The organism is Phycicoccus mangrovi (assembly GCF_018729305.1).
Lineage (GTDB): Bacteria > Actinomycetota > Actinomycetes > Actinomycetales > Dermatophilaceae > Phycicoccus > Phycicoccus jejuensis.
Map to the genome: position 1 here is coordinate 54535 of NZ_JAHHWP010000014.1, position 114383 is coordinate 168917.

Annotated in this window: 98 protein-coding genes and 4 tRNA genes (2 of these 102 only partly in view); 26 read left to right on the forward strand and 76 right to left on the reverse strand. The window is 74.3% G+C overall.

Annotated elements, in window-relative coordinates:
* From rplJ to KMZ30_RS12400, 8 genes are all read right to left on the reverse strand, one after another.
* Window positions 1-253: the start of a 50S ribosomal protein L10 gene (gene rplJ, locus KMZ30_RS12365; protein WP_215514089.1), read on the reverse strand. 365 nt of this gene lie to the left of the window's left edge; 253 of the gene's 618 nt are visible here — the first part of the coding sequence; the start codon lies at window positions 251-253; its stop codon lies off the left edge, out of view.
* Between the two features lie 326 nt (window positions 254-579).
* Window positions 580-1410 carry an SCO4651 family lipoprotein gene (locus KMZ30_RS12370; protein ID WP_215514090.1) on the reverse strand — a complete coding sequence of 277 codons (831 nt, stop codon included), beginning with the start codon at window positions 1408-1410 and terminating at the stop codon, window positions 580-582.
* Between the two features lie 177 nt (window positions 1411-1587).
* Window positions 1588-2304: a 50S ribosomal protein L1 gene (rplA, locus tag KMZ30_RS12375; RefSeq protein WP_215514091.1), complete on the reverse strand. Its 717-nt coding sequence runs from the start codon at window positions 2302-2304 to the stop codon at window positions 1588-1590.
* Window positions 2305-2381: 77 nt separating this feature from the next.
* Window positions 2382-2813, reverse strand: a complete 432-nt coding sequence (gene rplK / locus KMZ30_RS12380; RefSeq protein ID WP_030526801.1) for a 50S ribosomal protein L11 — start codon at window positions 2811-2813, stop codon at window positions 2382-2384.
* A gap of 88 nt (window positions 2814-2901) precedes the next feature.
* On the reverse strand, window positions 2902-3792 hold the full coding sequence (gene nusG, locus KMZ30_RS12385) for a transcription termination/antitermination protein NusG (protein WP_308284327.1): 891 nt from the start codon (window positions 3790-3792) through the stop codon (window positions 2902-2904).
* A gap of 59 nt (window positions 3793-3851) precedes the next feature.
* Window positions 3852-4118 carry a preprotein translocase subunit SecE gene (secE, locus tag KMZ30_RS12390; protein WP_030526799.1) on the reverse strand — a complete coding sequence of 89 codons (267 nt, stop codon included), beginning with the start codon at window positions 4116-4118 and terminating at the stop codon, window positions 3852-3854.
* A 116-nt stretch (window positions 4119-4234) separates the two neighbouring features.
* Window positions 4235-4307 (reverse strand) — tRNA-Trp (locus KMZ30_RS12395).
* A gap of 155 nt (window positions 4308-4462) precedes the next feature.
* Window positions 4463-5482: an endonuclease/exonuclease/phosphatase family protein gene (locus KMZ30_RS12400; protein ID WP_308279865.1), complete on the reverse strand. Its 1020-nt coding sequence runs from the start codon at window positions 5480-5482 to the stop codon at window positions 4463-4465.
* On the opposite strand from KMZ30_RS12400, the gene KMZ30_RS12405 reads away from it, so the two are divergent.
* The 4 genes from KMZ30_RS12405 (at window position 5457) to KMZ30_RS12420 (ending at window position 9007) form a co-directional block, all read left to right on the forward strand.
* Complete coding sequence (locus KMZ30_RS12405) at window positions 5457-6758, forward strand: aspartate aminotransferase type Ic (RefSeq protein ID WP_215514093.1); 1302 nt, start codon at window positions 5457-5459, stop codon at window positions 6756-6758. The genes KMZ30_RS12400 and KMZ30_RS12405 overlap by 26 nt on opposite strands.
* Window positions 6759-6762: 4 nt before the next feature.
* The gene (locus KMZ30_RS12410; RefSeq protein ID WP_030526795.1) at window positions 6763-7266 is read left to right on the forward strand and encodes a DUF5709 domain-containing protein; all 504 of its coding nucleotides are present in this window, start codon (window positions 6763-6765) and stop codon (window positions 7264-7266) included.
* 119 nt (window positions 7267-7385) lie between these two features.
* Window positions 7386-8351 (forward strand): adenosine deaminase, encoded by a 966-nt coding sequence (locus KMZ30_RS12415; protein ID WP_264318957.1) that lies wholly within the window; start codon window positions 7386-7388, stop codon window positions 8349-8351.
* 248 nt (window positions 8352-8599) lie between these two features.
* Entirely contained in the window at window positions 8600-9007 is a 408-nt protein-coding gene (locus tag KMZ30_RS12420; RefSeq protein ID WP_215514094.1) for a helix-turn-helix domain-containing protein, read from the forward strand.
* Window position 9008: 1 nt separating this feature from the next.
* Here the strand turns inward: KMZ30_RS12420 and KMZ30_RS12425 are convergent, their stop codons facing one another.
* The 8 genes from KMZ30_RS12425 to KMZ30_RS12460 all read right to left on the reverse strand — a co-directional run bounded on the left by KMZ30_RS12425 (window position 9009) and on the right by KMZ30_RS12460 (window position 13158).
* Window positions 9009-10079, reverse strand: a complete 1071-nt coding sequence (locus KMZ30_RS12425; RefSeq protein WP_215514095.1) for a UDP-N-acetylmuramate dehydrogenase — start codon at window positions 10077-10079, stop codon at window positions 9009-9011.
* Window positions 10079-10501: a MaoC family dehydratase gene (locus KMZ30_RS12430; protein ID WP_215514096.1), complete on the reverse strand. Its 423-nt coding sequence runs from the start codon at window positions 10499-10501 to the stop codon at window positions 10079-10081. Before KMZ30_RS12430 ends, KMZ30_RS12425 begins: the two co-directional genes overlap by 1 nt.
* On the reverse strand, window positions 10501-10950 hold the full coding sequence (locus KMZ30_RS12435; RefSeq protein ID WP_030526790.1) for an FAS1-like dehydratase domain-containing protein: 450 nt from the start codon (window positions 10948-10950) through the stop codon (window positions 10501-10503). Before KMZ30_RS12435 ends, KMZ30_RS12430 begins: the two co-directional genes overlap by 1 nt.
* 125 nt (window positions 10951-11075) lie before the next feature.
* Entirely contained in the window at window positions 11076-11243 is a 168-nt protein-coding gene (gene rpmG / locus KMZ30_RS12440) for a 50S ribosomal protein L33 (protein WP_030526789.1), read from the reverse strand.
* A gap of 130 nt (window positions 11244-11373) precedes the next feature.
* Window positions 11374-11447, reverse strand: a tRNA-Met gene (locus tag KMZ30_RS12445).
* A gap of 53 nt (window positions 11448-11500) precedes the next feature.
* A tRNA-Thr gene (locus KMZ30_RS12450) sits at window positions 11501-11573 on the reverse strand.
* Between the two features lie 50 nt (window positions 11574-11623).
* Window positions 11624-12394, reverse strand: a complete 771-nt coding sequence (locus KMZ30_RS12455; RefSeq protein WP_308279866.1) for a helical backbone metal receptor — start codon at window positions 12392-12394, stop codon at window positions 11624-11626.
* Between the two features lie 2 nt (window positions 12395-12396).
* Entirely contained in the window at window positions 12397-13158 is a 762-nt protein-coding gene (locus tag KMZ30_RS12460) for an SDR family NAD(P)-dependent oxidoreductase (RefSeq protein WP_215514097.1), read from the reverse strand.
* Window positions 13159-13236: 78 nt separating this feature from the next.
* Between KMZ30_RS12460 and KMZ30_RS12465 the strand changes: the two genes are divergently transcribed.
* Complete coding sequence (locus KMZ30_RS12465) at window positions 13237-14034, forward strand: deoxyribonuclease IV (protein ID WP_215514098.1); 798 nt, start codon at window positions 13237-13239, stop codon at window positions 14032-14034.
* A gap of 97 nt (window positions 14035-14131) precedes the next feature.
* Window positions 14132-15382 carry a glycoside hydrolase family 76 protein gene (locus KMZ30_RS12470; protein ID WP_215514099.1) on the forward strand — a complete coding sequence of 417 codons (1251 nt, stop codon included), beginning with the start codon at window positions 14132-14134 and terminating at the stop codon, window positions 15380-15382.
* Between the two features lie 41 nt (window positions 15383-15423).
* Here the strand turns inward: KMZ30_RS12470 and KMZ30_RS12475 are convergent, their stop codons facing one another.
* From KMZ30_RS12475 to aroQ, 4 genes are all read right to left on the reverse strand, one after another.
* Window positions 15424-18963, reverse strand: a complete 3540-nt coding sequence (locus tag KMZ30_RS12475; protein ID WP_215514100.1) for an ATP-binding cassette domain-containing protein — start codon at window positions 18961-18963, stop codon at window positions 15424-15426.
* A 55-nt stretch (window positions 18964-19018) separates the two neighbouring features.
* The gene (gene icmF / locus KMZ30_RS12480) at window positions 19019-22261 is read right to left on the reverse strand and encodes a fused isobutyryl-CoA mutase/GTPase IcmF (protein ID WP_215514101.1); all 3243 of its coding nucleotides are present in this window, start codon (window positions 22259-22261) and stop codon (window positions 19019-19021) included.
* A 59-nt stretch (window positions 22262-22320) separates the two neighbouring features.
* Complete coding sequence (locus KMZ30_RS12485; protein WP_215514102.1) at window positions 22321-23370, reverse strand: GGDEF domain-containing protein; 1050 nt, start codon at window positions 23368-23370, stop codon at window positions 22321-22323.
* 93 nt (window positions 23371-23463) lie between these two features.
* Window positions 23464-23910 (reverse strand): type II 3-dehydroquinate dehydratase, encoded by a 447-nt coding sequence (aroQ, locus tag KMZ30_RS12490; protein WP_215514103.1) that lies wholly within the window; start codon window positions 23908-23910, stop codon window positions 23464-23466.
* Between the two features lie 59 nt (window positions 23911-23969).
* Here aroQ and KMZ30_RS12495 point away from each other — a divergent pair, with 59 nt between their 5' ends.
* A complete protein-coding gene (locus KMZ30_RS12495; RefSeq protein ID WP_215514104.1) occupies window positions 23970-25424 on the forward strand; it encodes a M20/M25/M40 family metallo-hydrolase in 1455 nt (484 codons plus the stop codon).
* Between the two features lie 78 nt (window positions 25425-25502).
* On the opposite strand, the gene KMZ30_RS12500 is transcribed toward KMZ30_RS12495, so the two are convergent.
* The 4 genes from KMZ30_RS12500 to KMZ30_RS12515 form a co-directional block, all read right to left on the reverse strand.
* Window positions 25503-28136 (reverse strand): DUF4153 domain-containing protein, encoded by a 2634-nt coding sequence (locus KMZ30_RS12500; protein WP_215514105.1) that lies wholly within the window; start codon window positions 28134-28136, stop codon window positions 25503-25505.
* On the reverse strand, window positions 28133-28831 hold the full coding sequence (locus KMZ30_RS12505; RefSeq protein ID WP_215514106.1) for a response regulator transcription factor: 699 nt from the start codon (window positions 28829-28831) through the stop codon (window positions 28133-28135). The genes KMZ30_RS12500 and KMZ30_RS12505 overlap by 4 nt, the downstream gene beginning before the upstream one ends.
* Before the next feature lie 89 nt (window positions 28832-28920).
* The gene (locus tag KMZ30_RS12510) at window positions 28921-29604 is read right to left on the reverse strand and encodes an NADPH-dependent F420 reductase (protein ID WP_215514107.1); all 684 of its coding nucleotides are present in this window, start codon (window positions 29602-29604) and stop codon (window positions 28921-28923) included.
* Between the two features lie 40 nt (window positions 29605-29644).
* On the reverse strand, window positions 29645-30604 hold the full coding sequence (locus KMZ30_RS12515) for a GlxA family transcriptional regulator (protein WP_215514108.1): 960 nt from the start codon (window positions 30602-30604) through the stop codon (window positions 29645-29647).
* Window positions 30605-30686: 82 nt separating this feature from the next.
* On the opposite strand from KMZ30_RS12515, the gene KMZ30_RS12520 reads away from it, so the two are divergent.
* The gene (locus tag KMZ30_RS12520) at window positions 30687-30971 is read left to right on the forward strand and encodes a hypothetical protein (RefSeq protein WP_215514109.1); all 285 of its coding nucleotides are present in this window, start codon (window positions 30687-30689) and stop codon (window positions 30969-30971) included.
* Here KMZ30_RS12520 and KMZ30_RS12525 read toward each other — a convergent pair.
* From KMZ30_RS12525 to KMZ30_RS12580, 12 genes are all read right to left on the reverse strand, one after another.
* Window positions 30905-32578, reverse strand: a complete 1674-nt coding sequence (locus KMZ30_RS12525) for an FAD-dependent oxidoreductase (protein WP_215514110.1) — start codon at window positions 32576-32578, stop codon at window positions 30905-30907. The genes KMZ30_RS12520 and KMZ30_RS12525 overlap by 67 nt on opposite strands.
* A 50-nt stretch (window positions 32579-32628) precedes the next feature.
* Complete coding sequence (locus KMZ30_RS12530) at window positions 32629-33366, reverse strand: SRPBCC family protein (RefSeq protein WP_215514111.1); 738 nt, start codon at window positions 33364-33366, stop codon at window positions 32629-32631.
* A 7-nt stretch (window positions 33367-33373) separates the two neighbouring features.
* On the reverse strand, window positions 33374-34222 hold the full coding sequence (locus tag KMZ30_RS12535) for an FAD binding domain-containing protein (protein ID WP_215514112.1): 849 nt from the start codon (window positions 34220-34222) through the stop codon (window positions 33374-33376).
* Window positions 34219-36699, reverse strand: coding sequence for a xanthine dehydrogenase family protein molybdopterin-binding subunit (locus KMZ30_RS12540; protein WP_215514113.1), 2481 nt, complete (start codon window positions 36697-36699; stop codon window positions 34219-34221). Before KMZ30_RS12540 ends, KMZ30_RS12535 begins: the two co-directional genes overlap by 4 nt.
* Window positions 36699-37181 carry a (2Fe-2S)-binding protein gene (locus KMZ30_RS12545; RefSeq protein WP_215514114.1) on the reverse strand — a complete coding sequence of 161 codons (483 nt, stop codon included), beginning with the start codon at window positions 37179-37181 and terminating at the stop codon, window positions 36699-36701. The genes KMZ30_RS12540 and KMZ30_RS12545 overlap by 1 nt, the downstream gene beginning before the upstream one ends.
* A gap of 212 nt (window positions 37182-37393) precedes the next feature.
* Complete coding sequence (locus tag KMZ30_RS12550; protein WP_215514115.1) at window positions 37394-38560, reverse strand: XdhC family protein; 1167 nt, start codon at window positions 38558-38560, stop codon at window positions 37394-37396.
* Window positions 38553-39689, reverse strand: a complete 1137-nt coding sequence (locus KMZ30_RS12555; protein ID WP_207025112.1) for a vWA domain-containing protein — start codon at window positions 39687-39689, stop codon at window positions 38553-38555. Before KMZ30_RS12555 ends, KMZ30_RS12550 begins: the two co-directional genes overlap by 8 nt.
* Before the next feature lie 14 nt (window positions 39690-39703).
* Window positions 39704-40594 carry an AAA family ATPase gene (locus KMZ30_RS12560; RefSeq protein ID WP_030526769.1) on the reverse strand — a complete coding sequence of 297 codons (891 nt, stop codon included), beginning with the start codon at window positions 40592-40594 and terminating at the stop codon, window positions 39704-39706.
* A gap of 44 nt (window positions 40595-40638) precedes the next feature.
* Window positions 40639-40986, reverse strand: coding sequence for a DUF202 domain-containing protein (locus KMZ30_RS12565; RefSeq protein WP_215514116.1), 348 nt, complete (start codon window positions 40984-40986; stop codon window positions 40639-40641).
* A gap of 7 nt (window positions 40987-40993) precedes the next feature.
* A complete protein-coding gene (locus KMZ30_RS12570) occupies window positions 40994-41368 on the reverse strand; it encodes a DUF202 domain-containing protein (RefSeq protein ID WP_215514117.1) in 375 nt (124 codons plus the stop codon).
* Window positions 41369-41375: 7 nt separating this feature from the next.
* On the reverse strand, window positions 41376-41981 hold the full coding sequence (locus KMZ30_RS12575) for a nucleotidyltransferase family protein (protein WP_308279867.1): 606 nt from the start codon (window positions 41979-41981) through the stop codon (window positions 41376-41378).
* 20 nt (window positions 41982-42001) lie between these two features.
* Window positions 42002-43627, reverse strand: coding sequence for a choice-of-anchor I family protein (locus KMZ30_RS12580; RefSeq protein ID WP_215514118.1), 1626 nt, complete (start codon window positions 43625-43627; stop codon window positions 42002-42004).
* Window positions 43628-43757: 130 nt separating this feature from the next.
* Between KMZ30_RS12580 and KMZ30_RS12585 the strand changes: the two genes are divergently transcribed.
* Window positions 43758-44879: a DNA glycosylase AlkZ-like family protein gene (locus KMZ30_RS12585; protein WP_215514119.1), complete on the forward strand. Its 1122-nt coding sequence runs from the start codon at window positions 43758-43760 to the stop codon at window positions 44877-44879.
* Window positions 44872-45498 carry a class I SAM-dependent methyltransferase gene (locus KMZ30_RS12590; protein WP_215514120.1) on the forward strand — a complete coding sequence of 209 codons (627 nt, stop codon included), beginning with the start codon at window positions 44872-44874 and terminating at the stop codon, window positions 45496-45498. The genes KMZ30_RS12585 and KMZ30_RS12590 overlap by 8 nt, the downstream gene beginning before the upstream one ends.
* Here the strand turns inward: KMZ30_RS12590 and KMZ30_RS12595 are convergent.
* The 5 genes from KMZ30_RS12595 to KMZ30_RS12615 all read right to left on the reverse strand — a co-directional run bounded on the left by KMZ30_RS12595 (window position 45407) and on the right by KMZ30_RS12615 (window position 55069).
* Window positions 45407-46270, reverse strand: a complete 864-nt coding sequence (locus KMZ30_RS12595) for an alpha/beta fold hydrolase (RefSeq protein ID WP_215514121.1) — start codon at window positions 46268-46270, stop codon at window positions 45407-45409. The genes KMZ30_RS12590 and KMZ30_RS12595 overlap by 92 nt on opposite strands.
* 60 nt (window positions 46271-46330) lie before the next feature.
* Entirely contained in the window at window positions 46331-47773 is a 1443-nt protein-coding gene (locus KMZ30_RS12600) for an HNH endonuclease (RefSeq protein WP_215520041.1), read from the reverse strand.
* Between the two features lie 150 nt (window positions 47774-47923).
* Window positions 47924-53449: an ATP-binding protein gene (locus KMZ30_RS12605; protein WP_215513329.1), complete on the reverse strand. Its 5526-nt coding sequence runs from the start codon at window positions 53447-53449 to the stop codon at window positions 47924-47926.
* A gap of 211 nt (window positions 53450-53660) precedes the next feature.
* Window positions 53661-54887: an AI-2E family transporter gene (locus KMZ30_RS12610; RefSeq protein ID WP_215513330.1), complete on the reverse strand. Its 1227-nt coding sequence runs from the start codon at window positions 54885-54887 to the stop codon at window positions 53661-53663.
* A gap of 98 nt (window positions 54888-54985) precedes the next feature.
* Window positions 54986-55069 (reverse strand) — tRNA-Tyr (locus KMZ30_RS12615).
* A gap of 65 nt (window positions 55070-55134) precedes the next feature.
* On the opposite strand from KMZ30_RS12615, the gene KMZ30_RS12620 reads away from it, so the two are divergent.
* The 3 genes from KMZ30_RS12620 (at window position 55135) to KMZ30_RS12630 (ending at window position 59113) form a co-directional block, all read left to right on the forward strand.
* Window positions 55135-55629: a YajQ family cyclic di-GMP-binding protein gene (locus KMZ30_RS12620; protein WP_030526761.1), complete on the forward strand. Its 495-nt coding sequence runs from the start codon at window positions 55135-55137 to the stop codon at window positions 55627-55629.
* Window positions 55630-55707: 78 nt separating this feature from the next.
* Complete coding sequence (locus tag KMZ30_RS12625) at window positions 55708-57096, forward strand: magnesium chelatase ATPase subunit I (RefSeq protein ID WP_215513331.1); 1389 nt, start codon at window positions 55708-55710, stop codon at window positions 57094-57096.
* Window positions 57089-59113 carry a vWA domain-containing protein gene (locus tag KMZ30_RS12630; protein ID WP_215513332.1) on the forward strand — a complete coding sequence of 675 codons (2025 nt, stop codon included), beginning with the start codon at window positions 57089-57091 and terminating at the stop codon, window positions 59111-59113. Before KMZ30_RS12625 ends, KMZ30_RS12630 begins: the two co-directional genes overlap by 8 nt.
* A 104-nt stretch (window positions 59114-59217) precedes the next feature.
* Here KMZ30_RS12630 and KMZ30_RS12635 read toward each other — a convergent pair whose 3' ends face one another.
* Both KMZ30_RS12635 and pepN read right to left on the reverse strand, forming a co-directional pair.
* Window positions 59218-60744 carry a S8 family peptidase gene (locus KMZ30_RS12635; protein WP_215513333.1) on the reverse strand — a complete coding sequence of 509 codons (1527 nt, stop codon included), beginning with the start codon at window positions 60742-60744 and terminating at the stop codon, window positions 59218-59220.
* Between the two features lie 201 nt (window positions 60745-60945).
* Complete coding sequence (gene pepN, locus KMZ30_RS12640; protein ID WP_215513334.1) at window positions 60946-63429, reverse strand: aminopeptidase N; 2484 nt, start codon at window positions 63427-63429, stop codon at window positions 60946-60948.
* A gap of 57 nt (window positions 63430-63486) precedes the next feature.
* Between pepN and KMZ30_RS12645 the strand changes: the two genes are divergently transcribed.
* From KMZ30_RS12645 to KMZ30_RS12655, 3 genes are read left to right on the forward strand one after another with little or no spacing between them, the layout of a single operon-like run.
* Window positions 63487-64908: a glycoside hydrolase family 3 protein gene (locus KMZ30_RS12645; protein ID WP_215513335.1), complete on the forward strand. Its 1422-nt coding sequence runs from the start codon at window positions 63487-63489 to the stop codon at window positions 64906-64908.
* A gap of 10 nt (window positions 64909-64918) precedes the next feature.
* Complete coding sequence (locus KMZ30_RS12650; protein WP_215513336.1) at window positions 64919-65707, forward strand: glucosamine-6-phosphate deaminase; 789 nt, start codon at window positions 64919-64921, stop codon at window positions 65705-65707.
* 58 nt (window positions 65708-65765) lie between these two features.
* Complete coding sequence (locus tag KMZ30_RS12655) at window positions 65766-66362, forward strand: GNAT family N-acetyltransferase (protein ID WP_215513337.1); 597 nt, start codon at window positions 65766-65768, stop codon at window positions 66360-66362.
* A gap of 12 nt (window positions 66363-66374) precedes the next feature.
* Here the strand turns inward: KMZ30_RS12655 and htpX are convergent, their stop codons facing one another.
* From htpX to KMZ30_RS12700, 9 genes are read right to left on the reverse strand one after another with little or no spacing between them, the layout of a single operon-like run.
* On the reverse strand, window positions 66375-67262 hold the full coding sequence (htpX, locus tag KMZ30_RS12660) for a zinc metalloprotease HtpX (protein WP_215513338.1): 888 nt from the start codon (window positions 67260-67262) through the stop codon (window positions 66375-66377).
* A 47-nt stretch (window positions 67263-67309) separates the two neighbouring features.
* Window positions 67310-68767, reverse strand: coding sequence for a proton-conducting transporter transmembrane domain-containing protein (locus tag KMZ30_RS12665; protein WP_215513339.1), 1458 nt, complete (start codon window positions 68765-68767; stop codon window positions 67310-67312).
* Window positions 68764-70245, reverse strand: a complete 1482-nt coding sequence (locus KMZ30_RS12670) for a complex I subunit 4 family protein (protein WP_215513340.1) — start codon at window positions 70243-70245, stop codon at window positions 68764-68766. Before KMZ30_RS12670 ends, KMZ30_RS12665 begins: the two co-directional genes overlap by 4 nt.
* Window positions 70236-72113, reverse strand: a complete 1878-nt coding sequence (locus tag KMZ30_RS12675; protein ID WP_215513341.1) for an NADH-quinone oxidoreductase subunit 5 family protein — start codon at window positions 72111-72113, stop codon at window positions 70236-70238. The genes KMZ30_RS12670 and KMZ30_RS12675 overlap by 10 nt, the downstream gene beginning before the upstream one ends.
* A complete protein-coding gene (nuoK, locus tag KMZ30_RS12680) occupies window positions 72110-72424 on the reverse strand; it encodes an NADH-quinone oxidoreductase subunit NuoK (RefSeq protein ID WP_215513342.1) in 315 nt (104 codons plus the stop codon). Before nuoK ends, KMZ30_RS12675 begins: the two co-directional genes overlap by 4 nt.
* Window positions 72421-72939, reverse strand: coding sequence for an NADH-quinone oxidoreductase subunit J family protein (locus tag KMZ30_RS12685; protein WP_215513343.1), 519 nt, complete (start codon window positions 72937-72939; stop codon window positions 72421-72423). Before KMZ30_RS12685 ends, nuoK begins: the two co-directional genes overlap by 4 nt.
* Entirely contained in the window at window positions 72936-73565 is a 630-nt protein-coding gene (locus tag KMZ30_RS12690; protein ID WP_215513344.1) for a NuoI/complex I 23 kDa subunit family protein, read from the reverse strand. Before KMZ30_RS12690 ends, KMZ30_RS12685 begins: the two co-directional genes overlap by 4 nt.
* Window positions 73559-74515: a complex I subunit 1/NuoH family protein gene (locus KMZ30_RS12695; RefSeq protein ID WP_215513345.1), complete on the reverse strand. Its 957-nt coding sequence runs from the start codon at window positions 74513-74515 to the stop codon at window positions 73559-73561. The genes KMZ30_RS12690 and KMZ30_RS12695 overlap by 7 nt, the downstream gene beginning before the upstream one ends.
* Window positions 74512-75033 carry an NADH-quinone oxidoreductase subunit C gene (locus KMZ30_RS12700; RefSeq protein WP_030526742.1) on the reverse strand — a complete coding sequence of 174 codons (522 nt, stop codon included), beginning with the start codon at window positions 75031-75033 and terminating at the stop codon, window positions 74512-74514. Before KMZ30_RS12700 ends, KMZ30_RS12695 begins: the two co-directional genes overlap by 4 nt.
* A gap of 103 nt (window positions 75034-75136) precedes the next feature.
* On the opposite strand from KMZ30_RS12700, the gene KMZ30_RS21685 reads away from it, so the two are divergent.
* On the forward strand, window positions 75137-75610 hold the full coding sequence (locus KMZ30_RS21685; protein ID WP_226902731.1) for a hypothetical protein: 474 nt from the start codon (window positions 75137-75139) through the stop codon (window positions 75608-75610).
* 226 nt (window positions 75611-75836) lie between these two features.
* On the opposite strand, the gene KMZ30_RS12710 is transcribed toward KMZ30_RS21685, so the two are convergent.
* The 11 genes from KMZ30_RS12710 to KMZ30_RS12760 all read right to left on the reverse strand — a co-directional run bounded on the left by KMZ30_RS12710 (window position 75837) and on the right by KMZ30_RS12760 (window position 93084).
* On the reverse strand, window positions 75837-78284 hold the full coding sequence (locus KMZ30_RS12710) for a transglutaminaseTgpA domain-containing protein (RefSeq protein ID WP_215513348.1): 2448 nt from the start codon (window positions 78282-78284) through the stop codon (window positions 75837-75839).
* Window positions 78281-79435: a DUF58 domain-containing protein gene (locus tag KMZ30_RS12715; protein WP_215513349.1), complete on the reverse strand. Its 1155-nt coding sequence runs from the start codon at window positions 79433-79435 to the stop codon at window positions 78281-78283. The genes KMZ30_RS12710 and KMZ30_RS12715 overlap by 4 nt, the downstream gene beginning before the upstream one ends.
* A 53-nt stretch (window positions 79436-79488) precedes the next feature.
* On the reverse strand, window positions 79489-80469 hold the full coding sequence (locus KMZ30_RS12720; protein ID WP_215513469.1) for an AAA family ATPase: 981 nt from the start codon (window positions 80467-80469) through the stop codon (window positions 79489-79491).
* A 41-nt stretch (window positions 80470-80510) separates the two neighbouring features.
* The gene (locus KMZ30_RS22055) at window positions 80511-86699 is read right to left on the reverse strand and encodes an Ig-like domain-containing protein (protein WP_215513350.1); all 6189 of its coding nucleotides are present in this window, start codon (window positions 86697-86699) and stop codon (window positions 80511-80513) included.
* A gap of 205 nt (window positions 86700-86904) precedes the next feature.
* On the reverse strand, window positions 86905-88959 hold the full coding sequence (locus KMZ30_RS12730) for a PhoX family protein (protein ID WP_215513351.1): 2055 nt from the start codon (window positions 88957-88959) through the stop codon (window positions 86905-86907).
* A gap of 133 nt (window positions 88960-89092) precedes the next feature.
* On the reverse strand, window positions 89093-89461 hold the full coding sequence (locus KMZ30_RS12735; RefSeq protein WP_215513352.1) for a DUF2568 domain-containing protein: 369 nt from the start codon (window positions 89459-89461) through the stop codon (window positions 89093-89095).
* The gene (locus KMZ30_RS12740) at window positions 89458-90039 is read right to left on the reverse strand and encodes an NADH-quinone oxidoreductase subunit B (RefSeq protein ID WP_215513353.1); all 582 of its coding nucleotides are present in this window, start codon (window positions 90037-90039) and stop codon (window positions 89458-89460) included. The genes KMZ30_RS12735 and KMZ30_RS12740 overlap by 4 nt, the downstream gene beginning before the upstream one ends.
* A 13-nt stretch (window positions 90040-90052) precedes the next feature.
* The gene (locus KMZ30_RS12745; RefSeq protein ID WP_215513354.1) at window positions 90053-90418 is read right to left on the reverse strand and encodes an NADH-quinone oxidoreductase subunit A; all 366 of its coding nucleotides are present in this window, start codon (window positions 90416-90418) and stop codon (window positions 90053-90055) included.
* 49 nt (window positions 90419-90467) lie between these two features.
* A complete protein-coding gene (locus KMZ30_RS12750) occupies window positions 90468-91025 on the reverse strand; it encodes an LppA family lipoprotein (protein WP_215513355.1) in 558 nt (185 codons plus the stop codon).
* Window positions 91026-91051: 26 nt separating this feature from the next.
* The gene (locus KMZ30_RS12755; protein WP_215513356.1) at window positions 91052-92782 is read right to left on the reverse strand and encodes an alpha/beta hydrolase; all 1731 of its coding nucleotides are present in this window, start codon (window positions 92780-92782) and stop codon (window positions 91052-91054) included.
* Window positions 92779-93084, reverse strand: coding sequence for a hypothetical protein (locus tag KMZ30_RS12760; protein ID WP_215513357.1), 306 nt, complete (start codon window positions 93082-93084; stop codon window positions 92779-92781). Before KMZ30_RS12760 ends, KMZ30_RS12755 begins: the two co-directional genes overlap by 4 nt.
* Before the next feature lie 240 nt (window positions 93085-93324).
* On the opposite strand from KMZ30_RS12760, the gene KMZ30_RS12765 reads away from it, so the two are divergent.
* The 5 genes from KMZ30_RS12765 (at window position 93325) to KMZ30_RS12785 (ending at window position 98198) form a co-directional block, all read left to right on the forward strand.
* Window positions 93325-95190: a 2-oxoacid:acceptor oxidoreductase subunit alpha gene (locus KMZ30_RS12765; RefSeq protein WP_215513358.1), complete on the forward strand. Its 1866-nt coding sequence runs from the start codon at window positions 93325-93327 to the stop codon at window positions 95188-95190.
* 17 nt (window positions 95191-95207) lie between these two features.
* Window positions 95208-96275, forward strand: coding sequence for a 2-oxoacid:ferredoxin oxidoreductase subunit beta (locus tag KMZ30_RS12770; protein ID WP_215513470.1), 1068 nt, complete (start codon window positions 95208-95210; stop codon window positions 96273-96275).
* 38 nt (window positions 96276-96313) lie between these two features.
* The gene (gene rarD, locus KMZ30_RS12775) at window positions 96314-97261 is read left to right on the forward strand and encodes an EamA family transporter RarD (RefSeq protein WP_215513359.1); all 948 of its coding nucleotides are present in this window, start codon (window positions 96314-96316) and stop codon (window positions 97259-97261) included.
* 100 nt (window positions 97262-97361) lie between these two features.
* Window positions 97362-97913: an excalibur calcium-binding domain-containing protein gene (locus KMZ30_RS21695; RefSeq protein ID WP_308279789.1), complete on the forward strand. Its 552-nt coding sequence runs from the start codon at window positions 97362-97364 to the stop codon at window positions 97911-97913.
* A 27-nt stretch (window positions 97914-97940) separates the two neighbouring features.
* Window positions 97941-98198: an Ada metal-binding domain-containing protein gene (locus KMZ30_RS12785; protein WP_215513360.1), complete on the forward strand. Its 258-nt coding sequence runs from the start codon at window positions 97941-97943 to the stop codon at window positions 98196-98198.
* A gap of 142 nt (window positions 98199-98340) precedes the next feature.
* On the opposite strand, the gene KMZ30_RS12790 is transcribed toward KMZ30_RS12785, so the two are convergent.
* Both KMZ30_RS12790 and KMZ30_RS12795 read right to left on the reverse strand, forming a co-directional pair.
* On the reverse strand, window positions 98341-99087 hold the full coding sequence (locus tag KMZ30_RS12790) for a PIG-L deacetylase family protein (RefSeq protein WP_226902755.1): 747 nt from the start codon (window positions 99085-99087) through the stop codon (window positions 98341-98343).
* Between the two features lie 5 nt (window positions 99088-99092).
* Window positions 99093-100505 (reverse strand): FAD-binding oxidoreductase, encoded by a 1413-nt coding sequence (locus tag KMZ30_RS12795; protein WP_215513362.1) that lies wholly within the window; start codon window positions 100503-100505, stop codon window positions 99093-99095.
* Window positions 100506-100592: 87 nt separating this feature from the next.
* Between KMZ30_RS12795 and KMZ30_RS12800 the strand changes: the two genes are divergently transcribed.
* The gene (locus KMZ30_RS12800) at window positions 100593-101219 is read left to right on the forward strand and encodes a PadR family transcriptional regulator (RefSeq protein WP_215520042.1); all 627 of its coding nucleotides are present in this window, start codon (window positions 100593-100595) and stop codon (window positions 101217-101219) included.
* Between the two features lie 9 nt (window positions 101220-101228).
* Here the strand turns inward: KMZ30_RS12800 and KMZ30_RS12805 are convergent, their stop codons facing one another.
* Window positions 101229-101420 (reverse strand): alpha/beta fold hydrolase, encoded by a 192-nt coding sequence (locus tag KMZ30_RS12805; RefSeq protein ID WP_215513364.1) that lies wholly within the window; start codon window positions 101418-101420, stop codon window positions 101229-101231.
* Between the two features lie 365 nt (window positions 101421-101785).
* On the opposite strand from KMZ30_RS12805, the gene KMZ30_RS12810 reads away from it, so the two are divergent.
* Window positions 101786-102073 carry a hypothetical protein gene (locus KMZ30_RS12810; protein WP_308279790.1) on the forward strand — a complete coding sequence of 96 codons (288 nt, stop codon included), beginning with the start codon at window positions 101786-101788 and terminating at the stop codon, window positions 102071-102073.
* Window positions 102074-102137: 64 nt separating this feature from the next.
* Here the strand turns inward: KMZ30_RS12810 and KMZ30_RS12815 are convergent, their stop codons facing one another.
* Window positions 102138-102596 carry a cupin domain-containing protein gene (locus tag KMZ30_RS12815; RefSeq protein WP_215513365.1) on the reverse strand — a complete coding sequence of 153 codons (459 nt, stop codon included), beginning with the start codon at window positions 102594-102596 and terminating at the stop codon, window positions 102138-102140.
* Window positions 102597-102750: 154 nt separating this feature from the next.
* Between KMZ30_RS12815 and KMZ30_RS12820 the strand changes: the two genes are divergently transcribed.
* Window positions 102751-103758: an ATP-binding protein gene (locus KMZ30_RS12820; RefSeq protein WP_215513366.1), complete on the forward strand. Its 1008-nt coding sequence runs from the start codon at window positions 102751-102753 to the stop codon at window positions 103756-103758.
* An 18-nt stretch (window positions 103759-103776) separates the two neighbouring features.
* On the opposite strand, the gene KMZ30_RS12825 is transcribed toward KMZ30_RS12820, so the two are convergent.
* From KMZ30_RS12825 to KMZ30_RS12855, 7 genes are all read right to left on the reverse strand, one after another.
* Window positions 103777-104667 carry an SDR family NAD(P)-dependent oxidoreductase gene (locus tag KMZ30_RS12825; protein ID WP_030526723.1) on the reverse strand — a complete coding sequence of 297 codons (891 nt, stop codon included), beginning with the start codon at window positions 104665-104667 and terminating at the stop codon, window positions 103777-103779.
* Window positions 104664-105848 (reverse strand): zinc-dependent alcohol dehydrogenase, encoded by a 1185-nt coding sequence (locus tag KMZ30_RS12830; protein ID WP_215513367.1) that lies wholly within the window; start codon window positions 105846-105848, stop codon window positions 104664-104666. Before KMZ30_RS12830 ends, KMZ30_RS12825 begins: the two co-directional genes overlap by 4 nt.
* A 149-nt stretch (window positions 105849-105997) precedes the next feature.
* Window positions 105998-106777 carry a nucleotidyl transferase AbiEii/AbiGii toxin family protein gene (locus KMZ30_RS12835; protein ID WP_215513368.1) on the reverse strand — a complete coding sequence of 260 codons (780 nt, stop codon included), beginning with the start codon at window positions 106775-106777 and terminating at the stop codon, window positions 105998-106000.
* A complete protein-coding gene (locus tag KMZ30_RS12840; RefSeq protein WP_215513369.1) occupies window positions 106774-107406 on the reverse strand; it encodes a type IV toxin-antitoxin system AbiEi family antitoxin in 633 nt (210 codons plus the stop codon). The genes KMZ30_RS12835 and KMZ30_RS12840 overlap by 4 nt, the downstream gene beginning before the upstream one ends.
* Window positions 107407-107682: 276 nt before the next feature.
* Window positions 107683-108606 carry a DUF2510 domain-containing protein gene (locus KMZ30_RS12845; protein WP_215513472.1) on the reverse strand — a complete coding sequence of 308 codons (924 nt, stop codon included), beginning with the start codon at window positions 108604-108606 and terminating at the stop codon, window positions 107683-107685.
* A gap of 102 nt (window positions 108607-108708) precedes the next feature.
* Window positions 108709-110013 carry a D-arabinono-1,4-lactone oxidase gene (locus tag KMZ30_RS12850; protein ID WP_215513370.1) on the reverse strand — a complete coding sequence of 435 codons (1305 nt, stop codon included), beginning with the start codon at window positions 110011-110013 and terminating at the stop codon, window positions 108709-108711.
* Window positions 110010-111176: an alanine racemase gene (locus KMZ30_RS12855; protein ID WP_308279791.1), complete on the reverse strand. Its 1167-nt coding sequence runs from the start codon at window positions 111174-111176 to the stop codon at window positions 110010-110012. The genes KMZ30_RS12850 and KMZ30_RS12855 overlap by 4 nt, the downstream gene beginning before the upstream one ends.
* A 29-nt stretch (window positions 111177-111205) precedes the next feature.
* Between KMZ30_RS12855 and KMZ30_RS12860 the strand changes: the two genes are divergently transcribed.
* Entirely contained in the window at window positions 111206-112525 is a 1320-nt protein-coding gene (locus KMZ30_RS12860; RefSeq protein WP_215513371.1) for an MFS transporter, read from the forward strand.
* Here KMZ30_RS12860 and KMZ30_RS12865 read toward each other — a convergent pair.
* Window positions 112509-113519: a polyprenyl synthetase family protein gene (locus KMZ30_RS12865; protein WP_215513474.1), complete on the reverse strand. Its 1011-nt coding sequence runs from the start codon at window positions 113517-113519 to the stop codon at window positions 112509-112511. The two genes, KMZ30_RS12860 and KMZ30_RS12865, sit on opposite strands and share 17 nt — an antisense overlap.
* A gap of 11 nt (window positions 113520-113530) precedes the next feature.
* On the reverse strand, window positions 113531-114383 hold the 3' portion of the coding sequence (gene nuoN, locus KMZ30_RS12870; RefSeq protein ID WP_215513475.1) for an NADH-quinone oxidoreductase subunit NuoN. The gene runs 707 nt beyond the window's last position; only the last 853 of its 1560 coding nucleotides appear in the window; its start codon lies beyond the right edge, outside the window; its stop codon occupies window positions 113531-113533.

The window sequence follows — 114383 nt, forward strand, 5'->3', positions numbered from 1 at the left end:
CGCCCTCGACGAAGGCGATGGCGGACGGGCCGACGAGCTGACCGTCGAACGCGGTCACCCCGGCGTCCTTGGCGGCGAGCTGGGTCAGCGTGTTCTTGACCACGGCGTAGGTCGCGTTGCCACGCAGGGTGTTGCGCAGATCGGTGATCTGCTTCACCGAGAGTCCCCGGTACTCCGTGAGGACGGCGGCGTTGCTGCTCTGGAACTTCTCCGAGAGCTCGGCGATCGCCGCGGCCTTGTCGGGACGTGACATACGGGCCTCCTTCCGTCGGGTCGGACCGCGCGGGAAGGGCCGGGAACGAGAACGAGCCCCGGCGCAGGGCACGGGGCTCGGGGGGGCACGACGGGTCGTGGCGTTCCGGTACTTCGTGGCCTGCGCTGGTCGCCCACTCGAGGTGGATCCTTCGGTCACGTGCGGGTGCACGCGACGACCGGCGGTCTGTGGTCGTGGACCAGCGTACGGGACGGCGCGCCCCGCCCCAAATCGCGGCCGGGGCGGCCCCGGCCCCCGCACGCCGACGGCGCCCCGGGTGGTCCCGGGGCGCCGCGGCGGTGGTGCGTGGTGCGGTGCGTCGAGCGTCAGCTCGTCGGCATCTCGAAGGTGCCGACCTCGCTCGCCGGCGGGGCCTCGACGGTGACCGGCTCGCCCCACTTGGAGTAGGTGATCGACATCTTCTCGCCACCCATGTCCATGTCGACGGTGACGGGCAGGCCCTCGGCGTCGAGCGTCATGTCGTACGTGACGCCGTCCGGCACCTGCTTGAGTGCCTCCTCGGTCAGACCCGGCAGGCCGGACTGCTTCTTGACCATGGCGGACAGCTGCTCCTTGGTCAGCGTGACCTGGTAGGTCGTCAGGCCGTTCTCGACCTTGCTGACCTTGGCCTCGGCCCCCTCGACGTCCTTGAGCTGCTCGGTCGGGTTGGCGACCGTCGACTCCATCTGGTCGAGCATGGGGCCCATCATCTGGGACATCGGGTCGTCACCGGACGGGTCGATCTTCAGCCACTTCTTGCCGCCGGTCATCTCCTTGAAGGAGTCGGCGCCCATGTACATGACCTTGTCGAGGTAGACCATCTGGAAGGACTCGCCGGCCTCGTCGACGGTCATGACCATCTTCGGGGAGTCGCCGCTGTAGTCGGCGTCGGCCTCGATGGTGCCGGCGCCCTGGCCGGTGGTCTTCATGGTCATGTGGGCCGTGCCCTTGGCCTTGACCGCGGCGCTGCTCTGCTCGGCGATGGTCTTGAGGTCGACCGTGTCACCGACCCTCGCGGTCGGGGCCTTCGTCTCCTGCGCGGCGGCGCTGGAGGAGGAGGAGCCGGAACCGGTGGAGGTCTCGTTCGTGCTCGAGCCGCAGGCGCCGAGGACGAGGGCCCCGGACAGGGCGAGGACGGACAGGACGGTGCGCTTCATACGGTGCTTCCCCCGATGGGTCGTCGTGTGGGCGGAGGCACGTCGAGGCCTCCGGGTGCTTGTCAGCGTACTTCTGCGACGGGGCGAGCGCCCCACCGGTTCCGCGTTCGTGACCACTTCGCGACGGAGCCCGCCGCCCCGGGTGGGGCGACGGGCTCCGTCGTGGTGGGGCGCCGCTCAGGCGTCGACCTGCTCCTCGAGGAGGTTGCGGGTCTTGCTGGAGTCGAGCGGGATGCCCGGGCCCATCGTCGTCGACAGGGTCGCCTTGGTGATGTACCGGCCCTTGGAGGCGGCCGGCTTGAGCCGGAGCACCTCCTCGAGGGCGGTGGCGTAGTTCTCGACGAGCGACTTCTCGTCGAAGGAGGCCTTGCCGATGATGAAGTGGAGGTTCGCGTGCTTGTCGACGCGGAACTCGATCTTGCCGCCCTTGATGTCGGACACGGCCTTGGCGGTGTCCATCGTCACGGTGCCGGTCTTCGGGTTCGGCATGAGGCCGCGCGGGCCGAGCACCTTGCCGAGACGACCGACCTTGCCCATGAGGTCCGGGGTGGCGACGACGGCGTCGAAGTCGAGCCAGCCGCCGGCGACCTTCTCGAGGAGGTCGTCGGAGCCGACGTAGTCGGCGCCGGCGGCGGTCGCGGCCTCGGCCTTGTCGCCGTTGGCGAAGACGAGGACGCGGGCGGTCTTGCCCGTGCCGTGCGGGAGGTTGACCGTGCCGCGGACCATCTGGTCGGCCTTGCGCGGGTCGACCCCGAGGCGGAAGGCCACCTCGACGGTCTCGTCGTACTTGGCGGACGCGACGTCCTTGGCGAGGCGGACGGCCTCGAGCGGGCTGTAGAGCTTGTCCGCGTCGATCTTCTCGGTCGCGGCGTTGTACGCCTTGCTGCGCTTCATGTGCTGCTCCTGGGAGTGGTGGTGGAGTCGTGGTCGTCGGGCCAGCGCAGGCCCTGCCACAGGGGGTGGGACCGGGCTCAGAGCTCGGTCTCGATGCCCATCTGACGGGCGGTGCCGGCGATGATCTTCATCGCGGCGTCGACGTCGTTGGCGTTGAGGTCGGGCATCTTGGTCTCGGCGATCTCGCGGAGCTGGTCCTTCGTGAGCTTGCCGGCCTTGGTCTTGTGCGGCTCGCCCGAGCCCTTCTGCACGCCCGCGGCCTTCTTGATGAGCTCCGAGGCCGGCGGGGTCTTCGTGATGAAGGTGAAGGAGCGGTCTTCGTAGACCGTGATGACGACGGGGATGATGCTGCCGCGCTGGTGCTCGGTCGCCGCGTTGTACGCCTTGACGAACTCCATGATGTTGACGCCGTGCTGACCCAGGGCCGGGCCGACGGGCGGGGCCGGGGTCGCGGCACCGGCCTGGATCTGCAGGTTGATGTACCCGGAGACCTTCTTCTTGGGGGGCATGTCTGTCCTTCTTCGGTGGTGTGGGCCGACGCCGTGGGCGATGACCCCTTTGCAGTGTCCGCGGGTCCCCCGCGAAAGGGGCCTCCGGTCAGATCTTGGCGACCTGGCCGAAGGAGAGCTCGACCGGGGTCTCCCGGCCGAAGATCGAGACGAGCACCTTGAGCTTCTGGGTGTCGGCGTTGATCTCGGAGATCGTCGCCGGCAGCGTCTCGAAGGGGCCGTCCATGACGGTGACCGACTCGCCGACCTCGAAGTCGACGACGGCGGCGTCGCCCGCGGAGGAGCCGGAGGAGGACGCGGCGCCACCGGAGGCGGCCGCGGCGACGGGCGTCTCGAGGTCGGCCGGCTTGAGCATCGTGAAGACCTCGTCGAGGGTCAGCGGCACCGGCTGGTGCGCGTTGCCGACGAAGCCGGTGACGCCCGGGGTGTGCCGGACGGCGCCCCACGACTCGTCGGTGAGGTCCATGCGGACGAGGACGTAGCCGGGCATCCGGACGCGGCGGACCAGCTTGCGCTGGCCGCTCTTGATCTCGGTGACCTCCTCCATGGGGACCTGCACCTCGAAGATGTAGTCCTCCATGTTGAGGGACTGGGTGCGGTTCTCGAGGTTGGCCTTGACCCGGTTCTCGTAGCCCGCGTAGGAGTGCACGACGTACCAGTCGCCGAACTTCGAGGCGAGGTCGTCCTTGAACGCCTTGACCGGGTCGACGGCGTCGAGGACGTCGTTGTCCTCGTCGACCGGGAGGGCCGGCTCGTCGACCGCGTCGTCGTCGGACGCCTCGTCCGCGGTGTCGTCCGCGACGGTGGTGTCGTCCGCGACCTCGTCGGTCGCGTCGTCACCGTCGGTGTCGGCCTCGTGGGCGGCGTCGAAGGACTCGGCCGCGGCGGCGTCGACCTCCTGCACGGGGGTGTCGTCGACGGGAACCTGGGCGGTGTCGTCGGACCCCTGCTCGGGGGTGTCGGTCCACTGGTCGGACACGGGTGACCTCTTCCTTCGTCTGGCGGGTGCCGGGGGCGGGTGGCGCGGGTGGGCGCGCGTCAGGAGCCGAGGACCAGGCCGACGAGCTTGCTGAAGCCGAGGTCGAGACCGGACACGATCGCCATCATCACCGTGACGAACACGATGACGACGAGCGTGTAGTTCCAGAGCTCGTTCCGGGTGGGCCGGACGACCTTGCGGAGCTCGTCGAGGATCTGGCCGACGAACAGCCCGATGGCGCGGAAGAGTCGCGAGACGGGGTTGCCGCCGCGCTCACGGCCCTTGGCGGGGCGGGAGCCGGCCTCGGTCTGGCCCAGGTCGGTCACGACTTGCCTCTTCACGTCGAGCTGGTCGGGTTCGGATGCCTACGGCGCGGCACGACCGTGAAAGGGGGCCCGGACGAGACCGGGCCGCAGATCGTGGACGTACCACACGTGCGACGCAGGGCAGGAGGGACTCGAACCCCCAACCGCCGGTTTTGGAGACCGGTGCTCTACCAATTGAGCCACTGCCCTGTGGGACCACCGTTGGGTGGTGGACCCTGGGTGGTGCGACCTTCTGCCGGGCACGCCGACATGGTGGTCACACCGAACGGACAGCATACGTGAGCCCCGGCCCCGGCGCGAACCCGCCCCGGGGCCGAGGCCCCCGTCACCGTCCGGAGAAGACGTCAGCGCAGGGGCATGCGCCCGTACAGCATGCGGTGGTCGGACGGCGTCGCCTGCACGTTCTGCGAGCCTCCGGTGGCGGCCGCGGCGTTCATCGAGACGAACACGTAGTCGATCTTGCGGCGGGTGTCGTTGGTGTCGGTCTTGCGACCGGACGTCCACAGACCATCCCGCGCCGTCGATCCCGACTTGCCCGCGGACTGCGCCATCTCGCGAAACTTTCCGTTCGCGTTCTTCCCCACCCCGTAGATGGCGTCCATCTCGCGGAAGGTCGGCCTCGTGTTGAAGTCACCACCCAGCACCACGGTGCGCTTGTCCGCGATCCACCGGTTCGTGACGACGCGGATCTTCGCCGTGAGCTGCGACCGGAACACGGTCTCGTCCCGGCGGCTTGCGACGAGGTGTGTCGAGCAGGCTCGGACGTTGCGGTTCGAGTACTTCACGTCGAGGCAGGCCATGCCGTACTTCTGGTCGTCCTTGGCGAGGAGCTCCACGGCCTTGAAGGGCTGGCCCCCTGCGCCGGTCCAGACGACCGCCTCACCGAGCGCGGTGTCCGTACCTACGCACTTGTTGGCGCGGCGCTGGTGGAACTGCACCGTCCACCCGGGCGCCCTGAGGGTCTGGAGCATGTCTCCACACACCTCCTGCAACAGGATGATCTCCGGCCCCGTGGTCGCGTTCGCTTGCTCGATCGCCTTGGCGAGCCCTAGGGCTTCTTCTCGAGGTTGTGCGTGATGACGCGGATCGAGCCCGTCGCCGCCTCGGCCGGAGCGGCCGTCGTCACCGTCGTCGCGAGGCCTCAGCCGGCCACGACCGCCGCCGCGACCGCCGTGACGGTCAGGCGGGTCCTCATCCCCCGTGTGGAACGCATGTGCTGTCCTCTCCGTGTGCGGGGCACCGCTGCTCGGTCCCCCTGCCTCGACCCTCGCAGTCCCCTCCGTCCCACGCCATGGGGAGCGCTCCCCGCCCGTGCGGCCGTTCTGGGACGATGACCGGGTGAGCACCTCAGCCGCCTCCCGCACCCCCCTCGCCGAGCGCTCCCCCGAGGAGCTGCGGGCGTTCGCCGACGAGCAGCGCGCCGCCTACGCCACCCTGCGCGAGCGCGGGCTCTCCCTCGACCTCACGCGGGGCAAGCCCAGCCCCGAGCAGCTCGACCTCGCCGAGCGGATGCTCACCCTCCCCGAGGGCCACCGCGACGGCCAGGGCACCGACGTCCGCAACTACGGCGGCCTCGAGGGGCTGCCCGAGCTGCGCGCGATGTTCGCCGAGCTCCTCGGCGTCGACGCGGACCAGGTCGTCGCCGGCGGCAACGCGAGCCTGACGATGATGCACGAGGTGCTCGTCGACCACCTGCTGCACGGCGGGCTCGGGTCGCCGCGGCCGTGGAAGGACGAGGAGAAGGTCACCTTCGTCTGCCCGGTGCCCGGCTACGACCGGCACTACACGATGCTCGAGCACTACGGCATCGAGATGGTCACCGTCCCGATGCTCGACGACGGCCCGGACGTCGCCGCGGTCGAGGCCCTCGTCAAGGACGACCCGAGCGTCAAGGGCATGTGGATCGTCCCGACGTACGCGAACCCGGCCGGCTCCGTCGTCACGCAGGAGGTCGCGGCCCGGCTCGCGTCGATGCCGACCGCCGCTCCGGACTTCCGCCTGTTCTGGGACAACGCGTACGCGCTGCACCACCTGACGAGCGACGAGGCGAAGTCGGCGGACATCCTCTCGCTCGCCTCGGCGGCGGGGAACCCGCACCGGCCGATCGTCTTCGCGTCGACGAGCAAGATCACCTTCGCGGGCGCCGGCGTCGCCTTCCTCGCCGGGTCGCGCGAGACGGTGGCCTGGTACCTGTCGCACCTGAAGTTCGCGTCCATCGGGCCGGACAAGGTCAACCACCTGCGCCACGTCCAGTTCTTCGGGTCGGCCGACGGCGTGCGCGAGCACATGGGCCGTCACCGCGAGATCCTCGCGCCGAAGTTCGCGGCGGTCGGCGAGGCGCTGGCGGCGGAGCTCGAGGGTCTCGGGGTCGCCGAGTGGAGCACCCCGCGCGGCGGGTACTTCGTCAACCTCGACGTCCCGGACGGCTGCGCGTCGCGCGTCGTGCAGCTGGCCAAGGAGGCGGGCATCGCGCTGACGCCGGCGGGGGCGTCCTTCCCGTACGGCAAGGACCCGCGCGACCGGAACATCCGTCTCGCACCGTCGTTCCCGTCGCTCGACGAGGTCCGGACCGCGATGGCCGGAGTGGCGACCTGCGTCGCTCTCGCCGCCTCCGAGCAGCTCCTCGCCGACGTAGGGTGAGGCGATGAGCGACCAGCCGGAGAACGTGACCGACGACCTCGGGAGCTACTCCCTCGACGACGAGGACCAGCTCCAGCCCGAGGACACCCTGGAGGACGGGGTGGACGACCCGCTGGACCGCGGCTACTCCCCGCCCGAGAAGCTGCACGGCTCCCTCGCGCACGGCGTCACCGCCGAGGAGCAGAGCCGTGACGAGACGATCGAGGAGCGCATCCACCAGGAGGTGCCGGACCCCTCGACCGCGTACGGCGCGCCCGACAACGAGTCGGGCCTCGACGTCGACCGCGTCGGCGGCGACGACCCCGACGCCATCGACGCCGAGGACGACTGGCTCGGCGACGGCGAGGTCGGCGACGAGCGCGCCGGGCGCCTCGTCGCCCCGGACGAGGGCCTCGGCGAGGACGACGAGAAGGACCTCGTCGGCGACGACGTGGGTGTCGACGGCGCGGCGGCCTCCGCGGAGGAGTCGGCGATGCACGTCGTCGACGAGGAGACCTCGGAGGAGTGAGCGAGGCACCGACCGGGGGCACCCCGGCGGTGCGTCGCGACGACGGCCGCGTCCCCTCGGGGGCGCGGCCTCTCGCGACCCTGCCGAAGGCGCACCTGCACCTGCACTTCACCGGCTCGATGCGGGTGGCGACCGTGCGCGAGATGGCGGCCGCCCACGGGATGCGCCTGCCCGCGACGCTCACGCGCGAGTACCCGCCGCGCTTCGACGCCGCCGACGAGCGTGGGTGGTTCCGGTTCCAGCGCCTCTACGACGTCGCGCGGGCGTGCGTCCGCGGCGAGGCCGACATGCGACGCATCGTCCGCGAGGCGGCCCTCGACGACGGCGCGGAGGGCTCGCGGTGGCTGGAGATCCAGGTGGACCCGACGTCGTACGCGCCCTTCGTCGGGGGCATCACACCGGCGCTCGAGATCGTCCTCGACGAGGCCGCGGCGGTGTCGCGCGAGCCCGGTGCGGCGCAGGTCGGCGTCGTCGTGGCGGCCTCGCGGATGCGCCACCCGCTGGAGGCCCGGACGCTGGCCCGGCTCGCGGCGCGGTACGCGGGGAGCGGGCCGGGCTCGGTCGTCGGGTTCGGCCTGTCGAACGACGAGCGCCGCGGCGACACGGCGGAGTTCGCGGCCGCCTTCCGCATCGCGCGGGCGGCGGGGCTGGCGTCGGTGCCGCACGCCGGTGAGCTGCTGGGCGCCGACGCGGTGGCGGCGACGCTCGACGCGGCGGCGCCGGACCGGATCGGGCACGGCGTGCGCTCCGTCGAGGACCCGCGGGTGCTGGAGCGGGTGGTCGCGGCGGGCGTGGCGCTGGAGGTGTGCCCGGGCTCGAACGTGGCGCTCGGCGTGTACGACGAGGCGCCGGACGTGCCGCTGCGGCAGCTGCTGTCGGCGGGGGCGGTCGTGGCTCTGGGGGCGGACGACCCGCTGATCTTCGGGAGCCGCCTCGTGGAGCAGTACGAGACGGCGCGGTCGGTGCACGGCCTGTCGGACGAGGAGCTGGCCGGGCTGGCGCGCTCCTCGCTCGCGGCGAGCCGGGCGCCCGCCGACGTGCGGGCCGCGGCCGAGGCCGACATCGACGCCTGGCTGGCGGGCTGAGCGCCGCGCCGGCTCCCGGCACCTGACCGGCGTGGGTCGAGGTGAAAAGCGACCGTGAAAGGGTCCTCTTTCACCTCGACAGGCGGTCTCCGCAGCGGGTCGAGGTGAAACCCGACCGTGAGAGGGTCCTCTTTCACCTCGACCGGGCGGGGACGCCGTCGTCCACAGGTGAGCCGTGCCGCCATCGTCGTCCACAGTCCTCGACGAGGGTCTGGCGGCCACCGCCGACCGAGGGTGAGGCTCCGTTCATGAGACTCCTCCCCCTCACCCACCCCACCGTCGCCCGCGAGCTGCTCGCGGCGCAGGCGGGGCTGACGGTGCCGCACGAAGTCGGCCTGGCCCTGCGAGCCCACCGCCGACGCCTGGGCCTCGGGCAGCGTGCCTACGCCCGGCACCGGGGCTGGTCGGTGAGCCACGTCGCGCGGCTCGAGACCCGTGCGGGCGACCTGCGGCTCGCCGACGTGCTCGCCGCCCTCGGCCCCACCGGGTACTGCCTCGCGCTGTGCCACAAGGGCACCGACCCCGACCCGGAACCCGACCCCGACACCCCGGCGCCGCCGGCGGCCCTCCCCGTACCGGTGCCGCCTCATCACCGGCCGCGGGCGGGGCTCCTCGCGCTTGAGCGCTCCGACGAGCCCCCGGCGCTGAGCGCGTGACTCAGAGGGTCTGACCGAGGATGACCGGCTCGTTGACGAGGGTCACCCCGAAGGCGTCCTGCACCCCGTCGCGCACCTCGCGGGCGAGGGCGACGACGTCCGCCGCGCGCGCCTCCCCGCGGTTGGTCACCGCGAGCGTGTGCTTGGTCGAGAGGGCCGCCGGCCCGGGCATCGCGTGGCCCTTGCCGAACCCGGCGCGCTCGATGAGCCACGCGGCCGAGGTCTTGACCCGACCGCCGGCCTCCGGGAAGCGCGGCGGAACCGCGTCGGCCCCGAGCCGCTCGGCGACGCGCGCCTCGAGGGACTCGAACTCCTCGGCGGTGAGCACCGGGTTGGTGAAGAACGAGCCGCACGACCAGGTGTCGTGGTCCTCGGCGTCGAGCACCATCCCGCGACGACGACGCTGGGCCAGGACCGCCTCGCGCGCGTCGGCCAGGGGCACGCGGGCGCCGACATCGACCCCCAGCTGGGTGGCGAGGTCGGCGTAGCGCACCGGCCCCGAGAGGTCGGCGAGCACGAGCTGGAACATCACGTCGAGCACGACGTAGCGGTCGGTGCCCTTGAAGAGGGAGTGCCGGTAGGTGAACCGGCAGTCCAGCGACGTCATCGTGCGCACGCGCTCCTCGAGCCGGTCCCACACCCGCACCCGGGCGATGGTCTGGGCGACCTCCTGCCCGTACGCACCGACGTTCTGGACCGGTGTGGCCCCCGTCGACCCCGGGATGCCGGACAGCGCCTCGATGCCGGACCAGCCCTCGGCGACCGCGCGCTCGACGAACGGGTCCCACGGCTCACCGGCCGCGACGACGACGTTCGCGCCCCCGCACGAGTCGGCCGAGTCGACCTCGACCCCCTGCGTGGCGACGAGCACGACCGTGCCCGCGAACCCCTCGTCGGGGAGCACGAGGTTCGAGCCGCCCCCGAGGACGAGCAGCGGCTCCTCGGCGTCGTCGACCTCGCGCACGGCGTCGACGAGCTCGTCGGTCGTCTCCGCGACGACCATCCGCGCCGCCGGGCCGCCGACGCGCATCGTCGTGTACCCCGCGAGGGGCTCGTCGTGCAGCTCGCGCATCAGTCGAGGCGGACCACGGCGACGCACCGGCCGAGGACCTTCTGGCCCTCGCTCGTGGCGGTCAGCTCGACGGTCGCCCGGCGCGTCTCGGGGTCGAGCGCCTTGACGGTGCCCTCGACGACGAGCTCGGCGCCGGCGGCCGGCACGACGACCGGCTTCGTGAAGCGCGTGCCGTACTCGAGGACCCGGCCCGCGTCGCCGACCCACTCGGCGACGACCGTGCCGGCCGCGCCCATCGTCCACATCCCGTGGGCGATGACGTCGGGCAGGCCGACCGAGCGGGCGAAGTCCTCGTCCTGGTGGATCGGGTTCTGGTCGCCCGAGGCGTTGGCGTAGGCGACGAGCGTGTCGCGGGTGACGGGCACGGTGACCGGCCCGACGGTGTCGCCGACGGCGACGGACTCCAGCGTGCGGACGGTCATCAGTCCTCCCCTCCCCGGACGACGATGGTCGAGGTGCACGTCGCGAGCGCCTCGCCGCCGGTCGTCGCGAGCTCGGTGCGGGTCGTGACCATCGAGTGGCCCCCGGCCTGCCGGACGGCGTCGACGGTCAGCGTGCCGACGACCTCGTCGCCGGCGGTGATCGGGCGGTGGTGGACGAAGCGCTGCTCGCCGTGGACGACGCGGCTGTAGTCGATGCCCGCCTCCGGGTCGGCGACGTACGCCCGGTCCGAGGCCTGCGCGAAGCGCACGGCCATCGTCGGCGGCGCGACGACGTCGGCGTAGCCGGCGGCGCGGGCGGCCTCGGGGTCGGTGTGGACCGGGTCGCTCGAGCCCACGGCCGCGGCGAAGGCGGCGATGAGCGCGGCGTCGACGGGGTAGGGCCCGCTCGGCGGGTAGGTGCGTCCGACGAAGTCGGGGTTCACGGCCATGCCGCCCACTCTAGGGGCCGGGACCGACCGACCGGCGGGAGGACCCGGGCACGACGCGAGGCCGCCCGCACCCCGGGGGTGCGGGCGGCCTCGTCGGCAGCGGGCGCGTCCGTGACGCGCCGGCGTCAGCGGGTCTCGCGGTGCGCGGTGTGCTTCTTGCAGCGCGGGCAGAACTTCGCCAGCTCGAGCCGGTCGGGGTCGTTGCGCCGGTTCTTCTTGGTGATGTAGTTGCGCTCCTTGCACTCCGTGCACGCCAGCGTGATCTTGGGGCGGACGTCGGTGGCCTTGGCCATGGAAGCAACCTGCTCTCGGGAAACGAAGTGTGGATCTCGGGTGGCGCGTCGGCGCGGTCCTGGACTGCGCGCGGCACCAAGCACAACAGGGTACGCGCTCCGTGCGGTGACACGGAAATCGCGACCTCGGTAGCGGGAGCGGGGCTCGATCCCGCGACCTCACGATTATGAGTCGTGCGCTCTAACCAGCTGAGCTACCCCGCCTTGGGGGAACGACCGGGAGCCCTTCTCTGGGAGTCGGACCGCGGCCGGACCAGAGCCCCCTGTCGGAATCGAACCGACGACCTTTTCCTTACCATGGAAACGCTCTGCCGACTGAGCTAAGGGGGCGTGCGCACCAGTGGAAAACCGCTCTGGAGCGCGACGGAGACACTACACGGTCACTCTCGGTCGAGCGAAATCCGGGCCTCCACGAGGGCCGGTCCGTACCAGGTGAGGAGCCGTCCGGAGACGAGCCGGGTGGGCACCCGCGCGAACGCCTCGGGCCCGTCGGCCGCGGTGAACGCGTAGGGCTCGTCGGGCAGGAGGACGAGGTCGGCCAGCGCCGGGTCGTCCAGCGCCGCCACGTCGGCGCTCGGGTAGCGGCCCGTCCCCGCCTCTCCCCCGACGACGTCGTACCCGCAGCGCGCGAGCAGGTCGGCGGTGAACGTCGGCCGGCCGACGACCATCCACGGGTCGCGCCACACGGGGACGACGACCCGCGCCGTCGGTGCCGGCACCGGTCCCGACCACGCGTCGCGCGCCTCCCCCAGCCACCCGGGCTCGGCGACCTCCAGCGCCTCGCCGAGCAACCTCGCCATCGACGCGAGGGACTGCGGGACGGTCTCGATGTCGGTCACCCAGACCGCCAGCCCGCGCTCGCGCATCCGGCGCACGTCGAGCTCGCGGTTCTCCTCCTTGTTCGCGACGACGAGGTCGGGCCCGAGGGCCGCGACGGCGGCGAGGTCGGGGTTCTTCGTCCCGCGCACCCGGGCGACGTCGAGGTCGGCCGGGTGGGTGCACCAGTCGGTGGCCCCGACCAGCCGGTCGGGGCACGTCGCCGCGAGCGCCTCGGTCAGGGAGGGCACGAGCGAGACGACGCGGCGCGCCGGGCCCGCGAGGGGCACCGGCGCGCCGAGGTCGTCGCGCAGGGGGGCGCGGGTGGCCGCCACGGTCAGCGCGGCGCCATCCGCAGCGCACCGTCCATCCGGACCACCTCGCCGTTGAGGTAGTCGTGCTCGACGATCGCGAGCGCGAGCTGCGCGTACTCCTCCGGGCGCGCGAGGCGCTGCGGAAAGGGCACGCCCGCGGCGAGGCCGGCGCGGAACTCGTCGGACACCGTCGCGAGCATCGGCGTCTCGACGATGCCCGGGGCGATCGTCATGACCCGGATGCCGTGCTGCGCGAGGTCACGGGCCGCCGGCAGCGTGAGGCCGACGATGCCGCCCTTGCTCGAGCTGTACGCGGCCTGGCCGACCTGGCCGTCGTACGCGGCGATGCTCGCCGTGTTGACGACGACGCCGCGCTGGCCGTCGGCGTCGGGCTCCGTGGCCGCCATCGCCTCGGCGGCGACGGTGAGGACGACGAAGGTGCCGAGGAGGTTGACCTCGACGACCTTGCGGTAGAGCTCGATCGAGTGCGTGCCCTTGCGGCCGAGGATGCGTGCCGAGGGGCCGATGCCGGCGCAGTTGACGACGATCCGCAGAGGGCGGGCGTCGTCACCGGCCGCGACCTCGACGGCGGCGCGGACGTCGGCCTCGGAGGTGACGTCGGTCGGGACGTACTCGACGCCGTCGACGGCGGGGGCGTTCTCGCAGGCGTCGGGGAGGTCGAGGGCGACCACGCGGGCGCCGCGGCCGGCGAGGGCGGCGGCGGTGGCCGCGCCGAGGCCGGAGGCGCCGCCGGTGACCAGGGCGGTGGTGTCAGCGATCTGCATGGCGCCATCCTGCCCTGCCCCGGGCGCCGTGCCGGGATCGGGCGACCGACGGTCGGCGGCCGGTCGTACGGTGGGCGCATGGAGCTGCGCATCGGAGGACACGTCGACCAGGCCGACCCGGTGGCGGAGGCCGTCGCCCGGGGCGCCACCCTCAGCCAGCTCTTCCTCGGCGACCCGCAGAGCTACAAGGGCCCGGTCGTCGAGTACGCCGGGGGCGCGGAGGCGCTGCGGGCGGCCGCCGAGGCCGCGGGCGTCGACCTCTACGTCCACGCGCCCTACCCGATCAACGTCGCCTCGACGAACAACCGCATCCGCATCCCCGGCCGCAAGCTGCTCCAGCAGCACCTGCACGCCGCCGCCGAGATCGGGGCGAAGGGCGTCGTCGTGCACGGCGGGCACCTCGGCAAGGACGAGGACGCCGAGAAGGGCTTCGACAACTGGCGCAAGTGCGTCGACGGCCTCGAGATGCCCGTGCCGCTCCTCATCGAGAACACCGCCGGCGGCGACAACGCGATGGCCCGCCGGCTCGAGGCGGTCGAGCGCCTCTGGGAGGCCATCGGCCGGGCCGAGGGCGGCGACACCGTCGGCTTCTGCCTCGACACCTGCCACGCGCACGCCGGCGGCAACGACCTCGCCGACGTCGCCGCCAAGGTGCGGGCGATCACCGGGCGAATCGACCTGGTGCACTGCAACGACAGCCGCGACGAGTTCGACTCCGGCGCCGACCGCCACACCAACCTCGGGTCGGGGCACATCGACGCCGCCGACATCGCGCACGTCGTCCGCGAGGCCGGCGCCCCGGTCGTCGTCGAGACCCCCGGCGGGGTCGAGGGCCAGCGCGCCGACATCGCGTGGCTGCGTGACCGGTTGGCCTGACGCGATCGGACAGGGCGGCCGCCCGCGTCGACGGCCGGCACCGGTCTCCGTAGCGTCCTGACGGGTCCACGCCACCGGCCGAGGAGACCCGACGACGATGTCGACCCACCGCGCGACCAGCCCCACGACCCGCCTCTCCCGCCGCACCGTCAGCGGAGCGGCCCTCGCCCTCGGCGCCCTCGGCGCGACGGGCCCGACCGCCTCCGCGGCCACCTCCCGACCCGGACCGGCGACGGGCCGCGGCCAATGGGCCGAGCGCGCGGAGGACGCCTACGCGGCGCTGCAGCGGCACTTCGCCGTGCGCGACGGCAGCCGCCTCTACCTCGAGCACTGGCCCGCGGCCCCGGAGGACCCGACCTACTCCTACGAGTGGCCGTTCTCGCAGGCGCACGGGGCGACCCTCGACCTCACCGGCCTGCCCGGTGCCACCGGCCGGCGCTACCTCGACGACCTCGCCGAGCGCCGGACCGGGCAGCGCCGCTACTACAGCGCGGCGGGCTCGACGGGTCTGCCCGGCTACGCGTCCGCCCCGACCGCGCCGTGGGGCAGCGGCGGCGACTTCTTCTACGACGACAACGAGTGGGTCGGCCTCATCGACGTCCAGCGCCACCTCATGCACCGTGACCCCGCTGCCGTGCGCGACGCCCGGATGATCTTCGAGCTCGTCGTCTCCGGCTGGGACGACGACCCCTCGCACCCGGCTCCGGGCGGGGTGTTCTGGACGCAGGCGGACTGGAGCCGGGACCGGAACACGGTCTCGAACATGCCGGGCGCCCAGCTCGGGCTCCGGCTGTTCCAGCTGACCCGCGAGCGCCACTACCTCGACTGGTCCCGCCGGATGTACGCGTGGACCAACCGGCACCTGCAGATCCGCGACGGTGCGCAGGCCGGGCTCTACCACGACCACCTCGACCTCGCGGGCACGGTCGAGAAGACCGTGTGGAGCTACAACCAGGGTGTCCCGGTCGGCGTCACCACGCTGCTGCACCGGGTGACCGGCGAGCGGCGGTACCTGCGGGAGGCGTGCCGGGTCGCCGACGCCGCGCGCCGGTTCTACGCGCAGCCCGACCCCGAGCAGCCCGGCCTGACGCGGCTCGACACCCAGCCGGTGTTCTTCAACTCCATCTACTTCAAGAACCTCCTGCTGCTGGCCTCGGTGACCGGCGACCGTCGGGCCGCCGACGACATGGCGGCCTACGCGGACCGGCTGTGGCGCACCCGCCGCGACCGGGAGACCGGCGTCTTCCGCTTCGGCGGCGACTCGACGCAGATGATCGAGCAGGCCGCGGTCGTGCAGCTGTTCGCCGTCCTCGCCTGGTCGCGGAAGGACTGGTCGCTCCTGTACTGAGGTCCCGGGCCGCCCGGGGCTCCCGGGCGGCCCGCGCCGGCTCAGCCGGCGAGGTGCCCCCAGGCGCCGGACAGCTCGCGCCACGGACCGGTGGCGGCCACCCGCCCGTCGACGAGCACGACGACGCGGTCGGCCTCGGCGAGCGCCGCCCGCTTCGAGGTGGCGCCGACGACCGTCGTGCGGCGGGCGCGCAGGGCCTGCCACAGCTCGACCTCGGTCGCGGCGTCGAGCGCGCTCGAGACGTCGTCGGCGAGCAGCAGCTCGGTCTCGGCGGCCAGCGCCCGGGCCAGGGCGAGGCGCTGGACCTGCCCGCCGGAGAGCCGGACCCCGCGGTGGCCGACGAGCGCGTCGTGCCCGCCGGCCTCGCGGACGTCGTCACCGAGCCGGGCGTCGGCGATGGCGCCCTCGAGCGAGCGGCCGTGCCCGAGCGCGACGTTGTCGGCGAACGAGCCGGAGAGGACCCGGGGCACCTGCGCCACGTGGGCGACCTGGCCGGGCCGGAGGAACACCTGGGCGTCGTCGACCTCGACGCCGTTCCAGGTGATCGAGCCGGTGTGCTCGAGCAGGCCCGAGAGGGCGGACAGCAGGCTCGACTTGCCGGAGCCGACCTGCCCGAGGAGCAGGACGAGCTCCCCGGCGTGCACGGTGAGGTCGACGCCCTCGACCCCGCGCGTCCCGTCGTCGTGGACGGCCCCGACGCCGCGCAGGCGCAGCTCGCGCAGTGGCACCCGGCCGGGGACCGGGGCGGGCGGCGCGGTGCCGGCGACGAGGTCGACCCCCGCCGGCAGCCGCACGAGGTCGACGCCGCCGGCGAGCCGGCTCGTCGCCCGCTGCCACGAGCGCGTGCCCGGGGCCTCGGTGACGACGGCGCCGGCGACCCGGCCGAACCAGTCGAAGCCGTTGACGGCGCCGGCGACGAGGATCGCGGTGGCGAGGGACCATCCGCCGAGGACGTAGGTGCCCCAGGCCGCGACGACGCCGGCCTGCACCATGACGATCGGCACGCCGTCGAGCACGGCCTGGACGCGGTGCTCGAAGACGGCCGCGCGCACCCGCCCGGCGTCCACCCGGCGCAGGTGGCGGTGGGCGGACGGGGTGGCCGCGGCGAGCTTGACCGTGCGGGCCGACTCGAGCACCGACACGACGGCCCGGCCGAACCGCGCGCGGGCCCGCGAGGACTCGGTGGCCGAGCGGCCGGCGATCGGCCGGCCGACCGCCGAGGCGAGCGCCGCCCCGACGAGGACGCAGAGCAGCACGCCACCGGCGAGCAGGCTGCCGCCGAGGAGCGCGGTGACGACGACGATCCCGAGACCGTTGAGGAAGTCGACCCACCGGTCGGCGTAGAGGGCGTAACGGTCGGCGTCCATCGACCGGGCGACGACCTCGCCGGCGGGGGTGCGTTCGAGCCGGTGCTGGCGGGTCTGGCCGAGCAACACCGACATCCGGACCCGGAGCATGACCTCGATCCACCAGCGGGGGTAGCGGCGCATCGCCGCGACGAGGACGAACGGCGCCACGACGACCGACGCCGCGGTCAGGCCCGTGAGCACGACGGTCGTCGGGTCCCACGCGGCGTCGGTCTGCAGGCGCTCGACGAGGCGGCCCCAGACGTACCCGGTGCCCGCCCCGAAGGCGCCACCGAGCGCGGAGACGAGGAAGAGGACGGCCGGCCACACGCCCCAGCGCGGACGGACGAGCAGCGCCGAGAGGATGCCGCGGCTCAGCGACGGCCCGTGCCCGGGGTCGGGCAGCTCCGGGGGCGGCCCGGCCCGGCGCGCCCCGGCGACGGCGGTGGCGGTGGGCTCGGCCGGGGCCGGCTGCTCCGGGCGGCCGGGCTCGAGGTCGTCGCCGCTCGCCGCGAGGAGGGCTCGGAAGGGACCCTCGGAGCGCGCGAGGTCGGCGCGCGGCCCCTGCTGGACGACGCGCCCGTGGTCGAGGACGGCGACGCGCTCGGCCCGCCGGGTCGTCGAGAGCCGGTGCGCGACGAGGATGCCGGTGCGGCCGGTCAGCAGGCGGTCGGCCGCGCGCACGACGAGGGCCTCGGTCAACGGGTCCATCCGGGCGGTGGCCTCGTCGAGGACGACCACGGAGACGTCGCGGACGAGCAGGCGCGCGAAGGCGACGAGCTGCTCCTCGCCGGCCGACAGCGAGGTGCCGCCCGGGCCGAGGAGGGTGTCGAGGCCGTCGGGCAGGCCGGCGACCCAGCGCTCGAGCCCGAGCTGCGCGACGGCGCCCTCGATGCGCGCCCGGGGCAGGTCGGCGAAGAGGGTGATGTTCTCGGCGAGGGTGCCGGCGAGCACCTCGGTGCGCTGCGTGACGACACCGACGGCGGCACGCAGCTGCTGCAGGTCGAGGTCGAGGACGTCGACGCCCCCGAGGAACACCGTGCCCGGCTCGGGCTCGACGGCGCGCGAGACGAGCGAGGCAAGGGTCGACTTGCCCGACCCGGTGCGCCCGACGAGGGCGCAGGTGCGGCCGCCGGGCACCGTGAGGTCGACGTCGCGCAGCGCGAAGTCGCCCTGGGCGTAGCCGAAGTGCAGGTCGCGGAACTCGAGCTCGAGGGGGCCGGCGGGCACGGGGAGGCCGCCGGTGGGCTCGGGTGCGGCGCCGAGGAGCTGTCGCAGGCGCGTCACGGCGCCGAGACCGGCCTGGAGCTCGGGCAGGTGGCGGGCCATCTGGTCGACCTGGCCGACGAACGTGCTGGTGACGAGGAAGAGCGTGACGAGCCGGGCGACCGACAGGCCTCCCCCGGCGACGAGGGCCACCCCGGCGACGCTCGTGCCGGCGAGCATCCCGTAGAGCAGGACGCCGGTGCGGCGGGTGACCCGCGCCTGGAGGTCGACGACCTGCGCGAACCGCTGGTGGACGACCGACGACAGGGTGGCGAGGCGGGCGACGACGTGGGCCTGGCCGAGGCTCGTGCGCAGGTCGTCGCGGGCGGTCACGCCCTCCTCGAGGGCCGCGGCGTGGTCGGTCCAGGCGACCTCCTCGGCGACCTTGCGCTCGGCGATCGTCGGCAGCAGCCGCCGCACGAGGAGCACGGCGGCGGTCGCGGTGAGCGGGAACAGGACCCACGCCGGCCACCACGTGAGGCCGGCGACGACCCACATCGGCACGGCGGCGAAGACGGTCTTCAGCGCGTCCCAGACCTGGCGGCGCAGCATCGCGCCGACGTCGTGGGTGTCGGCGTCGACGCGGTCGAGGATCTCGCCGACCGCCTGCTCGCCGAGGTCGGGCAGCGGCTGGGCGAGTGCGGCGGCGACGAGGTCGTCGCGCAGCCGCCCCTCGGCGCGGTCGACGACGCCGGCCCAGACGGTGCGTCCGGCGGTGTCGAGGACGGCGGCGCCGACGACGCACAGGGCGAGCAGGCCGACGAGGCGGGTCGAGGGGTTCGCGGCGAGGAGGCCGGCGACGACGGTGCCGAGCGTGCGGCCGAGCGCGCCGGTGGCCGACGCGACGAGGGCGAGGCCGGTCGGCCAGCCGCGCAGCCGCCCGAGCCGCAGGCTGCGCTCGGCGGGGACGACGACATCACCCGCCGGCGCGAGCGTCGGCGTGACGGGTGCTGCGGTCGTCGTCCCCACGTGAGAAAACTACGACGTGGCACCGACGCCCGGCACCCGGGTTTCCGGGCGAGGGTCAGACGTTGCGGCGGTACTGCCCGCCCACCTCGAAGAACGCCTCGGTGACCTGCTGGAGCGAGCACACGCGCGCGGCGTCGACGAGCACCGCGAAGACGTTCTCGCCGCTCGTCGCGGCGGCCTTGAGCCGCGCGAGCGCGACCTCGGCCTCCTCGCGGTGGTCGGCCCGGAAGGACTCGACGCGGGCGAGCTGCCCCTCCTTCTCCTCCTCGGTGGCGCGCGCGAGCACGACCTCCTTGGGCGAGACGTCGGCCTCGGGCCGCACGAAGGTGTTGACGCCGACGATCGGCAGCGAGCCGTCGTGCTTGCGGTGCTCGTAGAGCATCGACTCGTCCTGGATGCGCCCGCGCTGGTAGCCGGTCTCCATCGCGCCGAGTACGCCGCCCCGCTCCGAGATGCGGTCGAACTCGGCGAGGACGGCCGCCTCGACGAGGTCGGTCAGCTCGTCGACGACGAACGAGCCCTGGAGCGGGTTCTCGTTCATCGCCAGCCCCCACTCGCGGTTGATGACGAGCTGGATGGCGAGGGCCCGGCGCACCGACTCCTCGGACGGGGTGGTGACGGCCTCGTCGTAGGCGTTGGTGTGCAGGCTGTTCGCGTTGTCGTAGATCGCAGTGAGCGCCTGCAGCGTCGTGCGGATGTCGTTGAAGTCCATCTCCTGGGCGTGGAGGGACCGGCCGCTCGTCTGCACGTGGTACTTGAGCTTCTGGCTGCGCTCGTTGGCGCCGTACTTCTCGCGCATCGCCACCGCCCAGATGCGTCGGGCGACACGGCCGATGACCGTGTACTCCGGGTCCATCCCGTTGCTGAAGAAGAACGAGAGGTTCGGCGCGAAGTCGTCGATGTCCATGCCGCGCGCGAGGTAGGCCTCGACGTAGGTGAAGCCGTTGGCGAGGGTGAACGCGAGCTGGCTGATGGGGTTCGCCCCGGCCTCGGCGATGTGGTAGCCGCTGATCGAGACCGAGTAGAAGTTGCGGACCTGGTTCTCGATGAACCACTCCTGGACGTCGGCCATCATCCGCAGCGAGAACTCGGTGGAGAACAGGCAGGTGTTCTGACCCTGGTCCTCCTTGAGGATGTCGGCCTGCACGGTGCCGCGGACGGTCGCGAGGGCCCGGGCCCGGACGGCGTGGCGCTCCTCGTCGCTCGGCTGACGCCCGTTCTCCTGCACCCACTTCTCGACCTCGCGGTCCATCGCGGTGTTGAGGAAGAACGCGAGGATGGTCGGCGCCGGCCCGTTGATCGTCATCGAGACGCTCGTCGTCGGCGAGGTGAGGTCGAAGCCGTCGTAGAGCGCCTTCATGTCGTCGAGCGTCGCGACGGAGACGCCGGAGGTGCCGACCTTGCCGTAGATGTCGGGGCGGCGGTCGGGGTCGCGGCCGTAGAGGGTGACGGAGTCGAACGCCGTCGACAGGCGCGTCGCCGGCTGCCCCTCGGAGAGCAGCTTGAAGCGGCGGTTGGTGCGGAACGGGTCGCCCTCGCCGGCGAACATGCGGGCGGGGTCCTCGTTGTCGCGCTTGAACGGGAACACGCCTGCGGTGAAGGGGAACCGGCCGGGGAGGTTCTCGCGGCGGAGGAACGTGAGCAGGTCGCCGTCGTCGGCGTGCCGTGGCAGGCTGACGCGACGGACGACGTTGCCGGACAACGTCTCCCGCGTCAGCTTGGTGTGGATCTCCTTGTCGCGCACCGTGACGACCTGCTCGTCACCCGAGTACGCCTCGACGACGGAGGGCCACTGCTCGAGGGCCTTGCGGGCCTCGACGGGCAGGGCGTCGCGCGCGTCGGCGAGCAGGGTGTCGAGGTCGGCGGTGTCCTTGCCGGCGGCCGCGAGCGCCTCGCGGGCGTCGCCGAGGCGCTGCACCCGACGGGCGGCGTCGGCCCAGCGCTCGGTCTCGGCGTGGAAGCCGCGGACGGTCTCGGCGATCTCGGCGAGGTAGCGCACCCGCTGCGGCGGCACGACCTGGCGCAGCATCGTCGAGTGGCGGACGTCGACCGGGGCCAGCGCGCCGTCGTCGACGGTGAGGCCCTTCGCGGCGAGCTGCGCGCGCAGCTCCTGGTAGAGCGCGGTGACGCCGTCGTCGTTGAAGGTGGCGGCGCTGGTGCCGAAGACGGGCATGTCCTCCGGCTTCTTCCCGAAGGCCTCGCGGTTGCGGACCATCTGGCGGCCGACGTCGCGCAGGGCGTCGAGGGCACCGCGCCGCTCGAACTTGTTGACGGCGACGACGTCGGCGAGGTCGAGCATGTCGATCTTCTCGAGCTGGCTCGCGGCCCCGAACTCCGGAGTCATCACGTAGAGGTTGACGTCGGCGTACGAGGTGATGGCGGCGTCCCCCTGGCCGATGCCGGGGGTCTCGACGACGACGAGGTCGTAGCCGGCGGCCTTGAGGACCGTGAGGACGTCCTCGAGCGCCTCGGGGACCTCGCGGTGCCCGCGCGTCGCGAGGGAGCGGAAGTAGACCCGGTCCCCGTCGAGGCTGTTCATCCGGATGCGGTCGCCGAGCAGTGCCCCGCCCCCACGGCGACGCGTCGGGTCGACGGCGACGCAGGCGATGCGCAGCTTGTCCTGCTGGTCGGTGCGCAGGCGGCGGACGAGCTCGTCGGTGAGGCTGGACTTGCCGGAGCCGCCGGTGCCGGTGATGCCGAGGACCGGCACGGTGCGGGCCGCGGCGGCGCGCTGCAGCTCACCGCGGAAGGCGTCGTCGAGGTGGCCGGTCTCGGCGCCGCTGATGGCGCGCGCGACGGCCGAGCGCTCCCCGGAGAGCACGGCCTCGACGCTCGTCGGCGCGAGGTCCCAGAGGTCGCGGTCGCAGGCGGCGACGACCTGGTTGACCATCCCCGGCAGGCCCAGCCGCTGCCCGTCCTCGGGGCTGAAGATCGTCACCCCGGCGGCGCGCAGGCGCTCGATCTCGCGGGGGACGATGACGCCGCCCCCGCCGCCGACGACCTGCACGTGGCCGGCACCGGCTTCGCGGAGCAGCTCGACGAGGTACTCGAAGTACTCGACGTGCCCGCCCTGGTAGGAGCTGACGGCGATGCCCTGCGCGTCCTCGTCGAGCGCGGCGTCGACGACCTCGCGGACCGAGCGGTTGTGCCCGAGGTGGACGACCTCGGCGCCCTGGCTCTGCATGATCCGCCGCATGATGTTGATCGACGCGTCGTGCCCGTCGAACAGGCTCGAGGCGGTGACGATGCGGACGGGGTGGGTCGGGACGTGGAGTCCCTCGCTCGGCTGCGCTGCCATGGGGTGGTCCTTCCGGGGTCGCCGGGTGGCGGTCCGGAAATAGTAGGACGTCCAACTACCTACCCGGAAGTCACGACCTCGGCGGGAACGCTGCCGACCTGGTCGCGCCCGGCCCGCTTCGCGACGTACAGCGCCCGGTCCGCGGCCGCGTAGAGCCGGCGCAGGTCCACCGCGTGCGTCGGGGCGTGGGCCACGCCGACGCTGATCGTCAGGGCGATCGGCTCGTCGTGCGCTCGCTCGAGCGGGCTCGCACGGACGGCCTCGACGAGCTCGGACGCACGGCGACGTGCCGCCTCGTGCGTGCTCCCGGGGAGGAGGAGGGCGAGCTCGTCACCGCCGAGCCGGCTGACGACGTCCCCCGGTCCACCGTGCCGGCGGACGGTGTCGGCCAGGTGGACGAGGACGGCGTCCCCCGTCGGGTGCCCCCAGGTGTCGTTGATGGTCTTGAACTCGTCGACGTCGAGGAGGACGAGCGCCGTCCCGCCGTCACCGTCGGCGACGGAGAGGGCGGACCGGGCGGCGTCGTCGAGCACCCGACGCGTGACGAGTCCCGTGAGCGGGTCGACGGCCGCCAGCTCCCGCAACCGGTCCGTGAGCCGGGCGTTGCGCTCGCCGGCCCGGACCAGGAGCCAGGTGCTCAGCACGAGCGCCACGCTGACGTACAGGAGGTCGACGGCGGCGTCACCGGACGGCGTGACCGACAGCACGAGGACCCCGTCGGCGACCACGGCACAGGTGGTCACGAGCCAGGCCGATGCGGCCGGCAGCTGCGAGGCGGCGAACAGGACCGGCGCGCAGAGGAAGACCTGCCCCGACGCCGACGCGTCGCGCGAGGCGAGGCCGGAGAGCACGATGGTGAGGACCCCCAGGATCGGGACGGGGAGCCAGAGCCAGGTCTGCAGCCTCTCGCCGGCGACGACGAGGAGGATCCCGACGACCATCATCGCGAGCGACGCGCCGATGACGGCGGCCTTCATCCCGGTGGACATGCCCTGGGGGACGAGGCTCGTCATCGTCACGCTGAGCCCTCCGGCCACGAGGCACAGCACCGCGCCGAACCGGGCGGCCGTCTCGCGGTCCCGGGGCCTCGGGAGGGACGGCGGTCGCATGGGGCAAGGCTAGGGAAAGCCCCTCGCCCCGTGGTCGGCTTCGGACGACATCGGCCGTAGGGGCCACCCGGGTCGGACCGATCGGCCGCCGGGTCAGGACCCCCCGGGACGGGACGCCACCCAGTCGACCGCCTCGGCGTAGCCGGCGACCCCGTGCCCGACGACGTGGTGGTCGCAGACGTCGGCGAGGTAGGAGAAGTGGCGGAACTCCTCGCGCGCGTGGATGTCGCTGATGTGCACCTCGACGCGCGGCACCCGGCAGGCCGCGATCGCGTCGCGCAGGGCCACCGACGTGTGCGTGTACCCGGCCGCGTTGACGACCATCCCGGCGATGCCGGAGCGCCCCTCCTGCACCCAGTCGACGAGCGTGCCCTCGTGGTTGGACTGCCGGAAGTCGACGGTCAGGCCGTGCCGCGCGGCGGCCTCGTGGCAGAGGCGCTCGACGTCGGCGAGGGTCTCGTGGCCGTAGACCGTCGGCTCCCGCTCGCCGAGGAGGTTGAGGTTCGGTCCGTTGAGCACGAGCACGGTGCGGGCGTCCATGCGCCGCAGCATCCCACGCCCCGGTTGCGGGCCCGGGGCGACGGACGTCTGATGGGGCGATGACCTCCACCCACCGGTCCCCCTCCCCCTCGCGACGCACCCTCATCGCCGGCACCGTCGGCGCCGGCGGCGCGCTCGGCGCCTCCGCGGTCGCCGGCCCGGCGGCCGCCGCGGCCTCGTCCGGCGGGCACGGCCGGCGCGACGGCGACTGGCCCGACGGCCCGGGACGGTCGGTCCGCCCGCAGCGGCCCACCGACGAGCTGCGCAGGATGGTGCGCGAGCTGGACCCGGCGCGCATCGACGCGACGATCCGCCGCCTCGTCGCGTTCGGCACGCGGCACACCCTCTCGTCGCAGGACGACCCGCGCCGCGGGATCGGGGCCGCCCGCGACTGGCTCTTCGAGGAGCTCTCCCGCTCCGCGCGGGCCTCCGGCGGCCGGATGACGGTCGCCAAGCAGTCCTACGTCCAGCAGCCGGCGAGCCGCATCCCCGTGCCGACGCGCATCACCAACGTCGTCGCCACGCTGCGCGGCTCGAGCGAGCCCGAGCGCGTCTACGTCGTCTCGGGGCACTACGACTCGCGCGTCACCGACGTCATGGACGCCACGAGTGACGCGCCCGGTGCCGACGACGACGCCTCGGGCGTCGCGGTCGTGCTCGAGATGGCGCGGGTCATGGCGCGGCACCGCCCGGCCGCGACGATCGTGTTCGCGGCGGTCGCCGGCGAGGAGCAGGGCCTCTACGGCTCGACGTACCTCGCCGAGTCGTTCCGCACCGCCGGCACCAACGTGCAGGCGATGTTCACCAACGACATCGTCGGCAGCCCGACCGCCGACGACGGCACCCGTGACCCGCGCAGCCTGCGGCTCTTCGCCGAGGGTGTCCCGAGCGACGAGACGCCGGAGGAGGCCGCGGTCCGCCGGTCGGTCGGCGGCGAGAACGACTCCCCCGCAAGGCAGCTCGCCCGGTTCGTCACGGATGTCGCGCACCGCGACGTCACCGGGATGGACGTGCGGGTCGTCTACCGCCGCGACCGCTACCTGCGCGGTGGCGACCACATCCCCTTCCTCGAGCGCGGCTTCCCCGCCGGCCGGTTCACCGAGCCGAACGAGGACTACGACCACCAGCACCAGGACGTGCGCGTCGAGGACGGCCGGCAGATCGGCGACCTGCCGGAGTTCTGCGACCCGCGCTACGTCGCCGGGGTCGCCCGGGTCAACACGGCGACCCTGTGGTCGCTGGCGACGGCACCGGGCACCCCGACGGACGTCACGGTCGAGACCACCGAGCTGACGAACGACACGGTCCTGCACTGGGCGCCGACGCCCGGCGCCGCCCGGCACGAGGTCGTGTGGCGGCCCACGACCGAGCCGGACTGGACCCACGTCATCGACGCCGGCTCGGCGAGCACCCTGCGCGTCGACCTCTCGAAGGACAACGTCGTGTTCGGCGTCCGGTCGGTCGGTCGTGACGGGCGGCGCAGCCCGGCGGCCTTCCCGCAGCCGCAGCGCTGAGAGCCCGTCGAGGGAACAGGACACGCCGCCGGCACCCTGCTGCTGACGGCGCGTCCTGTTCACTCGACGGGTGGGGGCTCAGCGGCGGAGCTCGTCCGTCATCACCGCGGCGCACGAGTCCGGCGCTGATCCGGGCTGGGGCCCGACCCCGTCGAAGGCCGTGACCGCGCGGGAGCGGCCCAGGTTCCACGACAGCCAGTCGTCCGGACCCGGACCGGCGTCCCCCCAGAGGCTCGACACCGGTGCGTACGCGGCGACGCAACGGACCACGTCGCGGGGCAGGCGGTCGGCGATGGCCGGTGCCGCGTCGGCGGAGAGGCTCGACAGGTAGAGCAGGTCGAGGGTGCGGCCGGCCTCGTAGCGGTCGATGTTGCGGTTCGCCACCCACGCGTCGGGGTTCATCGCGGCGAAGCCGAGGGTGAAGACCGCCCCCGCCACGAGGACGGCCCGCGGCACCCAGCGCCACGAGAGCCGCAGCACGCCGATGAGGAGCAGCACGACGACCGCGCCGAGCCACAGCTCGAACCCGTCGACGAACACGCGCAGCACCGTGTACCCGAACGCGTCCTGGTAGAGCGACATCCGCGAGAGCGCGGAGACGACGACGGCGAGCGTCGCCAGGCCCAGGCCGCCGAGCAGCGCCCGCAGGACGAGCCGGTCGCGCGCCGACTCCCGCGAGGCCACCCGCAGGGTCGTCGTGATGACGAGGACGGTCAGCGCGGTCGCGACGGTCAGCTGGCCGAACCCCTGGTGGACGTACTCGGCGTGCGTGAGGCCGGTCGTGCGGCGCAGGTAGGCGTCCCCGCCGAAGAGCGCCGCGGCCTGGGCCACGAGGAAGCCGACGAAGAGCGCGAGCACGAGGCCGACCGGGACCGCCCACTCCCAGACCGGGCGCGCGCGCCGCCGCTCGGGCAGCACGACGGCGTCGACCTGCGGCGGGTTGAGCGCGAGGTAGGCACCGGTCAGGGCCACCCCGGACAGCAGGACGAAGGTGAACCCGCGGACGACGATCGAGTCCCACCCGAGGTCGGGCACGAGCGCCGACGCCCACGAGCCGAACACGGCGTCTCCGGTGGCGAACAGGCCGCCGAAGACCACGAGGACGAGCGCGGAGACCGCGACGGTCCGGACGACCGGCCACAGCGCCCCGACCCGGCTCGTCGCCGTGAGGGTCCGCCCGAGCAGCGGCAGGCCGCGCAGCGCCGAGAGCGGCCACGCCGCCCAGCTCGTGACGATGGCGAGGAACCCGTGCGCCCGGGTGAGGGCGGCGGCTGCGACGGCCACCCCGGCGAGCACCGAGAGGACCACCACCCCCTCGGCGTCGCGCAGCGTGGGGACGAGCGCGAGCAGGGCGGCGACGACCCCGCCGGCGACGGTCCACGGGTCCCGCCGGTGCCGCGCGACGACCCACATGAGTGCCCCCGTCGCGAGCATGACGAGGCTCGTCACCAGCCCGATGTTCCGGTCGACCCAGGTCAGCGCGCCGAGGAGCCCGATGCCGAGCCCCGCGGCCACGACCCCGATGCGGGGGCGGCCGTCGGGCTCGGGCCAGAGTCGCGCGACGGCGCCGTCGACGGGCCCGGCTCCCCCGCCGTAGGGGACGGCTGGGGCCGAGGGGGTCGCGGTCATGACGGGCTCCGGTGTGGTCGGTGGGACGGTGACGTTCGAGGCGGCGAGCTCCTCGCGGACGTGCGAGGGGCGCCGGTCGCTGGGGGCGGTCGGCAGGGTGACCCGCAGCGTCGCGCCGGTCGTACCCGCGGGCGTCGGGACGACCTCGACCCGGCCGCCGTGCAGCTCACAGACCCAGCGGACGATGGCGAGCCCGAGGCCGGTCCCGCCGGCGGCGTCGGCACCGGTGCCGAACCGCTCGAAGACGCGCTCGGCGTCCGCCGCGGGGATGCCGGGACCGTCGTCGCGGACCTCGAGCACCCAGCGGCCGCCCTCGTCGGCGCGTGCGTCGAGCCGGACGTCGCCGTGCGCGGGGCTGTGCCGCACCGCGTTGTCGACGAGGTTGGCCACGAGCTGCGCGAGGCGGGCCGCGTCACCGGTGACCGTGAGGTCGGGCGGCGACACCCGGTGGCGCAGACGGACGGGACGGGCGGCGACGCTCGCCTCGTCGACCGCCCGGGCGAGCAGCGACTCGACCCGCACCGGCGCGAGGGTGAGCGGTGCCACCCCGGCGTCGACACGGGAGAGGTCGAGGAGGTCCTCGACGAGCGCCGAGAGGCGTTCGGCCTGCGCGAGAGCGGATTCCAGCGTGGCGCGGTCCGGGGTGGTCACGCCGTCGACGAGGTTCTCCAACAGGGCCCGCTGAGCGGTCAGCGGGGTGCGCAGCTCGTGGGAGACGGTGGCCACGAGCCGCCGCCGCTCGAGGTCGGCGCCCGCGAGGTCCGCGGCCATCGCGTTGAACGCGCGGGCCAGCTCGCCCACCTCGTCCGACGAGCTCGTCGCGACGCGCTGGCCGTAGTCGCCCGCGGCCATCCGCCGGGCGGCGGCGGTCATCTCGCGCAGCGGCGAGGTCATCCCCCGCGCCAGCCACTGCGTCACCGCGACGGCCGCGCCGGCGGTCACCGGCAGGCTCGTCCACCAGGGCACCCCGGCGCCGTCGCCGATGGCGGCGACGAGCACGCCGGCCAGCACGCTGGCCCCGACGAGGACGCCGAGCTTGAGCTTGATCGAGGTGACCCCGTCGAGCGGGCGGTCGGTGTTCACCGCGGCACCTCGAGGGCGTAGCCGACGCCGTGCACCGTACGCACGCGGTCGGCGCCGACCTTCGCGCGCAGGGCCTTGACGTGGCTGTCGAGCGTCCGGGTGCCGGAGGCGTCGCCCCAGCCCCAGACCTCGCGCATCAGCTCCTCCCGCGGGCGCACGACACCCGGGGCGGCGGCGAGCGCGCAGAGCAGGTCGAACTCCAGCGGCGTGAGGTGGACCTCGGTGCCGTCGACCGCGACCCGCCGGGTGGCCGGGTCGACGACGAGGCCCGCGAGATCCATCCGGCCGGTCGAGCGAGCGAGCTGCTCGGCCCGCTCGACCCGGCGCAGCAGCGCCCGCAGCCGGGCGACGACCTCGCGCATCGAGAACGGCTTGGTGACGTAGTCGTCCGCGCCGACCCCGAGGCCGACGAGCAGGTCGGTCTCGTCGTCACGCGCGGTGAGCATGAGGACGGGCGCCGGCCGCAGCGCCTGGATGCGCCGACACACCTCGAGGCCGTCGAAGCCGGGCAGCATCACGTCGAGGAGCACCGCGTCCGGCCCGTGCTCCTCGAAGGCCGCCACGGCGGCCGGACCGTCCCCCGCCGTGACGACGCCGAACCCCTCGGCGCGCAGCCGGTCGGCCACCGCCTGCCGGATGGTCGGCTCGTCCTCGACGACGAGGACGACCTGCGCCCCGCTGCTCCCCTCGCTCATGCGACGAGACTAGGGACACCGGCGTGGGGGCCGCCCGCGCGACGTGTGGAGATCGTGTGAAGGAGCGGCCCGGGGCGCGGGCCGCCGCCTCACATGTCGCGGTAGCGCCGGGCGGCGGCGACGCGCTCGCCCAGCCGGGCCGCATCGGCCGGCACGGGGTGGGACCAGTCGTCGCCGTCGGCGTACGGCAGCCCGTAGGCGGCGGTGTCGCGCTGGGTGCGCCAGCCCTCGGCGAGCGGCCCGAGGTCGAGGGCGTCGTAGCCGATGGAGTCGAGGAAGGCGGTGACTGCGGCCTTGGCGTCCGCGTCGTCCCCCGCGATGGCGAGCGCCGAGCGGTCGGGTGCTCCCGCCGGACGGGCCAGCGCGCCGAGGGCGCCGGAGGTGATGTTGTTGAAGACCTTGACGACCCGGCTGTCCGCGAGGTGCTCCTGGACGAGCTCGCTCGTCGTCGTGCTCTCGTCGTCGAGCGCGGCGACGTGGCCGTCCCGCTCCGGGTAGTAGTTGATCGTGTCCATGACGACCTTGCCGGCGAGCTCCTCCGCCGGGAGGTCGCGCAGGGCCATCAGGGGCACGGTGACGACGGCGAGGTCGGCGGCCTTCGCGGCCTCCGGCGGGGTCGCGGCGCAGGCCTGCGGGCCGAGCTCCTCGACGAGGTCGCGCAGCGTCTCGGGGCCGCGCGAGTTGCTGAGCACGACGTCGTGGCCGGCGGCGACCGCCAGCCGGGCGAGGGTGCTCCCGATGTGTCCTGCTCCGAGGAGTCCGATGGTGCTCATGCGGAGGAGAACGACGCCGGGCGCGGGCCCATTCCGACCCTCAGGCGCCCTCGGGGCAGCGGTACTGGCTGCGGAAGGCGGTGGGCGAGACGCCGGTGCACTTCGTGAAGTGGTGCCGCAGCAACGCGGCGGTGCCGAACCCGGCGTCCCGGGCGACGTCCTCGACCGACAGGTCGGTCTCCTCGAGCAGCTCGCGCGCCCGCAGCACCCGCTGCTCGGTGATCCACTGGTGCGGCGTCGTGCCCGTCTCGGCGACGAACCGGCGGGCGAAGGTCCGCTCCGACATCGCCGCGAGGCGCGCGAGGTCGGCGACGGCGTGCTGCTCGCCGAGCCGGTCGAGGACGTGCGTGAGCACCGGCCCGAGGGACTCGGCCTCGGTCGTGGGGACGGGCCGCTCGACGAACTGGCGCTGGCCCCCGTCCCGGTGCGGCGGGACGACCATCCGCCGGGCGATCCGGCCCGCGACGGCGGCCCCGAGCTCGAGCCGCACGAGGTAGAGGGCGGCGTCGATGCCCGCGGCCGTCCCGGCGCTCGTCACGACGTTGCCGTCGTGCACGTAGAGGACGTCGGGGTCGACCGTCGCCCGGGGGAAGCGGGCGGCGAGGTCGGCGGCGTGGCGCCAGTGGGTGGCGCAGCGACGGCCGTCGAGGAGCCCGGCCGCCCCGAGGGTGAACGCCCCGGAGCACACGGAGAGCACCCACGCCCCCCGCTCGGCCGCCGCGCGCACGACGCGGACCACCTCGGGGGAGGGCTGGTCGGCGCTCGAGGACGCGGGGACCGCCACGAGGTCGGCGTCGAGGGCCGCCTCGAGGCCGTGGGCCGCCGTGACGCTCGTGCCGTTGCCTGCGTCGAGGGCCCCGGGTCGCTCGGCGCACACCCGGTAGTCGACGGGCGGGCACCCGTCGTCGGTCCGGTCGATGCCGAACACCTCGGCGAGCACGGCGTACTCGAAGAGCTGGACGGGCTCCTGGAGGATCACGGCGACGGAACGGAGGGGCATCCCGCGAGTATGGCAGGAAGTTGACGAGCAGCGACAGGTCTGCCACTGGTGGCACCATCTACACCGGGCACAAGATCGTGCCATGACCTTCACCGAGATCCTCGACACCGCCACCACCCTCGCCGTCACCGGCGTTCTCGTCGCCCCGGTCGTCTACCTCCTGGAGCGGACCCACCGCCGCGCGTCGCTCGACGCGGGCGGCCGCGCCGACCGGTGGCTGCGGGCGCACGACGTCGACGACGCGGACGCCCGTCGCCTCGCCGCCGACCTGCGCGCCGCGCAGCCGACCCCGGCCGAGCCTCAGGCGGGTGCGCCGACGCGCTCGGCGGTCCGCTGCCCCGCGGTGCCGGCCGCCCAGGTGCGGTAGCCCCCGTCGAGGTTGCGCACGGAGCGCCCGTGCTGCGCGAGCAGCCGCGCCGCCACGTACCCGCGCAGCCCCACCTCGCAGTGGACGACGAGCGGGCCGTCGGGCAGCTCCTCCAGTCGCGCGCGCAGGTCGTCGACCGGGATGTTCACCGCCCCCGGCACGGGGCGCACCGCGTGCTCGCGGGGGCTGCGGACGTCGACGAGCGTCGCGCCGGCCGCGAGCGCGCCGTCGAGCTCGTGCCACTGGAGCGTCTCGACGTCGCCGTCGGCCACGGCGCGGTCGACCCAGCCGAGCATGTTGACCGGGTCCTTGGCCGAGCCGAACTGCGGGGCGTAGGCGAGCTCGAGGTCGGCGAGGTCACCGGCGGTCAGGCGGCCGGCCATCGCGGTGGCGACGACGTCGATGCGCTTGTCGACCCCGTCGCGCCCGACCGCCTGGGCACCGAGGATCTCGTCGGTCCCCGGGTCGACCAGGAGCTTGAGGGCCATCGCCTCGGCGCCCGGGTAGTACCCGGCGTGCGACCCGGGGTGGGTGTGGATGACGCGGTGCGGACGACCGGCCTCGCGCAGCCGCTTCTCGTTCCACCCCACGGCGGCGGCCGCGACGCCGAACACCTCGACGATCGCCGTCCCGAGCACCGGCCGGTCGACGCCCGGCCGTCCGGCGATGACGTCGGCGACGACCCGGCCCTGGCGGTTGGCGGTGTTGGCGAGCGGGACGAGCACGGACGACGCGTCCAGACCGTCGCGCTTCTCGACGGCGTCGCCGACGGCGAAGACCGCCGGGTCGGAGGTGCGCAGCGAGTCGTCGACGAGGATGCCGCCGCGCTCGCCGAGGGCCAAGCCGGCCGCAGCCGCGAGCGAGGTCTCGGGGCGTACGCCGATGGCCGCGACGACGAGACCGGCCGGCACCGCACGGCCGTCCGAGAGGTGCGCGAGGTGGGGCTCGCCCGGCTCGCCGGGGTCGATGCGGACGACCGAGACCCCGAGCGCGAGCCGCACCCCGGCGGCCCGCATCGCGTCGTGCACCGGCTCGACCATCTCGGGGTCGAGCGGGGCCATGACCTGGTCGGTCGCCTCGACGAGGGTCACCGCCACGCCGCGGTGGACGAGGTTCTCGGCGACCTCGACCCCGATGAAGCCACCCCCGACGACGACCGCCTCGCGGGCGTCGCGGGCCGAGGCGACGAGATGGTCGAGGTCCTCGATGTCGCGCAGCGTGTGGGCGACCGAGATCCCCGGGATGCGCGGCACGACGGGCCGCGCGCCGGGCGAGAGGACGAGCGCGTCGTACTCGAGCTCGACGTCCTCGTCCGTCGCGAGGTCGCGCACCGTGACCCGCCGGTTCGCGCGGTCGATCGCGCGCGCCTCGTGCCGCACCCGGACGTCGATGGCGAAGCGCGCCGCCAGCGACTCGGGCGTCTGGAGCAGGAGGGAGGAGCGCTTCTCGATGACACCGCCGAGGTGGTAGGGCAGGCCGCAGTTCGCGAACGAGACGTGACCGCTGCGCTCGACGACGGTGATGGACGCCTCCTCGTCGAGACGCCGCAGCCGCGTGGCAGCGGACATGCCACCGGCCACTCCCCCGATGATCACGATCTTCTGCATGGGTCGATCGTATACCCCCGGGGGTAGTGGCCGGTGACGGTCGCGGTGGCTCAGCGGTTGCCGATGAGCCACCCGATGACGAGACCGATGACGCCGACGACGACGTAGGGCGCGTAGGACTTGACGAGCACCGGCAGCACGGTGGCCCCGAGGTCGAGCGCGTCGTCGTCCTTCGCCGCCGGCCGGGGCGCCGGCCGCGGCGCCGGGGTCGGGGTGGGCGCGACCGTGGCCACCGTCGGCTCGCTCGTCGTGGGCGGCGCCTCGGCGGACTCGGCGGCACCGGCCGTCGACGCGTCGGTGGCCTCGGCGGTCGCGTCCGGCGACGGCGCGTCGTCGGCGGCCGGCGCCTCGCCGAGCACGCCCTCGATGCAGCCGACGAACTGGCCGAGCAGCTTGTCCGAGACGTCCTGCATGACACCGCGCCCGAACTGCGCCGGCTTGCCCGTGACGGCGAGGTCGGTGACGACCTCGACCCGGGTGCCGGTGCCGTCCGGGGCCAGTTGGATGCGGACCGTGGCGCCGGCCGTGCCGTTGCCGCGCTTGTCCTTGCCCTTGGCCTCGATGACCGCGTGCTTGGCCGCGTCGTCCTTCTCGACGAAGTGGCCGGTGCCCGCGTACTGGAGGGCGATCGGGCCCAGCTTGACCTTCACCGTCCCCGCGAACCCCTCCTCCGAGACCTCGGTGACGGTGGCACCCGGGAAGCAGCTGCCGACCCGCTCGAGGTCCATGAACGTGGCCCACGTCGTGTCGACGTCGGCGGGGACGGTGAAGTCGTGCGTGAGCTCCATGCGGTGATCAGCCCTCCATGGCCTTCTGGACGGCCCGTCGGGTGAGGACCGTCGCGAGGTGGCGCCGGTAGTCGGCATCGCCGTTGAGGTCGCTCGGCGGGTTGGTGCCCTCCGCGGCGGCTGCGCAGGCGTCGGCCAGGCCGTCGGCGGAGGACCCGACGAGCGCCTGCTCGACCGCACCGGCGCGCAGCGGCGTGTTGCCCATGTTCGTCAGGCCGACCTTCGCCTCGGCGATGCTGCCGCCCTCCACGCGCACCGTCGCGGCGACCGCGACGATCGACCACTGGTGGGCGACGCGCACGAACTTCTCGTACGCCGCGCCCCAGCCGGTGTGCTTCGGGATGCGGATCTCGGTGAGCAGCTCGCCGTCCTCGACCGCCGTCTCGAAGAGGTCGCGGAAGAACTCCGTCGCCGGCACGGTGCGCTCGCCGCCGGAGCCGGCGATGACCATCGTCGCGTCGAGCGCGAGGATCGGCGCCCCGACGTCGCCGGCGGGGTCGGCGTGGACGATCGCGCCGCCGACGGTCCCGCGGTGGCGGATCTGCGGGTCGGCGACGGTCTCGACGGCCTTGACGAGCAGGGCCGCGTGCTCGCGCACGAGGTCGCTCGCCACGATGTCGCTGTACGCCGTCATCGAGCCGATGGCGATGTGGTCGCCGCCGTCCCGGATGCCGCGCAGCGCCTCGATCCGACCGAGGTCGACGACCGTCTCGGGGGCGTTGAGCCGCATCCGCAGGATGGGCAGCAGCGACTGGCCGCCGGCGAGGACCTTGGCGTCGTCGCCGTGCTCGGCGAGCGCCGCGAGGGCCTCGTCGACGCTCGTCGGGGCGAGGTAGTCGAAGGATGCGGGGATCACTGCGCTGCTCCGTCCGTCGTGCCGGCTGCCGGGTCCTGGTTGGGTGCGCCCTCACCGAAGTGGGCCTGGGCGTCGGCCGTCGGGGCCTTGTCCTGCTGGGCGCCGGCCGTCCGGATCGCCTTCCACACCCGCTCGGGCGTGCACGGCATCTGGATGTCGTCGATGCCCATCGGCCGCAGCGCGTCGACGATGGCGTTGACGACCGCCGGGGTCGAGGCGATGGTGCCCGCCTCGCCGACGCCCTTCGTGCCGAGGGTGTTCGTCGTCGACGGCGAGACCGTGTGCTCGCTGACGTAGTTGATCGTGTCGGCCGCGGTGGGGAGCGTGTAGTCGACGAACGACCCGGACACGAGGGTGCCCTGCTCGTCGTACTCCGCGCCCTCCCACAGGGCCTGCGCGATGCCCTGGACGAGGCCACCGTGGATCTGCCCCTCGACGATGAGCGGGTTGATGATCGTCCCGATGTCGTCGACGCAGACGTACTTGCGCATCGTGCTCTGCCCGGTCTCGGTGTCGACCTCCATCGCGCACAGGTGGGTGCCGTGCGGGAAGGAGAAGTTGACCGGGTCGAACGTGGCGTCGGCGTCGATGCTCGGCTCCACGCCGTCGGGCAGGTTGTGCGCGGCGAAGGTCGCGAGCGCGATGTCGGTGATGCCGATGCCCTTGTCGGTGCCCTTGACCGTGAACTGCCCGGCCTCGAACTCGAGGTCGTCGACGCTCGCCTCGAGGAGGTGGGCCGCGATGGGCTTGGCCTTCTCGATGACCTTGTCGGCGGCCCGCACGAGCGCCTCGCCGCCGACGACGAGCGAGCGGGACCCGTAGGTGTCCAGGCCCTTCGGCGCGATCTGGGTGTCGCCGTGGAGGACCTCGACGTTCTCGAACGGGATGCCGAGGCGGTCGGCGACGATCTGGCTCCACGCCGTCTCGTGGCCCTGGCCGTGCGGCGTGGCGCCCGAGACGACCTCGACGGTGCCGGTGGCGAGCATCCGGATGCTCGCGCTCTCCCAGCCGCCGGCGCCGTAGCTCAGCGAGCCGAGGACGCGGGAGGGTGCCAGGCCGCACATCTCGGTGAAGGTCGAGACGCCGAGGCCGAGCTGGACGGTGTCGCCGGACTCGCGCCGGCGCTTCTGCTCCGCGCGCAGCTCGTCGTAGCCGAAGAGCTCGAGCGCCTTGGCCGTCGCGGCCTCGTAGTTGCCCGAGTCGTAGGTCATGCCCGCGACGGTCGTGAACGGGAACTCGTCGTGCGTGATCCAGTTCTTCTCGCGGATGGCGATCGGGTCGACCCCGACCTCCGCGGCGAGCTCGTCCATGATCCGCTCGATGGCGTAGGTGGCCTCGGGCCGCCCGGCGCCGCGGTAGGCGTCGACCCACGTCTTGTTGGTCAGCACCGTCTGGCAGTTGAACTGGTAGGCCGGGAACTTGTAGATGCTGTTGAACATCCACGCCCCGAGGACCGGCACGCCGCCGCCGACGATGGCGACGTAGGCGCCGAGGTCGGCGAGGAGGTCGACCTTGAGCGCGGTGACCGTGCCGTCCTTCTCGGCGGCGAGGGTCATCTTCTGCCACTGGTCACGGCCGTGGTGGGCCGAGACCATCGTCTCGCTGCGGGTCTCGGTGTACTTGCACGGCTTGCCGAGCTTGCGCGCGATGGCGATCGTCGCGAACTCCTCCGGCGTCGTCTGCAGCTTGCCGCCGAAGCCGCCGCCCACGTCGGGGGCGATGACGCGGACCTTGGACTCCGGGATGCCCATCGTCGCGGCGATCGCGAAGCGCAGGATGTGCGGCACCTGCGTCGCGGACCAGATGACGACCTGCTCGCCGGTGGGGTCGACGACCGTGGAGCGCGGCTCCATGAAGGCCGGCACGAGCCGCTGCTGGCGGTACTCGCGCTCGATGACGATGCCGTCCTGGCGCGCCTTGGCGATGGCCTCCTCGACGTCGCCGCCGGTGCCGGCGGCCTTGGAGTCCAGCTGCCAGAAGGCCGACTTGTTCGTCCCGGCGTCGGGGTGCGCGAGGACCTCGTCCTTCATCGCCTCCTTGAGGTCGAGGACGGCGGGCAGCTCCTCGTAGTCGACGTCGACGAGCTCGGCGGCGTCGCGGGCCAGGGCGGCGCTGCGGGCGACGACGACGGCGACGATCTCGCCGGTGTGCGCGACGCGCTCGCTCGGGACGGGGAGGTGGGTCGGGGTGACCTGGTCCGGGGTGATCGGCCAGGCGTTGATGTTGACGCCCTGGCTGTCGGCGAGGTCGGCGCCGGTGAAGACGGCGTGGACGCCGGGGGCGGCCTTGGCCTCGTCGGTGCCGATGGAGAGGATCTTCGCGTGGGCGAAGGGGCTGCGGACCATCGCGAGGTGCAGCATCCCGGGCAGCTGGATGTTGTCGGTCCAGCGGGTGCGGCCGGTGATGAGGCGCTGGTCCTCCTTGCGGCGGCGGTCCTTGCCGACCTCGGTCGTGGGGCGGTCGTCGACGGCGGTCATCAGGCGTTGCTCCTCTCGCTGCTCATCGAGCCGGCGGCGGCGGCCACGGCCTTGACGATGTTGTGGTAGCCGGTGCAGCGGCAGAGGTTGCCCTCGAGGCCGACCCGGATCTCCTCCTCGGAGGGGTCCGGGTTCTCGCGGAGCAGGTCGACGGCCTGCATGATCATGCCCGGCGTGCAGTAGCCGCACTGGAGGGCGTGGTTCTCGTGGAACGCGGTCTGCATCGGGTGCAGCTCGCCGTTGGTGGCGAGCCCCTCGATGGTCGTCACCTCGTGGCCGTCGGCCTGGACGGCGAGGACGTTGCAGGACTTGACGCTGCGCCCGTCCAGGTGGACGGTGCACGCACCGCAGTTGCTGGTGTCACACCCGACGACGGTGCCGACCTTGCCCACGACCTCACGGAGGTAGTGGACGAGCAGCATCCGGGGTTCGACGTCGTCGGTGTTGGAGACGCCGTCGACGGTGACGGTGATCCGAGTCATCATTGACTCCTTCGCGAGTGGATCCGTGGTCGTGTCCGTGATCTTGCTTCACCCATCCTCGGTGGGCAAGGGGTATGGACGAACCCGCCGACCGGACAGGTCGCTGCGGCTTTCCGCACAGGAAACGGCCGCCGGGGCACGCCGAATCGCGTTGCGCCACAACCGGGTCGCGACGGTCGCAGCCCTGCGCCGCGGATGCGGTCGGATCCGGCTCAGACGGGCGCAGGTGCGGCGGTCTCGGCGTCCTCGCCGTGGTGGTGGATGGGACCGCCGACGTCCTGGAGCCGCTTGCCGCCCCCGCCCCACTGGAGGGCGACGATCTCGGCGGCGATGGACACCGCCGTCTCCTCCGGTGTGCGAGCGCCGAGGTCGAGCCCGATGGGGCTGGAGAGCCGGGCGAGCTCGTCGTCGGTGACGCCCGCCTCGCGCAGCCGCTCGAGCCGGTCCTCGTGGGTGCGCCGGCTGCCCATCGCGCCGACGTAGGCGACCTCGGGCAGGCGCAGCGCGCGCTCGAGGACGGGCACGTCGAACTTGGGGTCGTGGGTCAGCACGCAGACGACCGTGCGCCCGTCGACCGCCCCTGCCTCCTGCTCGGCCGCGAGGTACTTGTGCGGCCACTCGACGACGACCTCGTCGGCGGCCGGGAAGCGGGAGCTGGTCGCGAACACCGGCCGCGCGTCGCACACCGTCACGCGGTAGCCGAGGAAGCTGCCGACGTGCGCGACGGCCGCCGCGAAGTCGATGGCGCCGAAGACGAGCATCCGTGGGCGCGGGGCGAAGGCGTTGACGAAGACGCGCATCCCCTCGCCGCGACGCTCGCCGTCCGGGCCGTAGGTGAGGGTCTCGGTGCGCCCGGAGGCGAGCAGGCCGCGGGCGTCGTCGGCGACGGCGGAGTCGGCTCGGGGGGAGCCGATCTCGCCGACGACGGGCACGTCGGCGTCCTCGGGGCGCACGACGAGGCGGCGGCCCAGCCACGCGGGGTCCGGGTGGTCGATGACGGTGGCGACCGCGACCGGGCGCCCGGCGGCGACGTCGTCGGCGACGTCGCCGAGCTCGGGGAAGGTCGCCTGGGAGACGGGCTCGACGAAGACGTCGAGGATCCCGCCGCAGGTCAGGCCGACGGCGAAGGCGTCGTCGTCGGAGACGCCGTAGCGCTGCAGCACCGGCGTCCCGCCGTCGACGACCTCCTGCGACAGCTCGTACACCGCGCCCTCGACGCAGCCGCCCGACACCGACCCGACGGCCTCGCCGCCCGGGCCGAGCAGCATCGAGGCGCCGGCCGGCCGCGGGGCCGAGCGGAACGTCGCGACGACGGTCCCCACCCCGACGGTCTCGCCGGCCCGCCACCAGGTCATCAGCTCGTCCAGCACGTCACGCACGCGCGACCACCTCCGTCAGCTCCTCGAACGCCGCCATCGAGTGCCCGGCGACGAAGTCGTCGACGTGCGGCAGCACCGCCATGATGCCCCCCTGGACCGGTTCGTAGCCCGCCCTCCCCCGGTGCGGGTTGACCCAGACCACCCGGTGGGCGACCGCGTGCAGCCGCCGCACCTGCTCGCCGAGCGCCTCCGGGGCGTCGCGCTCCCAGCCGTCGCTGAACACGACGACGACCGCGCCGCGGGCCATCCCCCGGCGGCCCCAGCGGTCGAGGAAGACCTTGAGCCCCTCGGCCAGGCGGGTGCCGCCGGACCAGTCGGGGATCGCCTCCCCCGCCGCGACGATGGCCCGGTCCGGGTCGCGCTGCTGCAGCGGGCGGGTGACGTGGGTGAGGCGCGTGCCCAGGGTGAAGACCTCGGTCGGCACGTCGGACACGCAGTAGGTGTGGCACAGCCGGACGAGCGAGTCGGCGTAGGCGCTCATCGACCCGGAGACGTCGAGGAGGAGGACGACGCGGCGGGGCCGGCTGCCGCGCCGGCGCCACGCGACCTCGCCGGGCTCCCCCATCCGCCGGAGCATGGCCCGCAGCGTGCGGCGGGCGTCGACGGCGCCGCGGGGCGACTCCTCCCACCGGTGCGCCCGGCGGCGGGGCGCGCGGGGGCGGAGGCGACCGAAGAGCCGCGCGAGCTCCTCGCGCTCGCGGCGGCTGAGGGTCGTGACGTCCTTGCGGCGCAGGACCTCGGTGGCCGAGGCCTGGGCGTGGACGTCGTCCGGCTCGTCGCGGCCCTCGCCGGGGCCGGGCTCCTCGGCGCCGAGGGACGCGCGGGGGACGAGCCGGCTCAGGGGGTCGCGGGGCTTGGTGCCGGCGCGGGTGCCACCGAACCACTCGGCGAAGACGAGGTCGTGGCGCTCGAGGTCGGCCGGTGAGGCGCAGAGGGTCGCGCGGCCGGCGTGGTAGACCGCCGCCGGGTCCTCGAGCCCGACGGCCGCCACCGCCTCGAGGTAGGTGCGCTCGCGGTCGGCGGTGACGTTGACCCCGGCGGCGCGCAGCGTGCGGGCGAACCCGACGAGGACCTCCTCCGGGGTGCGGACGAGCTCGGCGGCGTCGAGGCGGTGCTGGGCGATGGTCATCGGCGGGGCGCGGGTCAGGGGGTGAGCATGACGTCGAGGGCGCGCTTCACCCGCTCGGCGTCCTCGCGGTACTTGACGGCGACGCCGAGGGTCGCGGCGGCGGTCTCGGTGTCGAGGGTGCGGGTGCCGAGCTCGTAGAGGGCGCGCGCCCAGTCGAGGGTCTCGGCGACTCCCGGCGGCTTGAGCATCTCTCGGTCGCCGCGGATGGCGTGGACCGCCCGGACCACCTGCGCCGCAAGGGCTTCCGGCACCTCGGGGGCGCGGCTGCGGACGATCGCGAGCTCGCGCTCGATGCCGGGGTGCTCGAGCCAGTGGTAGAGGCAGCGGCGCTTGAGCGCGTCGTGGAGCTCGCGGGTCCGGTTGGAGGTGAGGACGACCACCGGGGGCGTCGCCGCACGGACCGGGCCGAGCTCGGGGATGGTCACCTGCCACGTCGAGAGCACCTCGAGGAGGAAGGCCTCGAACTCGTCGTCGGCCCGGTCGACCTCGTCCACGAGGAGGACCGCCGGCGCGTCGCGCAGGGCCTGGAGGACCGGACGGGCGAGGAGGAAGCGCTCGTCGAAGAGGTCGGCCTCCAGCTCGCGGACGTCCTTGGCGCCGCCCTCGACGGCCTCCAGCGCGCGGACGTGGAGGATCTGGCGGGGGAAGTCCCAGTCGTAGAGCGCCTGGCTCGCGTCGATGCCCTCGTAGCACTGCAACCGGATGAGCGGCAGGTCCATCGTCTCCGCGAGCGCCTCCGCGAGAGCGGTCTTGCCGGTGCCGGGCTCGCCCTCCATGAGCAGGGGCCGGCCGAGCCGGAGCGAGAGCCAGGTGACCGTCGACAGCGCGTCGTCGGCGAGGTAGCCGACCCCTCCCAGCGCGCTCGCGAGGTCGTCGGCCGAGGCGAACGTCGTCCTGGGGTCCATGGCCACAGCATCACCCACGACCGGCCCCCGTGGAAGGACGACGCTCACACGAGGTCGACGAGTGCGGCGACGGCGGCGGCCAGCTCGCCGACCGCGAGGACGACGACGACCACCGCGACGGCCGCCACGAGGCGCCCGTCGCGCAGCACCGTGAGGCGCGGGTCGGCCGGCCCGGTGACCCCGAGCCGCCGCTGCCGCACGGTCGAGAGGACGACGTAGGCGGCGAGCGCGGCGACGAGCACCGTGGGCAGGACGACCGCTCCGCCGAGCCGGTCGAGGGTGAGGCGGCCGACGGTCAGCGCCCCGACGAGCAGCGCGAGTCCGGTGCGCCGCCACGCGAGCGTCGTGCGCTCCTGCTGCATCCCCGGGTCGCGGACGACCTGCTCGGTCACCCGGCGCTCACCCGACCCCGCGCAGCACGCTCGCCCCGGCGAGGACGACGCCGGCGACGACGATCGTCGCCACGACGACGACCATCGTCGGGTTGGAGGGCAGTGGTGTCCCCTCGCGCATCGCCCGCTCGGTACGGGCCCAGGTGCGCCACGCGGTGGCGGCGGTGACCAGGCCCGCGAGGGCGAGGAGGGCGGCGAGCAGCGCCTGCACGGTGTCCTGGAGGGGGAGGTCGAGGGCGTCGAGGGCCGCGGCCCCGGCGAGCAGGGCGAGGGCGGTGCGGGCCCACGCGAGGAAGGTCCGCTCGTTGGCGAGCGAGAAGCGGGGGTCGGGGTCGGCGCCGTGGTCGTAGACGCTCGCCGGCCACCGTCTCCTGTCGCTCACCCGGCCATCATGGCGCGTGGGGGTGCCGGCGCAGGGCCTCGGGGGTGTCGGCGTCGGTGCCGCTCGCGAGGTCGCCGCACTCGACGGGGGCCGGCGGGTGCGCGGCGAGGTGGTCCCGGGCGCCGCGGTCGCCGCGGGCGGTGTCGGCGACGGCGGCCCAGTGGGCGCGCCCGAGGACGACCGGGTGGCCGGCCGTGCCGTCGTACGTGGCGCGCAGGAGGACCTCCGGGCCGGTGCCGCGCGTCGCGGACAGCACCCGCCGGTAGACGCGGGTGCCGACGTCCGGCAGGTCGACGAGGGTGACGAGGGCGGCGTGGACCTCCGGCGCAGCGGTCGCCTCGAGGTGGCGCAGGCCGGCGCGCAGCGAGGCCCCCATCCCCTCGTCCCAGTCCTCGGCGACGACGACGGCGACCCCGGGGACGTCAACCGTCGCGCGGGCCTCGTCGGCGGCGGCCCCGAGGACGACGACGACCTGCTCGAGCCCCGCGCCGACCAGCCGGTCGAGCGTGGCCTCGAGGAGGGTCGGCCCGTCCGGCGTCGGCCGGACCAGCGCCTTGGGGCCGCCCATCCGGCGCCCCGCACCCGCGGCGAGGAGGAGCCCGACGGTCGTCACGCGCCCCAGCCTGCCACCGCTCAGCGCGTCGCGACCGACCAGATGGTCGTCGTGCCGGAGACCTCGTTGCCGACGACGAGCAGCGGCCGGTGCGTGGGGCTGTCCCCGGCCGGGACGAAGAGGATTCCCTCCGGGCCGAGGTCGCCCGCCGCGCCCGTGGTCGCGTCGGCGGCCGGGTCCTCCGAGCGGTTCGAGGCGTACCCGGCGACGCGACCGGCGGTGGGGTCCGTCACGTCGACGACGACGATCCCGCTGCTGCGCTCGAGACCGACGAACGCGTAGGTGCGACCGCGCAGCGCGCCCAGGTCGAGGCCCTCCGGCTCGGGGCCCTTGTTGTCGCTGCGCGAGTCGAACGAGTCGTTGTCGTCGTTGTTCGCGTTGAACAGCGCCGGCTGCCGGGCGGCGACGAGCTGCTCGAAGGCGTCGCCGCTGTCCCAGACGAGCGCACCGGTCCTCGCGTCCCGCACCGACACCGAGCGCCCGCCGAGGGCCTGGAGCTCGGTGACCCCGGCGGGGCCCGCGGGCGAGGTCGACGAGACGGTGAGCCGGCCGAGCGCGGCGTCCTGGCGCAGCGCCGCGGCGTCGGGGAACACGGTCGGGTCGAGGGTCAGGTCCTTGACCCGGACCTCCTCCGCGAAGCAGTCGTAGTCCCGGGCGTCTCCCTCGTTGGCCGTCACGAGGTAGTCGCGGCCGCGGGAGGACAGGTGGGCCACGGCGTCGGGCTCGTAGAGACCGCGCACCGGCCACGTCCGGACGGCGATGCCGCCGTCGCGGTCCGAGGCGTCCAACCCGTTGCCGGCCACCGAGTGGTCCTTGGTCCCGAGCGCGCTGATGCGGGTGACCCGGGCGGTGCGCAGGTCGACCGTCGCGACCGCGTTGTTCTCCTGGAGGGTCACCCAGGCCGTCCGGCCGTCCGTGGTGACGTACTCCGGCTCGATGTCCTGTGACGCCGAGGCGTTCGGGCCGTAGATGCGGACGCCGGATGCTCGCAGCGCGGCCTCGCGTCCGTCCCAAAAGCGGAAGTCGGCCGTGCGCACCGTGGCGCGACCTGGTCCTCGACGCAGGTCGACGACGGACACGCTGCCCTCGGGGTCGACCTGACCGGCGCAGTAGCCCTCCGGCTCACCCTCGTTGGCCACCAGCACCTGCGTCCCGTCCGGCGTGAAGGTCACCATGTCGGGCAGGGACCCCACGGTGACGCCTCCCACCGGTCGCGCCGTCCGCGCGTCGAAGAAGCGCACGGACCCCGGGGCGGTCTTGGGGTCGGCCTGCTGCGCCACCGCGACGAGGCCGCGGTGCACCGCGACGCTGTTGACGCCCGGGGTGTCCAGCGCGGCGACCTTGCGCGGCGCCTCGGGTCGGGAGATGTCGAGGACGTCGACCGTGCCGGCACCGGAGTTGACGACGAAGAGCCGCCGGGTGCGGGCGTCATAGGCGGTGATCTCGGAACCGCCCGCATCGAAGGAGCCCGTGCGGTAGGTCCCGACCGGAGTGAGCCCCACCGTCGGCCGCGGCTGGTGGCCGTGGCCACGGGCGTGCCCGGCGCCCTCCGGAACGGGTCCGGCGACCGAGGCTCCACCACCGGCCACGAGGGCGGCGACGGCGACGGACAGGGCGGAGGCGGCAAGGGCCGGGCGCAGGCGCATGGCCCGAACGGTAGGAGGGGCGGGCGGACCGCCGGGTGACGCCCGAGTGGCGATCCGGCGTCGGTTCGGTGACGCGGCGTCGGCGGCATCCGGACGGCGACCGTCCGGATGGCCGGTTAGGTTCGTCGGCATGGTGCTCGAGCTCAGCCGACGCGACGCCCGGCGGGTCGCGGTGCGCGCGCAGCTGCTGACGCGGGACCGGCCGGCGGACGCGCTGTCGGTGGTGCGTCACCTCGGGCTCGTCCAGATGGACCTCACGGCGCACGTCGCCCCCAACGCCGACCTCGTCCTGTGGAGCCGGCTCGGGTCCGCCTACTCCCCCGAGGTCCTTGATGACCTCCTCGGGTCAGGTCGGCTCGTGGAGCTGCTCGGCTACCTGCGCCCGGCCGAGGACCTCGCCCTGTTCCGGGTCGAGATGGACGCCTGGCCCGGGGTCGAACCGCTCAGCCCGTGGCGGCGCGAGCTGGAGGCGTGGGTCGAGGCGAACCGCGCCTGCCGCGACGACATCCTGACGCTCCTGCGCGCCGAGGGACCGCTGCCCGCGCGCGAGATCCCCGACACCTGCGTCGTGCCGTGGCGCTCGTCGGGGTGGACGAACAGCAAGAACGTCCAGCGGATGCTCGACATGATGGAGCAGCGCGGCGAGGTGGCGGTGGCGTCGCGGGAGAACCGGGAGCGCACCTGGGACCTCGCCTCCCGCGTCCACCCGGACGACCCCGCCGTCCCCTACGCCGAGGCCGAGCAGGAGCGGGACCGCCGCCGGCTCGCGGCGCTGGGCATCGCGCGGGCGCGGACGACCTTCCCCCCGGGGGAGCCGAACCACGTCGGGGAGCACGGGGTCGAGGCGGTCGTCGAGGGCGTGCGCGGACGCTGGCGTGTCGACCCGGAGTACCTGGAGGGCGGGTTCTCGGGGCGCACGGCGCTGCTGTCCCCGCTGGACCGGCTCGTGATGGACCGCAAGCGGATGACCGAGCTGTTCGAGTTCGACTACCAGCTCGAGATGTACAAGCCGGCGGCGTCGCGCCGGTGGGGCTACTTCGCGCTGCCGGTGCTCCACGGGGACCGGCTCGTCGGCAAGGTCGACTCCCACCGGGACGCGGCGGCGGGAGTGCTGCGGGTCGCGGCCGTGCTCTGGGACGTCGAGCCCTCCGGAGCGATGCGCGCCGGTGTCGAGCGCGAGCTGCGTTCGCTCGCAGCCCTGCTCGACGTCGACCTGCAGCTGCCCGATGACGGGGTGGCGGCCGGTGCCTGACGGGCACGACGTCGAGCGGCGTCACCGTGCGTTCTACGACGCCGAGGCGCCGGCCCGGGCGGACCGCGCCCTGGACCCCGACCGGCTCCGGGTGCGCGGCGACTTCGTCGAGCGGTTGCGCGCCGCGGGGGCCAGGTCGGTGCTCGAGGTCGGCTGCGGCGCAGGCCGGGACGCCTCCGCTCTGGCGGGCGCCGGGCTGGCGTACGTCGGCCTCGACCTGTCGGCCGGAGCTTGTTCGGTGGTCCGGGCGGCCGGCCACCGGGTCGTCCTCGGGTCCGCGACGCGCCTTCCGTTCGTGGACGGGTCCGTGGACGCGGCGTGGTCGGCCAGCACCCTGATGCACCTGCCCGGCAACGGCCTGCGGGTCGCCCTCGACGAGGTCGCTCGCGTCGTCCGTGCCGACGGCCTGCTCGCGCTGGGCGTGTGGGGCCACGACGTCGACGGCGAGTGGACCGACCCGCACGGCCGCTACTTCCGCCAACGCACGGTGGACGGCCTGCTCGCCGAGGTCCGGCGCGTGGCCGAGGTCATCGAGGTGGAGACGTGGGGCCGCCACCCCGACGGCGGCCACTACCAGTGGGTCGTGGCCCGCCCGCTCGGGAGGCGGGTTCTTCGATGAAGGTCCTGAGGACACGGATCCAGCTGTCCTCGGCCTCCAGGTGCACGTCATGCCCTGCACCTGGGATGCGAACGTGCCGAGCCGTCGGGTGGATGCGCAGCATCTGGTCGATCTCGGCGCTGGGGATCAGCCCGTTCGTCCCGGACACCAGCAGCGTCGGCTGCTCGACACGGTCCAACTCGGCCCACGCCTGGTGGTCGTGGACCTCGCTGAGGGTGCGAACGAGCACGTCGACGTCGAACCGAGGCCACAGACCGTCCGGCCTGGCCTCGAGACCGTCGGCCCACGCGTGACCCACCGGGCCTCCACCGAACCACCGAACGGCCGCGGGGTGATCCCTGAACGGGACGGGCCAGCGCTCGAGCATGGCTGCCACGTCAGCCGTGAGCTGCGCTCCACCACCGCCGACGCCGGACTCGACCAGGACCAGCCGCTCGACGAGCTCGGGGTGCTGGGCCGCGACGAGCAGGGCCGTATGACCCCCCATCGACTGTCCGACGAGGGTCACCCGGCTGAGGCCGAGCCGGTCGGCGATGCCGACGACATCGCGGACGTGTGCCGCTCGAGAGACGTCCGCAGGCCGGCGCGAGCTGCCGCCGTGCCCCCTCTGGTCGAACGCCACCACCCGGTGATCTGTGTGGAGGCCGCGACGAGTACCCGCCCACTCCTCGGCATGCCCGGCCAGCCCGTGGAGGAGGACGACGACGGGGCCGCCACCTCCGGTGTCGTGGACCGACAGCTCGACATCGCCGACGGTCATCACCTGGTACATCTGCCGGATCCTCGCATGCACCCCGGGCGCCGAGCCGGGCGACCCGGGCAGCCGCGAGCCTCAGGAGAAGAGGCGGTGCTGGGGTTCGGTGGTGCGGGTGGCGCCGTCGGGGCCGTGCCAGGTGACGGTCCCGTCCGGGGCGAGGTGGGGTCGCCACCGGCCTTGTTGCTTGAAGCGGTGGTGCCGGCGGCAGAGGTCTGCCAGCCCGGTGGGGGTGGTCTGGCCGGTGGGCCAGGGGCGGACGTGGTCGAGGTCGCAGTGTTCGGCGGGTCGGGTGCAGCCCCACATCCGGCACGTCCCGTCCCTCGTCTTGACGAAGTCGCTGATCGCCTTCGGTGGCTTGTACGCCCCGGTGGTCAGCGAGGCCAGGGTCCCGGTGTCGGCCTCGAGGACCGCGCGCGCGACCTCGAACGGCAACAGCTTCAGCAGGTTCGCGAGGGTTGCCGGGTCGACCCAGCCCAGACCCGGCAGCTGCGTCCCCGACACCGCGTACCCGGGCGTGACCTCGGCCTGCAGGACGCTGCGGTCGCTCGGGTCGTCTGCTGGCTCCTCCAGCCAGGAGAGTGCCTCCCGGCTGGCCGCGTCGAGGTCGCCGTAGCGCGTCTCCAGCCCGGTCACCGCGTCGATGACCGTCTCGTCGTCGTCCCACTCCACCCGGAACCACGTCCCGCACTGCTCCTCGGGTGCGGGATGGTCCGTGACCACGGGCACCCCGAGCGTCACCTGCGCGCTCACCTTGACGTTGCGCAGGACGAGGTCGGCCAGCGCGTCCGCGCGGGACTCCGGTACCGACAGCGCCTCGTCGACCTGCCGGTAGTCCCCGGCCAGCTCCTCCACCGCCGCCCACATCGCCGAGGACGTCGCCGTCGGCAGGGACGCGAACCACTCCGTCAGCCCGTCCTCGCCCGGGCACACCTCCACCCGGCGCCCCTTGCGCGTCCGGGCCACGTGCGCCGCGACCTGGTCGGCGGCCACCCGCGTCGCGACCCGGCGGGCCTCACCCGCGACCCGGGCCGGGTCCATCGAGCCCAGCCGGGGCGCCAAGTCCGCATCGACCCGCACACACGCCTGCACGTCCAGCCCCGCGCACGCGTCGACCACCTTCTGCACGTTCACGGTGGCGACCGCACCCTCGACCAGCAGGTCACGCACCTGCGGGAACCGCTCACCCAGCGCGGCCCCCAGCGCCGCCTTCCGACCCGCGACCCCCTCGGTCAGACCCGTGGCCAGACTCATCCGCGTCGCGGCCATCGCGTCGACGAACCCCACCGGGTGCACCCGCTCCCACGACCCGGACCGCACCGTCGTCTCCACCCGAGCGCCCCACGCACCTGCCACCGCCGTGGCCCCCTCGGCCGCGTTCACGACGCCCTGCAGCTCCCCCGCGAGCGTGAACGCCTCCTCCGAGGACAGCGAGTGACCACCCTCGACCAGCTCGGCCCCCAGCCGCGCACACTCCTCGCGCAGCGCCGCGATGCGGCGGGAGAGGGTCTCGGTGTCCATGCCTCAGTCTATCGAACTCACGTTCGACGGACAAGGGTTGACAGGCACTTGTGGACAACCAATCGTGCTGTGCCACAGACCTCCTCGGCGTCCAGGTGACGGCACGGAAGAGCCCCGTCGCCTTGGTGACGACGGGGCTCCTCGACGATCTCAGACGGTCGGGACCTCGCCCGGCGCGAGCTCGGCCTCGAGCGCCGCGATGATGCTCGGGCGCAGGTCGCGCGCCGCGATGACGGTGTCGACCGACCCGACCTCGACGGCGCGGTGGATGTCGTGGACGCGGTCGAACTCGGACGCAACCTTGCCGAGCATCTCCGAGCGCACCGACTGCCGGACGGTCGCGAGCTCGCTGGCCAGCAGCGGACGCTCCGTGGCGGACGCCTCGCGCACCCGCGCCTCGAGCTCCGTGACCCGCGGGTCCGCGGCGGTCCGCGCGTCCACGTCCCGGGCGAACACGACGGCCGCGGCCGGCGCGCCGCCGAGGACCGACGCGAACGACCCCTCGATGGCGAGCACCGTCATCCGCGGGTTGAGTGCCTTCGAGAACACGACGAACGCGCCTCCGTGGTACCGGGACACGACGACGAAGACGATCGGGCCCTCGAAGTTGACGATGGCGCGGCCGATCTCGGCGCCGTACTCGAGCTGCATCCCGCGCATCGACTCCGGCGACCCGTCGAAGCCCGACAGGTTGGCGAGCACGACGAGCGGGCGGTTGCCCGAGGCGGCGTTGATGGCCCGGGCCGCCTTCTTCGACGAGCGCGGGAACAGCGTCCCCGCCGTGTAGGTGTCGGGGCCGTCGGTGGGAGGGAAGCCGCGACGGGCGACCGTCCGCGACTCGATCCCCAGCAGCGCCACCGGGATCCCGCCGATGCGCGCATCGAACACCACGGCGGTCTCGGCGTCGGCCATGCCGGCCCAGCGCTCGAGCGTGTCGTGGTCCTGGTCGGCCACGGCCCGCATCACGGTGCGGATGTCGAACGCCTTCTTGCGGTCCGGGTTCATCGTCGACGAGAAGATGTCGCCGACAGTCGTGAACTCGCTGCCCTCCATGACGTGCGGGAAGACCGTGACGTCGCGGTCGACCGGGTCGGTCGTCGGCGCCCGCCGCGGGCCGGCCTCACCCGGCGAAGTCCAGGTCGAGTCGTAGTGCGCCAGAAGGACTCCGTAGGCGTCGACCAGGTCCTTGGCCCAGTACTGCGCCTGCCCGTTGGGGCCCATGACGCGGTCGTAGCCACCGATGCCGAAGTTGTCCTCGGCGCTGACGCCACCGGAGAAGTCGAGCGACTGCTTGCCGGTGAGCACCATGGCCGAGTCCGGCGTCATGACGAGGATGCCCTTGGTGTGCATGAGCATCGTCGCCTCGGCGTTCCAGTACGGCTGCGCCCCGACGTTGATGCCCGCGACGACGACGTTGACCTCGCCGCCGGCCTGCGTGAACTCGATGATCCGCTTGAGCGCCTTCGCGACCCAGTCCATGTTCTCGGTGCCGGAGTCCATCGAGATGCGCGCGCCGGCCGAGAGGGCGAACCACTCGACGGGCAGCCCGCGCTCCTCCGCGAGGTCGAGTGCGGCGATGACGCGACGGCACTCGGGCTCCGCGACCGCGCCGAGCGCACGCAGGGGATCGCCGCAGAGCAGGACGCGGGTGACGCCCTCGGGGTGGAGCGGGGTCGGCGTCGTGACCACGCCGCAGATCATCCCGGCCGTGTTCTGGCCGTAGGGCCGGTCGACCGGCACGAGCGCACCGGACTCGTCGAGGTCGTACTCGACGGCCTCTCCCCCGCCGCCGGCGATCATCGACACGAGCTCGTACGGGTAGACCAGCCCGCGGCGACGCGCGCGGACCACCTTCTCGGCGTACGAGTCCAGGGGACGCAGCCGCTCGGTCGGCGGCTGCTCGACGGTGAACGCGACCCCCGAGCCGGGCTGGTAGGTGAAGCGGGCGCAGATCGGCACCGAGTGGTCACGCTCGGCCCCGATGGAGCCCTCGATGCGCACCTCCTCGATCCCCGCGCCGGCGGTCATCGGGGCGACCTTGCCCTGGAGGGCGGTCAGCTGGTCGAGGTCGCCCTCGACCGGCGGCCAGATGTGCAGCCACACGTGGTTCATGTCGAGCCGGGCCCCGCCGCCCAGCGTGGCGCGGGCACGGCGAACGGCCTCGAGGCAGTTGGCCAGGGCGCGCTCGACGTGCGGCAGCGCGGTGACCCTGCCCGCCTCGTCGCGGACGACGACGAGCTGGCGGACCTGCGCCAGCGCGACGAGGCGCTGGTCCTGCGGGTTCTCCTTGGCGACCGCGTGCAGGAGGAGGACGTCCTCCGGCGCGTCGAGTCGGGTCAGCGCGAAGTCGCGCAGGCGCCAGACGTTGAGCCGGCGGCCGACCATCGGGTGCACGCCGCGCACGGGGTCGTCCTCGACGAGGGTGCCGTCGGGCTGGGCCCGGAACGTGAAGTAGCCGACCTCGCGCTCGTCGTCCGGCACGACACCGACCGCCACCCGGCGGCAGGCGTGCGCGAAGGCCATGGCGCCGAGGCGCTCCGCGAGCTCGGCCGACGCCGCCTCGGGGTCGGTCGGCAGCGCGGGCCAGTGGACGTAGAGGTCGACGACCGCGTCGTGCCCGTCGGCCCGCTCGGCCACGAGCCGCTCCAGCAGCGTGGCGAGGGCGGAGCCGGCGGTCAGCTCGTCGACCGTCCCGACGGTGCTCACGAGGTGGGTGTCGGTCCCGTCGAGGCGGTAGTCCGCGACGGCGACCGAGCGCCCCTCCTCGGCCCGCTCGCTGAGCCCGCTGAGGGCGTGCTCGCGATAGTGGCGCTTGACGAGGACCTCGAGCATCGGTTCGCGCTCGGGCACGCCCGCCCGCAGCCGCTCGCCGAGGAAGCGGACGATGCGCTCGGGGATGTCGGCCAGCGCGTCGACGCGCGCGGTGCGCTCCGGCCCGGGGGCCATCGCGTCGATCTCCTCGAGCTCGGCCCCGACGGAGCCGAGCACGCTGCGACGGTCCTCGTCGACGAGGGGCTGGTCGAACCACCGGAAGCGGACGCTGCGCGCGAGGTCGCCGACGACCGGGAAGCGCAGCTGGGTCGCGACGACGAGGCGGTCGAGCAGGTCGTGGGCGGCCTGGCCGGCGTCGCCCTCGGGCCGCGGCTCGCCGAGCCAGCGCTGGAGGATCGAGGTGGCCATCGCGACCTCGGGGGCGGACCGCTGCTGCGAGAGGAAGATCCGGAAGACGGCGCCCTCGAGCTGCGGCGTGCGGTCCAGGCCCTCGACCTCGTGGTGGCGCAGCACGCGCTCGAGGCGGGAGACGAAGTCGGCGGGGAGGCCGCCGCGCTCGGCGTCGAGGGTCTGGAGGAAGGTCCGGAAGTGCTCGCGCGGGCTGTGGACCCGGTTCTCGACGTGCGCCTCCTGCCCGACGGGTCGGTTCCGTGCGAGCTCGGCGAGGTCGGCGAAGACGGTGAGCAGGTCGATCTCGTCGCGGACCACGCCCTGCCCCGCGGCGGCGAGCTCGTCGCGCGCGGAGAGGTAGCCCTCGAGGGCGGCGCCCTGGTGCGCGGCGTCGAGGTCGTAGCCGAGGAGCATGGCGGAGAGGTCGGCCCGGCCGCGGTCGGCCCGGCGGCGGGCGTCCCCGTCGGTCGTGACCTCGGGGAGGTCGAGGTCGACGACCGCGCCGGCGTCGGCGACGGCCTCCTCGGCGTCACCCGTCGGCTCGAGGCGGACCATCGGGGCACCGGTCTCGACCTGGCTGCCCGTCGCGACCATGAGGTCCTTGACGCGGGCCGCGAACGGCGCCGGCAGCACGGTCTCCATCTTCATCGACTCGAGGACGAGAACGGGCGCGCCGGCCGCGACCTCGTCACCCACCGCGACGGGAGTGGCGACGACGAGCGCCGGTGCGGGCGAACGCAGCACGCCGCCCTCGTCACGGCTGACGCGGTGCGTCACGCCGTCGACCTCGACGAGCTGGACCGGGCCGTGGGCCGCGGTGACGAGGCGGTGCAGGCGGTCGCCGACGCGCAGGCGGCTCGCGTAGTCGCCGAGGCGCTCGAGCTCGGCGTCGACCGTGTGCTCGCCCGCCGCGTCGGCGACGGTGACCCGGAAGCGCGAGGGCCCGGTGCGCAGGACGGTGACCTTGTACGAGGTGCCGCGCAGCTTGAGGTCGACGGCGCGGCCGACGTCGTGCTGCACCTGCGGCCGACCACCACGGGCGGTCTCCAGCAGGCGGGCCCGCTCGATGGCCTCGGCGTCGAGGTAGGCCTCGATGCCCGCGGCGACGAGCGCGACCCCGGAGTGCTCGGTCGCGACGAGGCGACCCTCGCCGCGCACGCGGTCGATCCATCCGGTGTCGGCGCTGCCGTCGACGACCTCGGGCTGGGCGAGCAGGTCGAGGATGAACGACTTGTTCGTCGCACCGCCCTCGATGACGACGGTCGTCTCGCGCATCGCCCGGCGCAGGCGGGCCAGCGCCTGCTCACGGTCCTGGCCGTAGGCGATGATCTTCGCGATCATCGAGTCGAAGTCGGCGGGGATCGAGTCCCCCTCCGCGACACCGGTGTCGACGCGGATACCGGGGCCGGCCGGGAGCTCGAGGTGGACGATGCGCCCGGGGGCCGGAGCGAAGTCGCGGTCGGGGTCCTCGGCGTTGAGGCGGGCCTCGACGGCGTGGCCGAGCTCGTCGGGCCGCTCGCCCTCGAGCCGTCCGCCCTCGGCGACGTGGATCTGGAGGCGGACGAGGTCGGTGCGCGTGACGACCTCGGTGATCGGGTGCTCGACCTGGAGGCGGGTGTTGACCTCGAGGAACGCGAAGAAGCGCTCGCCCGGGTGGTAGAGGAACTCGACCGTGCCGGCGCCGGCGTAGTCGACGGCCACCGCGAGCCGCTCGGCCGAGGCCTTGAGCTCGGCGACCTGGTCGGCGTCGAGCAGCGGCGACGCCGACTCCTCGATGACCTTCTGGTTGCGCCGCTGCACCGAGCAGTCGCGCACGCCGATCGCCCAGGCCGTGCCCTGCCCGTCGGCGATGACCTGCACCTCGACGTGCCGCGCCCCGGTGACGAGCTTCTCGAGGAAGACGACGCCGGACCCGAACGCTCGCTCGGCCTCGTCGCGGGTCCGCTGGTAGGCGTCCTCGAGCTCGGCGTCGGAGGCGACCTTGCGGATGCCGCGCCCGCCACCGCCGGCGGTCGCCTTGAGCATGAGCGGGTAGCCGATGCGCCCCGCGGCCTCGACGGCCTCCTCGAGGGTGTCGACCCCGCCACGGCTCCACGGCGCGACGGGGACGCCGACCTCCTCGGCGATGAGCTTGGAGCCGATCTTGTCACCGAGGCGGCGCATCGCCTCCGGGCTCGGCCCGATGAAGGTGACGCCCAGCTCGCGGCAGAGCTCGGCGAAGGCGGGGTCCTCGGCGACGAAGCCCCAGCCGACCCAGACGGCGTCGGCACCGGTCTCGCGCAGCGCGGTCGCGAGCTTGGCGTGGTCGAGGTAGGGGCGGCTCGACGCCGGCCCGAGGTCGTACGCGACGTCGCTCTCGCGGACGAACATCGCCGTGCGCTCGGCCTCGGTGTGCAGCGCGACGACCTCGGTGCGGGGCTCGCCCGGAGCGCGCTCGGCGTTGAGGTCGCGGACGGCGTGCACGAGCCGCATCGCGGACTCTCCACGGTTGACGACGGCGATCCGCGAGAACATGCGCCGAGCCTGCCATCCGAGCGCGGTGACTCGCGAGTAATGGACGGCGAGCACCGGTGTCGGTCTCTCAGCGCGCGCCCACCCGTCGCGGTTCCCATGCGTATCGGGTCACCCGATACGGGCGCGCTCCACCCGAGAACCGTTGTCGGGGGAAGCGCAGGCGTATCGGGTCACCCGATACGCGAGTGACTCGCGGGGGGGGCTTCGGGGGTCAGCGGGGGCTCGGGCGCTCCGGCACGTCGGCCTGCCCGGCCGCCCGGCGGGCCTCCTCGAGGGCGGGCAGCTCGGGCTCGTCCTCCTCGGGGTCGACGCGCGGGGCGACGAGCGCGGCGACCCGCTCCTCGGTCTCGGGCGTGATCTCGTAGCGGCGCTGGTAGATCTCGAGCATCGCCATCGCGGTCGCCGCGAGCGGCACGCCCATCAGCGCGCCCGAGAGCCCGAACAGCTGCGCCCCGAGCAGGGCCGCCCCGAACGACACCGCCGGGTGGACGTCGACCGCGCGGGCCGAGATGCGCGGCTCGATCGTCAGGTTCTCGACCTGCTGGTAGGCGATGCCCCAGACGAGCACCCACACGCCGAGCCACGGGTCGGGCGAGGTGAGCCCGACGACCACCGGCAGGGCGATGGACACGTACGTGCCGATGTTGGGGATGAACTGCGCGACGAGGCCGGTCCACAGGGCCAGCGGCAGCCAGTACGGCAGGTCGAGGAGGAAGAAGGCGACGCCGCTCGCGACGGCGTTGAGCGAGGCGAGGACGACGCGGGCGGCGATGTAGTTGCCGACCTTGACCTTCGCGAGGTCCCAGGCGGTGAGGAACGGCACCTGGACGCGGGGGTTCATCCGGCCCGCGAGCCACAGGCGCAGACGGGGCATCCCGGCCGAGATGTAGAAGACGAGGAACGCGACGACGAAGATGCCGAAGAAGGCACCGAGCAGCGCCGTGAGGAAGCCGAAGACGCCGAACGCGACGCTCTGGGCGTACCCGCTGAGGTCCGACGGCGAGATGCCGGCCTGCTCGAGGAGGTCGTCGTAGGTGTACTGCGAGCCGGTGGCCCGGTTGACCTGCTCGAGCACGTCGGAGGCGATGCCCGGCACGGCCGAGACGAGCGCGGTCAGCTGGTCGACGAGCAGGCTGCCGAAGAGCCAGAGGAAGGCCCCGATGGCGAGCAGCGCCGTGAGCATCACCGTGGCCGTGGCGGCGGCGCGCGGCATCCAGCGGGTGAGGCGCGCGACGGCCGGCTCCATCGCGAGTGCGACGAACCAGCTCATGATCACGTAGAAGACCATCGAGCTGCCGCGCCACAGGACGAACCCGAGGACCGCGACGCCGAGCAGGACGCCGACGACGGCCACGGTGCGCCGGCGGTCGGTGCGGTGGGCGGGGTCGAGGATGTCGGGGTCGGTGCCCGCCACGGCGGTGGGCGTCGTCTCGCTCATGCGCCGCAGCCTAGGGCCGACCCGCACCGCCCGCCGGGACCCGGCGGGGACGACGGAGCCCGGCCCCGGCAGGTGCCGGGACCGGGCCTCGTGAGCACTGGTGGCAGGTGAAGGATTCGAACCTTCGAAGCTTTCGCGACGGATTTACAGTCCGCTCCCATTGGCCGCTCGGGCAACCTGCCTGGTGCGCATGGAAGGATAGCAAGCCGCACCCAGCCGACCCAATCGACCCCAGGAGGGCCCCTCGATGGCCGACAGCAGCTTCGACATCGTCAGCAAGTTCGACCGCCAGGAGGTCGCCAACGCCGTCAACACCGCGGCCAAGGAGATCGCCAACCGGTACGACTTCAAGGGGGTCGGCGCGAGCGTCGAGCTCTCCGGCGACGTCATCAAGATGGAGGCCAACAGCGAGGACCGCTGCAAGGCGGTGCTCGACGTCGTCGAGACCTGGCTCGTCAAGCGCGGCGTCTCGCTCAAGCACCTGGACGTCCCCGAGGCCGGCCCGCGCCTGTCGGGCAAGGAGTACAAGCTCGACGTCGCGCTCAAGGAGGGGCTGACCTCCGAGAACGCCAAGAAGATCACCAAGCTGATCCGCGACGAGGGCCCCAAGAGCGTCAAGACCCAGATCCAGGGCGACGAGGTCCGCGTCACGAGCAAGTCCCGCGACGACCTGCAGGCCGTCCAGCGCCTCCTCACCGAGGCCGACCTCGACGTCGCGCTCAGCTACACCAACCGCCGCTGACCCGCGGCCTCGACGGGAGCCCCGGGCCACCTCGGCCCGGGGCTCCCGTCGTCGCCGATGCTGACGTAGCGTGAGGTGATGAGCGCCCCACCGGCCGTCAGCACCGTCGGCGAGCTGCGCGCGTCGGGCCACGAGGCCCGCGGCGTGCACGCCGAGATCCGCGAGAACCTCCTCGCCGCCCTCCGCGAGGGCCGCGACCCGTGGCCGGGGATGCACGGCTTCGGGACCACCGTCATCCCCCGGCTGGAGCGGGCGCTGCTCGCCGGCCACGACGTCGTCCTCCTCGGCGAGCGCGGGCAGGGCAAGACCCGCCTGCTGCGCAGCATCGTCGGGCTGCTCGACGAGTGGACACCGGTCATCGAGGGCTCCGAGCTCGGCGAGCACCCGTACGAGCCGATCACCGTCGAGTCGCGCCGCCGGGCCGAGGAGCTCGGGGACGCGCTGCCGGTCGCGTGGCGCCACCGCGACGAGCGCTACGCCGAGAAGCTCGCGACGCCGGACACGAGCGTGGCCGACCTCATCGGTGACGTCGACCCGATGCGCGTCGCCGAGGGGCGCCGGCTCGGCGACCCCGAGACGATCCACTTCGGGCTCATCCCGCGCAGCCACCGCGGCGTCGTCGCCATCAACGAGCTGCCCGACCTCGCCGAGCGCATCCAGGTCGCGATGCTCAACGTCATGGAGGAGCGCGACATCCAGATCCGCGGGTACGTCCTGCGCCTGCCGCTCGACGTGCTCGTCGTCGCGAGCGCGAACCCCGAGGACTACACCAACCGCGGGCGCATCATCACGCCGCTCAAGGACCGCTTCGGCGCGGAGATCCGGACGCACTACCCGCGCGAGGTCGACGACGAGGTCGCCGTGATCCGGCAGGAGGCGAGCCTCGTCGCCGAGGTCCCGGACTTCCTCGTCGAGATCGTCGCGCGCTTCACCCGCGGCCTGCGCGGCTCGAGCTCGGTCGACCAGCGCTCGGGCGTCTCGGCGCGCTTCGCCATCGCCGCGGCCGAGACCGTGGCCGCCGCGGCGCTGCACCGGGCGACGTCCCAAGGCGAGACCGAGGCCGTGGCCCGGGTCGTCGACCTCGAGGCGGCGCTGGAGGTGCTGCGCGGCAAGGTCGAGCTCGAGACCGGCGAGGAGGGCCGCGAGCGCGAGGTGCTCGGGCACCTGCTGCGCACCGCGACGGCCGAGACCGCGCGCCGACGGCTCGGCGGCATCGACCTCGCCCTGCTCGTCGAGGCCATCGAGGAGGGCGCGATGGTCGCGACCGGCGAGCAGGTCACCGCACGGGCCTTCCTCGACGCGCTGCCGGTGCTCGGCGAGTCCGACGTCTACGACCAGGTCGCCGAGCGGCTGGGTGCCAGGACCGAGGGCGAGCGGGCCAGCGCGATGGAGCTCGCGCTCGAGGGCCTGTACCTGGCCCGCCGCATCGGCAAGGACAGTGACGGGTCGGAGACCGTCTATGGCTGACCGGGGCGCGCGGCGCTCGCGCTTCACCCGGTACGGGGGCGGCGACCCGCTGGCCCCGCCGGTGGACCTGCGCGAGGCGCTCGACGCCATCGGCGAGGACGTCATGGCCGGCTACTCGCCCGAGCGGGCGATGCGCGAGCTGCTGCGGCAGGGCACGCGCGACCACCCCGGGCTCGACGAGATCGCCCGGCGCGTGGCCGAGCGCCGGCGCGAGCTGCTCCGGCGGCACAACCTCGACGGCACCCTCGAGGAGGTGCGCCGGCTGCTCGACGAAGCGGTCCTCGCGGAGCGCAAGCAGCTGGCCCGCGACCTCGACGACGACGCTCGCTTCGCCGAGATGCGCATCGAGAACCTCTCCCCCACACCGGCGGCCGCGGTGAGCGAGCTGTCGGACTACGCGTGGCGCTCGTCCGAGGGCCGCGAGAAGTACGAGCAGATCAAGGACCTGCTCGGCCGCGAGCTGCTGGACCAGCGCTTCGCCGGGATGAAGCAGGCCCTCGAGAACGCGACCGACGAGGACCGCGCCGCCGTCGAGGAGATGGTCCGCGACCTCGGCGACCTGCTCGAGGCGCACGCACGGGGCGACGACACCGAGCAGCAGTTCCGGGACTTCATGGACGAGCACGGGGACTTCTTCCCCGAGAAGCCCGAGTCCGTCGAGGAGCTCGTCGACGCCCTCGCCGCCCGGGCCGCGGCCGCGCAGCGGATGATGGCCTCGATGTCGCCCGAGCAGCGCGCCGAGCTCATGCAGCTGTCCCAGCAGGCCTTCGGCTCACCGGGACTCATGGACCAGCTCTCGCGCCTCGACGGCCTGCTGCAGGGCCTGCGCCCCGGCGAGGACTGGGGCGGCTCCGAGCGGTTCGACGGCGAGCAGGGGCTCGGGCTCGGTGACGGCACCGGCGTCCTCCAGGACCTCGCGCAGCTCGACGCGCTCTCCGAGCAGCTGTCGCAGTCCGGCCCCGGTTCGCGGATGGACGACGTCGACCTCGACGCCCTCGCACGCCACCTCGGGCAGGACGCCGCCGTCGACGCCCGCGCGCTCGCCGACCTCGAGAAGGCGCTGCGCGACAGCGGGATGCTGACCCGATCGTCCGACGGCTCGCTCCGCCTCTCGCCCAAGGCGATGCGCGAGCTCGGCAAGTCCCTCCTGCGCGACGTCGCCGGCCGGCTCTCGAGCCGCGGCGGCCAGCGCGACACCCGTCAGGCCGGGGCGGCCGGGGAGCAGAGCGGCGGGACGCGCCCGTGGGAGTTCGGCGACACCGAGCCGTGGGACACGACGCGCACGATGACCAACGCCATCACCCGCACCGTCGGCGAGGGCGGCGACCCCGCACAGGGGATGCGCCTGGACATCCGCGACGTCGAGGTCACCGAGACCGAGGCGCGCACCCGGGCCGCGGTGGCGCTCCTCGTCGACACCTCGTTCTCGATGGCGATGGACGGCCGCTGGGTGCCCATGAAGCGCACCGCGCTCGCGCTGCACCAGCTCGTCTCGACCCGGTTCCGCGGCGACGACCTCCAGCTCGTCGCGTTCGCCCGGCACGCGCGCACGATGGACATCGAGACCCTGACCGGCCTCGACGCCGAGTGGGACAAGGGGACGAACCTCCACCACGCGTTGCTGCTCGCGAACCGGCACTTCCGCCAGCACCCCGACGCGCAGCCGGTGCTGCTCGTCGTGACCGACGGCGAGCCGACCTCGCACCTCGAGCCCGGCGGGGGCGTGTTCTTCGACTACCCGCCGCACCCGCGCACGCTGGCGCTCGCCGTCCGCGAGCTCGACGCCTCGGCGCGGCTCGGGGCGCAGGTGACGTTCTTCCGCCTCGGGGAGGACCCGGGCCTCGCGCGCTTCGTCGACTCGATGGCCCGGCGCGCGCACGGGCGGGTCGTCGCCCCCGAGCTCGGTGACCTCGGGGCCGCGGTCGTCGGGTCCTACCTCGACGGGCGCGCGCCCGGTCAGGCGGCGTTCGGGTCCTACCGCGACCTCTTCGGGGGCCGCGGCTTCTGGGCCGGCTGACCCACGACCCCGACTCTGACGCGACTGATTGCGCATCCGCCACCTGCGAGGGGCCCGGACGGGCCTCCCGAGGTGGCGGATGCGCAATGAGTGGTGGTGAGGCCTCAGCTCACCGCGTCGAGGGCGTCGACCATGCCCTCTCCGAAGTAGCTGTTGTCGCTCGCCGGGCCGACGCAGGGAACGCCGGCGGTGGCCGCCGAGCACGCCGCGTCGTCGGCCTGGCTGCGCAGCTTCTCGATCATCTGCGCCGGGGTCCAGGTCGGGTGCACCGACTTCATGAGGGCGAGCACGCCCGCGACGTGCGGCGAGGCCATCGAGGTACCGCTCTTGAGGCCGTAGCCGTTGTCCCGCACGACCGTCGAGAGGATCGACGAGCCGGGGGCGGTGACGTCGATGACGCCGAGCCCGCGGTTCGAGAAGCTCGAGAGGCGGAAGTCCAGCGTGCCGGCCGGGAAGCGCTGCGCGGACGACACGGTGACGACGCCGTCGAGCTCGGTCGGGATGTCGTGGCAGCCGTTGTTGAGCGTCCGAGTCACCGGCGTGGTGTCGTTCGGGCTGCCGGTGTCGGTGAGGAGCGTCTTGTCGGCGAGGTCCTTGCCGGAGTTGCCGGCGGCGGCGGCGTGGACGACACCCTGCTTCGTCGACCAGGTGACGGCGCGGCGCACGGCCTCCTTGGCGGCGGCCTGGTCGGCCTGGTCGTCGCACCAGAACTCGAACGGGTCGATGTAGTAGCTGTTGTTGGTGACGTCCATCTTCTTCAGGCCCGCCTCGACGAAGCCGCAGACGGCGTACTCCGGGTAGATGAACCCGTCGTCGTTGACGACCTTGACGGAGGCCATCCGCACGTTCGGCGCGACCCCGACGATGCCGACACCGTTGCGCGCGGCCCCGATCGTGCCGGCGACGTGGGTGCCGTGGTCGCTCGTCGTCGGCTCCCAGCCGGTGCTGCTCGGGCGGCCGGAGTCGGTGCAGTTCACCGAGTTCCGCACGTCGAGGTTGGCGACGAGGTCGGGGTGGTCGGCGTCGATCCCGCTGTCGAGCACGCCGACGAGGACGTTGCGCGAGCCGTCGGTGATCCGGTGGGCCTGGTCGGCCTTGATCATCTGCATGTCCCACTGCTCGGACTCGCGCGGGTCCGTCGTCGCGGCCGGCGTGGTCTCCGCCTCGATGTCGCCGTTCGCCGGCTTCTTCGCGCCCTTCTTGTAGCCCGAGGCGCCCTTGCGCCACGTCGTCGCGAGGTCGGACGGCGTGCCCTCCGAGACCGGCGCGGTGCGCGTGGCCCCGACCGACTCGAGCGCGTTGCCCGCGGCCTTCGCGACGTCGGCGCGGAACTTGGCGCGGTCGGAGTGGGCGACGACGACACCGATCTGCGGCCACGCCTGGACGACGACGCCGCCGGAGCGCTGGACCGCCTTGCTGACGACGTTGACCTGTCCGGGGTTGGCGTGCTTGGTGTTGAGGACGTAGCTGAAGACCTCGCCGTCGGGGGTGACGATCGGTACCGGGGTCGACGGGGGCTCGGCGATCGGCGCGGTCGGCGCGGCCGCGGCGGAGCCGGCGAGCAGGGCGCCGCCGATCGCGACCGCGGAGGCCGCGGCGGCGAGTCGGCGAGTGTGGGTGTGACGGGGCACGGGGTGTCCTCCTGGGAGATGCCTGTGGGCTCGGGTGGTGCCCCGCGATCATCACCCGGCCGACGCGACCTCGCATCCCGGGAGCGCAACCACGCGCGTTCTCGGCTGCGCCACAACCCACTTCTTGCGAGTTCCGCCGCCGCGACACGCGGCCGGCGGCGGGTCGGGCGGCGGAACTCGCAATCAGTCGCGAAGAGCGGGTCAGGCGAAGCGGCGGTGGGACGCCAGCGCCTCGCGCAGCACGTGGTCCTCGTCGAGCAGCGCGCGGGTGACGCCGGGCGAGATGTCGCGCCGGGTCAGCAGCGCGTCGGAGGCCCGCCGCGTCGCGTCCTCGACGACCCACTTGGGGTGCAGCGCGGTCGCGACCCGCGAGAGCGCGTCCTCGCCCATGCGCTCACCCATCCGCGCGAGGAGGTCGCCGACGCGGTCGACGTAGGGCCGGACGAGCTCGGTGTCGGCGCCGACCCAGAACCCGCGGGCGAGCTCGAGGGCGGCGTAGTTCGACAGGTCGGGGTCGTCGGCCAGCCGCGACCACGCCCACTCCTTGGCCTCGGCGGTCGGGCGTGCGGCGCGCACGCCGAGCGCGGCCAGTCGGCCGGCGAGGGAGCGGTCGCCCTCCTCCGCGCGGGTCAGCGCCGAGTCGTCGAGGGCACCGAGGGCCGCGAGGCGCCGCAGGACGATCCAGCGGAAGTCCTCGTCGTCGGTCAGCGCGGGCGGCAGGCCCTCCCCGGCGGCCCACCGCTGGAGGCGCTCGACGTCGGAGCCGGTGCGACCCCACACGCGGGCGGCGACGAGGGCCAGGGCGTCCCCGGACGGACCGTCGGTCCCGGCGGCCCGGTCGGCGAGGACGTCGGCGGCGAGCGCGACCCGCTCCAGGGCCTCGGCCTGCTCCTCGGGGCGTAGGAAGAGCGGGATGACCGACGACGTCGCGGCGAGCGGGACGCGGGTGAGCACCGAGGCGTCGTCCTCGCGCGGCCAGGCGGTCTCGACGAGGTCGACGACGAGCCGGGGGTCGACCTCGGCGCGGGCCATCCCGCCGAGGAGGGAGGTCCAGACGACCGCGCGGGCGAGCGGGTCGGGGACGTCGGAGAACCCGCCGAGCAGGCCGTCGAGCGTCTCCTCGTCGAGCGAGACCTCGGCCCACGTGAGGTCCGCGGCGTTGGGGACGACGAGGGCGTGCGCCGGCAGGTCGCGCACGCCGTCGACGGCCGTCGTGTCGCCGTCGAGGACGACGTCGGTGCGCAGCACCTCGCGGTCGCCGTCGAAGGCCGCGACGTCGAGGGTGTGCGGCCGGTCGGCCGGACGGTCCGCCGGGGCGCGCCGGGTCAGGGTGCCGTCGCGGCGCAGCGCGAGCCGGTCGGCGCCGGAGGTGCGCAGCCAGGCCTGCGCCCAGCCGTCGAGGTCGCGGCCGGCGGCGCGGGCCATCGCGTCGAGGAACTCCGCGAGCTCGCCGTTGCCGAAGGCGTGGCCGCGCAGGTAGTCCGAGACACCGGCGATGAACGCGTCGTCGCCGATGTGCGCGATGAGCTGGCGCAGCACCGACGCGCCCTTGGCGTACGAGATGCCGTCGAAGTTCTGCAGCGCCGAGAGCGCGTCCGGTGCGGGCGAGCCCGCGACGGGGTGGGTGCTCGGCGAGCGCTCGGCCGCGTAGCCCCAGAGCTTGCGGACGACGGCGAACTCGACCCACGCCTCGTCGGCGCCGAGCGCCTCGGTCGAGGCGCGGTAGGCCATGTACTCGGCGAAGGACTCGTTGAGCCACAGGTCGTCCCACCACCGCATCGTCACGAGGTCGCCGAACCACATGTGGGCCATCTCGTGCGCGATCGTGTTGTCACGCTCGAGCACCTGGTCGGGGGTCGCGGCGCCGCGGAAGACGTAGGTGTCGCGGAACGTCACACAGCCCGGGTTCTCCATCGCGCCGGCGTTGAACTCCGGGACGAAGACCTGGTGGTACTCGCCGAAGGGGTACCGGATGCCGAACATCCGGTGGTAGTGGTCGAAGCAGGCGCGCGTCGTCGCGAACATCTGCTCGGCCTGCTCGCGCAGCGGCCCGGCGAGCGAGCGACGGGCGTGCAGCCCGAGCGGGATGCCGTCGTGCTCGGCGGTGACCGACTCCCACGGGCCGGCGCACACGGTGACGAAGTACGTGGCGAGCGGCTGCGTCGTCGCGAGCTCCCAGCGGCCGGCCGAGACCTGTTGCGCCGCACCGTTGCCCACGACGCTCCAGTGCTGCGGGGTCGTGACGCGCACGGTGTAGGGCACCTTGAGGTCCGGCTGGTCGAAGCACGCGAACACACGCGGCGCAGCGTCGAGGAAGAGGTGGCCGTAGACGTAGTCCTCGTCGTCGGCGGGGTCGGTGGAGCGGTGCAGCCCCTGGCCGTCGTGCCCGTAGGCCATCGTCGCCTCGACCTCGAGGACGTTCTCGGCGGCCAGGTCGTCGAGCGGGAGGCGGCCGTCGTCGAGCGCGGCGGGGTCGAGGGCGCGGCCGTTGAGCGTCACGGCGTGGAGCTCGACCGGACGCAGGTCGACGAAGGTCGAGCCGCCGGCGTCGGCGCTCGTGAAGCGCAGGACGGTGCGGGAGCCGAAGACCTCGGCGCCGCGGTCCAGGTCGAGGTCGACTTCGACGGCGTCGACGGTGATCAGGGCGGCGCGGGCGACGGCCTCGTCGCGGGTCAGGGACGGCATGGGCCCACCCAACCAGACGCGGACCGTGCCGCCCAGCCCGGTGGCTAGCATCCGGGGATGGCCACCGTCGAGCCGCGCGACGTCACCGCCGTCCTCCAGCCGGGGTTCGTCGGCACCGACGTACCGCCGTGGGTGCGATCGGCGCACGCCGAGGGGCTCGTGTCGGTCTGCCTCTACGGCGACAACGTCTGGCCGGCCGGCGGCGTCGCCGAGGTGTGCGCGGCGCTGCGGCGCGAGCTGCCGGGCGTCCTCGTTGCCGCCGACGAGGAGGGTGGGGACGTCACCCGTCTGCACTACCCCGGTGGCTCGACGTCCGTGGGCAACGCGGCGCTCGGGCGGCTCGACGACCCCGCCCTCACCCGTCGCGTGGCGGCGGGCATCGGCGCCGAGCTCGCCGCCCTCGGCGTCGGGCTGGACCTCGCCCCCGTCGTCGACGTCAACTCCTCGCCGCGCAACCCCGTCATCGGCGTGCGCTCCTTCGGCGACGACCCGGGCCTCGTCGCGCGGCACGCCGCCGCCTGGGTGGAGGGCCTGCAGGGGACGGGGATCGCCGCCTGCGCCAAGCACTTCCCCGGTCACGGCGACACCGTGGCCGACTCGCACCACGACCTGCCGCGCGTCGACGCGCCACCGGAGGTGCTCCGCGAGCGCGAGCTCGTGCCGTTCCGCGCGGCGGTCGCCGCCGGCGTCGCCTGCGTCATGACGTCGCACATCGTCGTGTCGGCGCTCGACGCCGACCGCCCGGCGACGTTCTCGCCCACCGTCCTCGGCGTGCTGCGTGACGAGCTCGGCTTCGAGGGCGTCGTCGTCAGCGACGCCCTCGACATGGCGGGGGCCAGCTCCGGGACCGGCATCCCCGAGGCCGCGGTGCGTGCCCTCGCCGCGGGCGTCGACCTGCTCTGCCTCGGGTCGGCCACCGGCCCGGAGCTCTTCGACGCGGTGCGCGCCGCGGTGGCCACGGCGGTCGCGGACGGTCGGCTGCCCGCCGCGCGGCTCGCCGAGGCGGCCGCTCGCGTGCGTGCCCTCGCCGAGCGATGGGCGGCACCGGCTCCCGTCGGGGGCTCGCCCGGCCCGCTGCCCGTCGAGGCGGTCACGCCCGCCCTCACCCTCTCCGCCGAGGCACGCACCTTCGCCGTCGACCCGGCCCCGCTCGCGGTCGTGCAGGTCCGGGGCGCGAGCAACCTGGCGGTCGGGTCCGTGGCGTGGGGCCCGGCCGCGCTCGGTGTGACCGTCGCCGAGGACGAGGTGCCGGCCGGTGCGCGGGTGGCGGTCGTCGGCCGCTCGGTGGACGCGGGACATCCCGCGCACGCCGTCGTCGACCGGCTCCGGGCGCGCGGGCACCGGGTCGTCCTCGTCGAGTGCGGATGGCCGCGCGCCGCCGTCGACGTCGTCACCTGGGGCGCCTCCCCGGTGCTCGCGCACGCCCTCCTCGCGGCCCTCGGCGCACCGTCCCCGCGGCAGCGGGCGTCCACCCCCTAGGCTGGCCGCGATGGAGATCCTCGTCAGCCCCGGACCCGACGAGACCGCGTCCCGCGCCGCCGAGGTCGTCCTCGCCGGGCTGCGACGCCGCGACGGCCACGCGTCCGTGCTCGGGCTCGCGACCGGCTCCTCACCGCTCGGCCTCTACCGCGAGCTGGGACGCGCCGTCGCCGAGGGTCGGGCCGACTTCTCCGGGACGTACGGCGTCGCCCTCGACGAGTACGTCGGGCTGCCGCCGGGGCACCCCGAGGGCTACCGCCAGGTGCTGCTGCGCGAGGTGTGCGGGGTCATCGGGCTGGCGCCCGAGCGGCTCGAGGTGCCCGACGGCTCGGCCACCGACGCGGACGCCCTCGAGGCCGCGGCCGCCGCGTACGAGGCGCGCATCGAGGAGCTCGGCGGGGTCGACGTGCAGGTCCTCGGCATCGGCGCCAACGGGCACCTCGGGTTCAACGAGCCGGGCTCGGCTCTCGCGTCGCGCACCCGGGTCAAGCGCCTCTCGGCCCGCACCCGCCGCGACAACGCCCGGTTCTTCACCGGCCTCGACGACGTGCCGACGCACTGCCTGACCCAGGGCCTGGGCACCATCCTCGCCGCGCGGCGCCTCGTCCTCGTCGCGACCGGGGACGCCAAGACCGAGGCGGTGGCGGCGGCGCTCGAGGGGCCGCTCACGGCGTCGGTGCCGGCGTCGGTGCTCCAGTGGCATCCCGACACCGTCGTCTGCCTCGACGAGGCGGCCGCCGCCGGGCTGCGCAACCGCCAGTACTACGACGACTCCGCCGCCGGCCTGCCCGGCACCTGACGCGCTCGACGGGGCAAGCGGACGCGTTCCGTCCGGTGGTGCGCCTACCGTGGCGCCCATGGTCGACGTCGACACCTCCCGCCTCACGGTCCGTCCGCTCGGCCCCGACACCTGGCCGGCGTGGGAGGCGCTCGCCGCGCGCCACAACGGCGTGTTCGGCGGCTGCTGGTGCACGTGGTTCCACACGATGGTCTCGGAGAAGCCGCGCGACGCCGACGCCAACCACGCGCTCAAGGAGCAGTGGGTGCTCGCCGGTCGCTCGCACGCGGCCGTGGTGTTCGACGGGGACGAGGCCGTCGCCTGGGCCCAGTACGGCCCGCCGGCCGAGCTGCCGAACATCCGTCACCGCAAGGAGTACGAGGAGGGGCTGGTCAGCCCGCCCGACCACCGGGTCACGTGCTTCTTCGTCGACCGCCGCTACCGCCGGCAGGGCGTCGCGGAGGTCGCGCTGCGCGGCGTCGTCGACCTCGTCGCGCAGGCCGGTGGCGGTGTGCTCGAGGGCTACCCGCACGACCTCACGGGCTCGACCAAGAAGGTCTCCTCGTCCTTCCTGTACTCCACGACCCGCTCGATGTTCGAGCGCGTCGGCTTCGTGCTCGAGCGCACCAAGGGCGAGAAGAACACGGTGATGCGCCTCGTCGTCCCGCCGGCCTGAGCAGCGACGAGGTCAGCGCGGGTCGATGCGGTGGCCGTAGGCCATCTGCTCGAGGCGGGCGATGCGCTCGGCCATCGGCGGGTGGGTCGACATCATCCGGCTGATGTCCTGGGCCCGGAACGGGTTCGCGATCATCATGTGGCTGGCGTTGACCAGCTGCGAGGTGGGTGCCAGGGGCGCGCGGGCGACGCCGAGCTCGAGCTTGCGCAGGGCGCTCGCGAGGGCGAGGGGGTCGCCGGTCAGGGCGGCGCCGTCCTCGTCGGCGTCGTACTCGCGGGTGCGCGAGATGGCCATCTGCACGAAGACGGCGGCGATCGGCGCGAGCAGCGCGAGCGCGAGACCGGCGATGGGGTTGCGGTCCTCGTCGTTGCTGCCGCCGAACAGCGCGCTGAACGTGAGGAACTGGCCGATCGAGGAGATGACACCGGCGATGGCGGCCGCGACCGAGCCGGTGAGGATGTCGCGGTTGTAGACGTGCATCAGCTCGTGCCCGAGCACCCCGCGCAGCTCGCGCTCGTCGAGCAGGCCGAGGATGCCCTCGGTGCAGCAGACGGCGGCGTTCTCGGGGTTGCGGCCGGTCGCGAAGGCGTTGGGGGCCTGCGTCGGCGAGATGTACAGGCGCGGCATCGGCTTGCCCGCGCGGGTGGAGAGCTCGCGGACGATGCGGTACATCGCGGGGGCCTGCGCCTCGGTGACCGGGTACGCGCGCATCGCCTTGATCGCGAGCTTGTCGGAGTTCCAGTAGCCGTACGCCGTGGTCCCGAGGCCGATGAGGGCGAAGACGAGGATGAAGATGCTGCTCCCCGTGCCCTGCGCCACGACCCAGCCGATGACGAGCAGGATGGCCCAGAGCCCGCCGAGCAGCCCGGCGGTCTTGAGGCCGTTGAAGTGGTTGTGCATGTGGGGTGAACGCCCGCGGCCCGCGTTTCAGTTCCGGGCCGTCGACGTCAGGACAGGCCGCCGACGAGGAGCTGCGGCAGGGCGCTGACCAGCACGAGGACCACGGTGCCGGCGACGACGACCGCGCGCGTCGAGCGGCCGTGCTCGGTGTCGCCGGCCTCCTCGCCCGGGCCGTCGGGCTCCGGACGGGCCAGGAGGACGGCGACCCATCGCAGGTACACCGCGAGCCCGAGGACGACGGCGACGACGCCCGCCGCAGCCACCGGCCAGACCCCGGCCGCGACCGGCGCCGACAGCGCGAGGACCTTGACGACGAGCCCGATGACGCCCGGTGGCAGCCCGGCGAGGACGAGCAGGGCCAGGCCGAGGGCGCCTCCGGCGAGCGGGTCGCGGCGCAGCAGCCCGCGGGTGCCGGCCAGCGTCCGGGCGCCGGTGCGGGCGACGACGGCGAAGGCCACGGTCGTCGCCGCGGCGTAGGTGACGACGTAGGCGGCCGCGGCCCGCAGCCCGGCCGCCGAGACCGCCGTCAGCGGCACGACGACCCATCCGGCCTGCGCGATGGTCGACCACGCGAGCAGGCGGACCGGGTCGTCCTGGCGCAGGGCGACGACGGTGCCGAGCAGGAGCGACGCGACGGCGGGCACCCCGAGCAGGACGGCGACGGCCGGCCCCGGCGCCGCCCCGACGAGGGCGGACACGACGACGAGGAGCGCCGCCACGGCCGAGACCTTGGAGGCCGCGGCGAGGAAGAGGGTCGTGCCGAGGTCGGCGGCGGCGTAGGCCTGCGGCGTCCACGCGTGGAACGGCACGAGCGAGAGCTTGAACCCGAGCCCGGCGACGAGCAGGGTCAGGGCGAGGACGAGGACGCGCCGGCGGTCGGGGTCGGCCCAGGCGGCCGCGACCGCCTCGGACGAGAACGTGGCGTCGGCGGTCACGGTGAGCCAGAGGGCCGCCCCGAGGACGAGGAGCGCGAACGACGCGAGGGAGGTGACGAGCAGGCTCAGCGCGCCGTGCGCCGCGGACCGGGTGCCGCGCAGGGCGACGAGCGCGACGACGGGGACGGTGGCGAGCTCGAGCGCGACGAGCCAGGAGCCGAGGTCGCGGGCGGCGGCGACGGCGACCCCGCCCGTCGCGGACGCGAGGAGCAACGTCGCGGTGACGGCGGTGTCGCGGCGGCCGGGCCGGCCGTCGTGCAGCAGGGCGAGGGCGGCCGCCGAGGCGAGGAGGACCGCGGCCTGGAGCGTCGAGGTGCGCGGGCCGGCCGTCCAGAGGCAGGCACCGTCCGGCGCGGGGAGGCAGAGCGTGCGCAGGGGGTCGAGCTCGGAGCCGAGGCTGCCGCGCAGGGCGACGACCGCCCCGGCGACGAGCGCGGCGCCGGCCAGCGGCAGCGCCCACCGCGAGCGCCCGGGCCGCACGGCGTCGCCGACGAGGACGAGGACGACCCCGAGCACGGGCGCCAGCGCCGGGGCGAGGACGAGGGCGTCGATGGAGACCAGGGACGTCATCGCGCACCCCCCAGCGCGGCGACGGCGTCGTGCGTCACCGACAGCAGGAGCATCGGGGCGACCCCGAGGAGGACGACGAGCGCGGAGAGGCCGCCCAGCACCCAGCGCTCGACGCCGACGGTGTCGGGGGTCGCGGGCGACTCGGGGTCGGGCCGGTCGCCGGACCAGACGAGACCGGCGACGCGCAGGGCGTAGGCCGCCGCGAGCGCGGCGCCGACCGCGGCGACGACGGCGCACGCGAGGAGGACGGCGCCGGGGCGGTCGGCCGCCGGCCGCCAGGCCGCGTAGATCGCGAGGAACTCGCCCCAGAAGCCCGCGAGGCCCGGCAGGCCGAGGCTCGCGGCGAGCCCGAGGAGGAGGACGAACCCGAGCCGGGGCGAGGTCTCGCGCAGGGCGGGCCGGCGGACCGTGAGGTCGACGCTCCCCCACCGGTGCTTGAGGCCGCCGACGAGCACGAAGAGCAGCGCCGAGACGACGCCGTGCGCGATGTTGGCGTAGAGCGCGGCCTGGAGCCCGGTCTGCGACCCGCTGGCCAGCGCGAGGACGACGAAGCCCATGTGCGCGACCGACGAGTACGCAACGAGCCGCTTGAGGTCGCGCTCGACGAGGCAGACGAGCCCACCCCAGACGATGCCGACCGCGCCGGCGACGGCGAGCACCGGCGCGAGCCGGCCGAACCCGTCGGGCACGGTGGCGACGGGCAGCCGCACCAGGCCGTAGGTGCCCATCTTGAGCAGCACGGCCGCGAGCAGGACCGACCCGGCGGTCGGTGCCGTCGTGTGCGCCGGCGGCAGCCAGGTGTGCAGGGGGAAGACGGGGACCTTGACGGCCAGCCCGGCGACGAGCAGGGCCGCGACGGCCAGCTGGGTACCCGGTGCGAGCGCCGCACCGGCCCCGCCGGCCAGCTCGCGCAGGTCCGCCGTCCCGGCCGAGACGACGAGCAGGAGGATGCCGACGAGCATCGTCGTCGACCCCACCGCCGTGTAGAGGACGAAGCGCTGCGCGGCCTCGGTGCGGGCGCGCGGGTCGCGGGCGTCTCCGTAGCGGCCGACGAGCACCCACATCGGGACGAGGACGACCTCGAAGGCGACGAGGAAGAGCACGGCGTCGCGGGCGGTGAACGTCGCGAGCGCCCCCGCCTCGACGAGCAGCAGGCAGCCGAGGAACGTCGCCGGCGTGCCGCCGCGCGGCACCTCGACCCAGGCGTGCGCGGCGACGACGACGCCCATGAGCGCGGTGAGCAGCACGAGCGGCACCGAGATGCCGTCGACGCCGAAGGACCAGCGGACCCCGAGCTCGGGCAGCCACGCGCGGTCGACCCCCGGGCGGGTGACCGCGACGAGGACGGCGAGGGCGAGCGTGAGGCCGGCGGTCGACGCCGCGAGCAGCCGTGCCGGTCGCACGGGCAGCGCACGCCCGCCGCTGACCAGCCAGAGGCCGACCGCGGCGGGGAGCGCGAGGAGCAGGCTCACGACCACGCGAGGACCCCCACGAGGCCGAGGACGACGACCGCCCCGAGGACCAGCCCGACGCCGGCGCTCGGCCGCTCACCCCGGTGCAGGCGCACCCCGGTCCAGCCCGCGGCCCGCGTGGCGACGGCCGTGCCGCGCACGTAGGCGTCGACGACCTCGGTGTCGAGGAAGGCCACGACCCGGGCCAGCCGCACGACGGGACGCGCGACGAGGCGGCGGTAGACGGCGTCGACGCCGAGGCCGCGGTCGGCGTGCGGCGTGAGCCGGCGGGCGAGGACCTCGGCCGGGTCGCGGTCGAAGCCGCCGCGCAGGGCGACGGCGACGCCGAGGCCGACGACGAGGACGGTGAGCAGCAGCCAGAGCAGCGAGACCTCGCCGACGGCGAACGTGCCGGTGAGCAGGACGAGCCCGCCGAAGACGACGAGCACCGTGAGCACCCACAGCACGGCCGACGCGGCGGGCGTCACCCCGCCGGCGGTGGGCCGCTGGCGCACGTGCGCCGTGAGCACGAGGTAGCCACGGGTCGAGTACGCGGCGGTGACGGCGGAGGTGAGGACGAGGACGACGAGCACGACGATGCCCGGGCCGTCGCCCGCGACGGCGCCGTCCCAGGAGGTCGCGAGGACGTGCTCCTTGGAGACGCCGCCGACGACGAGCGGTACCCCGGCGAGCGACAAGAAGCCGACGAGGAACGCCGCGCGCAGCACCGGCGCGGCGGCGGCGCTGCCGCGCAGCGCCGTCGCGGCCGTCCCCCCGGCGGCGACCGCGGCCCAGCCGACGGCGAGGAAGAGCAGCGACTTGAAGAGCGCGTGCGACCACAGGTGCAGCAGACCGGCGTCCGGCCCGGCCGCACCGGGCGCGGCGGCGACGGCCCCGAGCATGATGGCGACCTGGCTGACCGTCGACCACGCGAGCATCCGCTTGAGGTCGCTCTGCGCGAAGGCGAGGACGGCGGCGAGCAGCATCGTCACGGAGGCGGCGAGGCCGAGCACCCAGCGGGCGCTCGGGCTGTCGGCGACGAGCGGGAAGAGCCCGGCGAGGACGACCGTGCCGGCGGCGACCATCGTCGCGGCGTGGATGAGCGCGCTCGCCGGGGTCGGGCCCTCCATCGCGTCGGCGAGCCAGTCCTGGAAGGGGACCTGCGCCGACTTGCCGAGGACGCCGATGACGACGAGGACGAGCAGGACCGCGCGCAGCGTGGCGTCCGGGGCGCCGCAGGACCCGAGGGCGTCGCCGACGCTCGAGCCGCCGGCGACGGCGGCGTCGATGCAGGCCGTGGGCCGGTCCCAGGCACGGACGACGGCCCCGAGGTCGGTGGAGCGGGCCCCGGCGGCCAGCCCGACGAGGCCGAGCACGAAGCCGACGTCGGCGACCCGCGTCACGAGGAACGCCTTGAGCGCGGCGCGGCGGGCGGCCGGGCGGCGCGACCAGTGGCCGATGAGGAGGTAGGAGCACCAGCCCATGACCTCCCAGCCGACGACGGTGAGGACGAGGTCGGACGAGACGACCACGAGGAGCATCGCCGCGGTGAAGAGGCTGACGGTGGCGGCGAACTGGCCGTAGCGGTCGTCGGCGGCGAGGTACCACGTCGAGTACGCCTGCACCGCGGTCGCGACGAGCGCGACGACGGCCGCGACGGCGAGGCGCACGGGGTCGGTCGCGAGGGCGAGCGGCACCTGGAGGTCGCCGAGCGGGAGCGAGGGCAGGTGTCCGATGACGGTGCCGGACTGCGAGATCCACGCGACGAGGGCGAGCAGGAGGGTCACGCCGGTGCCGGTGACGGCGAGCGCGCCGGCCCAGCGGTCATCGCGGCGGACGACGACGCCGAGCCCGGCGGCGAGCACCGTCGGGAGCACGAGGAGCCAGGGGGTCACGGGGCGTCCTCCCGCTCGCTCCGCCGGTCGAGGTCGATGCTGCCGCGCTGCCGGAAGACCGCGAGCACGACGGCCAGGGCGACGACGACCTCGGCGGCGGCGATCGTGATGGTGAACAGCGGCAGGACGCTGCCCGCGGCCCAGCGGTCGAGCCCGGCGGCCTGCGTCGCGACGAGGAGCACCAGTCCTCCGGAGAGGACGAGCTCGACACCCACGAGCAGCAGGACGGCGTTGCGGCGCACCGCGATCCCGGCGACACCGAGCCCGACGAGCGCGGCGGCCAGGAGGTACGGGCCGACGAGGTGGATCACGGCGCCGTGGCCCCGTCGACGGCGCGGTCGCCCCGCGCGACCGCGAGCGCCCCGACGAGCGCCGCGAGCAGCAGCAGGGACAGCAGCTCGAAGGGCCACACCCACGTGCCGAACAGCTGCCCGGCGACCTGGGTCGTCGTGACCTCGGCGCGCTCGACCGTGCCGTCCGCGAGGGGCACGAGCGCGGTCGCGAGCAGCCCCGCGGTGGCGAGGCCGAGCAGCCCGGCACCCACCGCCCGCCACGGGCCGACGGCGTGGGCGACGTCCGGCCCGATGGGGGCGCGGGTGAGCATCAGGGCGAAGAGGACGAGCACGACGACGGCGCCGACGTAGACGAGGACCAGCACGAGCGCGACGAGCTCGGCGCCGAGCACGAGCAGCGAGCCCGCGACGCCGAGCAGCGCGACGACGAGCCACAGGGCGGCGTGGACGACGTGGCGCGTCGTGACGGCGAAGAGGCCGCCGAGCACGGCGAGCATCCCGCTCGCGGCGAACGCGGTGTCGAGCGCGGTCACGGGTCGTCCTGCGGTGGGGCGGAGGGCTGCTCGCGGACGACTTTCGGGCGGACGGTCCGCGGCGGGCGGGCCGCTCCCCCGCCGACGAGGCCGGTGCCGCGGGCGGGCCGGTTGGCGGCTGCGACCTCGGCCGGCTCGGCCGAGCGCTCGTCGAGCGCCGGCGGCGGCGGGACGGTGGGCATCCACGCGCCGAGCCGCTCCTTCTCGTGGAGCAGGTCGCGGATGTCGGTCTCGGCGTACTCGAACTGCGGGCTCCAGTGCAGCGCGTCGAAGGGGCAGACCTCGATGCAGATGCCGCAGTACATGCACAGCGAGAAGTCGATGGCGAACCGGTCGAGGACGTTGCGCTGGCGCTCGCGCCCGCCCGGCGTCGGGGCCGGGATCGTCTCCTTGTGCGAGTCGATGAAGATGCACCAGTCCGGGCACTCGCGGGCGCAGAGCATGCACGAGGTGCAGTTCTCCTCGAGCAGCGCGATGACCCCGCGGCTGCGCGGCGGCAGGCTCGGCGCGACGTCGGGGTACTCCGCGGTGTGGGTGGGGCGCAGCGCCGTCCGGGCGGTCGTCGCGAGCCCCTTGAGGACGCCCGGCAGCCCGCCGGTCCGTCCGCGGTCGTCGGCGGTCACCATCCGAGCACCACCCCCACGCCGGTGAGCAGCAGCTGGCCCAGGGCCAGCGGCACGAGCCACAGCCAGGCCAGCCGCTGCAGCTGGTCCTCGCGCAGGCGCGGCCACGCGACCCGCACCCAGATGACGAGCAGCGCCACGACGAACCCCTTGAGCAGCGTCCAGAGCCAGCCGAGCGCGTCGGGGAACGGGCCGTGCCAGCCACCCAGCCAGAGCGTCGCGAAGAGCAGCGACATGACGACGATGCCCGCGTACTCGGACAGGAGGAAGAAGGCGAAGCGCAGGCCGGTGTACTCGGTCCAGGCGCCCATGACGAGCTCGGCGTCGGCGACCGGCATGTCGAACGGCGGGCGCTGGAGCTCGGCGACCGCGGCGACGACGAAGACGACGGCACCCGGCAGCTGCCAGAGCAGCCAGAGCGCGCTCCAGCGCTCGGTGAGCACCGCCAGCGAGAGCGACCCTCCGGCCAGGGCCACCGACGCGAGCGCCAGCACGATGGGCAGCTCGTACGACACGAGCTGCGCGGCGGCGCGCAGGCCGCCGATGAGCGAGTACTTGTTCGCGCTCGACCAGCCCGCCATCAGCGTGCCGAGGGCGCCGACCGACGTCGCCGCGAGGACGAGGACGAGCGAGCCCGGGACGTCGACCGCGGCGACGCCGGGGTGCACGGGGACGAGCGCGAGCGCGACGAGGTAGGGCACGAGCGCGACGGCCGGGGCGAGCCGGAAGACCCAGCGGTCGGCGGCCCGCGGCGTGATGTCCTCCTTCTGGACGAACTTCACGCCGTCGGCGACGAGCTGCGCCCAGCCGTGGAAGCCGCCCGCGTACATCGGGCCGAGGCGGCCCTGCATGTGCGCCATCACCTTGTGCTCGGCCTGCCCGACGAGCAGCGGCAGGACGAGGAACGCCGCGAGCGCCGCGACCGCGCGCAGCGTGGCCTCGAGGAGGGTCATCGCGGACCCCACTCCGGCGGCGGGACGCCCGGCGCCTGGACGCGGCGGCGGCTCGGCGAGCGCGCACTGTCGTGGCCCTCGCCCGGCTCCTTGCCGCCCGGCCAGGGGCGGCTCGCGCGGGCGGCGAGCTGGAAGGACTTGCGCAGCGGCGTGCCCTCGAAGCCGTCGGGCAGCAGGAGGGGGCGCAGGCCGAGGTCCGTGCCGTCGTCGAAGCCCTCGACGTCGATGCCGAACATCTCGTGCGTCTCGCGCTCGTGCCACGCGGCGCCGGCGAACACCGGGGTGAGCGACTGGACGGGCTCGCCGTCGGCGACGCGGGTGCGCAGCAGCACGCCGCGCAGGGCGCCGGGGGTCGAGACGTCGAGGAGGTGGCAGAGGACGTCGAACCCCGGGGCGGCCTCGTCGTGGAGGCGGTCGACCGCGCTCAGCCAGTCGAAGAAGGTGTGGCCCTCGTCCCGGGCCGCGGCGACGGCGGACCGCCACCCGCCGGGCTCGACCTCACGCACCTCGTCCGCCACGTCGGGCAGCCTAGCGAGCGCGGCCGCCGGAGGTCCGCCGCCGGGTCGGCGACCTGCGCCGAACCCAGGCGGGCGGCGCGTCGTCCTCCCTACGATGGACGGCGTGGACGGGCTGGACGAGGTCGACGAGACCACGATCCCCCGGTCCCGGCTGCGGGCGGTCGTCGAGGCGACGCGCGCCGAGCCCCTCGTGCCCGTGGTGCCCGTCGTGCCCGCGCCGAGGGTCGTGCGCGACGCGCCCGAGCCCCCGCGCGCCGCGGCCCGGCGCACCGGCGCCTCCCTCGACGTGCGCATCGTGCCGTGGGCTGTGCCCCCGGCCGACCTGCCGGCTCCCGCGCCCACGGCGACGCCGGCCACCGCACCGGCCCCGCCGGCCCCGCTGCCCGACCGGCCGCGCGGTACCCGTCCCTCGGAGGTCTCGGCCGCCCCGCTGTCCCCCGCGGCGCGCCCCCGCCCGCAGCGGCACCTCGGCTACGCCCCGAGCGTCGGCGCCGTCGACCTCTCGCCCGAGCGCCCGACGCCGCTGACCGACCCGCCCCGCCGCGGCGTCCTCGCCCGGCTGCGCCGCCGCCGCTGACCCCATCCCCGCGGTCGAGGTGAAACCCGACCACGAGGGGGTCCAGTTTCACCTCGACCCGGCATCCATCCTCCCGGTCGAGGTATCCCGCCGACGCCAGACGCAGGTGGGATACCTCGAACCACGCGCCAGCGCCGCCGCCGCTGACCCGGGTCGAGGTGAAACCCGACCACCACAAGGTCCTGTTTCACCTCGACTCGGCATCGATCCCTCGGGGTGGGGGACGTCAGGCGGAGGCGTGCTCGAGGCTGTCGGCGCGGGAGGTGTCGGCCGGAGACGTGGCCGGCTCGGACGCCGGCGGGCGGACGCCCTCGGCGTGGATGGCGGACGGCGTGCGCATCCGGCCCCGGCCCCGGTCCGGCGTCAGCGAGGTGAGCGAGACCGCGCGCCGCCAGCGCTCGCGCAGCGTGCGGCCCTCGGCCAGGTCGTGGCGGGCCCGGCGCGCGAGGGCCCAGGCACGGTCGGCGCGCGCGTCGTCGGCCCCGGCCGGTCCGTACAGCGCGTCGTCGACGGTCCGGGCCGTGTCGAGGAGGGACGCTCCCCCCACCGCCCGCGCGACCTCGCGCCGCGTGTCGCGCCCGGAGACCTCGTAGCCGGCGTCGCGCAGGGCGTCGACGACGTCGGCCCACGCCGCGCCGGTACGGGCGGTCGGGGTGCCCCGGCGACGACGCCATCCGCGCCGGACCCCCTTGAGCAGCACGAGCAGGCCGGTCCACAGGGGGATGCCGAGCGCCGGCACCGCGGCCACGGCCAGCGCCGCGACGGCCCAGACCGGGAGGCTCAGCCCGACCTCGGGCGTCGTCGACCGGCTGCGACCGCTCGCGCCCTCGTCGAGGGTGAAGCCGTCCTCGCTGCTCGGCGGCCGCTGCGCGGTGGGCGGCGGCACGGTCGAGGCCCGGTTCGGCTCCTGGTCGAGCACGGTCCGGGGGTCCGGCGCCCGGTCCCGCGGCGGCACGAAGTCCTCCGGGGCGATGAGCTGCCAGCGCGTGCCGTCGTGCACCTCGACCCAGGCCCGGACGTCGCTGCCGAGGACGACCCCGCCCTCGCCGGGCACCGCCCCGAGGACGACGCGGGCCGGCATCCCGAGGTAGGCGGCCGCGAGCGCGACGGTGGCGGCGTACTGCTCGTCGTCACCGGCCGGCTGGCGGTCGGCGACGAAGGACGAGAGCCGGCCGAGCGAGTGGCCCGGCAGGACGGTCGTCTGGCCCTCGCCGCCGTCGCTGTAGGCGCCGGTGTCGCGCAGCCTCGCCCCGACGGCGCGCAGGCGGTCCATCGGGGCGTCGCCCGCCTCGACGCTCGCGGCGACCAGCTGCGCCACCGGCTGGAGGAGGGTGGGGTCGACGGGCGGCGTCGCGGGCGGCGTGGCGTCGGGGGCGCCGAGGCGGGCCCGCAACGTGTAGGTGTCGCCGCCGTCCAGCCCCTCGGGGAGGACCGCGGCCCCGGTGTCGAGGTTGAGCCGCAGGGCGTCGTCGAGGTCGCGACCGCGCGGGCCGGTGAAGGCCAGGCCGGTCTCGCCGCCGACCGTGGGCACCCAGATCCGCAGGTCCTTGCGACCCGCCCAGGCCTCGCCGACCGTCACCGTCGCCTCGACCGGGGTGCCCCCGGCCGCGCGGGGGATCTCCGCACCGACCCGCAGGAAGGTGCCGGACTCCGGGGTCGTGCCCGCGCGCCCGTCCCCGGCGGCCCACACGGTGCCGGAGTAGGTGTCGACGGTCGCGAGCCGCAGCAGCGTGCCGGCCGGCAGGCCGCGCGCGGTGAAGAGGACCTCGTCGGCGAGGGCCGCGTTGCTCGGCCGGAAGGCCCGGAAGGCCGCCAACGGGCTCGGCCGGTCGGTCGCGGCGAAGGGCGGGGCGACGTGCGAGCGCAGCACCTGACGGTCGGGGGCCCCGACCCACGGCACCGCCCCGAGGACGATGACCCCGACGACCGCGAGCAGCAGCGCGCCGGTGGCGGCCCGCTCGAGCGAGTGCGTGCTGTGGACGACGACGGTCCGCCGGGCGCGGTCGGCCCCCCAGGTGAGGCCGACGACGAAGAGCACGACGGCGCGCGCGACCATCCCACCGGGGTCCGTGACGCCGAGGGCGGCGACGGCGGCGGCGAGCGCGGCCGGGACGACCAGCGGCAGGTGCGGCGCCCCGGTCCGGCGGGCGAGCATCGTCGTCGCTCCACCGGCGACGAGGGCCAGGAGGAACGGCAGGAGGCCGAGGGGGCCGGCGCCGTCGACCGGCGGCAGCGTGGTGAGCATGCGCATCCAGCCGTCGACCGCGATGCCGGCGAGCTCCCCCCACGCGGTGGGGGTCGGCAGCGGGCCGGCCGCGGTGCCGCGCAGGACGAGGGGCGGGGCGAGCAGCGCACCCGCGACGACGAGCGCCGGCGCGAGCGTCCACCACGGCGCGCGGAGCCGGCAGACGAGCAGCGCGAGGAGCACCCCCGCGACGAGCCCGACGGCCGACGGGAGCACCCAGGACCAGCCGAGGTAGGTGCCCGCGAACCCGCTGAGCGCCGCGGCGACGAGGACGAGCACCGCCGCGACGTCGACGACCACGTCGAGCGGGTGCGGCTGACGACGGCGCGAGCGCCGGGTCGGGCCGGACGACGACGGGGACGGCCCGGCGGGCCCCGCCGGGGCCGGCATCCGGCCCCCGGGGCGGGACGGGGCCGACAGGAGGCTCATCGGCCGCCCACCACCCGGACCAGGCGCGGCAGGTCGTCGAGCGAGCCCATCGTGAGGAAGGTCAGGCCGGCGACCGTCGAGGTGGTGCTGCGCTCCCCCGGCGCGACCCGCAGGACGACGACCCGCACGTGCGGCCCGAGGTGGGTCGCGGCGCGCTGCGCCTCGGGCAGCGACGTGCCGGCCCCGGTCACGAGGACCGTGATGCTCGTGACCGGCGCGAGGCCGACGAGCCGGGTCGCGAGCGCCGGCAGGTCGGTGCCGTCCGGCTCGACGCGCGCGAAGCCGTCGAGCGTGCGGGCGACCCCGACGCGGTCGACGGCGTGGCCGCCCGCGACGACGGTGACGTCCATCTCGTCGCGCAGCGCCCGCAGCGCGACCGAGGCCGCCGCGGTCACCCCCGTCTCGAACGTGTCGTCGTCGCCGCCGTAGCCGTCGAGCCGGGCGTCCAGGACGACCCCGAGGTGTGAGCGACGGGTGTCGGTGTAGCCCTTCATCATCAGCGAGGTGGTGCCCGACGCCGCCGTCATCCGCGCCGAGGACTGCCAGTGGATGTGCCGGCGGTCGTCACCGGGGACGTAGCCCCGCAGGGTGTGGAAGTCGAGGTCGGACAGCGAGGGGTCCGGGGTGGGCCGGCCCTCGAGGTCGCGGACGAGGCCGGCGTCGAGCGAGGGGATGTTGATGGTCCTCGGGTGGACGAACAGCTCGACGGTCCGCGACGCGTTGAGCGTGCGCCGGGCCAGTCCGAACGGGTCGCCGAGCACGGTCGTCACGGGCCCGACGAGGACGACCCCGCGGCGCGTGGTGCGGACCGGGAAGGGGAAGTCGACCCGCACCCCGGGGCCGAGCGACGGCATCCGGAAGGCCTCGACCCGCGGCCCGACCGGCACCTCGAGGTCGGCGGGCGCGACGCGCCGGCTGCGCGGGTTGCTCACGAGCAGCGACCCGTCGGCCACCCCGCCGGGCGTGACCCGCACCGGGTGCAGCGAGAGGTCGAGGTCGACCCGCGAGCCACCGAGCGCCATGAGCACGGACACCCCGAGCAGGACGACGAGGGCGAGCCCGATGATCCGGGCCTCCTCCCACGCGAAGGTCCATCCGACCAGCCCGACGAGCACGCCGACGACCAGCGCACCCCAGCCGGTGCGGGTCACGACGGACCGCTCCCGGAGGAGTGCGAGGAGGTGGCGCGGCGAGGTCACGGGCGTCAGCGCCCCGCGGCCGGTGGGAGGGGGACGACGTCGAAGAGCTCGTCGACGACGTCGGGGACGGCGACGCCCTCGAACTGCGCGTCCGCGTCGAGGAGCAGCCGGTGCTGCATGACCGGGACGGCGAGCTCCTTGAGGTCGTCCGGGACGACGTAGTTGCGCCCCTGCCCGGCGGCCCACGCCTTCGCGGCGTGGACGTAGCCGAGCATCCCGCGCACGGACAGGCCGAGGCGCAGGTGGCGGTGGTCCCGCGAGCGCTCCGCGACCGCCTGGACGAACTCGAGCAGCGGGCGCGAGACGTGCACGGAGCGCGCGACCTTCCGCATCCGCTCCACCTGCGAACCGTCGAGGACGGCGGTGACGCCGGCCGCGCGGTCGCGGACGGCGAGCCCCGACAGGACGCCGATGGTCGCCTCGGCGTCCGGGTAGCCGATCGCGGTCTTCATGAGGAAGCGGTCCAGCTGGGCCTCGGGCAGGGGGTAGGTGCCGGCCTGCTCGATGGGGTTCTGGGTCGCGATGACCATGAACGGGCTCGGCACGTCGTGGGTCGTGCCGTCGACCGTGACCCGGCCCTCCTCCATCACCTCGAGCAGCGCCGACTGGGTCTTCGGCGAGGCGCGGTTGATCTCGTCGGCGAGGACGACGTTGGCGAAGACCGGCCCGCGGCGGAACTCGAAGACCTGCGCCCGGGGGTCGTAGATCGACGCACCGGTGACGTCGCTGGGCAGGAGGTCGGGGGTGAACTGGATGCGCTGGTGGGTGCCGTGCACCGCCCCCGCGAGGGCCCGGGCCAGGCTGGTCTTGCCGGTGCCGGGCACGTCCTCGACGAGGAGGTGCCCCCCGGCCGCGAGGCACGTGACGGCCAGCTGGACGACGCGCTCCTTGCCGACGAGGGCCTGACCGACGGCGCCGACGACCGTCGTGAACGTCTCGCCGAACCAGGCGATCTCGTCGGCGTGGGCCAGGGGCTCGGTGCTCATCGCGTCCTCGTCGGTGCTCGGGGTGGGGTGGCGGAAGGGGCTCATCGGGCGGTCCAGGTGTCCTCGACGGGGGTGGCGGGGTCGCGGCTGTCGTCGCACGAGATGGTGTACCGCGTCCCGGGGACGGGGGTGAGGGAGGTGGTCGGCGCGTCGGGCCCGAAGTCCCCGGAGCCGTCGGTCTCGAAGGTGGCGCGGACGGGGTCGCCGCCCTCGGGCGTGATCGTGCACCGCATCGTCGCGCTCGCCGTGAGGTTGCGGGCCACGACGGTGAGGAGGTCGCCCTCCGAGCGCACCCGGAGGGACCCCTCGCCCGTCGACGCCGTCGTCGAGCTGCTGCGCGAGTCCCCGCGGCGGGTCGCGGTGGCCTCGATCGTCACGTCCCGCCCGTAGCCGACCTTCGTGCGGTAGCGCTGGGTCCACGTCCCGGTGCCGGTCCGGTCGGCGTCGGGCGGCGAGGTGCCCTCGACCCCGCCCGTGACGGTGACGGCCACGTCGGCCGCCCGGCCGTTGGCGTCGACGGAGACGACGTAGGTGACGTAGGCCCCGACGGTCGACTCGACGCTCACGCCGACGGCGCCGAGCGGCCCGTAGACGACGTCGGAGGTCGTCCGGGCGGTCGAGGTCAGTCCGGCGGAGTTGGTCGCGGTGAGGACGAAGGTGTAGTCGCTGCCGTTCTCGGGGACCGTCACGGTCTCGTCGAAGTCCGTCGGGGTCCGGGGGGCCGTCCACTCCCCGCACGACACCCCGCCGACGCGGCAGGTGATGGTGACGCCGTCGTCGCGCGCCGGCGGCGAGGTGAAGCTCAGCTCGACCTGGCGGTCGGTGCCGGTGGCCGAGGCCGCGACGCCGGTGAAGTCGCCCGGGGTACCGACGGCCCGGCGCGTCGTCGCTGCGCTGACGGCGGACCGGTTGACGTCGTTCGCCGCCTGGACGCGGTAGTCGTACGTCGAGCCGTCGTTGTCGACCGCGTCGGCCTCGCACCGTGTCGCGGCGGTGCCGGCGCAGATCGTCACGGTGCCGCCGGGACCGCTGCGGGTCACCGTGTAGGTGGTGTCGCCCGGTCCGTTGGGCGCGACCCCCGACCACGAGACGACGACGACCTGCCGGGCGCCGCCGCCGACCTCCGAGGCGTCGACCGTCGGGGCCTCCGGCACGGCCGGCGTCCCGGCGGACTGCCCCTCGACGGTGACGGCCGGCCCGAACCCGGCCTCGTTGCGGGCCTTGATCGTGAAGGGGGTGCGCAGCGTGTTGTCGAGCCCACCGGCGGTGACGGACGTCGAGGTCGTCTCGGCCCGACCGCCCGGCCACGTCACGAGGTAGCCGGTGACCGCCGAGCCGCCGCTCGGGGCCGCGTCCCACGCCACGGTGACCGCACGGTCGCGCGGGTCGGTGACGCGCGGCGCCCGGGGGGCACCCGGCACCTCGTCCGCGGTGACCGGCGCCGACGGCGCCGACGAGGGTCCGAAGCCGACCGCGTTGCGCGCCTTGACGGTGAAGCGGATGGGGGTGGCGTTGCTCAGGCCGGTCACCACGCAGGGCGACGCGGGGCACTGCTGCGAACCTCCGTCCCAGTCGACCTGGTAGGACTCGACGGGCAGGCCGTTGTCGCCCGGGGCGGTCCACGCGAGCCTGGCGGAGCGGCTGAGGGTGGGACCGGTCTGCGCGGGGGCGCCCGGGGCGTCCGGTGCGCCGAGGACGTCGACGGTGAGGAGCCCGGACCCCTGCCGGTCCGTGCGGCCGGTCGAGTCGACGTCGGTGAACGTCACCCGGAAGGTGAGCCGCCCCTTGGCCCCCGCCCCCGGGGTGACGGCGACCGCGCGGGAGCCGTCGCGCCGGGCCGTCGACGCCACCCCCGACAGCTGGGTCACGTCGAGCACGTCGTACCGGGGGTCGACGAGCGGTGAGCGCAGGTAGCCGTCGAGCGACACGACCTGGGTCGTGCCGGCGCGCACGCCGCTGACCGCGACCGGCAGCATCGTCGGCGGCTGGGCCGGGGCCACGCGCACGGTGAGCACCGCGGGGACCGCCTCGGTGCCGTCGACGGTGACGAGGAGGCGGGCGGTCGTGCCCGGCACCGCCGCCGAGGAGGCGGCGACCGAGAGCGTCGTCCCGTCGCTGGCCAGGACCGACAGCCCGGGCACCGGCGACTCGAACGAGCCGGAGTAGCGCAGGGTGGGCAGGGTCTCGGGCCGCGCGGTCCAGACGTGGCAGAGCTGCCGGATGCCGAGCGGTCGCGACGTGCCGCCGACGACGACGTCGACCGCGGTCGGGGGGCAGCGCAGGACCGGGGTCTCCGGTCCCACCTGCACCGGCACGGTGAGGAAGGCCCGGCGCCCCGCACCCGCGCCGGGGGTGGCGGACGTCGTCACCTCGAAGGAGACGGCGGCGGGGCCGACGTAGTCGCGCAGCGCGGTGACCCGCAGCTGCGAGGGCCCCTCGGACCGCACGCGCAGCGCCCCTGCGGGCGAGGCGGCGAGCCGGTCCTCGGTCGTCAGCGTGAGGGGTCGCCCGGCCGGGACGTCGACGACGTCCGCGAGGTCGACGAGGGTGGAGCCGCCCCGGTCGACCCGGACGAGCGCGTCCGGCTTGACGCTCGGGACGCTGGAGCCGCCCGCGGGGATGTGGACGAGCCCGAGCGCGGCGGCCCCGCCCGCGTCGAGGACCTCGAAGGACAGCACCTGCGGCACCGGCTTGACCAGGAGCGTCGCCCGGCCGTCGACCACGGTCGCGTCCGGTGCGTTGAAGACCCGGCTCACCTGCAGCGCGCCCCCGGCGTCGTCGGGGTCGACGGCACCGGCGAGGAGGTCGACCTCCACGGTCTGCGCACCGGCCGCGGGCCGGGCCAGGGCGTTGCGCGGCTCGGGCGGCAGGTTGACGCCCTCACGGCCGCGGACGGTCAGCGTCGCCGTGGAGGACTCTCCACTCGCGCCGGTGATCGAGTAGGGGATGCGCAGCGGCGTCGTGGTCGGCGGGCCCAGCACCGAGATGCGGCCCGACGCGGCGTCGAGGCGGACGCCGGCCCGCTCGGCGGCGTCGACGTTCTCGAGCGGCTGGACCGTGGCGCGGTCACCGATCGGCTGGATGTCGTTGCCCAGCACGTCGACCGAGACGCGGCGACCGGGCGCCACCGTCACCTCGTCGTCGACCGCGACGACCGGCTGGGGGTCCCCCGGCGGGGACACGGCGATCCGGATCGTCCCGGTGCCGACCTTGGTGTACCGGTCCCCCAGGAGGTAGGTGATGTCGTCGGTGCCGCCGCTCGTCGGGTAGGCCTGGTAGGTGATGGACGACGGCGTCACCGCGAGGACGCGGCCCAGGCGCGGCGCGGAGGCCAGCCCGACGAGGGTCGTCGAGTCACCGTCCGGGTCGGCGCCGGAGCCCGCGATCGAGACGGTGATGGTGTCACCCGCGACGACCCGGCCCTCGAGGGTCGCGGGGGTCGGCGCGCGGTTGGGGCGCTGCGCGTCGGGGGGCGGGATGACGGTGACGCGCACGGTGCCGGACGCGCGCGACCCCACGGCGTTCTCGGCGACGTAGGTGATCGTGACCGTGCGCTGCTCGGTGACCTCCGGCGCCTGGAAGCGCACGAGCGAGCCGGCGACGTACGCCGCGCCGGTCGCCTCGTCCGTCGGTCCGCCGTCGGCGCCGCCCAGGGGCAGCATCCCGCTGCGCGCGGCCCCCTCGACCTGGGGCGCGAGCCTCAGCGTGGTGCCCCCGGGGTCGAGGTCGTTGTCCAGGACGGGGATCGACACCTGGTCGCCGGAGCGCACCGTGGCGGTGTCGTCGACGGCGACGGGCGCGTCGTCCGTCGGCGCGGGCAGCTGGAGGACGGAGACCGAGCCGACGGCCGTCTTGCCGGCGCCGTTGGTCACCGTGTACTTGACGAGGACCGGGTTGGGCCGCAGCTCCGGGCGGTTCGGGACGATGCGCAGCCACCGCCCGCGCAGCACGGCGACCTGCACCGCGTCCGAGCTGTCCGCCTCGGCGCTCTGCACCGTCAGCAGGCCGCCCGCGGGGTCGACGTCGTTGGCGAGGACGTCGGTGATGGTCGCGGTCTGGCCGTGGACGACGGCCTGGTCGAGCATCGCGGTGATGTCGCCGGTGCGCTCGGAGGCGGCCCGCACGTCGACCCGCATCGCGCCGCGGGCGGTGTTCGCCGAGCCGTAGCGCACCGTGTACGCGAGCAGGTAGGTGCCGGGGGCGCCGGCCGTGACGGTCACCGTGCCGGCCTCGATGCTCGTCGCGACCGTCGTGCCGTCGGGCGCGGTGACGTTGCCCGCGAGCTGGAGGCGCGCCGAGGGGTCCGTGGGGTCGGTGCCCGGGATGTCGTTCTCGAGGGGTCGCAGGACGATCGGCTTGTCGACCTCGCCGCGCCCGACGTCCGGCAGCGCGGTGGCGGGGGTCGTCTGGTCCGCGTCGGGGGCGAGGACGTCGAGGCTCAGCCGCCCGGTGCTCTCGGCCGTGCCGTCGGTCACCGTGTACTCGAGGGTGCGGGGGCCGGTCTCACCGACCGCGGTGTAGCGCAGCCGGCCGTCGGGGGTGACGCTGACGGCACGGTCGCCGTCCCGGGCGCCGGTCACGGCGACGGGGTCGGAGTCGGGGTCGCGCCAGTCGCCCGCGACGGGGATGGTGACCGAGCCCCGGTTGGTCACCGACGTCACCGTCGGCACGTAGTTGCTCCGCAGGACGGGCGCGCCGTTCTCGTCGGGCGCACGGACGGTCACGGTGACGCGCGCCGTGGACCGGTTGCCCCGCCCGTCGTCGATGACGTAGTCGAAGCCGGTCGAGCGCGCCGACGGCGGGAGGGTCAGCTGGACGGTCTGCCCGTCGGGCGCGATGTCGAGCGTGCCGTCGCTCTTCGCCAGCTCCGAGACGCGGGTGATGGACAGGACGCTGCCGCTGGGGTTGGCGTCGTTGTCGAGGAGGTGCAGGACGCTCGTGCGGTTGGGGCGGACCCCGACCTCGTCGTCGCGCGCCTGCGGCGGCTTGGCGGTGCGGTCCACGACCGACGACGGGTCGGGGTCGTCCCGGGGGGTCTGCGAGGACGGGGGCGCGACGGCCGCCCAGTCGTCGAGCCGCGCGCCGGTGTCGGCGTCCCAGACGGCGCCCGTCGAGGTGTCGTTGAGCGCGACCGTGCGGTGGTTGACGCGCAGGCGGGGCGAGCTGAGGGTGCCGGCGTCGGTGAGGGTCACCGTCTCCGGGGCGGAGCCGCTGCAGACCTTGACGGCGCGGCCGGGGGTGCCCGACCAGGCGGCGTACGCGCAGCCGTCGAGCACGACGGGGGAGGTGCCGGGGCCGGGGCCGCCCGGCGTGAGCGACCGGGTCACCCCGCTCGACAGGTCGACCGCGAGGAGGGCGCGCGGGGTCGTCACGAGCACCTCCCCGTTCGTCGTGACGTCCTGCGGCACGCCGCCGGCCACCGACTCGCCGCTGAGGACGACCCGGCGGCCACCCGGTCGCACGACCACCCCGGTCACGGTGTCGAGGACGACCGGCCCGCCCGGGGTGAGGACGATCTGCGTCTCCTGCAGCGGGCCGCCGAGCGAGCTGCGGACCGGCCGGAAGCCGCCGTCGGCGGTCGGGAGCAGGGTGGTCAGTCGCCCACCGGACCCGGCGGCGTAGGCGGTGCCGTCGGCGCCCACCGCCACGTCGGCCGGGAACTCGGTCGTCGCGTCCTGGGCGATGGGGACGTTCTCGACGGCGCGGCCGTCGAGCCCGTCGACGGCCGCGAGCGTGGGGCTGGAGGAGTGCGCGACGTGGACGCTGCCGGTCTCGGTGTCGACGGTGGCGGTGGTGCTGCCGCCGACGGCGAGCAGGGCCCGGTTCGGCAGGTCCACCGCCCGGTCCGTGACGAGGGCGCCGGTCCGGACGTCGACGGCGGCGACCCGCCCGGTCTGGCGGTCGCGGGTGAGGACCGAGCTGCCGGACTGGACGACGTCGAGCGCGTAGCTCTGGCTCGGCTCGTCGCCCGCCGGCGGGAAGGCCGCGTCGAGGCGGGCGGCCGGGCCGTTGAGGCGTCCGAAGAGGCCGGAGCGGTCGTTGGTCACCCAGAGGGTGCCGTCGTTGGCCTCGGGGTGGTCGGTCGTGTACCCCTCGCTCTGCGTCGCGGCCCAGCCGTAGCCCCCGAGGACGAGCGCCACGACGGTGGCGACGACCGTCCCCGTGCGGGGTCGCCGGAACCCGCGACGGGACCGCTGGTCACGCCGCGACGAGCCTCGCACCTCGCTCATGAACCCTCGGTCCATCGGCCTCGGGCACGGACCGACCTCCGTGCCCGCAGTCATTGTGGGCCATCCGGTTGGGTCAGGTGTGCCGGTTGGGACAAAGCCGCCCCGGCGTTTCGCCCAGCGACGACGAGGGCCCGGCGGCGCCGCCGCAGCGACGGCGACGGGCCGGGGACGCCGTGCGGCGTCCCCGGCCCGTCGGGGCGCGGGGTCAGGCGCGGTGCACCTGCACGACGCTCGGCCGGGGCCCGCCCCAGCGGCCGCGCGAGAGGGTCCCGGGCGCGACGTAGTCGGGGAAGAAGGAGTGCTGGTCGGCCCAGGACCCGTCCTCGCCCGGGTGCTGGACGGCCACGAAGACCGACCCGTCACGGTCGTGCACGACCGGGCCGCAGGTCTCGGCCTCGCGCGGCACGGCGAGGAACTGCTCGACCTTGCCGCGCTGCCGCCCGGAGAGCGTGACCCGGTGCAGGGCGTCGTTGAGCCCGAGGGTCCCCGGCTGGCCGTCGGTCGAGATCCACAGGGCGCCGGTGGAGTCGAACGCCACGTTGTCGGGGCAGGAGATCGGCGAGACGGGGCCGTCGTAGCCGCCGAAGTACGTCCCGGCCGAGCTCGGGTCGCCGCAGACGAGCAGGAGGGTCCACGCGAAGCGGGTCGAGGTCGGGTCGTTCCGGTGCTCGGTCAGCTCGAGGACGTGGCCCTCGCGGTTGGTGACGCGCGGGTTGGCCTCGTCGACGCCCGGGTTGGCGCCGACGCCGCGGTTGGTGTTGTTCGTCAGGGCCGCGTAGACCTTGCCGGTCACCGGGTTGGGCTGGACGTCCTCGGGCCGGTCCATCTTCGTGGCGCCGACGCGGTCGGCGGCCAGGCGGGTGAAGACGAGGACCTCGGCGACGCTCATCCCGGCGACCTTCGAGCGGCCGCCCTCGACGAGCGGGATCCACCGGCCGCTGCCGTCGAAGGCCTCGTCGGCGGGCAGGTCGCCGGAGCCGTCGATCTGCCCGGCCGGGCTGTCGCCCGTGAGCCTCGCGACGTACAGGTCACCGGAGGACAGCAGGCGCTTGTTGGCCTCGCGCGCCGCCCGGGACGAGCCCTTGACCATCTTCTTCGAGGAGACGAACTTGTAGAGGTAGTCGAAGCGCTCGTCGTCGCCGGAGTACGCGACGACCCGGCCGTCGGGGGCGACCCGGATGTTGGCGCTCTCGTGCTTGAAGCGGCCCATCGCGGTGTGCTTGACCGGGGTGGAGTCGGGGTCCTCCGGGTCGATCTCGACGACCCAGCCGAAGCGGTGGACCTCGTTCTCGTAGCCCGGCTGCCGGGCGTCGAAGCGCGGGTCGACGGTCCACCAGGCGCGGCCGCCGGCGGTCGTCGGGATGCCGTAGCGCTTGTTCTCGGGGGTGTCGTTCGCGACGAAGTACTGGTTGAAGTTCTCCTCGCCCGACAGGACCGTGCCCCACGGGGTCGTGCCGCCGGAGCAGTTGTTCTGCGTGCCGAGGATGCGGCGGCCGAGCGGGTCGTCCTGCGTGCGCAGGAGCGGGTGCCCGGCGGCGGGGCCGTCGACGGCGAACTCGGTCTGCAGGTGGATGCGCCGGTTGAGGCGGGCGCCGCGCACCATGCTCCAGGGGCGCCCGGGGCCCGAGCGGCGCAGCTCGACGACGGTCAGGCCGTGGGCGGCCATCGCGACCCGCTTCTGCTCGGCGAGGGTCTCCTCGTCGTCGGTCGGCGGGAACATGATGTTCTCGTTCGTGTACTCGTGGTTGAGCACCGCGACGGCGCGGCGGCCCCGGCTGCCCTTGCGCTCGATGATGTCGAGGTAGTCGCAGTTGTAGCCGACCTGCTGCCGCTGCGCCGCCTCGGTCTGGCGCTCCGGGTCGAACTCCGGGGTGTGCCGGAAGAGCGGGTCGCCCCAGCGGATGACCGGCGTCCAGGTCCAGCCCTTGGGGACCGTCAGGTCGTCGACGTCGGCCGGCACCGGCGCGATGGGCGTGAAGCGCAGGCCCGCACCGTGGTGGGCGCTGCCGTGGCCGCCGGCGACGGCCGGCCCGGCCGGCGAGAGGGCGACCGCGAGCGCGCCGCCCCCGACACCGCCGAGCATCCGGCGGCGGCTGAACGCCGCGCTCGCGATGTCGCGGAAGTAGCCGTTCTCGCTCGTGTTCGGGGCGGGGTGCGCGCAGGCGTTGCCGCACTTCAGCTCGCAGGTGACCGCGCTGCGCTTGCCGCGTGCGTGGGGCACGAGCGAGAGCATCCGGCGGTTCTCGGGGGCGATGGTCATTGGGGTCTCCCGGGGCTCGGCGTGGGTGTCCGCGCAGGACGCTAGGTGCGCGAGGGGACCCTGCCGCCGACCTCCGGGGGAACAGCGGGTGACCATTGCGGGAGGCGCGGGTGACGCCCGGGTCAGGCGTCGGTCAGGACGCGGGGGAGCCGGGCTCCGCGGGGCGATGGAGCACCGTCTGCGCCGCGACGACGACGAGCCCGGCGACCCCGACGAACCACGCCCAGCCGGTCCACCCCGCCGCGAGCAGGCCGAACGCGACGCCGTAGACGAGCACGACGGCGGCCGCGGTGCGGGGTCCCGGTGCGAGGCGCAGGCGGGCCTTCGGCGCCATGAACAGCCCCCAGAGGACGAGCACGAGCAGCGTCGCGACGACGGCCGCGGCCCAGCCCGCTGCTCCTCCGCCGACCGCGTGGTGGGCGAGCGCCCCGACCCCGCCGAAGAGCGCGAGCTCGGTGACGAAGGCGACGAGCGCCAGCAGCGCGAGGACGGGCGTGCTCACGGGCGCGCGACCAGCCCGCGGGAGACGTCGGCGGCCGTGGCCGCGCGGTGGCCGGCGAACCGGCCGCGCCGGCGCTCGGCGATCGCGGCGCCACTGACCCGCTCGGCGGCGATCTTCTCCTGGAGCGTGATGATCCCCTGGAGCAGCGCCTCGGGCCGCGGCGGGCAGCCGGGGACGTAGACGTCGACGGGCACGAGCTGGTCGACGCCCTTGGTCACCGAGTACGAGTCCCAGTACGGCCCACCGGAGTTGCTGCACGCCCCGAAGGAGATGACGTACTTGGGCTCGGGCATCTGGTCGTAGAGGCGGCGGATGGCCGGCGCCATCTTGTCGGTGACGGTGCCGGAGACCACCATGAGGTCGGCCTGCCGCGGGCCCGGCGCGAACGGGATGACCCCGAGCCGGATGAAGTCGTGCCGGCCCATCGACGTCGCGATGAACTCGATGGCGCAGCACGCGAGCCCGAAGTTGAAGACCCAGAGGCTGTAGCGCCGGCCCCAGTTGAGCACCATCCGCACCGGCTTGGGTGCGTGCTCGGCGAGCGGCCCGACGCGGGGCATCGGCAGGTCGACGCTCATCGGCGCTCCCTCGTCATCGCAGGTCCCACCGCAGGAGGCCGCGCCGGCCGGCGTGGACGAGCCCGAGGAGCAGGACGCCGACGAAGACGACGACCTCGCCGAGCGAGGCGACCCCGAGGTCGGCGTCGCGCAGGACGAGGGCCCACGGGAAGAGGTAGACGGCGTCGACGGCGAAGACGACGTAGAGGAACGCGAAGGAGAGGTAGCGCACCTGCGACTGTGCCCAGCCGGTGCCGACGGGGTCGACGCCCGACTCGTAGGTCGCGCGACCGGCGGCGTCGACCGCGCGGGGCGCGACGAGGCGACGGACGACCATCGCGGCCGCCACGAGGAGCACGCCCGCGAGGACGACCGCCGCGACGGCGAGGTAGCCCTCCATGACGCGCCAGCCTAGCCGGGTGCGCCGACGCCGGTCCCGGCCGCGGTCCTCAGCCCTGCGCGGGCAGGAAGCAGGCGCCGTAGAGCGTGAGGATGGTCCCGGCCTTGGTGCCGAACTCGACCCGCGCGCCCGTGGCGGGGTCGCCGACGGAGACCTGGTGCGCCCCCGGTTCGTCCTGGAGGACGGTCACCTCGCTGAAGCCCTGCTCGCGCAGCGGCACGAGCATCGCGTCGACCGTCGCCTGCCACCGGTCGTCGGGGACGGCCCCCTTGGCACCGCGGCCGATCGAGTAGTTGGCGTTCTCGGCGCCGTCGACGGTGTCGAAGGGGGCCGAGCAGACGCTCCGGCTGCGCTGCGACGGCGCGTCGGCCTGCCACTCCAGCCCCGGGGCCTGGGCGTCGATCGTGTCGCGCAGCTCGACGAGGAGCGCGAGGTACCCCTTCTCGGCCTCCTCGAAGGTGGGCCGCTGCGCCAGCTGCTCCCTGGGGTCCATGCTGCCTCCCGTGTTCGTCGTCGAAGAACATCCCGTCGTGGCCGCGAGCGCCACGGCGGCCAGCACCGTCGCGCTCCGTCGCCACGCGCCTCGCCCGCCCCGGTGACCGCCCATGGTCGGCCAGCCTAGGCGGCGGGCCGTCACCCCCCGAGCCACGAGGGCCACCAGTCCCAGGCGCGGGGGTCGTCGGTGATGCCGGTGTTGTTGCCCTCCACGGCGTCCTGCGGGTGGCCGGAGACGACGGTCGCCATGTTGTACTGGCTCGTCGAGTGCTGCTCGAGGTAGCTGGAGTGGCCGCTGACCCCCGCGTAATCCTGCCCGTCGACCGTCGCGTCACCGGTCTCGAGGTGGTTGATGCCGTCCATCGCCGAGGGGTCGATGCCGAAGCGGCCGAGGTCCCCGACGCCGTCCCACTTCGCCTCGGCGTAGTAGGCGCTCCCGCTCGGGATGTCGAGGTCGTCGACGTCGCTCGTGCCGAGGCCGGGCGAGCCGAAGAACACCGCCCGGTCCACCCCCGTGCCCTCGTGCTGGAGGCCGTACCCGGTCGTCGTCGACCCGTAGGAGTGGCCGAGGGCGGTGAGGTCGGGGTCGGTCGCGCGCGAGGAGTTGATCCCCCGGTAGAAGTCGGCGAGCGAGGCGCCCCCGTCCTCGGCCGCGCCGGAGAGCGCGACCGAGTCGCCGGAGAACGTCGAGCCCCACTGCGGCGCCTGGTAGTCCAGCCACACGACCGTGGCGACCGTGCTGTCGAAGTCACCGTTGCGGGCGAGCTGGTCCAGGGTCGCGTCGCGCAGGTCGGCCATGTCGTTGACGTAGCCGCCCATCCCCTCGACCGTGCTCGTGAGGCCGGGGGTGAAGACCCCGACGTGGTCGGCGGTGTCGACGTCGCCGATGGAGACCGCGGCCTGCGGGCGCTGCCCCGGGGTCAGGTCGAAGACCAGCAGGTGGGTGTCGGGCTTCTCGAGCGCCTCCTCGAGCGTGTCAATGGCGCCCAGCTGCTCGCGGATGGTCTGCGCCTCGGCGAGGAGCGCGAGGTAGTCGGGGTCGTAGGGGTCGGGGTCCATCGCGGCGAGCTCGTCCTCGATGTCCTGCTGCCGGTCGCGCAGCTCGGTGGCGGCGTCCTCGAGGCGGGTGCGGTTGGCCTCGTCGCGGACGCCCATCGGGATGCCGTCGAGGTTGCCGACCCAGTCCGGGTGCTCGTCGAGGACGCGCTGCTGCTCCTCCGGCGACAGCGACTCCCACCATCCGGTGTTGTCGGCAGGGGTGCCGCCGCTCGGCGGGCCGAGGAGCGAGAGGTGGCCGGCGGCGTCGCCGTCGCGGGCTGCCTCGTCGAGCGAGAGGTCGGAGCCGTCCGCGATCGTGCCGTCGCGGACCGAGGTGAGCACGGCGACGAGGTCGACGTCGACGTCGTTCGCCTTGCGCAGCGCCTGCTCGACGCGCGCGACGCACTCGTCGACGAGGACCTGGCGCTCCTGGCGGGCGACCTGCTCGTCGTGCTCGCTGGCGTAGCACATCTGGAGACCGCTCTCGTCGCTCACCGTGCCGTCGGCCGAGATGGTCAGGCCGTGGGCGCTCGCGTACTCGACCACGGCGTCGACGGCGTGCTCGACACCGGTCACGGCGTCACCGGCCTCGATGACGGCCCGGCGGGCGGCGCTCACCTCGGCGACGAGGATCTCGAGGTCGTCGGTGACGCGGCGCAGCCGGGTGCTCGCGGTGGAGGCCGCCGAGCCGGTCCAGCGCGCCGGGCCCGCCATCGTGCGCAGGTCGTCGGCGCGGTCGGTGAGGGTGCGCCGGCTGGTCGTCAGCGCCTCCTCGGCCGTCGTGAAGGGCGCGGCCCTCCACTGCTTCACCTGGCCCCAGGTGAGGCTCATCGCGGCTGGTTGGGGCCGGCGGGCGTGAACGCGGCGCGGGCGGCGGCGTCGTCGGTCTCGTACCGCGTGGCCGCGGACTCCAGGCCCTCGGCGTAGCGGCGGGCGCCGCGGACCCAGGAGCGCACGTCGGCCTCCCAGCTGGTGGCGACGGTCTCGACGAGCGACGCGGCGCTCGCGCCGGGGATGGCGGCCGCGACGCCGCGCAGGTCGTCGGGGGCCGTGGTGTCCTCGACGACGTCGAGCGCGTCGCGGGCCGCCTGCGCCGAGCTGCGCAGGTCCTCGATCTGGACCTCGTACCCCATGCCTCCCCCTCGTGCGGTGGACCTCTCGGCATCCACCCTCCCGGCTGTCCCCCGACCGTACAAGGGGGAGCACTCCCCACGCGGGCGGTCCCGGAGGACCGGCGGACGACGGCTGGACGACGGGTGGTCGGGTCGTGGATGCGAGGAAGGGTGGCCTCACCTGCGACGTACGATGGAACACGGTGCGCCCACCCGTGGGTTGGGCCCCACGAGAGCACTCCCGACACCCCAGGGACCACCGTGACCAGCAAGACCGTCCAGACCCTCGACCGCGTCGTCATCCGGTTCGCCGGAGACTCCGGCGACGGGATGCAGCTGACCGGCGACCGCTTCACCTCCGAGACCGCGGCGCTCGGCAACGACCTGTCGACGCTGCCGAACTTCCCGGCCGAGATCCGCGCGCCCCAGGGCACGCTGCCCGGCGTCTCGAGCTTCCAGCTGCACTTCGCCGACCACGACGTCCTCACGCCGGGCGACGCCCCCGACGTCCTCGTCGCGATGAACCCGGCGGCGCTCAAGGCCAACCTCGCCGACGTGCCGCGCGGCGCTACGATCGTCGCGAACACCGACGAGTTCACCAAGCGCAACCTCGCGAAGGTCGGCTACGACGCCAACCCGCTCGAGGACGGCAGCCTCGACTCCTGGCACGTGCACCCGGTGGCGCTCACCTCGATCACCGTCGAGGCGCTCGCGCCGTTCGAGGGCCTGAGCCGCAAGGAGAAGGAGCGGGCGAAGAACATGTTCGCCCTCGGCCTCCTGTCGTGGATGTACACGCGGCCGACGACCGGCACCGAGGCCTTCCTCGCGAAGAAGTTCGGCGGCCGCCCCGAGATCCTCGAGGCGAACCTCACCGCCCTGCGCGCCGGTTGGAACTACGGCGAGACGACCGAGGACTTCGCCTCCTCGTACGTCGTCAAGGCCGCGCCGATGGCGCCGGGCACCTACCGCAACGTCACCGGCAACACGGCGCTCGCGCTCGGCCTCGTGGCCGCCGCGCACCGCGCCGGCCGCCCGCTCGTGCTCGGCTCGTACCCGATCACCCCGGCGTCCGACATCCTCCATGCGCTGTCGTCGATGAAGCGGCACGGCGTGACGACGATCCAGGCCGAGGACGAGATCGCCGGCATCGGCATCGCGCTCGGCGCGTCCTACGGTGGCTCGATCGGCGTGACGACGACGTCCGGCCCGGGCATCGCCCTCAAGTCCGAGACGATCGGGCTCGCGGTCTCGCTCGAGCTGCCGCTGGTCGTCGTCGACATCCAGCGCGGCGGCCCGTCGACCGGCCTGCCGACCAAGACCGAGCAGGCCGACCTGCTCCAGGTGATGTACGGCCGCAACGGCGAGTCGCCGGTGCCGGTCGTCGCCGCGCAGACGCCGGCCGACTGCTTCGACGCGGCGATGGATGCCGTCCGCATCGCGACGACGTACCGGACGCCGGTCATCCTCCTCTCCGACGGCTACCTCGCGAACGGCTCCGAGCCGTGGTCGGTGCCGTCCGTCTCGGACCTGCCCGAGATGGCGGTCGACCTCGCCGCCGAGCCGAACGCGGTCGACGACAAGGGTGCTGCGGTGTTCCGTCCGTACCTGCGCGACCCCGAGACGCTCGCGCGACCGTGGGCCGTGCCGGGCACGCCCGGCCTCGAGCACCGCATCGGCGGCATCGAGAAGGCCGACGTGACGGGCGACATCAGCTACGACCCCGACAACCACGACCGGATGGTCCGGCTGCGCGCGGCGAAGGTCGCGGGCGCCACCGTGCCCGACGTCGAGGTCGACGACCCGAGCGGCGACGCGAAGGTCCTCGTGCTCGGCTGGGGCTCGACCTACGGGCCGATCGCGTCGGCCACGCGCACGGTCCGCAACGCCGGCCACCACGTGGCCCGCGCGCACCTGCGCCACCTCAACCCCTTCCCCGCGAACCTCGGCGAGGTCCTGCGCCGCTACGAGCGCGTCGTCGTGCCGGAGATGAACACCGGCCAGCTCGCGCTGCTCCTGCGCGCCGAGTACCTCGTCGACGTCCGCTCGTACACGTCGGTGCGGGGGCTGCCGTTCACCACGGTCGAGCTCGCCGACGTCGTCTCGACCACCCTCGAGGAGATCCAGTGACCACCGTCGAGCTCGGCATGCCCGTGACCGGCCTCCAGCACGTCCCGCACCTGCCGGACGACGCCGCGAAGCAGACGAAGAAGGACTTCACCTCGGACCAGGAGGTGCGCTGGTGCCCCGGTTGCGGCGACTACGTCATCCTCGCCGCGGTCCAGTCGTTCCTGCCCGAGCTCGGGCTGCGCCGCGAGAACATCGTCTTCGTCTCGGGCATCGGCTGCTCGTCGCGCTTCCCGTACTACCTCGACACCTACGGGATGCACTCGATCCACGGGCGCGCCCCGGCCATCGCGACCGGTCTCGCGACCTCGCGGCCCGACCTGTCGGTGTGGGTCGTCACCGGTGACGGCGACGCCTTGTCGATCGGCGGCAACCACCTCATCCACGCGCTGCGCCGCAACGTCAACATGACGATCCTGTTGTTCAACAACCAGATCTACGGCCTGACCAAGGGGCAGTACTCCCCCACGTCGCGCACGGGGTCGGTCACGAAGTCGAGCCCGCTCGGGTCGGTCGACGCGCCGTTCAACCCGGTGTCGCTGGCGCTCGGGGCCGAGGCGACGTTCGTCGCGCGGGCGATGGAGTCCGACCGCGACGAGCTGAAGTCGGTGCTCAAGGCCGCGGCCGAGCACCGGGGCGCCGCGCTCGTCGAGATCTACCAGAACTGCCCGATCTTCAACGACGGCGCGTTCGAGGTGCTCAAGGACCGCTCGCAGCAGGCGGCTCGCATCGTGCGGCTGCGCTCTGGCGAGCCGGTGACCGTCGGGCCGGAGGACGACCGCCGCGTGCTCGTGCGCGTCGCCGGGGGCACGTCGGAGTTCGTGCCGGAGGCCGAGGTCGGCACCCGCGAGGTCGTCGTCCACGACGCCGCGGCGGAGGACCCGTCGGCGGCCTTCGCGCTCTCGCGCCTGGACTCCCCCGAGATGACGCACGTGCCGATGGGCATCTTTCGCCAGGTCGCGCGGCCGACGTACGACGACCTCGTGCGCGCGCAGGTCGAGGGCGCCGTCGACGCCGCCGGCGGGCCCGCCGGTGACGGGGACCTCGACGAGCTGCTGCGCGGCCGCGACACGTGGACCGTGGGGTGACCGCGGCCGGCGACGAACGGGCATCGTCGGGGGACGCCGTGGCCGAGGCTGCGGCGGAGGTCCGCCGGGGCACCGGCTACGGCTTCCTCGCCTACGGCATCTGGGGACTCTTCCCGCTCTACTTCGCGGCGCTCGAGCCGTCCGGGGCGTTCGAGATCCTCGCGCACCGCATCCTCTGGACGCTCGCCGTCTGCGTGCTCGTGCTGCTCGTGCGGCGCGACCTCGCGTGGATCCGGTCGTTCGTCTCGCGGCCCCGGCTGGTCGGCGGCATCACCGTCGCCGGGCTGCTCATCGCCGCGAACTGGGTCATCTACGTCCTGGCGGTGCTGACCGGGCGCACCTACGAGGCGGCGCTCGGGTACTTCCTCAACCCGATCGTCACGGTGGCGCTCGGCGTGTTCGTGCTGCGCGAGCGGCTGCGGCCGCTGCAGTGGGCGGCGGTCGGCATCGGGGCCCTGGCCTCCGTGTGGCTGGCCGTGGCCGGTGGCGTCGTCCCGTGGATCCCTCTCGCGCTGGCGTTCTCGTTCGGTCTGTACGGGCTGGTCAAGAAGAAGGTCGGTGCCTCGCTCGAGGCGATGCACTCGCTCGCGGCCGAGACGACGGTGCTCGCGCCGGTCGCCGTCGTCGTCCTGTTCGTGCTCGCTGCGCGCGACGAGATCACCTTCGCCGGGCACGGCGGGTGGCACACGACGCTGCTCGTGCTGTCCGGGGTCGTCACCGCGGTCCCGTTGCTGCTGTTCGCCGCTGCCGCGCGGCGCATCCCGCTGGTCACCGTCGGGCTCATCCAGTTCATCACCCCCGTGCTGCAGCTCGTCGTCGGCGTGACGCTCCTCGGCGAGCACGTGTCGGGCCGGCTGTGGATCGGGTTCGGCATCGTCTGGGTGGCGCTCGTGCTGCTGTCCTACGACTCCCTCACCGCGGCCCGCACCTCCCGCCGCGCCGCCGCGGCCGCCCGCTCGCCGGAGTGCCCCGAGCCCACCGTCTGACGCGTCGGCAAGGGCCGGCGCAGATCCGTCCGCGAGGAGCCTTGTGCAGCAACCCCGCAGGTCGTAGGTTCGCAGGACTCGAAGCAGGGGGAAACTCGTCGTGCGTATTTCTGTCGTCGCCCAGGCCGCAGCGGCCACCGTTCTGATGCTCACCGTCGCCGCATGCGGCACCCAGGAAGTCGAACTCACGTCCGGCCGAGCGCAGCCTCTCGTCGGCTCTGCCTCGACTGCGTCGGCCGACGAGTCCGCCGAGCTGGCAGCGGCCCAACAAGCCGAAGAGGCAACCGCCGCCGCGGAGGCGACGGCAGCTGCCGAGGCGCAGGCCAAGGCCGCCGCCGAGGCCAAGGCCAAGGCCGCCTCGAAGGCGAAGGCCGCCGCCGCTGCGAAGGCCGCAGCGGCCAAGAAGGCGAAGGCCGCAGCCGCCGCAAAGGCCAAGGCTGCGGCTGCCAAGAAGGCCAAGGCCGCGGCCGCCGCGAAGGCGAAGGCGGCAGCCGCCGCCAAGGCCAGGGCTGCCGTCAAGCCGGTGGTCACGAGCGTCTACTTCAAGAACTGCGACGCCGCCCGGGCCGCTGGTGCCGCGCCGGTGCACCGCGGCGACCCTGGGTATGCGAGGCACCTCGACCGCGATGGCGATGGCGTCGGCTGCGAGTAGACGGGTCCGGGCCCGGGCCGGCAAAGCATGAAGGAGTACACGCTGCTCGGCCGCGACGGGAAGCCCTACGCGTCCACCGTGCCCGGGACGTTGGGGGGTCACCGCCGGAGCAAGGTCTACGGCCGCCTCGACTGTCCCACTGCTCTGCGGTACATCGCGAAGGGCCAGTACGTGCAACACCGGGTCTTCTTCGCCGACGAAGAGGTCGCGCTCGCGGCCGGGTACCGTCCGTGCGCCAGCTGCCTGAGGCCCGAGTACCACCGGTGGCGTGCGGCTCAGGTCTGACGGACCGCCACCTGGCCCCTCCGCACGTCCGGCTCAGCCCAGCGCAACCTGCACCTCGTCGCACCGTGACCACCGGGCGCGCCAGCTGGGCCTCCTGCGCCGGCCGTGCCTCCAGCCCTCCACCAGCCCTGTCGATGCTGACTCAGCGAGGCAGGACGTCGCCCGCCCCGGCCTCCGGGCCGACGCCGTGCCGACCGCCCCGCAGGCGCCGCAGGTGGTCGTGCCCGAGGAAGGCCTCGGTGAGCTCGTCGCTCAGGCCGTCGAACGGCGATGCCTGGGACCGGTGCTCGCGGATGGCGGCCTGCCGCGCCGGGAGGTGCCGACGGACGTCGACGACGGTCGTGACGTCCTCGTCGGGACAGCCGATGTCGGGCAGCTCGGCGTAGGCCTGCGCCGAGTCCTCGCCGCTCTTCTCCACCAGCCAGCGGTGGAGGAGGGAGCGGGGCAAGCAGTGCGCGTCCACGACGACGTCCGGTGGCGTCGCGGCCAGCACGGCGTCCCGGACCCGGGCGTGGTCGCGGTGACCGTCGCTGCCGTCGAGCGTGACGACCACGTCGGGGCGGTGGCGCTCGACGGCCTCGCGCACCCGGGCCACGAGGTCGTCGAACGGGACGCCGCAGATCGAGCCGGTCGGCGGCTCACCGTCCATCCCGGAGTCGCCGAGACCGACGACCTCCACCGCCGAGACGCCGAGCACCGAGGCCGCGCGGCGCAGCTCGGTCTCGCGCAGCGCGCCGACGCCATCGGCGGGGACCTCGACGCCGTCGACCACCTCGCCGGCCTCCCCCCGGCTCAGGCAGACGACGACGGTCTCGGCGTGCTCGGCGGCCTCGAGGAGCACGGACCCGCACCCGAACGTCTCGTCGTCGGGGTGTGCGACGACGACCATGAGCGTCACGCCGGCGCCCCCTCGAGGACCCGCGGGACCCTGTCCGTCGGGCGCGAGGAGCGCTCGAGCAACGGGTGGTTGGCCCGGACGAGGTCAGTCGGGTCGTAGCGGCGCTTGACCTCGCGCAGCCGCTCGAGCGCGTCACCGTAGACCGCCTCCGGGGTGGCGGCGTGCTCGACGAAGCCGGGCAGCCGCCCCTCACCGGCCCATGGCGACAGCGCGTCGACGAGCGAGTCGACCGCCGCCCGCACCGCGACGCCCGCCTCCGGCGTCGGCGTGATGCCGACCGCGAAGCAGAGGTACGAGCCGGCGATGCCCCGGGACGCGCCGGGGCCGCACTTCGCGCCCGGTGTGAGGGCGCCGCCGAGGTGGCGCAGCTCGACGCTCAGCAGGGGCGTCTCGGCAGCCGGCCCGACCTGGCGCAGCATCGCGTCCAGGGCCTCGGCCGGCAGGTCGCCGAGCACGATGCCGTCACCCGCGGCCGGCACCGGGCCGGGCGGGTCCATGTGCAGCAGGTGCAGCTGCTCGACGGGCGTGGTCGTGACGGTGTCCATCAAGGGGTGGTGCGCTCGCAGTCCGGCGACGAGGGCCTCCGTCGTCGCCGCGTCCAGTGTGGAGCACAGCTCGACGACGGTGAAGGCCCGGCCGGCGAGGTGCGGCGGGAGGTCGGGCAGCGGGGGGAACCGCAGCACCCGGCAGACGGAGGTGACCTCGTCGGGCACGGTGCGCGTCCAGCGGGACCACGCGGCGAAGACCCGGGAGGCGGCCTCGAGGGGGAAGAACAGGGCACCGGCCACCGCCTCGCGCACCGGGAACAGCCGGAACTCGAGCGCGGTCACCACGGCGATGCCGTTGCCTCCGCCGCGCAGTGCCTCGAAGAGGTCGGGTCCGGTGGCGGCGTCCACCCGTCGGAGCTCGCCGTCCGCGGTGACCACCTCGGCCGCGACGAGGTGGTCGGCCGCGAGGCCGTGCGAGCGGGCGAACCACGAGAGGCCGCCCGAGAGCGTGTAGCCCGTCACCCCGACGTCGGCCGCGGAGCCCGCGAGCGCCGCCAACCCGTGGGTGGCGGCGGCCTCGGTGACGTCGCCCCAGAGGGCGCCGGCCTCCACCCGCGCGGTGCGCGTCGTCGGGTCGACCGCCACGCCGCGCATCCGGTCGGTGCGGAGCAGGACGGTGTCGGACAGGTCGCCGAGCGGCGCCGCGTTGTGCCCGGTGGACTGAGGGGCCACCCGCACACCGGCCCGGGCCGCCGCGGTCACCACCTCCCGCACGTCCTCGGGGGTGTCGGGTCGCGCGACGGCGAGCGGGCGCTGGTCCACCGCGACGTTCCAGGCCGCCCGGTGGTGGTCCCAGTAGCGGGCGCCGGGTGTGCTCACGTCGCCGGAGATGGCGGCGTCGAGGTCGTCGAGCCAGGTCATGATCGTGCTGCCCTCTCGTCGATACTGCCCTGTGCAGTATGTCGGGATGAGTTTGATACTGCACGATGCATTATGTCAAGATGTGGCATGCAGCCTTCCTCGACGACCTCCGCCGCCATGCTCGGCCTGCTGCGGCTGCGTCCTTGGACCACGTACGAGCTGGCCAAGCAGATGCAACGCAGCCTGCGGTGGTTCTGGCCGCGCGCGGAGCGCAAGCTCTACCAAGAGCCCAAGCTGCTCACCGCGAGCGGAGCGGCGACCGCGACGATGGAGGCGACGGGCAACCGCCCCCGGACCGTCTACGCCATCACCGAGGACGGACGGAAGGTCCTCGGCGACTGGCTGGACCGTCCCGCCGAACCGCGGACGACGGACTTCGCCGCCATGGTCAAGGTCTTCTTCGCCGACGGAGGCACGCTGGAGCAGCTGCGGGCCACGCTGTCGGAGATCGAGACCGAGGCGCGCGATCGACTGGCGACGCTCGCCACCCTGACCCGCGAGACGCTCGAGTCGGCGCCCTTCCCGGAGCGGGCCCACCTCAGCGCCATCACGCTGCGCTACCAGGTCGACGAGGAGCTGGCCGTGCTCGCCTGGACCGCGTGGGCGCGGGAGCAGGTCGACGGATGGGTGAGCAGCACCGACCCCGGGAGCTGGGACGCCCGGGACCAGCTCGCCGAGGTGCTGGCGTCGGCCGAGGCCGGCCGCACCGCCTGACGACCCGGGTCAGGCGTCGAGGAAGGCGCGCACCGCGGCGGTGAAGCGCTCGGGCTCGGTGGCGTGGACGAGGTGCCCGGCGTCGATGGTCACGAGGCGGGCGTCCGGCAGCGTGTCGGCCAGCTCCCGCACGTGCTCCTGCGGGACGTGGCTGCTCGATCCTCCGCCGACGACGAGGGTCGGGGCCGTGATGCGGCGCACCAGGTCCGGCCATCCGGGGTCGGGGTCGTCGACCTCGGGTCGGACCTGCTCGACGACGGCCCAGTCGAAGGGCAGCTCGCCGTCCGGCCGCGCGGGGGGTGCCGGCGGGCGTCGGTGCGGCCGGCCGCGAGGTCAGCGGCGACGTGGTCCCAGTCGCGGGCGGTCATGCCGGTGCCCGGCAGGAGGACGACAGGAGGCGCGCCCGTTCGCTCGCGCGGCGCTCTGACCCGGCGCGAGAGGTGCAGTCCCCCACCGACGTCGACCCTCTCCATGGTCACCACACCCCGACCCTGAGGCCTGGGCCCGGGTTCGGCAAGGGTGTCCGCCGTCGGCTGAAGCCCTGGCCGTCGGTGCAGGATGGCCCGGTGGACGACGAGGTCGAGGTCAGCGCGATGGCGATCAACGTCGCCGTGCCGGAGCACCTGCAGTGGACGGACTCGCGCCGCGGCGAGGAGTTCCTCCTGACGACGCTCAACGTCCGGATGCTCCCCGACGGCACGCTCGCCGCGAAGGCCTACGGGCGTCCCACGGACGGTGGGCGCGGTGCGTACACGTCGTTCCGGGTGCCGGACTCCCCCGAGCTGCGGGCCCTCGTCGAGGCGGCCGCCACCCGGGCCGCGCAGCGGTGGTCCGCCCACCGCGGCCTGGCGTGACGCGCCGCAGCAGCCTGCGTGAGAGAGCGACAGATACGTCGGCTGGTGAGCGAACCGCTCCGCGTCAGACCATGTACTGGTCGTGGCGGGCGTAGAACTCCGTCCACTCCTGCGCGGTGAGCGTGCGCCCGGACTGCCGGATCTCCAGCAGCTCGAGGACGAACTGCTCACGCGCCACGCCGGGGACGAACAGGGTGAGCACCTCCGCCGGCCCTTCGGGCACGCGCAGGCCGTGCACGCCTCCTCGCGGCACGTACGCGAGGTCGCCGGCCGCCAGGCCACGCCAGGACCCGCCGTCCCACAGCTCGAGGCGACCGGACAGGACGTAGAAGGACTCGGAGAAGGTCTGGTGGAGGTGCGCGGCCACCTCGCTGCCCGACGGCATCTCACCCCGGAAGAGACCGAAGTCGCCGGCCGTCTGCGCGCCGAGCGCGACGGCCCGACCCACGCCCGGGCGGGACATCTGCTCGGCCTCGGGAAGGACGACGACACCCTCGCTCCCCGGTCGTTCGTGAAAGCTCATCGCACACCCCGTGGTCCCTAGGCCCGATCGCCGTCATCCCACTATCGCGGGGCTGCGCGACGGTGTCGAGGGTGACGAGCCCGTCGCCCGGGCCTGCCCGGCCGGTCCGTCACTTCGGCTCCCGACGGTCGGCGGGGCGCCCATGATGGGCTGCATGGACTGGTACCTCGACCGGCACGACCAGCTCGGTGAGCTGCGCCGCGAGATCGGCCGGTACCTGACCCGGCACGCGCTCCCGGACCGGGAGGCGGTCGAGGACGCCGAGCTCGTCGTCAGCGAGGCCGTGGGCAACGCGTTGCGCCACACCGCCGGCCCGGTGTGGGTGTCCCTCTCCTGGGCCGAGGAGCACCCCGCGCTCACCGTCTATGACGTCGGAGGCTCCCTCCCGCGGCCTCTGGCGCCGGGCACCGCGCCGGCCCCGTCGACGGACGCGGACGACCTCGCCGGGCTCGCCGACCTCGCGGAGTCGGGCCGCGGCATGGGGATCATCGGGCTGCTCGCCCACGACGTCGTCTCGCGGCTGCGGCGCGAGTCCGGCACCGTCGTCTCGATGCGGTTGGCCGTCTCGCGCAGGCCGACCCACAGCGTCGACCCACCACGGCGCGACGGCGGGCTCCTGCCCGCGCTCGACGAGGCCGGCCCTGACGGCGGCTTCGGCCGCGAGTCGTTCCTGCGCGCCCTCGTCGTCGAGATGTCGCGGGCGGTCGAGCACCACCACGGGCCGGACGCGGCCGAGGCCGCAGTCGCCCAGGTGGGCATCGACGTCGGCGGGCAGATGGAGGCCGAGTTCCGCCTCGCCGAGCAGGTCGTCGGCCGGCTCTCGCCGCAGGACCTCGGCCGCTGCTACGTCCGCCTCAAGCACGCCATCGACGGCGGGTTCAGCGTGCTCGAGGCCACCGACGAGCGCGTGGTCCTCGTCAACACCCGCTGCCCCTTCGGCGAGACGGTCCGTCAGGCGCCGGCCCTCTGCCGGATGACCTCGAGCGTCTTCGGCGGCATCGCCGCGCGCAACCACGACGTCGGCGCCTCCGTGCTCCTCGAGGAGCGGATCGCCGTCGGCGACCCCGGCTGCCGCGTCGTCGTCTACCTCGGGCAGGCGCCGGCCGACGTCTCGCCGTTCGCCCACCACTACGGCACGCCGGACGGGCCCGCCGTGGTGTGAGGCCGGCCGGACGAGCGCTCAGGACAGGCGGCGGCTCCAGCGGCCGTGGACGGCCTCGCCCTCCGGCGTGGGGTCGAGGACGTTGCCCGGCGAGTTCGCCACCTCCTCGCGGCCGAGGCCGCTCAGCCGCATGAGCGGGGTGACGAGCACGTCGAAGACGGCCGGCAGGAGCCGGAACCCGGCGACGACGACGCCGTTGAGCGGACCGACCATGACCTCCCGCTTCGGCGACCAGAGCGCGCGGACCGCCGCGGCGGCCACCTTCTCGGGCGGGTCGACCGGGGGCGGCGGACGGCCGTGCCGCTGCAGGTAGGTCCCCGCCTGGAGGTAGACGGGCGTGTCGACCCCACCGGGCCACACGAGGCTCACGTCGATGCCGGGAGTGGCGCGCGCCTCGATCTGCAGGGTGCGCACGAGGCCGTGCACGCCCCACTTCGCCGTGACGTAGGAGCTCATGTAGGGCGTGCTGATCTTTCCGAGCAGCGACCCGACGACGACGAGGCTGCCCCGTCCCCGGGCGCGGAACGCCTCGAGCGCCAGGCGGGCGACGTTGGCGGTGCCCCCGAGCGTGCTCGCGAGCGCGCCGTCGAACACCTCGGCCGGGACGTCCTCGAACCGTCCGTAGGTGAGCGCGGCGGCGGAGTGGACGACCCCGTCGAGCGGCCCGAGCTCGGTCCGCGCCCGCTCGAACGCGGCCTCCAGCGCATCGCGGTCGGTCACGTCCGCGACGGTGACGACGGCCCGCACCCCGAGTTCCTCGCACTGCGCGCGGACCTCCTCGAGCACCTCCTCGGACCGCGACAGCAGGGCGACGTCGACGCCCGAGGCCGCCAGCTGCAGCGCCGTCGCGCGCCCGATGCCGCTCGACGCGCCGGTCACGAGCACGGTGCGCCCCGGGACGCCCCTCACGGCTGGAGCACCACCTTGACGCAGCCGTCGGACTTGGCCTGGAACATCTCGTAGCCCCGGGGCGCCTCGGCCAGCGGGAGGACGTGCGTCGCCAGGTCCTCGAGGCCGAGCGGGTCGGCGGAGTCGAGGACGTGCGGCATGATCTCGTCGATCCACCGCTTGACGTGGCACTGGCCCATCCGGACGGTGATGCCGCGGTCGAACATCTCCATCATCGGCAGCGGGTCGACCTCGCCGCCGTAGACCCCGCTGATGCTCACCGTCCCCGCGCGGCGGACCGACTTGAAGGACGCGGTGAGGGCGGCGAGCCGGTCGATGGCGACGCGGTCGATGAGCGGTCGGGCCAGCGCGTCGGGCAGCAGCCCCACCGCGGCCTGGGCGGTCGCGGCGAGCGGAGACCCGTGGGCCTCCATCCCGACCGCCTCGAGCACGCCGTCCGGGCCGCGCCCGCCGGTGAGGTCGAGCAGCGCGCCCGGCACGTCGTCGACCTCGCGCAGGTCCACCGTCTCGACGCCGTACCGCTGCGCGAGAGCGAGCCGCTCGGGCACGAGGTCGACGCCGATGACCCGCTCCACGCCGAGCTGCTTCGCGATGCGGGTCGCCAGCTGCCCGACCGGCCCCAGCCCCATGACGGCGAGCGTGCCGCCCTCCTCGACGTCCGCGTAGCGCACGCCCTGCCAGGCCGTCGGCAGGATGTCGGAGAGGTAGAGGAAGCGGGTGTCGGGGTGCTCGTCGGGCACCTTGACCGGCCCGAAGTGCGCCTGCGGCACCCGCAGGTACTCGGCCTGCCCGCCGGGGACCGCGCCGTACAGGCTCGTGTAGCCGAAGAGCGACGCGCCCTTGCCCTGGTCGCGCACCTGCGTCGTCTCGCACTGCGCGTAGAAGCCGCGCTCGCACATCCAGCAGGAGCCGCAGGAGATGTTGAACGGGATGACGACCCGGTCCCCCGGCGCGATGTGGGTCACCTCGGGGCCGACCTCCTCGACGACCCCCATCGTCTCGTGCCCGAGGACGTCACCCGGCGTGAGGTACGCGCCGAGCACCTCGTACAGGTGCAGGTCGGAGCCGCAGATCGCCGTCGAGGTCACGCGGATCACTGCGTCGGTCGGTTCCTGGATGCGCGGGTCCGGCACGTCCTCGACCCGCACGTCCCGCTTGCCCTGCCATGTCAGTGCCTTCACGCCGTCGTCCTCTCGTCCCCGAGCGCGGCGTGGTCGCCGCGCTCCGTCACGAGGACCCCTCCCCCGGATTGCCCGTCCGCAAACGGTCCGGCGCGGGGTTCGTCCGAGTGGTGTCGAGGGTTGGACGCAGCAGCCGGACGGCCGGCGCGCTACGCCCAGCGCGGACCGAGGGCCCGCCCCCATGCGTGCCGCACCGCGGCGAGCGCCTCGTCGGCCGTGACGGTCAGGGTGGTCTGCCCGCCCACCGACGCCACCCAGGTCTGCTCGCTCGGCGCGGCGCCGAACATGAACGGCCGGGGAGGGCCACCGGTCGGGCCGTGCCGGACGAAGAGCTCCGCGGCCTCCGGACCCATCGCACCGATCTCGGCGAGGGCCCACAGGTCGTAGAGGTCACGGGCCGCACCCCGGTCGACCCAGGCGGCCGTCTTCCATCCGACGAACGACGCGAGCGTCGGCACCGTCAGCCTCGCGGTCGGGGCATCCACGTAGCGCTGCTCGACCTCGACCCTCTCGACGGGCCACCTCGGGTAGTGGTCGCCGCGCAGGACCTGGACACGCAGCCGCAGGCCGCCTGCGACGAGGCCGGCCGGTTCGACGTCCCGGTCCGTGAAGGGTGGGACCCACGTCGGACGCCCATGGGTCCGCATCACGCTCCGCTCGACGGACCGCACCAGCCTCTGGACGACGTCGGTCCGTGCGGTCGTCGCCAGGAGGTCGACGTCCTCCGAGAGGCGCGCGTGGACGAGATGGGTGCGGCTGAGCGCGGTCCCGCCGAAGAAGACCACGTCGTCGGCGCAGGACCGTGCGACGGCGGCGAGCACGTGCGAGATGAGGTGGTCCCTCCGGACCTGCTCCTCGGCGACGCCGAACCGCTCGGTCTCCCGCCTGAGGTCGTCGAGCGTCAGGCCGCTGGCCTCCGCGGACGTCACGACAGGAGCCCCTGCCGACGCAGGCGGTCGAGCGCACGGCCGAGCCGCTGACCGTCGGCGACCTCGGCGACGAGGTCCGGGTCACACCGCGGCGCGAGCGCCCGGACGGCCGCGTCCACCTCCTCCGGCAGCCCGTCCTGCCTCGGCCGGTGCGCCAGGTCGAGGAGCGTCTGCTCGGGAGTGGTGACGAGGCAGCGACCGAGGTCGCTCTCGAGGACTTCCAGGTGCATGAGGGCGAGATCACGGACGAGGAAGCGCACCGTGGCGTCCCGGTCGGCCAGAGTGACGGGCGCACGGCGCCGAGGGGCGGCGACGACCGCGATGCCCACCGCTCGGGGCAGCACGTGGTGCAGGCGGGCGGCGCTCACGCCCATGAGCGCGAAGCCCCGGGCCCCGAAGTCGGCAGCGGCCACCCCGGCCGCCGCTGCCTCCACCGTCGGCCTCCATCCCTCACCGACCCGGTCGCTCGGGACCACCGCGAAGTAGCCGTCCGCCAGACGGTGCAGCAGCCCGGCCTGCTCGAGGCGCGCCAGCTGCGTGCGCGGGTGGGCGTACACCGTGACGTCGCGGGCGCGCACGGTCCGTAGCGCGGCCCGCGCGAACTCGGTCGGCAGGCCTGGGCGTCTCATAGTCGCCATGCCGCACCTCCGCATCTTTTCGCTGATCGTACTCCTCAAGGGTACGATACGCGCACTTTTGTCCGGTGCCGTGCGCTGCCTCCAGCGGTTGGGGGTGCGACGTGCGCTTCGGTGAAGACACGTGCCCGGTCCCTACCCGCCCGGAGCCTCGCGCCCGCGAACACGATGAGCTGCACAAGGGCAGGGTCGACATGGCTCGTGCTTCACGAGCCGACAGTCGCCTCCCGGGTGGTTCGTCGCATCCAGCCGAGCCCCTCCCGCGATCGGTCAGAAGGTGTCGAGGAGCTTTGCCTTGGCCGAGGCGAACTCCTCGTCGGACAAGATGCCGTCCTGATGCAGGGACGCCAGTTCTCGAAGACGATCAGAGACGCTGGCAGCAGCGCCCTTGATCGGCTGACTCGAGTCGAAGGCTGGCGGCACCCCCAGCGTGACGCCCTGTGGAGGCGGAGGCGGAGCGACCTCGCTGGTGGGAAGATCGCGATCGCCGAGGACCTCTTTGCCGGCTTGCTCCAATGCCACGGCGACGTCGACGTGTCCGCGGTTCGTCGAACCGATGAGCGGCTTTCCTGTCTGGTTCGTCAGGTTGTGGATCTGCCGATCAGTGACGATCGTGAGAAACGCCTTGCGCGCGTCGGCTCCCGCAAGATGCGCAATGCCGGCCGCCGCAATCCCCGGTGCGCTGGCCTTCATCAGACCCTTGCCGCCCTTGATGAGGGAAGCGATGGCTGGGCTGACTGCGCCCTCGAGCGGAGAGGGACCACCAGAGGGCCTCGCTCCTGGCGGCGGCGTGAAACTGATCGATCGAAGCCGCTCGAAGAGAGTGCTCTTGGTGATGGGCGCAGGCGTGGACCCCGACGTTCCATGCGGCCACGATGCCACGCGGACGTATCCGCCCTCGTAGATCTCGATGGTCGAGCTGCCGAAGACGCCGCTGGTGTGGAGAGCACCAGCCGCATCCCTTGCTTCCGCCTGACGCCTCTGGGCGTCGTCCTTCGCTGCCCTTTTGTCCGCCCCGACCTTTCTGACGGCGGAGCTCCACTTCGCGAGAGCACCTCCCGCTGCCTCCGACTGGGTGACGCTGGTGGTCCGCTCTTGCATCGGCCGCAGCGACTCCGTCCACGCAGCTCCGTCCCAGTAGCGCTCATTCCCGTACCCATCGGCGTACCAGCCCGCCGGTGCCTGCCCCGTCATGGGCACATGCTGGCATCTCGAACAGCCAAAACTGGGCAAGGTGAGCGAGCCACCACCGTGACGACGCGAACGCTCGCGACCGGCGGGATCGGGGAGCTGGAGTCAGGCGCGGAGGAGGTGCGCGAGGTGGGGGTTGGTGAAGAGGCGAGTCGGGTCGAGGCGGTCGCGGACGGCGCGGTAGTCGTCGAACCGGGGGTAGAGCGCCCGCAGCCGCTCGGCGCCGAGGGTGTGGACCTTGCCCCAGTGCGGACGTCCCTCGTGCTCGGCGACGATCGCCTCGAAGGCGGCGAACAGGCGCGAGGGGTCCATCCGGTGGTACTGGTGCACGGCGACGTAGGCGTTGTCGCGTTCGTAGGCCGTCGAGAGCCAGACGTCGTCGGCCCCGACGAAGCGCACCTCGACGGGGAAGGGCACCGGCTCACCGGAGCGCTCGAACCAGCCGCGCAGCTCCTCGAGCACCGGCACGACCGACGCCCGCGGCACCGCGTACTCCGACTCCACGAAGCGCACCTCGCGCGAGGAGCAGAACACCTTCCACGAGTCGTCGGCGTACTCCCGCGCCCCGAGCACCCGGGCGCTGAGCCGGTTGACGCGCGGCGTGGCGGCCGGCGCCCGGGTCAGCACCCGGTTGACGCCCGCGTACAGGCGGTTGGCCAGCAGGTCGTCGTCGAGGCGACGGCGCCACGACGGCAGCGGCCCCGGCCCCTCCCCCGGCGCGACCCGGTCGTTGCGCTTGAGCAGCACCCGGTCGGTGTGCGGGAACCAGTGCATGTCGACGTGGTCGTGCGCGTCGGCGAGGTCGTGGATGCCCTCGAGCAACGCCGCGAACGACTCACCCGACTCGCGGGCGTGCAGCCGGAACGCCGGCACGCACTGCAGCTCGACCTCGACGACCACCCCGAGCGCGCCCAGCCCGACCCGGGCCGCCTCGAACACCTCCGGCGACTCGTCGGCCGAGCAGCGCAGCAGCGACCCGTCGGCGAGCACGAGCACCAGCCCGCACACCGCCGCCGCGATGCCCTGCAGCCGCACCCCGGTGCCGTGCGTCCCGGTCGACATGGCCCCGCTGATGGTCTGCCGGTCGATGTCGCCGAGGTTGGGCAGCGCCATGCCGAGCGCCTGGAGCGCGGGGTTGAGGCGGTGCAGCGGGGTGCCGGCCGCGACGCGCACCCGCATCCGGTCCCGGTCCACGCCGACGACGCCGGTCAGGCCGTCGAGGCGCAGCAGCACCCCGTCGGTCGCGACGAGCGGCGCGAACGAGTGCCCCGTGCCTGCCACCCGTAACCGGAGCCCGCGCTCGGCCGCCGACCGCACGGCGCCGACGACGCCGTCGACCGTGGAGACGTCCGTGACGACGCGCGGGTGCGCCACGACGTTGCCGCCCCAGTTGCGCCAGGTCGCGCTCATCCGTGGTTCCACCCCTCGCCCCGGTAGGTCGGCACCGAGTCGACGAGCCGGCCGCCCCGCACGAGGTGGAGGGTGTCGAAGCGCTCGAGCAGCTCGCCGGCCTTCGCGCCGCGCATCCACACCCGGTCGCCGAGCGCGAGGCCGTGTACGCCGTCGCCGCTGAGGGGGGTCTGCACCTCGCCCGCCGCCTCGGTGCGCAGCAGCGACCACCCGCGCCGCACGGGCGCCGGTACCCGCGACCACCCGGGCTCGCCGCTCGCGACGTACCCGCCGCCGAAGGCCGTGACGACGTCGCGGGCGGGCCGCCGGACGACGTCGAGCGCGTAGGCCATCGCGGGGCGCGGGCTGAAGGCGTCGTAGCCGTCGAACAGGGTCGGGGCGTACAGGCCGGACCCGGCCGCGAGCTCGGTGACGGAGTCGTCGCCCGCGAACGTGTGCAGGCTGCCGGTGCCGCCGCCGTTGACGAAGCGCAGGTCCGCCTCGACCCGGACCGCCGCCACGACGGCCGCCCGCCGCTCGCGCAGCTCGGCCACCGAGCGCCGCTTGAGCAGGCGGACCGGCGGGGTGTCGGGCAGGCCGGCCACCTGCGCGTCGTAGAACATTAGGCCGCGCACCTCCAGCCCGATGCCCTGCGCCGCCCGCGCGACCGCGAGGGCCTGGGCCGGCGTGCGGGTGGGCGAGCGGCGCACCCCGAGGTGCAGCCGGCCGACGCGCACCGAGCAGTCGACGTCGACGGCCACCCCGACGCCGCGCACCGCCGGGCCGAGGGTGTCGCGCAGCCACCGGACGTGCTCGACCGAGTCGACGGTCAGCGTCACCTCGCGCCGCAGGTCGTCGTCGCCGGCCACCTCGCCGACGGCCGCGGCGTCGACCGAGGGGTAGGCGACGTAGAGGTCACGCACCCCGGCACGCCCGAGGCGCACCGCCTCGCGCACGGCGTAGGCCATCACCCCGGCGAACCCCGGGCGCGCCAGCACGTCGTCGAGCACCCAGCGGCAGCGCAGCGACTTCGACGCGACCCGGATCGGCCGGCCGCCCGCCCGCCGCACGAGGTCGGCGGCGTTGGCCTCGTAGGCGTCGAGGTCGAGGACGACGAGCGGCGCGGGCAGGCCCGCGGTCGCCGCGTCCCACTGGGCGGTCACGCCGTCGGGCACCGGTTCCACGGGGCCGACCCTAGTGCGATGCTGGCGCCGTGACACCGGACGACGGGGACTTCGTCGGGGAGCGCGTCCACCCGCCGCGCGGTCTCCCCCACCGTGCGTGGCTCGTCGCCGCCGTCACCCTCGCCGCGCTCGTCGCGGCCGCGGCCTTCCGCTCCTCGACCGGGGTGCTCCTCGAGCCGGTCGAGTCCGAGTTCGGGTGGTCGCGCGCGACGACCTCGGGCGCGGTCAGCCTCAACCTCGTCCTCTACGGGCTGACGGCCCCGTTCGCCGCCGCCTTCATGGAGCGGTTCGGCGTCCGGCGCACCGTCGCCGTGGCGCTCGTCCTCGTCGGCCTGTCGAGCGCCGCCACCACCGTGATGACCTCCGCGTGGCAGCTCTGGCTGCTCTGGGGCGTGCTCATCGGGATCGGCACCGGAGCGATGGCGCTCGTCCTCGGCGCCGTCGTCGCCAACCGCTGGTTCGAGCGGCACCGCGGGCTCGTCACCGGCATCTTCTCCGCGGCCAACGCCACCGGCCAGCTGCTGTTCCTGCCGGTCATCGCGCGGGCCGCGGCGGGGCCGGGATGGCGCTGGGCCGCCGGCGTCGTCGCCGTCCTCGCCCTGCTCGTCGCCGTCCTCGTCGCGCTGCTGCTCACCGACCACCCGCACGACCGCGGCCTGCTGCCCTACGGCGCGACCGCGGCCGCACCTCCGGCCGCCGCCTCGACCGAGTCACCGGCCCGCCGCGCCGTCTCGACCCTCGTGCGCGTCTCGCGCCGCTGGCCGTTCTGGGCGCTCGTGCTGACCTTCTGGGTCTGCGGCTGGTCGACGAACGGCATCATCCAGACGCACTTCGTCCCGGCCGCGCACGACCACGGGATGCCCGCGACGACCGCGGCCGGGCTGCTCGCCGTCGTCGGCGTCTTCGACATCGCCGGCACGGTCGGCTCGGGATGGCTGACCGACCGGGTCGACCCCCGGCTCCTGCTCGCCGGCTACTACGCCGGGCGCGGGCTGTCGCTGCTCGCGCTCGACGCCGTGCTCGCGCCCGGCGTCGAGCCGGGGATGTGGGTGTTCATCGTCTTCTACGGCCTCGACTGGGTCGCGACCGTGCCGCCGACGGTCGCCCTGTGCCGCACGCACTTCGGGGTCGCGGACTCGGGCGTCGTCTTCGGGTGGGTGTTCGCCTCGCACATGGTCGGTGCCGGGGTCGGCGCGAGCGTCGCCGGCTGGGTCCGCACCGCGCAGGGCGACTACCACTGGGCGTGGGTCGGCGCCGCCGTCCTCTGCTTCGCGGCCGTCGCGCTCGCGCTGGCCATCCCGAGGCGACCGGTCCGCGAGCAGGAGCCGGTGCTCAGCCCACTCGGGTGACGACGCCGGTGGCGAGGGCGTACAGCGCGTCCCTGGCGTCGCCGGCCGGCAGCGGCTCGAGCACCGACTGGGCCCGGCTCGCGACGGCGAAGGTGTGCTCGCGCGCCCGGTCCATCGCGGGGTGGGCGCGCAGCAGCTCCAGCGCCTCGGCGAGGCGTGCGTCGTCGTCGAGGTCGCCGCGCAGCAGCTCCTGGAGCCGCGCGTCGGCCGGGTCGGAGGAGGCGAGCACGAACAGCACGGGGAGGGTGCGCTTGCCCTCGCGCAGGTCGGTGCCCGGGGTCTTGCCGGTCTCGTCGGCCTCGGACGCGATGTCGATGAGGTCGTCGGCCAGCTGGAAGGCGACCCCGAGCCGCTCGCCGTACTCGCGCATCACCTCGACGGTCGCGTCGTCGCAGCCGCCGAACATCGCGCCGTAGCGGGCCGCGGTGGCGATGAGGACACCGGTCTTGTCGGCGAGCACCTGCAGGTAGTACTCGACCGGGTCCTGCCCCTCGGGGCACGGCCGGTCGTCGCGGATCTGCCCGGCGCACAGCCGGACGAAGGTCTGCGCCTGGATCTTGACCGCCTGCGGCCCGAGGTCGGCGACGATGTCGGACGCCGTGCCGAAGAGCAGGTCCCCGACGAGGATCGCGGTCGAGTTGTCGTACAGCGCGTTCGCCGACGGCGCCCCGCGGCGCACGTCGGCCTCGTCCATCACGTCGTCGTGGTACAGCGACGCGAGGTGGGTCAGCTCGACGCCGGCGGCCGCCGCGACGACCTCGTCGGACACCCCCGTGCCGAGCTCGGAGGCGAGCAGGGTGAGCAGCGGCCGGAACCGCTTGCCCCCGGCGACGGTGAGGTGAGACGACGCCTGCGCGATGAACGGGTCGTCGTGGTCGACACGCTGGGTGATGAGCGCCTCGACCCGGGCGAGCCCGTCGGTCAGCCGCTCGCGCAGCGCGTCCCCGGCGCCGGGCAGCGCGAGGACCGACGGGGTCCCCCGCTGCGCCGTCACCCCACCGGTGCTCACAGCAGGAACTGCGAGGCGTTGTTCGCGAGCTGCAGCACCACGGCCGGGGCGACGCCCGCGACGACGGTGATCGCGACACCGAGGGTGATGCCGATCGTCGACGGCACCGACGGCTGGAGGGCGACGACGCCCTCGGCCGGCTCGGTGAAGTACATGAGCACGATGAGGCGCACGTAGACGAACGCGGTGACCGCGGAGGCGAGCACACCGACGACGACCATGACGACCCCCGAGGTGCCCGACTCGACGGCCGGCGCGAACGCCGCGAACTTCGCCGTGAAGCCGCTGGTCAGCGGGATGCCCGCGAAGGCCAGCAGGAGGAAGGCGAAGACGCCGGCGACGACGGGGTGGTTGCGCCCCAGGCCCGCCCACTGCGACAGGTGCGAGGCCTCGGAGCCGTCCTGGCGGACCATCGCGACGATGGCGAACGCGGCGATGGTCGTCGCGCCGTAGGCCAGCAGGTAGAACATCACGCCGCCGATCGCGCTCTGCGAGAACGCCAGGACGCCGACGAGGATGAACCCGGCGTGGGCCACGGACGAGTACGCGAGCAGGCGCTTGACGTCGGTCTGCGTGACCGAGAGGACCGCGCCGACGACCATCGTGAGGATGGCGATGACGACGACGCCGATCTGCCAGTCCCAGCGGTTCGCGCCGACGCCGACGTAGGTCAGGCGCAGGATCGCGCCGAACGCCGCGAGCTTGGTGCAGGCCGCCATGAAGCCGGTGACCGGGGTCGGCGCACCCTGGTAGGCGTCCGGGGTCCACGAGTGGAACGGCACCGCGCCGACCTTGAAGAGCAGGCCGACGAGCACGAGGACGACACCCGGCAGGAGCAGGCCGTCGAGG

Excerpts from the sequence above, each read along its gene's own strand:
- KMZ30_RS12370 (WP_215514090.1), bottom strand. The coding sequence starts at position 1,410 with ATGAAGCGCACCGTCCTGTCCGTCCTCGCCCTGTCCGGGGCCCTCGTC.
- rplA (WP_215514091.1), bottom strand. The coding sequence starts at position 2,304 with ATGAAGCGCAGCAAGGCGTACAACGCCGCGACCGAGAAGATCGACGCG.
- rplK (WP_030526801.1), bottom strand. The coding sequence starts at position 2,813 with ATGCCCCCCAAGAAGAAGGTCTCCGGGTACATCAACCTGCAGATCCAG.
- KMZ30_RS12410 (WP_030526795.1), top strand. The coding sequence starts at position 6,763 with ATGAGCGACCAGCCGGAGAACGTGACCGACGACCTCGGGAGCTACTCC.
- KMZ30_RS12415 (WP_264318957.1), top strand. The coding sequence starts at position 7,386 with ATGCGGGTGGCGACCGTGCGCGAGATGGCGGCCGCCCACGGGATGCGC.
- KMZ30_RS12420 (WP_215514094.1), top strand. The coding sequence starts at position 8,600 with ATGAGACTCCTCCCCCTCACCCACCCCACCGTCGCCCGCGAGCTGCTC.
- KMZ30_RS12425 (WP_215514095.1), bottom strand. The coding sequence starts at position 10,079 with ATGCGCGAGCTGCACGACGAGCCCCTCGCGGGGTACACGACGATGCGC.
- KMZ30_RS12430 (WP_215514096.1), bottom strand. The coding sequence starts at position 10,501 with ATGACCGTCCGCACGCTGGAGTCCGTCGCCGTCGGCGACACCGTCGGG.
- KMZ30_RS12435 (WP_030526790.1), bottom strand. The coding sequence starts at position 10,950 with ATGGCCGTGAACCCCGACTTCGTCGGACGCACCTACCCGCCGAGCGGG.
- rpmG (WP_030526789.1), bottom strand. The coding sequence starts at position 11,243 with ATGGCCAAGGCCACCGACGTCCGCCCCAAGATCACGCTGGCGTGCACG.
- KMZ30_RS12460 (WP_215514097.1), bottom strand. The coding sequence starts at position 13,158 with ATGCAGATCGCTGACACCACCGCCCTGGTCACCGGCGGCGCCTCCGGC.
- KMZ30_RS12465 (WP_215514098.1), top strand. The coding sequence starts at position 13,237 with ATGGAGCTGCGCATCGGAGGACACGTCGACCAGGCCGACCCGGTGGCG.
- KMZ30_RS12470 (WP_215514099.1), top strand. The coding sequence starts at position 14,132 with ATGTCGACCCACCGCGCGACCAGCCCCACGACCCGCCTCTCCCGCCGC.
- icmF (WP_215514101.1), bottom strand. The coding sequence starts at position 22,261 with ATGGCAGCGCAGCCGAGCGAGGGACTCCACGTCCCGACCCACCCCGTC.
- KMZ30_RS12485 (WP_215514102.1), bottom strand. The coding sequence starts at position 23,370 with ATGCGACCGCCGTCCCTCCCGAGGCCCCGGGACCGCGAGACGGCCGCC.
- aroQ (WP_215514103.1), bottom strand. The coding sequence starts at position 23,910 with ATGGACGCCCGCACCGTGCTCGTGCTCAACGGACCGAACCTCAACCTC.
- KMZ30_RS12495 (WP_215514104.1), top strand. The coding sequence starts at position 23,970 with ATGACCTCCACCCACCGGTCCCCCTCCCCCTCGCGACGCACCCTCATC.
- KMZ30_RS12505 (WP_215514106.1), bottom strand. The coding sequence starts at position 28,831 with ATGAGCGAGGGGAGCAGCGGGGCGCAGGTCGTCCTCGTCGTCGAGGAC.
- KMZ30_RS12510 (WP_215514107.1), bottom strand. The coding sequence starts at position 29,604 with ATGAGCACCATCGGACTCCTCGGAGCAGGACACATCGGGAGCACCCTC.
- KMZ30_RS12515 (WP_215514108.1), bottom strand. The coding sequence starts at position 30,604 with ATGCCCCTCCGTTCCGTCGCCGTGATCCTCCAGGAGCCCGTCCAGCTC.
- KMZ30_RS12520 (WP_215514109.1), top strand. The coding sequence starts at position 30,687 with ATGACCTTCACCGAGATCCTCGACACCGCCACCACCCTCGCCGTCACC.
- KMZ30_RS12525 (WP_215514110.1), bottom strand. The coding sequence starts at position 32,578 with ATGCAGAAGATCGTGATCATCGGGGGAGTGGCCGGTGGCATGTCCGCT.
- KMZ30_RS12530 (WP_215514111.1), bottom strand. The coding sequence starts at position 33,366 with ATGGAGCTCACGCACGACTTCACCGTCCCCGCCGACGTCGACACGACG.
- KMZ30_RS12540 (WP_215514113.1), bottom strand. The coding sequence starts at position 36,699 with ATGACCGCCGTCGACGACCGCCCCACGACCGAGGTCGGCAAGGACCGC.
- KMZ30_RS12545 (WP_215514114.1), bottom strand. The coding sequence starts at position 37,181 with ATGACTCGGATCACCGTCACCGTCGACGGCGTCTCCAACACCGACGAC.
- KMZ30_RS12555 (WP_207025112.1), bottom strand. The coding sequence starts at position 39,689 with ATGACCATCGCCCAGCACCGCCTCGACGCCGCCGAGCTCGTCCGCACC.
- KMZ30_RS12560 (WP_030526769.1), bottom strand. The coding sequence starts at position 40,594 with ATGGACCCCAGGACGACGTTCGCCTCGGCCGACGACCTCGCGAGCGCG.
- KMZ30_RS12580 (WP_215514118.1), bottom strand. The coding sequence starts at position 43,627 with ATGCGCCTGCGCCCGGCCCTTGCCGCCTCCGCCCTGTCCGTCGCCGTC.
- KMZ30_RS12585 (WP_215514119.1), top strand. The coding sequence starts at position 43,758 with ATGGTGCTCGAGCTCAGCCGACGCGACGCCCGGCGGGTCGCGGTGCGC.
- KMZ30_RS12595 (WP_215514121.1), bottom strand. The coding sequence starts at position 46,270 with ATGTACCAGGTGATGACCGTCGGCGATGTCGAGCTGTCGGTCCACGAC.
- KMZ30_RS12600 (WP_215520041.1), bottom strand. The coding sequence starts at position 47,773 with ATGGACACCGAGACCCTCTCCCGCCGCATCGCGGCGCTGCGCGAGGAG.
- KMZ30_RS12605 (WP_215513329.1), bottom strand. The coding sequence starts at position 53,449 with ATGTTCTCGCGGATCGCCGTCGTCAACCGTGGAGAGTCCGCGATGCGG.
- KMZ30_RS12610 (WP_215513330.1), bottom strand. The coding sequence starts at position 54,887 with ATGAGCGAGACGACGCCCACCGCCGTGGCGGGCACCGACCCCGACATC.
- KMZ30_RS12620 (WP_030526761.1), top strand. The coding sequence starts at position 55,135 with ATGGCCGACAGCAGCTTCGACATCGTCAGCAAGTTCGACCGCCAGGAG.
- KMZ30_RS12625 (WP_215513331.1), top strand. The coding sequence starts at position 55,708 with ATGAGCGCCCCACCGGCCGTCAGCACCGTCGGCGAGCTGCGCGCGTCG.
- KMZ30_RS12630 (WP_215513332.1), top strand. The coding sequence starts at position 57,089 with ATGGCTGACCGGGGCGCGCGGCGCTCGCGCTTCACCCGGTACGGGGGC.
- pepN (WP_215513334.1), bottom strand. The coding sequence starts at position 63,429 with ATGCCGTCCCTGACCCGCGACGAGGCCGTCGCCCGCGCCGCCCTGATC.
- KMZ30_RS12645 (WP_215513335.1), top strand. The coding sequence starts at position 63,487 with ATGGCCACCGTCGAGCCGCGCGACGTCACCGCCGTCCTCCAGCCGGGG.
- KMZ30_RS12650 (WP_215513336.1), top strand. The coding sequence starts at position 64,919 with ATGGAGATCCTCGTCAGCCCCGGACCCGACGAGACCGCGTCCCGCGCC.
- KMZ30_RS12655 (WP_215513337.1), top strand. The coding sequence starts at position 65,766 with ATGGTCGACGTCGACACCTCCCGCCTCACGGTCCGTCCGCTCGGCCCC.
- htpX (WP_215513338.1), bottom strand. The coding sequence starts at position 67,262 with ATGCACAACCACTTCAACGGCCTCAAGACCGCCGGGCTGCTCGGCGGG.
- KMZ30_RS12665 (WP_215513339.1), bottom strand. The coding sequence starts at position 68,767 with ATGACGTCCCTGGTCTCCATCGACGCCCTCGTCCTCGCCCCGGCGCTG.
- KMZ30_RS12690 (WP_215513344.1), bottom strand. The coding sequence starts at position 73,565 with ATGGTGACCGCCGACGACCGCGGACGGACCGGCGGGCTGCCGGGCGTC.
- KMZ30_RS12695 (WP_215513345.1), bottom strand. The coding sequence starts at position 74,515 with ATGACCCTCCTCGAGGCCACGCTGCGCGCGGTCGCGGCGCTCGCGGCG.
- KMZ30_RS12710 (WP_215513348.1), bottom strand. The coding sequence starts at position 78,284 with ATGAGCCTCCTGTCGGCCCCGTCCCGCCCCGGGGGCCGGATGCCGGCC.
- KMZ30_RS12720 (WP_215513469.1), bottom strand. The coding sequence starts at position 80,469 with ATGAGCACCGAGCCCCTGGCCCACGCCGACGAGATCGCCTGGTTCGGC.
- KMZ30_RS22055 (WP_215513350.1), bottom strand. The coding sequence starts at position 86,699 with ATGAGCGAGGTGCGAGGCTCGTCGCGGCGTGACCAGCGGTCCCGTCGC.
- KMZ30_RS12730 (WP_215513351.1), bottom strand. The coding sequence starts at position 88,959 with ATGACCATCGCCCCCGAGAACCGCCGGATGCTCTCGCTCGTGCCCCAC.
- KMZ30_RS12740 (WP_215513353.1), bottom strand. The coding sequence starts at position 90,039 with ATGAGCGTCGACCTGCCGATGCCCCGCGTCGGGCCGCTCGCCGAGCAC.
- KMZ30_RS12745 (WP_215513354.1), bottom strand. The coding sequence starts at position 90,418 with ATGGAGGGCTACCTCGCCGTCGCGGCGGTCGTCCTCGCGGGCGTGCTC.
- KMZ30_RS12750 (WP_215513355.1), bottom strand. The coding sequence starts at position 91,025 with ATGGGCGGTCACCGGGGCGGGCGAGGCGCGTGGCGACGGAGCGCGACG.
- KMZ30_RS12755 (WP_215513356.1), bottom strand. The coding sequence starts at position 92,782 with ATGAGCCTCACCTGGGGCCAGGTGAAGCAGTGGAGGGCCGCGCCCTTC.
- KMZ30_RS12760 (WP_215513357.1), bottom strand. The coding sequence starts at position 93,084 with ATGGGGTACGAGGTCCAGATCGAGGACCTGCGCAGCTCGGCGCAGGCG.
- KMZ30_RS12770 (WP_215513470.1), top strand. The coding sequence starts at position 95,208 with ATGCCCGTGACCGGCCTCCAGCACGTCCCGCACCTGCCGGACGACGCC.
- KMZ30_RS12785 (WP_215513360.1), top strand. The coding sequence starts at position 97,941 with ATGAAGGAGTACACGCTGCTCGGCCGCGACGGGAAGCCCTACGCGTCC.
- KMZ30_RS12790 (WP_226902755.1), bottom strand. The coding sequence starts at position 99,087 with ATGGTCGTCGTCGCACACCCCGACGACGAGACGTTCGGGTGCGGGTCC.
- KMZ30_RS12795 (WP_215513362.1), bottom strand. The coding sequence starts at position 100,505 with ATGACCTGGCTCGACGACCTCGACGCCGCCATCTCCGGCGACGTGAGC.
- KMZ30_RS12800 (WP_215520042.1), top strand. The coding sequence starts at position 100,593 with ATGCAGCCTTCCTCGACGACCTCCGCCGCCATGCTCGGCCTGCTGCGG.
- KMZ30_RS12815 (WP_215513365.1), bottom strand. The coding sequence starts at position 102,596 with ATGAGCTTTCACGAACGACCGGGGAGCGAGGGTGTCGTCGTCCTTCCC.
- KMZ30_RS12820 (WP_215513366.1), top strand. The coding sequence starts at position 102,751 with ATGGACTGGTACCTCGACCGGCACGACCAGCTCGGTGAGCTGCGCCGC.
- KMZ30_RS12840 (WP_215513369.1), bottom strand. The coding sequence starts at position 107,406 with ATGAGACGCCCAGGCCTGCCGACCGAGTTCGCGCGGGCCGCGCTACGG.
- KMZ30_RS12845 (WP_215513472.1), bottom strand. The coding sequence starts at position 108,606 with ATGACGGGGCAGGCACCGGCGGGCTGGTACGCCGATGGGTACGGGAAT.
- KMZ30_RS12850 (WP_215513370.1), bottom strand. The coding sequence starts at position 110,013 with ATGAGCGCGACCTGGCGCAACTGGGGCGGCAACGTCGTGGCGCACCCG.